This is a genomic window from Streptomyces sp. NPDC006326 (genome assembly GCF_040612915.1).
Taxonomy (GTDB): Bacteria; Actinomycetota; Actinomycetes; order Streptomycetales; family Streptomycetaceae; genus Streptomyces.
The window spans coordinates 115,344-215,189 of record NZ_JBEXRC010000008.1; the positions used below are offsets into that span (position 1 = coordinate 115,344).

Consider the following 99,846-nt stretch of genomic DNA (forward strand, 5'->3'; position numbering starts at 1 on the left):
CTCCTCGGCCGAGGAGACCAGCTTCCCGGCCTCGTCCAGACCCGTCAGCCCGTACAGCCGGGACCGCTTGCGCAGGTCGCCGACCGTCTCGACGAGCCGGTCGTTGCCCGCGAGGCCGAGCAGGGAGAGGTGGAAGCGGCGGTCCGCCTCCAGGTAGCCGATGAGGTTGTGCTCGCGGGCGCTGGTGACGATCTCCTCCGCGATGGGGCGCAGCGCCTCCAGCTGTTCAGTGGTGGCCATCTTCGTGATCCGCCCGATGGTCGGCACCTCGATCATCGTGCGCAGTTCGGTGTACTGGTCCAGGTCGCGTTCACTGACCTCGGTGATCCGGAAGCCCTTGTTGCGGACCGGTTCCACCAGGCCCTCGCGCGCCAGGTCGAGCATCGCCTCGCGGACCGGGGTGGCCGAGACCCCGAGTTCGGCGGCCAGGCCGGGCGCGGAGTAGACGCTGCCGGGGCGCAGCTCGCCCGCTATCAGGGCTGCTCGGAGGGCGTGGCCGACCTGATCGCGGAGCCGTTCCTGGGCCTTGATGAGACTGTGCTGCTTCAGGTCACCCATTGCTCTTCCTCCGACACCCTTCACGCCACCGACGTGCAGAGGAACAGCGTACAATGTCACGTTTCGCTGTTCTCTCCCGCGGCGAGGTACATCGCCACCGCCACGGCGAGATCTTCCCAGGCCATGCCCACGCTCTTGAAGAGCTGTGGACAACTCGGCGTCCCGCCCACCGGCATACGGCCCGTCACCAGGTCGGCCAGGGTGCCGCTGATATGACCGGGCCCGACGGCACCCTCGGCCTCCGGGACCAGCAGGTCCCCCGCCTCGCGCAGGGCCGCCGCCCGCGACTCCACGTACACGGCCGCCCGTCGCACCAGGGCCGTGTCGGTCTCCCGCGCGTCCGGCTCGTGGGAGCCGACCGCGACGACCACCGCGCCGGGGTCCGCCAGCCGTCCGTCGAACAGCGGTTCACGAGCCGTCGTACAGCAGATCACCAGGTCCGCGCCCGCCACGTCCTGCGGGCTTCCGCTGCGGGCGGGAACCCCGAGGGCGCGGGCGTGCGCCACGAGCCCCTGGGCGCCGGCCGGGTTCCGGGCGACCACCACCGCCTCCGACAACTCCCGCACCGCCGCGGCGGCTTCGAGGTGGCCGTGGGCCTGGGGACCGGAGCCGAAGAGCACCAGCCGCACGGGCCGCCCCGCGGGGGCCAGGTGGCGCAGGGCCAGCGCCGAGACCGCCGGAGTGCGCAGCGCCGTGAGGGCCGCGCCGTCGAACAGGGCCAGCGGGCGCAGGGTCGGGCCGTCCAGCAGCAGGTAGGAGCCGGTGATCCGGGGCAGGCCGAGCGCCCGGTTGCCCGGCGCCACCCCCGCGACCTTCACCCCGGCGTACGCCCCCGACGCGGCCGGCATCAGCAGCAGCTCCCCGCCCGGCACGGCCAGGGCGCTGCGCGGCGGCTCCGCCTCCGGGTCCAGCCCGGCGAGCAGGGCGTCCGCCAGCGCGTCCGCCGCCGCGGCCGGGGTGAGCAGCCCGGCCATCCGCTCGGCCCCGAACTGGGGGATCACAGCAGGAACCCGGCGCCGAGGGCGTCCTGCGGGTCGAGCGTGAAGAGGTGCTCACCCGTGCGGTACGCCGCCCCGGTGACCTCCGTGACCAGGCCCCCGGCCGCCCCCGCGGCGTCCTGCGGGACCAGGCGGCCGGTGAAGACCGTGCCCGCCACCGACTCGTGCAGCAGGTCCTCGCCGGCGCCGAGCCGCCCGTCCTCCGCCAGCAGGGCGAGGCGGGCCGAGGTCCCCGAGCCGCAGGGCGAGCGGTCGATCTGCCCGTCGGCGAACACGGTGACATTGCGCTGGTGCGGCCCGAAAGGGGTGTCGGGCAGCTCCTCGTACAGGATCACCCCGTACACCCCCGAAAGCAGCGGTCCGCCCGGGTGCCAGGTCCCCGGGTGCGTGGCGAGCGCGGCCCGGATCTCCCGGCCGGCCCGGAGCAGGCCGGGCAGCGCGGCGCGGGAGACCTCCAGGCCCAGGTCGCGGGCGGCGACGGAGGCGTAACAGGCCCCGGCGTGGGCGATGTCCACCTCCGCCAGCCCGAGGGTGGTGGCGACCGGCACCTTGCGGGCGCCCACCCGGGCCGGGACGTTGCGGAAGGTGACCCCGGTGGTGCGGCCCCCGGACCGGTGCACGGTCGCGCCGACCCGGCCGGAGGGCACGTCGATCCTCACCCGGACGTCCCCGTCGGCGGGGGCGGCGACCCGGCCGGTGTCCACGGCCCAGGCGCCGAGCGCCATCGTGCCGTGGCCGCAGGCGGTGGAGTAGCCGTCCTTGTGCCAGAACAGCACGCCGAAGTGGGCCCCGTCGTCGTCCGGGGGCACGACGAACCCGCCGTACATCCCGGCGTGGCCGCGCGGCTCCTGCACGAGCAGGCGCCGTACGTCGTCCAGCGCACCCCGGCGCGGGGCCGTCCCCGAGCCCCCGGGGCCGATCGCGGTGGCGCAGCGCTCGGCGACGGTGTCGCCGGGCACGGGCGGCAGCCCTGCGGCGGCGGCGTCGACGATCCGGAAGGGTTCGCCGGCGGTGTGGTAGTCCTCGGTCCGCACGGTCGGCATCACAAGAGGAACCCTCCGGGGAAGGGGTCGGACGGGTCGAGGAAGTACTGGGCGGTCCCGGTGATCCAGGCCCGCCCGGTGACGGTGGGCACGACGGCGGGCCGGCCGCCCACGGTGGTGTCGCCCACCAGCCGGCCGGTGAACTCGGTCCCGATGAACGACTCGTTGACGAAGTCGGCGCCGAGGTCCAGCAGTCCGCGGGCGTGCAGCTGGGCCATGCGCGCGCTGGTCCCCGTACCGCAGGGCGAGCGGTCGAACCAGCCCGGGTGGATGGCCATGGCGTGCCGGGACCGGCGCGCGTCGGAGCCGGGGGCGGCGAGGTAGACGTGCTTGACGCCGGCGATGCCGGGGTTCTCGGGGTGGACGGGCCGGTCGCCGGATGCGTTGACCGCGTCCATCACGGCCAGGCCGGCGGCGAGCAGGTCGTCCTTGCGGGCGCGGTCGAAGGGGAGCCCGAGGGAGTCGAGTTCGACGAAGGCGTAGAAGTTCCCGCCGTAGGCGAGGTCATAGGTGACCGTGCCGTATCCGGGGACCTCGGCCTTCAGGTCGAGTCCGACGCAGAAGGAGGGGACGTTGGTGAAGGTGACGGCGGTGGCCGCACCGTCCTCGACGCGGACGTCGACGCTCACCAGCCCGGCCGGGGTGTCGAGACGGACGGTGGTGACCGGCTCGACGGCCTCCACCATGCCCGTCTCGACCAGGACGGTGGCGACCCCGATGGTCCCGTGCCCGCACATGGGCAGCAGGCCCGACACCTCGATGTAGAGCACCCCGAAGTCGGCGTCGGGCCGGGTGGGGGGCTGGAGGATGGCACCGCTCATCGCCGAGTGGCCCCGCGGCTCGTACATGAGCAGGGTGCGCAGGTGGTCCATGTGCTCGATAAAGTGGAGCCGCTTGTCGGCCATGGTGGCGCCGGGGATCACCCCGACGCCCCCGGTGATCACCCGGGTCGGCATGCCCTCGGTGTGCGAGTCCACCGCGTGGTAGATGTGGCGCGTACGCATGGGGTCCCCCGTCGGCTAGTTGAGGCCCTCGGCCAGGGCCTTCTCGGTCGCGGCGCGGACGGCCGCCTCGGTCTCCCCGGTGAGCGGGAAGCGCGGCGGACGGGTCGCTCCGCCGGGTCGTCCGGCCAGGTCCATGGAGAGCTTGATGGCCTGGACGAACTCGGTCTTGGAGTCCCAGCGCAGCAGGGAGTGCAGGGACTTGTAGAGGGGCAGCGCGGTGTCGAGGTCGCCGCTGACCGCGGCCCGGTAGAGGGTGGCGCAGGAGCGCGGCAGGGCGTTGGGGTAGCCGGCGATCCAGCCGACGGCCCCGGCCAGGGCCAGTTCGAGCAGGACGTCGTCGGCGCCGATCAGCAGGTCGAGGCCGGGGGCGAGCTCGGCGATCTCGTAGGCGCGGCGGACGTCCCCGCTGAACTCCTTGACGGCCACGATGGACCCGTCGCCGTGCAGGCGGGCGAGCAGGCCCGGGGTCAGGTCGACCTTGGTGTCGATGGGGTTGTTGTACGCGACGACGGGCAGCCCGGTGCGGGCGACCTCGGCGTAGTGGGCGCGTACGGTCGCCTCGTCGGCGCGGAAGGCGTTGGGGGGCAGCAGCAGGACGGACCCGGCGCCGGCCTCGGCGGCCTGGTCGGCCCAGCGGCGGGCCTCGGCGCTGCCGTAGGCCGCGACACCGGGCATCACGCGGGCGCCGTCGCCGGCCGCCTCGACGGCGGTGCGGACGACGCGGGCCCGCTCCTCGTCGGTGAGGGTCTGGTACTCCCCGAGGGAGCCGTTGGGGACCACGCCGTCACAGCCGTTCTCGATGAGCCAGGCGACGTGCTCGGCGTACGCGTCGTAGTCGACGCCGAGGTCATCGCGCAGCGGGAGTGCGGTGGCGACCATGATTCCGTGCCAGGGGCGGGTGCGGGGCAGGGCGGGCGCGGCGGTGTGCGCGTGGGTCATGAGAGCTCCCTAGAGTGATGTGTGACATTTTACTAGTGGGTGTGAGGGGACCACAAGGGTCCGGATCCGCCGGATCGGCCGGATCAGCCGTCGGCGGGCGGCAGTTCGGCCAGGTGGCGCAGCGGGACCGGGCAGGACAGGGGCCGCCGGTCGGCCGCGGGCTCGGCGCCGGCGAGGGCCGTGACCGCGGGACCGCACATGCGGCCCTGGCACCAGCCCATTCCGGCCCGGGTGAGGAGTTTGACCGTACGGGCGTCGCGGGCGCCGAGGCCGGCCGCGGCCTCGCGGATCCGGCCGGCCGGAACCTCCTCGCAGCGGCACACGTCGGTGTCGTCGCGCAGCCAGCCGGTCCATCCCGGGCCCGGGCGGTGGGCGGCGCCCATCGCGTCGGCGAAGCCGCGCAGCCGCGCGCGGCGCCTTCGCAGGGCGGCCGGCACGGGCGCACCGGCCACCGCCCGCGCCGCGATCTCCCCCTCGGCCAGGGCGAGTTGGGCGCCGCCGATGCCTCCGGTCTCACCGGCGGACCAGATGCCGGGCACGGAGGTCCGCTGCTGCTCGTCCACCTCCAGGGCGACGGTGCCGTCGGCGCAGGGGCGGGTGGCGCAGCCCAGACCGGTCGCGAGCTCCAGCTGCGGGACGAGCCCGTGGCCGACGGCGAGGGCGTCGCAGGGGATGCGGCGGGCCGTACCGGGGACCGGGCGCCAGTCCCGGTCGAGGCGGGCCACCGTGACGGCCTCCACCCGGTCGCGCCCGTGGGCCTCGATGACGGCGTGCCGGGCCAGGAGCCGGATGCCGTGGCGCAGCAGGGCGCTGCCGTGGACGGCCCCCTCGCCGAGCTTGCCGGGGTTGCGCAGCAGGGCGCCGGTGTGGGCGGCGTACCCGGTGTAGGCGGCGGCCTCGACCACGGCGGGGACCCGGGCCCCGGCCGCGGCGAGCGACCCGGCCACGGCGAGCAGCAGCGGCCCGCTCCCCGCGACGACGACCCGCCTGCCCGGCAGTACGAGCCCGCCCTTGAGCATGGCCTGCGCCCCTCCGGCCCCGACGACCCCGGGCAGGGTCCAGCCGGGGAAGGGGAGTTGCCGCTCGTAGGCCCCGGTGGCGAGGAGGACGGCGCGGGCGCGGACGGTGCGGGCCTGCTCCTGCGGGCCCGCGACCGCGTACAGGGCCCAGCGCCCCCGGCGGGCCGCCCCCTCGCCGCGGCCGGCGCCGCCCGCGGGCCCGCCTCCGCCTTCCCCCTCGTCCTCGACGCGGACCACGGTCCACACGTGGTGCCCCGGTCGGTACGTGATCCGGCCCGCCGCCTCGTGGGCCCGCAGGGCGGCTTCGCGGTCGGCGAAGGCGGCCCAGCCGTGGTGCAGGGCCTCGGGCCGGGCGGCGCCGAGGCCCGGGGCGGGATGGCGGTAGTACTGGCCGCCGGGGCGTTCGCCCGCGTCCAGCACCGTGACGCGCAGCCCGAGCCCGGCGGCGGTGACGGCGGCGGCGAGCCCGGCGGGCCCGGCTCCGACGACGGCGAGGTCGTAGACCGCTCGGTCAGACGGCGAGGTCGGCACGGCCGGTCCCTTCCTGGGTGGTGACGGTGTCCCCGGGGCGGGCGGGGACGAGGCAGGCGCGCTGGTTCGGGCGGCCGTTGACGGTGAGGAGGCAGTCGTGGCAGCTGCCGATGCCGCAGAACACCCCGCGGGGAGCGCCGCCGTCGCGGGTGGTCCGCCAGGCGAGGATCCCGGCGGCCCAGAGCACGGCCGCGATGCTCTGACCGGCCTGGGCGGTGAGCTCCCGGCCGTCGAAGCGGAGCACGTACGTGGCGGTCGGGGCTCCGCCGACGAGGCTGCGGGGGGTCTGGCTCATCGGCCGTTCTCCTTCGGCGTGGTGTGTGCTGCGGGCCGGGGCTGTGACGGCCGCTGGGCGGCGACCAGCCCGCCCCGCACGTACCGGCGCCGGCGGGCAGGATCCGGCCCGGTCGGCGTGTGAGGCGCGGCTCCGGGCAGAGCCCTGGGAACGGCGGAAGAGCGGGTGGGGGGACAGCCCCGCGCAGCCGATCGCCGGACCGGGCCGCGTCATCGGGCGGGCTCCGGGTCGGCGTCCGGGCCGAAGCGGTCCGGGCGGAACGCGTCCGGGGGCAGCGGGGGTTCGGCCCCGGTCAGGGCCGCGGCGATGAGCAGGCCCGTCGCCGGTGCCAGACCGATGCCCGCGCCCTCGTGACCGCAGGCGTGCAGCAGTCCCGGGGCCCTGGGGTCCGGGCCGATCGCCGGCAGGTGGTCCGGCAGGTACGGACGGAAGCCGTGGTAGGTGCGCAGCACCCGCACGTCCTCCAGGACCGGGAACAGGGCGGCCGCCTGGACGGCGAGGCGCCGCAGCGCCTCCAGCGACAGGGAGCGGTCGAAGCCGACGCGCTCCCGGGTCGCCCCGATGAGCACGGGCCCCGCCGGCGTGCCCTCGACCACGGCCGAGGACTGCAGGGCCGCGGATCCGCTCGCGACGTCCGCGATGTAGTCGGCGGCATAGACCTTGTGCCGGACCACCCGCGGCAGCGGCTCCGTCACCAGGACGAACCCGCGCCGCGGCAGCACCGGCAGGCTCACCCCGGCCAGTTCCGCGACGCGGCCGCCCCAGGTGCCGGCCGCGTTGACCACCGCGGGGGCGAGGAGCTCCCCCCTGCGGGTGCGGACCCCTCGGACCACGCCGGGCCCGCCGGCTCCCCGGGGCTCTGTGAGGATGCCGGTCACCTCCTCGCCGAGGTGCAGCTGCGCCCCCGACGCGGCCAGCAGCCGCGCCGCCGCCTGGGCCGGCTGGACCTGGGCGTCCTGCGGGTAGTGGAACCCGCCCGCATGGCCCGGGGCCAGGTGGGGTTCCAGCTCGCGCAGGTCGCCGGGGCTCGCCTCCACGGCGTCGACCCCGGCCGCGCGCTGTCCTTCCGCGAAGGTGCGCAGCGCCTTGAGCGTGGTCTCGTCCGGCGCGACGACCAGCCCGCCCTTGGCCTCGTACTCGACCTCGGGCGGCAGGAGCGCGGAGAGTTCGCGCCACAGGCCGGCCGACAGCAGGGCGAGGTCGAGCTCCGGTCCGGCCTCCTTGTCGGAGACGAGGAGGTTGCCCTCCCCGGCGCCCGTCGTGCCGCCCGCGACGGGACCGCGGTCGACGACGGCCACGGAGAGTCCGGAGCGGGCGGCGTAGTACGCGCATGCGGCTCCGACGACGCCGGCGCCGATGATCACGACGTCCAGGGGATGTCTCTTGGGCACGACAGTAATATGTCACATTCTTTTAGAGGTGCCTAGTGGTGTCGAGGCGCCCGGAGTGTGGTTCCCGGCGCCGGCCCGGCCCGGTGGGGAGACCGGGGCCGGGCCGGGGCGGCCGGGTGCTCAACTGCGCAGCGGGCCTTCGCAGCTGTAGGAGGAGGTCCCCGCCGTGTGGGTGCTCCAGATCTCCACCGGGCCGAAGGAGCAGTTCATGTCGGCCAGGTTGTTGGAGGCGGCGCCCGCCCGGTCGAGGAGGAAGTAGTCCACCGTCTCGGACATGTCCTTGAAGTTCTGGTCGTCACTGCGCCAGTTCTTCAGGTTCGCGGTGATCCGGCCGGTACAGGTGAACCGGCGCTTGCCCGGGTCCCCGTTCTCGACGCAGTCCGGCGTGTTGTAGGTGGCCGTCGCGAAGGAGGACTTGACGTTCGCCAGCGCGGAGTCGCGCAGCTGGTCGTTGGCCGTGAAGGTGGTGTTCGGCACGTAGAGCTGGTCCACCTTGGCGATCTGCTTGTCCAGGAAGCGGTCGTAGTCGCGCTGGAGGTAGGTGTCGGCGCCCATCCGGTGGCGCCAGGAGTCGTAGGCCTGGACGTCGTTGGCGCGCAGGTGGGTGTACATCTCGCGCAGCAGCGAGGGCTTCTCGGTCCACAGGAACTCGAAGAAGGTGCCGGCGTAGTTGTAGAAGCGGAAGCCGTCGCCGTCGTAGGTGGCGTTCAGCAGCTGCTCCACCGTCATCCGGGGGCCGCCGCCCGCCGTGTCGCTGATGATGCCCTTGACCAGGGACTTGCGCACGGCGATGCCGTTGTCGCGGGTGGCGCCGTCGAAGAACTCGGCGGTGCCCTCGTCCATGGCGGTGGTCCGGTCGCCCTCGTACCAGGGCCCCTCGCCGAAGAAGCCGGGGACGGCGAACCGCCCGTTGAGGTAGTGCGTGTACTCGTGGCGGAAGAGCTCTTCGAGGGTGAGGGAGGAGTCCTGGGGGACGCGCCGCTGGTAGGTGTAGAAGGTGGCGCCGTTCTCGATGTACATGCCGCCGTTGTTGGTGCCGTAGCCGTACAGCATCGTCTGGTAGGTCACGTAATCGGCGCGCGAGGCGTACAGCACGATGTTCAGCGAGGTGTTGGGGTCCCCGGCCAGCGGCTGGTCGGTGCCCAGCACGCGGTGGAACTGCGTCTTGACCTGCTTGCTCGCGTAGTACAGCTGGTCGACGGTGGCCCGGTCGAGGGCGGTGCGGACCTTGATGGCGCCGTTGTCGTAGGTGTAGATGTTCGGGAAGAGCACCTTTTCGATGTCCTCCTTGCACACCCCGTACGGCTTGCACGCCTCGAAGGTGTTCAGCCAGGAGACGATCTTGGCCCACTGCTCGCTGCCGTTGCCCCAGCCCGTCTTGACCGGTTCGAGCAGGGCACCGAGGTCGGCGACGACCTGGCTCTGCAGGCCCTCGATCTGGCCGAAGCGGCCGTATTCGCCCAGTGCGTCGCGGGCCACCCAGTCGTTGGCGGTGCCCTTGAGGTGGGTGTAGCCCGCGAAGGCCTTGAAGGCGGCCCGGTAGGAGGCGTCGGCCTTGGCCGCGGCCTGGAAGGCGGAGTCGTCGTTGCCCGGGTACACGCCGAGGTAGTTGACCACGAGGGCGGCGAGGGCGGCTCCGCCCCAGTTCGCGTCCCGGTGGGTCGCCGTGTGCGACGCGTCCATGGTGGCCAGGACCTTCCGGACCAGGCCGAGCTGGCTCTGGCGCATGCCGGGGCCGGTCGCGTAGAGGGCCTCGCGCAGGGTGCGGGCGTTGGTGGCGGTGGCGTCGAAGGTGCGGGCCGCGTTGCCGAAGTCGGTGACGGCCTTGCTCATGGCACCGACGGTCGCGGCGTCGGTGAGGTCGATCTCGGAGCGCGAGAAGTCGTGGTAGACCGCGGCGTGCAAGTAGGTGAACAGCTCCTCCAGGTGGGAGGAGTTCTTCCCGTCGTGGGCGGCGGCCAGGGCGGATATCCGGCGGGACACGGCCTGCACGTGCGCGTCCGACATGACGGGGGCCAGGCGGGCGTCCCACGTCCAGATCAGTCCGCGCAGACAGACGTCGGCGGTGACCGCCTGGTCGGCGAGGAAGTCGGCGAACTGCTCCGGGGTGAGCGCGGTGATCCCGTCGAGGGTGCAGGGGACGCCGGCGGCGGTCCTCCCGGCGGGCGCGGCGGCGAGCGCCCGGTTCTTCTCGGTGCGCTCGCTGCTCGCGGCGGCGGGCGTGGCGGCTCCGGGGACGCGGCCGTCGACGGCCAGCCCGCCGGGGGTCCGGGCGCTCGCCGGGGCGGCCTCCTGGGGCGAGGCCAGGCGGTCGACCTCGTCGAAGGGGTTCGCTCCCGCGGCGCCCCGGGCGAAGGCGGCGGGGGCGGAGGCGGGGGCGGCGGGACCCCGCTCGGCGGCCTGGGTCACGGCCTGTCCTGCGGTGGCGAGGAGGGTGACCGCCACGGCGGCGGAGAGGAGGGACGTACGCACAGCTCTGTGCTGGGACACCAAGGACTCCTGAAGGGAGGGGAGGTGGGGGAATGGTGCGCGAGGTGGTGCGTGAACTGCGGTGCTTTGCACGGCGTTTGACGGGGATTAACGTGCCGCGGTGTGAGCTGTAACATAGTAATGTGAAATTGCACTGACAAGACCTGTGCGCCCACCAGTTCGCGTCTTCTTGAGGGAGCCCTTGTGTCCGACGCCTCTCCCCGCCTCAACATCGGCAGCCACGACCTGCCGGTATCACCCGAGTTGTCCCGCTTCATGGCAGGTGACTGGGCCCCCTCGCCGCTGCCCGACTCCACGCGGGTGGCGGCGTACGCGGTGACCCCGGCCCGGCGCGAGCGGCTCTCGGCGCGCTTCCCCGGCGAGCGGCTGATCATCCCCGCCGGGGAGCTCAAGGTGCGCTCCAACGACTGCGACCACCGCTTCCGGCCGCACAGCGCGTACGCCTGGCTGACCGGGCTGACGGGCGAGGACCAGGTGGGCCACGTCCTGGTACTGGAGCCCTCGGGCCCGCACGGCCACGAGGCCGTGCTCCACCTGCGCCCCCGCTCCCCGCGCGCCGACGGGAACGAGGAGTTCTTCCGGGACCGGCGCTACGGGGAGTTCTGGGTGGGCCGGCGCCCCGACCTGGCGGAGGCCGAGCGGCTGACGGGCCTGCGCTGCGCGCACCTGGACACCCTCGGCGACCCGGCCGGCCGCAACGCCTCGACGGACGCCGAGCTGGCCACCGCGCTCGCGGAGCTGCGCCTGGTGAAGGACGCCTGGGAGGTCGGGCAGCTCCAGCTCGCCGTCGACCACACGGCCGCCGGTTTCGAGGACGTCGTACGGGCGCTGCCGCGCGCCCTGGCGCACCCGCGCGGTGAGCGGTGGATCGAAGGGGTCTTCGGGCTGCGCGCCCGGGCGGAGGGGAACGGGACGGGGTACGACACCATCGCCGCGTCGGGCGCCCACGCGTGCGTCCTGCACTGGATCCGCAACGACGGCCGGCTCGACCGCGACGACCTGCTGCTGCTGGACGCGGGCGTGGAGACGGACACCCTCTACACGGCGGACATCACCCGCACCCTGCCGCTGTCCGGGCGCTTCTCCCCCGTGCAGCGGCAGGTGTACGAGCTGGTACTGGCCGCCCAGGAGGCCGGCATGGCGGCGCTGCGGCCGGGCGCCAGCTTCCGGGACTTCCACCGGGCCGGCATGCAGGTGATCGCCGAGGGCTTGGCGGAATGGGGCGTGCTGAAGGACGCGCGGGGCGATCTGCACCGGCGCTACACGCTGTGCAGCAGTGGACACATGCTGGGGCTCGACGTCCACGACTGCGCGAAGGCACGGGCCGAGACGTACCTGGACGGGGTGCTGGAGGAGGGCCAGGTCCTCACCGTCGAGCCGGGGCTCTACCTCCAGCCCGACGACGAGACCCTGCCGGCGGAGCTGCGCGGCATCGGCGTCCGCATCGAGGACGACCTCGTCATCACGGCGACGGGCGCCCGACTGATGTCGGGCGCCCTGCCGCGCACGGTGGCCGGAATCGAGGAGTGGATGGGGTCCCTGCTGGACGGCTGAACGCACGGGACCGCCCGGGCCGCCGGACGCCGGCGGCCGGGGGCCCGCTCAGCCGGGGCCGCCGCTAGGGACGGCCCGCCCAGGTGTTGTTCCAGTTGCCGTTCCAGTTGTCGTTCCAGCGGCCGCCGTCGCCGCCGCGGCCGTTCCAGTCGTCGTTCCAGCGGCCGCCGTCGCCGCCGCGGCCGTTCCAGTCGTCGTTCCAGAAGTCGTGGCCGTGGCGCCAGTCGGCGTTGTTCCAGTGCCGGTTCCAGTGGTCGCCGCCACGGTCGCCGCGCCACGCGTCCACGTCGTCCCAGCACCAGCTGGGACGGTCGTGCCGCCAGCGCCAGGGGTCGCAGCAGTTGCGCCACCAGTCGTGGCCGTGCCGCCAGTCGTCGGAGCACCACCGGTTGTTCTGCGGGACGGTCTGGGGTGCGGACGAGGCGAGGGCCGAGCCGACGGGCATCAGGCCGAGCGTGGCGCCGGCGGCCCCGGCGACAGCTGCCGCAAAGATCCTACGGCGCATGATCATGCACCTCCGAGAATGACGAGGAGGTATCAAAAGGGGCATTTCCACCCTCCCTCTCCCTCGCCGTCGCTGTCAAAGGCGAATCCGTCGCCCCCGGCCCCACCGCTAGTCCAGGACGGCAATACCGTCCAGTTCGACCAACGCCGGCTCGTCCCACAGCCGGACCACGCCGACCACCGCCATGGCGGGGTAGTCCCGTCCTGCCAATCGGCGCCAGATCCGGCCCAGTTCCCGGGCCTGGGTGCGGTACGCGTCCACGTCGACCGCGTAGACGGTCACCCGGGCCAGGTCCGCCGGGGTGCCGCCGGCCGCGGCGAGCGCCGTCAGCAGGTTGGACAGGGCCCGCTCGAACTGCTCGGGCAGGGTGTCCCCGACCACCTTGCCCGAGGCGTCGAGCGCGGTCTGGCCCGCCAGCAGGACCAGCCGGGAGCCGCTCGCGGCGACCGCATGGGAGAACCCGGCCGGCGGGGAGAGCTCCGCGGGGTTCAGGCGTTCCAGGCTCACCGGTAGAGCTCCTTCGCGATGATCGTGCGCTGGACCTCGCTCGCCCCCTCGTAGATCCGGGGCGCCCGCACTTCGCGGTAGAGGTGCTCCAGCAGGTGGCCCCGCTGGAGGGCCACCGCGCCGTGCAGCTGGACCGCGTGGTCCACCACGTACTGGGCCGTCTCCGTCGCGAGCAGTTTCGCCATCGCCGAGCGGCGCGGCACGTCCGGGGCCCCGGCGTCGTAGGCGCCCGCCGCCGCGTAGACCAGGAGCCGGGCCGCCTCGGTCCGGGTGGCCATCTCGGCCACCCGGTGCCCCACCGCCTGGAGGTCGCCCAGGACCCCGCCGAAGGCGGGCCGCACCGCCGTGTACGCCAGCGTGGCGTCGAGCGCGGCCCGGGCCATGCCGACGGCGAAGGCGCCCACACTCGGCCGGAACAGGTTCAGGGTGTCCATGGCGACGCGGAAACCGCCCCCGCGCTCGCCGAGCAGGTCCTCCGGGCGGACCGGCACCCCGTCGAAGGACAGCCGGCCGATCGGGTGCGGGGAGAGCATGTCCAGGGGCTCGCCCGACAGGCCCGGCCGGTCGGCGGGAACCAGGAACGCGCTGACCCCCTTGGCGCCCGCGCCCTCCCCGGTGCGGGCGAAGACGGTGTAGAAGTCGGCCTCCGGGGCGTTGGAGATCCAGCACTTCTCGCCGCTGAGCCGCCAGCCCCCGCCGCGGCCGGCTTCCGGCACCGCCGCCAGGGCCAGCGCCGCCGCGTCCGAGCCCGCCCCCGGCTCGCTCAGCGCGAAGGCCGCCACGGCGCGGCCGGCCCGTACCCGCGCCAGCCAGCGCTCGCGCTGCTGCTCCGTGCCCGCGCGCAGCACCGGGTAGGCACCCAGACCCTGGAGGGCGAGCGCCGTCTCCGCCTCCGTACAGCCATAAGCGAGGGATTCGCGCAGCAGGCACAGCTCCAGGGCCCCGGCGGTGAAGACCCGCTCCAGCAGGCCCAGCTCGCCCAGCGCGGCGAGCAGCGGCCGGTTGACCCGGCCCGGCCGGCCCCGGTCGGCGAGGGGCCGCAGCCGCTCGGCCGCCAGGGTGCGCAGGTGCGCGCACCACTTCTCTTGTTCCGCTCCGAGCGCGAATCCGGTCATCCGAACATCCCCGCTTCTATCGCGTCCTGTTGACTGCCGTCACCATCACGATACGCTCGTGGGTGCTGCCGTACGGCCGGCTCCACCCACTTCGGTCCCCCGCAGCCGGGGGCCGCTGCCGTTGCGAGGGGGCGACCCGCCTTGGAGCTCAAGCCTTCCGCCCACGCCGACACCTTTGCCCGCGACCACCTGCCGCCGCCGCACGCCTGGCCGCAGCTCCTCTTCGAGCTCCCCGAGCTGGCCTATCCGGACCGGCTCAACTGCGGGGCGGAGCTGCTCGACGCCACCATCGACCGCTTCGGAGCGGACCGCCCGGCCTTCCGCAGCGGCGCGGGCGAGGTGTGGTCGTACGGGGAGCTGCGCGAGCGGGTGGACCGGCTCGCGCACGTGCTCACCGCCGACCTCGGGGTGGTCCCCGGCAACCGGGTGCTGCTGCGCGGCCCCACCGGCCCCTGGCTGGCGGCCTGCTGGCTGGCGGTGATGAAGGCGGGCGCGGTGGCCGTCACCGTGCTGGCCCAGCAGCGGGCTCACGAACTGGCCACGGTGTGCCGGATGGCCCGGGTCGGGCACGCGCTGTGCCATACGGGCGCGCTCGACGACCTGGTCAAGGCCGAGGTGCCGGGTCTGCGGATCACCCCCTACGGCGGGCCGGGGCCGGACGACCTGCTGCGGCTGGCCGAACGGCATCCCCTGCCCTTCCCGGCCGTGCGGACCTCCGCCGACGACGTGGCCCTGATCGCCTTCACCTCGGGCACCACCGGCCGCCCCAAGGGCTGCATGCACTTCCACCGCGACCTGCTGTCGGTCGCCGACACCTTCAGCCGCAGCGTGCTGCGCCCCCGTCCCGACGACGTCTTCGCGGGCAGCCCGCCGCTCGGTTTCACCTTCGGCCTCGGCGGCCTGGTCGTCTTCCCGCTGCGCGCGGGCGCCTGCGCGGTGCTGCTGGAGCAGGCCGGCCCGCGGCAGCTGCTGCCCGCGCTGGGCGAGCACCGGGTCACCGTGCTGTTCACCGCGCCGACCGCGTACCGGGCGATGCTGGACGACCTCGGGCCGTACGACGTGGGCGCCCACGACCTGTCGGCCCTGCGTCGCTGCGTCTCGGCCGGCGAGAACCTCCCGGAGGCCACCTGGCAGGCCTGGTACCGGCGCACCGGACTGCGGATCATCAACGGCATCGGGGCGACCGAGCTGCTGCACATCTTCATCTCGGCCGCCGACGAGGACATCCGCCCCGGCACCACCGGCCGGGTGGTCCCCGGATGGCAGGCCCGGGTGGTGGACGACCGCGGCCGCCCCGTCCCCGACAACCAGCCGGGCCTGCTCGCCGTGCGCGGACCGGTGGGCTGCCGCTACCTGGCCGACCCGCGGCAGGCGGAGTACGTACGGGACGGCTGGAACCTGACCGGGGACACCTACGTACGGGATCCCGAGGGCTACTTCCGGTACGTCTCCCGCGCGGACGACATGATCGTCTCGGCGGGGTACAACATCGCGGGCCCGGAGGTCGAGGAAGCCCTGCTGCGCCACCCCGACGTGGCGGAGGCCGCGGTGGTGGGCCGCCCGGACGAGCGACGCGGGCAGATCGTCGTGGCCTACACCGTCCCGCGGGCGGGCGCCACCCTGACGGAGGAGGCCCTGCGCACCTTCATGCGGGCGGAACTCGCCCCGCACAAATGCCCGCGGTCCTTCGTTTTCCTGCCCTCGCTCCCCCGGACGGCCACGGGGAAACTGCAGCGCTTCCGGCTGCGCGATCTACAGTGAACCCGTGGCCGAGCTGCACACCCCGCGATCACTGATCGTCACGTTCTACGGAGCCTACGGGCGGGCCTTCGACGGGCCGGTACCGGTGGCGGCCCTGGTGCGCCTGCTGGGCGCGGCCGGTGTGGACGCCCCGTCGGTCCGGTCCTCGGTGTCCCGGCTGAAGCGGCGCGGCTTCCTGCTGCCCGCCCACACCCGGGACGGCTCGGCGGGGTACGAGCTCTCCGCGGAGGCCCGGCAGCTGCTGGACGACGGCGACCGGCGGATCTACGGGCCGGCGCAGCCTTCCGGTGAGTGGCTGCTCGCCGTGTTCTCCGTCCCGGAGCAGGAGCGCCACAAGCGGCACCTGCTGCGCTCCCGCCTGGCCCGGCTCGGCTTCGGCGCGGTGGCGCCGGGCGTGTGGGTCGCCCCGGCCCACCTGTACGAGGAGACCGGCCACACCCTGGACCGGCTGCACCTGACCCCGTACGTGGAGCTGTTCCGGGGCGCCCACCTGGGCTTCGCCGCCACGGCCGAGGCGGTGGCCCGCTGGTGGGACCTGGCCTCCCTGGCCAAGCAGCACGAGGAGTTTCTCGACCAGCACGAGCCGGTGCTGCGCGGCCTGCAGACCGGGCCCGGGCCCACCCCGGAGGAGGCCTACCGCGCCTACCTGCTCGCCCTGGACAGCTGGCGCCGCCTCCCGTACGCGGACCCTGGACTGCCGCGTGACCTGCTGCCCGCGGACTGGCCGGGCGACCGCGCGGCGGCGGTCTTCACCGAACTGCACACCCGCCTGCGCGACCTCGGCGCGGGCTTCGTGGAACCGTAGCGGCGGCTGCCGCGTCCGGCGGCCCTCGTAAAACGGTGTGCGCGGCGGGCCTGCCCCGCGCCACCATGGGCCATGACATGGACCTTCACTCCTGATCTGGCGGCCTATCTGGCGGCGGCCGGCCCGGCCGTGGCCGCGGAGCCGGTGGTCAACACGGTGCTGCTCACCGTGACGGACGCGCTCAGGCGGCGCGGCCCGAACGCCTTCGGCCCGGACGCGCCCTTCTTCGGCTGGTGGACCGGCGCCGACGGCGCGGTCGCCGGAGGGCTCCTGTGCACCCCGCCGCACCCGGTGCTCGTCGGCGCACTGCCCGCGCGGGCGGTGCGGGAGCTGGGGGCCGCCCTCGCCGACGAGCCGCTGCTGGCCTGCGTCGCCGGGTTCAACGCCCGCCGCCCGGACGCCGAGGCCCTGGCGCGGGCCTGGGGCAGGCCCACCGAGATCGCCGAGGAGACCCGGCTGTACCGGCTTGCGGACCTGGTCGCACCACGACCGGCCCCGCCCGGCCGGTCCCGGCTCGCCGCCGAGGGCGACCTTCCGCTGCTGCTGGAGTGGCTGGAGGCCTTCAAGCGGGAGGCCTCCGTCCCCGGCGCCGCCTCCGAGGCCGCCCTGCGCGACCGCCTCTCGTACGGCGGCATGCTGCTGTGGGAGCACGCCGGCCGGCCCGTGTCGATGGCCGGGTTCAGCCGCCCGATCGGCTCGGTCTCGCGCATCGGCCCCGTCTACACCCCGCCCGCGGCCCGCCGCCGCGGGTACGCCGCCGGGGTCACGCACGCGGTGAGCACGGCGGCGTACGCGGCCGGCGCCTCGGAGGTGCTGCTCTTCACCGACCTGGCCAACCCGACCAGCAACGGCGTCTACCTGCGCCTCGGCTACACCCCCGTCGAGGACCGCGCCGAGGTGGTCGCCGCCTGAGCGCCCCGCGCGCCCCGCTTCAGCCGCGGCCCGTGGGCGGTCTGCGGCTGCCCGCCCGGTAGGGGGCGGGCCAGGGGGCGGCCGGGCCCTCGTAGGACTGGTCGGCGGCCGCGTGCAGGGTCCAGTGCGGGTCGTACAGGTGCGGGCGGCCGACCGCGCAGAGGTCGGCGCGGCCCGCCAGCAGCAGCGAGTTCACGTCGTCCCAGGAGGAGATCGCGCCGACCGCGATGACGGGGACGCCGAGCGCGTTGCGGATCCGGTCCGCGTACGGGGTCTGGTACGAGCGGCCGTACTCCGGCCGCTCGTCGGCGACGACCTGGCCGGTGGAGACGTCGATGGCGTCGGCGCCGTGGGCGGCGAAGGCGGCGGCGATGTCCACCGCGTCCTGCGGTGTGGTGCCGCCCGGCGCCCAGTCGGACGCCGACAGGCGGACCGTCATGGGCCGGTCCTCGGGCCAGACGGCCCGCACGGCGTCGAAGACCTCCAGCGGGAAGCGGAGCCGGTTCTCCAGGGCCCCTCCGTACGCATCGGTGCGGCGGTTGGTCAGCGGGGACAGGAACCCGGACAGCAGGTAGCCGTGCGCGCAGTGCAGTTCCAGCAGGTCGAAGCCGCAGTCCGCGGCCCTTCGGGCGGCCGCCGCGAACTCGGAGCGGATCTGCACCAGATCGGCCCCGGTCAGCGCGCGCGGAACCGCCGAGACGCCGGGCCGGTACGGCAGCGCTGAGGCCGCGACCACCGGCCAGTTGCCCTCGGGGAGCGGATCGTCCATGCCCTCCCACATCAGGCGGGTCGAGCCCTTGCGGCCCGCATGCCCGAGCTGGACGCCGAGCGCCGTACCGGGGGCGCTGGTGTGCACGAAGTCGGCGATCCGCCTCCACGCGGCGGCCTGCTCGGCCGTGTAGAGGCCGGTGCAGCCGGGGGTGATGCGGCCCTGCGCGGACACGCAGACCATCTCCGTCATCACCAGCCCGGCGCCGCCGAGGGCGCGGGCGCCCAGGTGTACCAGGTGGAAGTCGCCCGGGGTGCCGTTCCCGTCGCAGGCCGAGTACATGTCCATCGGGGAGACCACCACGCGGTTGCGCAGGGTCAGCCCGCGCAGCCGGAACGGGGTGAACATGGGCGGGGTGGCCGGGTCGGGGCAGCCGAAGTCCCGTTCGACGGCCCGGGTGAACCGCTCGTCGCGCATCCGCAGGTTGTCGTGGGTGACCCGGCGGCTGCGGGTGAGCAGGTTGAAGGCGAACTGCCGGGCGGGCTGGCCGAGGTAGCCGGCGATCTCCTCGAACCAGCGCATGCTGGCGGCCGCCGCCCGCTGGGTGGAGGCCACCGCCGGCCGCCGGGCGGCCTCGTAGGCGGCCAGGGCCGCCGGGATGTCGGGCGTGCCGCGGCCCGCTGCGGCGGCGGCCGTTTCGGCGCCGACCGCCTCGGCGAGCGCGAGGGCGTCCTCCACCGCCAGTTTGGTGCCGGAGCCGATGGAGAAGTGCGCGGTGTGCGCCGCGTCGCCCAGCAGGGCGGTGTTGCCGTGGGACCACCGCTCGTTGACGACGGTGCGGAACCGCGTCCACGTCGAGCGGTTGCCGTGCAGCGGCCGCCCCCGCAGGGCCTCGCCGAAGATCTTGGCGCAGCGGGCGGCGGACTCCGCCTCGTCGCACAGGTCGAGGCCGGCGGCCCGCCACACCTCCTCGCGCATCTCCACGATCACGGTGGAGGCGTCCGCCGCGTAGGGGTAGGCGTGCAGTTGCATGGCGCCGTGCTCGGTCTCGGCGATCTCGAAGCGGAACGCCTCGAAGGCGAAATCGGCGGCCAGCCAGATGTAGCGGCAGCGGCCGCCGGTCACGGTGGGCCGGAAGTGGGCGGCCCCGTCCTCCCGGGTCGCGCTGTGCACCCCGTCCGCGGCCACCACCAGGTCGTACGCGGCCGCCAACGCCCGGGCGGGCGGCGCCGGGGTGCGGAAGCGGAGGACGACGCCGAGGCCGGCGCAGCGTTCGTGCAGGATCTCCAGCAGCCGACGGCGCCCGAGCGCGGCGAAGCCGTGGCCGCCGGAGGTCAGCATCCGGCCGCGGTGGACGATCTCGATGTCCTCCCAGCGCACGAACTCGGCGCTGAGCGCGGCGTACACCTCGGCGTCCGCGCGTTCGATGCCGCCCAGGGTCTCGTCGGAGAGCACCACCCCGAAGCCGAAGGTGTCCTCGGGCGCGCCGCGCTCCCAGACCTCCACCGTGTGGCCCTGCCGGGCCAGCAGCGCTGCGGCGTACAGCCCCCCGGGCCCCCCGCCGACCACCGCGACCCTCACCATGGGGCTACCTGCCCTTCCACTCCGGGGGCCGCTTCGCGGTGAATGCGGCGTGGAATTCCGCGTAGTCCTGGCCGTTCATCAGCAGGGCCTGGGTGCTCGCGTCCAGCTCGACCGAGGCGGCGAGCGGCATGTCGAGTTCGGCGGTCAGCAGCGCCTTGGTCTGGGCGTACGCGAGGGCGGGCCCGGCGGCCAGGTGGGCGGCCAGTTCGGCCGCCCGTACGTCGGCCTTGCCCTCGTCGGTGAGCTCGCTGAGCAGGCCGATCCTTTCGGCCTCGGGGGCGCGTACGGGTTCGCCGAGCATCAGCAGCCGGGTGGCGTGCCCGAGGCCGACGACCCGGGGCAGCAGGTAGGCGGCGCCCATGTCCCCGCCGGAGAGCCCGACGCGGGTGAAGAGGAAGGCGAAGCGGGCGCTGGGGTCGGCGATGCGGAAGTCGGCGGCCAGGGCGAGGACGGCCCCGGCCCCGGCCGCGACCCCGTGGACGGCGGCGATCACCGGGAAGGGGCACTCGCGCACGGCGCGCACCACCTGGCCGGTCATCCGGTTGAAGTCGAGGAGCTGGGCGGTGTCCATGGCGAGGGTGGCGCCGATGATCTCGTCGACGTCCCCGCCGGAGCAGAAGCCGCGCCCCTCGCCGCCGAGGACGAGGGCGCGCACGGAGCGTTCCCGGGAGAGTTCGGCGAGCAGGTCGCGCAGGTCGGCGTAGGCGCCGAAAGTGAGCGCGTTCAGCTTCTCGGGGCGGTCGAGGGTGACGGTGGCCACGCCGTCCTGCCGGGTCACCCGCAGGTGGCGCCACCGTTCGGTCGCTGGAGTGGAACCGGTGAAGGGGCTCACACACCAGACGGTATCACTGCATCGTGACTACCGTCACAGAAACGCGACACAGGAGGGGCGGCGCCACCCGTCCGGCCGCCCGCATGACTATGCGGCCGAGGGGGCGGGGCCGGCGAGCGTGGCCACGAGGACGGCCTTGATGGTGTGCAGCCGGTTCTCGGCCTCATCGAAGACCACGGAGTGCGCGGACTCGAACACCTCGTCCGTCACCTCCAGCGAGTCCAGGCCGTGCCGCTCGTGGATCTCGCGGCCGACGGCGGTGCCCAGGTCGTGGAAGGCCGGCAGGCAGTGCAGGAACTTCACGTCCGGGTTGCCGGTGGCGCGCAGCACGTCCATGGTGACCGCGTACGGGGCCAGGGCCGCGATCCGCTCGTCCCAGACCTCCTTGGGCTCGCCCATGGAGACCCACACGTCGGTGGCGACGAAGTCGGCCTGCGCCACCCCTTCGGCGACCTCCTCGGTGAGCGTGATCCGGGCACCGCTCGCGGCGGCGAGCCGGCGGGCCTCGGCGACCACGGGCTCGGCCGGCCAGTAGGCCCGCGGCGCCACGATCCGTACGTCCATGCCGAGCAGGGCGCCGGTCACGAGGTAGGAGTTGCCCATGTTGAAGCGGGCGTCACCGAGGTAGGCGAAGGCGATCCGGTCCAGCGGCTTGGCGCAGTGCTCGGTCATGGTGAGCACGTCGGCCAGCATCTGGGTGGGATGCCAGTCGTCGGTGAGGCCGTTGAAGACGGGCACGCCGGAGTGCTCGGCGAGTGCCTCGACGGCCTCCTGGCTGTCCCCGCGGTACTCGATCCCGTCGAACATCCGGCCCAGCACGCGGGCGGTGTCCTTGACCGACTCCTTGTGGCCCATCTGGGAGCCGGACGGGTCGAGGTAGGTGGTGTGCGCCCCCTGGTCCGCCGCGGCGACCTCGAAGGCGCACCGCGTGCGCGTCGAGGTCTTCTCGAAGATCAGCGCGATGTTCCTGCCCCGGAGGCGCCGCTGCTCCGTCCCTGCCTTCTTGGCCGCCTTGAGCTCGGCGGCCAGCTCGACCAGGCCGCGGAACTCGGCGGCGGTGAAGTCGAGCTCCTTGAGGAAACTGCGGCCGGCGAGGGCGGGGGCCATGGGGACACTCCAGGGTCGTACTGACAGGCGAGAATGGAACTCTATACGATCCCTTGCATTGATATACAGCCGCCCCCTGGCGGGCCCCTCAGACGGCGTCCCGCTCCACCGGGCAGCTCATGCAGCGCGGTCCTCCCCGGCCCCGGCCGAGTTCGCTGCCCGGGATCTCGATCACCTCGATGCCCTGCTTGCGCAGGTGGGTGTTGGTGGTGACGTTCCGCTCGTACGCCACCACCACCCCCGGCTCCACCGCCAGCACGTTGCAGCCGTCGTCCCACTGCTCGCGCTCCGCCGCGTGCACGTCCTGGGTGGCGGTCAGCACGCGGATGGCGTCCAGCCCGAGGGCCGCGGCGATGGCCCGGTGCATGTGCTCGGGGGCGTGGTCGGTCACCTTGAGCTCCTGCGTCCCGGAGCCCGGCTCGATCGTGTAGGAGCGCAGCATGCCCAGGCCCGCGTACTGCGTGAACGTATCTGCATCCACCATGGTCATCACGGTGTCCAGGTGCATGAACGCCCGGCGCTTGGGCATGTCCAGGGCCACGATGCTGGTGGCCGACCCGGCCGCGAACAGGCCGCGCGCCAGCATCTCCACCGCCTGCGGCGTGGTCCGCTCGCTCATGCCGATCAGCACCGCTCCGTTGCCGATGACGAGCAGGTCGCCGCCCTCGATCGTCGAGGGGTAGTCGGCCTGGCCCTGGGACCAGTAGTGGAAGGCGCCGGAAGAGGTGAACAGGGGGTGGTGCTTGTAGATCGCCTCGAAGTGCACGGTCTCGCGCTGCCGGGCCGGCCAGCGCATGGCGTTGATGGACACCCCGTCGTAGATCCAGGCGGAGGTGTCGCGGGTGAAGAGGTGGTTGGGCAGCGGCCCGAGCAGGAAGTCGTCCAGTTCCATCGCGTGGAAGCGGACCGACACCGGCTCGGCGTGCCGTTCCAGGTACTCGCGCTTGGTCATCCCGCCCACCAGCGCCTCGGCCAGTTCGGCCGAGGGCAGCCCGTCGAAGACCGCGCGCAGGTGATCGGTGGCGAGCGGCCCGTACTCCTTCTCGTGGAACACCCGGCCCAGGACGAGGTGCCTCGCCTCCGGGATGTCCAGGGCCTCGCACAGCAGGTCACCGAAGAGGTGCACCTCGACGCCCCGGTCGCGCAGCACGTCCGCGAAGCCGTCGTGCTCCTGGCGGGCCCGGCGCACCCACAGCACGTCGTCGAAGAGCAGTGCGTCCTTGTTGCTCGGTGTGAGCCGCTTCAGCTCCAGGTCCGGCCGGTGGAGGATGACGCGGCGAAGCCGCCCGGTCTCGGAATCGACATGGAATCCCATGGCGTACACGTTCGCAGACCGGACGGCTTTTTGATGCGGCGTTGGCTCAGGAGCCCCTTCGGACCCCGGGGCCGCCGCCGTCCCGGTGGCCTCGGCCCGGGGCCTCAGCGCAGGCCGAGGAGCGCCGCGGGGGTGCCGATGAGCTCCGGGGCGGTCAGGCCGAGCTTCGGGGCGGTGAGGTCCGGGATCCCGAAGTTGGATCCGTTCGGCATGGTCAGCGGGGCTCCCAGGGCGGCGCCCGGGGTGCGGGTGACCATGCGGGTGGCCGGGGCCTCCAGCGAGCCCTCGCCGTCCGTGCTCGGCTCGCCGAGCAGGTTCGGCACCGGCGAGGTGACCAGGGTCCGGCCGAGCTCGGTCCGGATCGGCACCACCGGGAGGAGCGGGCCGGGGAGCAGGTCCCCGGTGTGCATGCGGGGTGCCTCGGGGGCGCCGACGACCGGTACCGGGACCGCGGTGGCCACGCGCGGAGTGTCCACGCCCAGCGTGGTCTTCACGGCGTCCAGGGGGACACCCACCGGCACCGAGTCGGCCACGGCCGGGGAGGCAGCACCGGCCGCGGCCATACAGGTCATGAGCGCCGCAATGCTTCCGCGCGCGGTCATCTTCATAGGTGACGTTCCGTCCTTCCAGGGTCGCGGACATTCCGCTGCCCTGGATGAACGATCCCGCCGGGGGTTTTCCGGGCGTTCTCCGGGAAAGTTCCCCCATACGACCTAATTCGGGGCCGTACGGGGGCACGGGATTTACGCACGCCGGGCCCGGCCGTCGTCGGCACCGGGCCCGGCCGCCGCCGGCACGCCGGTTCCCGCCGTCACAGCCGGGGGTCGACCGGCTCCGACTCCAGGGCGAGCACCGCGAAGACCGCCTCGTGCACCCGCCACAGCGGCTCGCCGGCCGCCAGCCGGTCCAGCGCCTCCAGCCCCAGCGCGTACTCGCGCAGGGCGAGCGAGCGCTTGTGGCCGAGGTGGCGGTGGCGCAGCTGCTCCAGCTGCTCCGGCCGCGTGTACTCCGGGCCGTAGATGATCCGCAGGTACTCGCGCCCGCGCACCTTGACGCCCGGCTGGACCAGGCGGCCCCCGCCGTCGCGGGCGCAGGCCTGGAGCGGCTTGACGACCATGCCCTCGCCGCCGGCGGCCGTGAGCTCCAGCCACCAGTCGGTCGCCGCGCGTACGGACGCCTCGTCGGCGGTGTCCACCAGGATCCGCCGGGTGCGGCGCAGCAGGCCGGTGCCGGCCGGCTTGCCGGGGTCGTCGGCATCGACGAGCCGGTCCAGCCAGAACAGCTGCTCGTCGTGCGGTACGGCGGCCAGCGAGCGCCCGGCGGCCGCGAGCAGCTGGAAGGGCGCGAAGCGCACGCCGTCCAGCCCGTCGGTGCTCCAGCAGTAGCGCCGGTAGGCGTCGGTGAACCGGGCGGCGTCCGCGGCCCGCTCGCGCTGGCGGGCGAGCAGCCCGGCCGTGTCGACGCCGCGGCCGGCGGCCGACTCCAGGGCGGCGACGGCGTCCGGGAAGACGGCGCGGGAGGCCGCGCCCACGGCGGCGTACTGGTTGCGCAGCAGGCCGGCGGACTTCAGCGACCACGGCAGCAGTTCCCCGTCGAGCAGCAGCCAGTCGGTGTCCAGTTCCTCCCACAGACCGGCCCCGGTGACCGCCGAGCGGAGCCGGGTGAGCACCTCCTCGGTGACCTCCGGATCGGTGAAGAAGGGCCGGCCCGTACGGGTGTAGACCGATCCGGTGGGGCCCTCGACGCCGAAGTGCTCGCGGGCAGCGGCCGGATCCTTGCAGACCAGGACCGTCGCCCGGGAGCCCATGTGCTTCTCCTCGCAGACGACCTGGGCGATGCCGTCCTTGCGGTACTGGGCGAAGGCCTCGGCCGGGTGCTCCAGCCAGCCCTCCAGCGCCGAGGTCGCCACGGGCGCCATGGTGGGCGGCAGGTACGGCACCAGCCGCGGGTCGGCGGCGAAGCGGCTCATGACCTCCAAGGCGGCCGCCGCGTTCTCCTCGCGCACGGTGACGTTGCCGAGGTGGCGGGTCTCCACGATCCGGCGCCCGTGCACGTCGGCCAGGTCCAGCGGGCGCGGCTCCCGGGCCCGCGGCTCCGGGGCGAGCGGCCGGACGGGCTCGTACCAGACCTTCTCGGCCGGTACGTCGACCAGTTCGCGCTCGGGCCAGCGCAGGGCGGTCATCCGGCCGCCGAAGACGGCGCCGGTGTCCAGGCAGAGGGTGTTGTTGATCCAGGACGTGTCCGGGACCGGGGTGTGGCCGTAGACCACGGCCGCCTTGCCGCGGTACTCCTCCGCCCACGGGTAGCGCACGGGCAGGCCGAACTCGTCCGTCTCGCCGGTGGTGTCCCCGTACAGGGCGTGCGAGCGGACCCGGCCGGAGGTGCGGCCGTGGTACTTCTCGGGCAGCCCGGCGTGGCAGACCACGAGCCTGCCGCCGTCCAGCACGTAGTGGCTGACGAGGCCGCGGATGAACTCCCGCACCTCCTGGACGAACTCCTCCGGCTCCCGCTCCAGCTGCTCGATCGTCTCGGCGAGGCCGTGGGTCCGCTGGACCTTGGCGCCCTTGAGGTAACGGCCCAGCTTGTTCTCGTGGTTCCCGGGCACGCACAGGGCGTTGCCGGCCTTGGCCATGCCCATGACCCGGCGCAGGACGCCCGGGCTGTCGGGGCCGCGGTCGACGAGGTCGCCGACGAAGACGGCGGTGCGGCCGGCGGGGTGGACGCCGTCCTCGTAGCCGAGTTTGGCGAGCAGGGTCTCCAGCTCGGAGGAGCACCCGTGGACGTCGCCGATGATGTCGAAGGGGCCGGTGAGGTGGGTGAGGTCGTTGAACCGCTTCTCCCGTACGATCTCGGTTGCTTCGACCTCCTCGACGGTGCGCAGGACGTGGACCTTGCGGAAGCCCTCGCGCTCCAGGCCGCGCAGGGAGCGCCGCAGGTCGCGCCGGTGGCGCTGGATGACCGCGCGCGGCAGCCCGGCCCGGTCGGGGCGGCCCGCGTTGCGCTCGGCGCAGACCTCTTCGGGCAGGTCGAGGACGATGGCGATGGGCAGGACGTCGTGCTCGCGGGCGAGCCGGACCAGCTGTGCGCGCGCCTCCTGCTGGACGCTGGTGGCGTCGACGACCGTGAGGCGGCCGGCGGCGAGCCGCTTTCCCGCGATGTAGTGCAGGACGTCGAAGGCGTCCTTGCTGGCGCCCTGGTCGTTCTCGTCGTCGCTGACCAGCCCACGGCAGTGGTCGGAGGAGAGGACCTCGGTGGGCTTGAAGTGCCGGCGCGCGAAGGTGGACTTGCCCGATCCGGTGGCCCCGATCAGGACGACGAGGGACAGGTCGGTGACGGGAAGTACGCGTCGCTTGCGGTCGGGGGTGGTCATGCTGCCTCGCCCTCCTTCGGGGTGTCGGTGGCCACGGTGCCGGCGGTGGCGTCGGCGGCCGTGCCCGCGGCGGCGGTGAAGACGGCCATCTGGGTGGGCGGTCCGACCTCGGGGTCGTCGTCGCCGACCGGTACGAAGGCGACTTCGTACCCGTGGCGGGCGGCCACGGAACCGGCCCAGCCGCGGAACTCCTCGCGGGTCCACTCGAAGCGGTGGTCGCCGTGCCGGACGTGTCCGGCGGGCAGGTTCTCCCAGCGGACGTTGTACTGGACGTTCGGCGTGGTCACGAGGACCGTGCGGGGGCGGGCCGCGCCGAACACCGCGTACTCCAGCGCGGGCAGCCGCGCCGGGTCCAGGTGCTCGATGACCTCGCTGAGCACGGCCGCGTCGTAGCCGGCCAGCCGCTTGTCGGTGTAGGCCAGGGAGCCCTGGACCAGCGTCACGCGCGCACTCTGCCGCTCCCCCATCCGCTCCGTCCGCAGCCGCCGGGCGGCGACGGTCAGGGCCCGCACGGACACGTCCATGCCGACGATCTCGGTGTACGCCGGGTCCTTGAGCAGCGCCTGCACCAACTGACCCTGGCCGCAGCCGAGGTCCAGCACGCGGTGGGCGCCGGCGGCCCGCAGCGCGGTGAGGACCGCCTCGCGGCGCTGCACGGCGAGCGGTACCGGCCGCTCCTCGGTGTCGCGGCCCTCGTCGACCGCATTGTCGAGCTCCTCGACCTCGCTGCCGTCGGCCTCGGCGAGCCGGACCAGCTCCAGGCGCTCCAGGGCGTCGCGGGTGAGCCCCTTGCGGCGGGCCAGGTAGCGGGAGGTGATCAGCCCGTTCTCCGGGTGCGCGGCCAGCCAGCCGTCTCCGGCGCGCAGCAGCTTGTCCACCTCGTCGGGGGAGATCCAGTAGTGCTTGGCGTCGTCGAGGACGGGCAGCAGGACGTAGAGCTGGCGCAGCGCGTCGGCGAGCCGCAGCTCCCCCTCCAGGACGAGCCGCACGTACCGGGAGTCGCCCCACTCGGGGAACTGCTCGTCCAGCGGCAGGGGTTCGGCCCGTACGAGGTCCCAGCCGAGCGGACCGAACAGCCGGTGCACGAGCTCCGCACCGCCGCGCGCGGGCAGTGCCGGTATCTCGATCCGCAGGGGCCGGACCTGCCCGGGCACTTCCGGCCGGGCGGTGCACTGGCCGCCCAGCGCGCTGCGGAAGACGGCGCTGAGGGCGACGGCGAGCAGCGAGGAGGCCGCGTACGGGCGGTCGTTGACGTACTGCGCGAGCGCGGCATCGGGCGCCCCGCCCCGGCCCTTGCGCTGCCCCCGCCGCACGAGGGCGACCGGGTCCACCTCCAGCAGCAGCGCGGCCGTGCACCGCTCGGCGGTGGCCTCGGGATAGAACACGTGGGCCGTGCCGTGGGAGGTGGTGAACGCCTGCGCCTTCTCGGGATGCTTGTGCAGCAGGAAGCCCAGGTCGGTGGCCGGGCGCTCGGCGCTGCCGGTGGTGGAGATCGTCAGGAACATGCAGCTCAGCATGACCGCCGCCCGCCCCGGGGGCCACCGTATTTACCCCTCCCCGTCGGCCCGCCCCGGCTCTGCCGCGCGCCCCGGGATCCGATCCGGTCAAGTGCCCGCCGCCGGTGTGCCCGGGGCTGTACCGTCCGCGGAACGACGTCGTTCGACCGCGTTCCCCGTGCCCCGGGAGGGCCTCCTCCGTGTACCCGCCGCAGCCCTACCCACCCGTGCCCGCATCCGGGCGGCGCTGGTGGCAGCACCCCGCCCTGATCATCGCCCTGCTGGTCCTGATCCCGCCCGCCGGTATCGCGCTCGCCTGGACGAGCCCGTGGGGCCGCGGCAAGAAGATCGTCGCGACGGTCCTCGCGGGGCTGTGGTTCCTCACCCCCTTCCTCGGCGATCCGCCCGGGAAGGCGAAGGCCGACGCCGGGCCCGCCGCCCTCGCATCCGCTTCGCCCGGTGCCAGTCCCCGGCCCTCCGGGCCGCCCGGGCTCGTCGGGCGGAACCTGAAGGAGGCGAAGGCCGCGGCGTCCGCCGCCGGGTTCGACGCCGTCTCCCACGACGCCTCCGAGGGGGACGCGGCCCAACTGGCCGAAGCCGACTGGAAGGTCTGCTTCCAGGCGCTGGTGACCCGGCAGGCCGGTGCGGTGCCCGCGCTCGACTTCGGTGTGGTCCGCAGCGACGCCCCGTGTCCCGCCAGGGACGGGGAGCCGGTCCCGTACCCGAGGATGCCCGAGGTCGTCGGCCTGACCTTCGCCAAGGCGTCCGAGACGCTCGGGCCGATCGGCTTCCAGAAGACCGAACCGTACAGCGCGTATACGGACGTCGTGCTGCCCGCCGCCGTGGCGGACTGGGTCGTCTGCTTCCAGGAGCCCGAGAAGGGCAAGGAGGTGAGGGAGCCCAAGGGCGCCTCGGCCCGCCTGGGGCTCACCGCGCCGGGAACCGGCTGCCCGGGCACGCCGAACACCGAACTCCATCCCAAGCCCGCGCCGGCGCCGACGCCGACGTCGACGCCGACGCATACGGACGACGACTCCGGCAGTTCGTCGTCGGGCGGGTCCTCCTCCGGCGGGTCGGGCACGGGAGGCGCAGGGAGCGGGACCGTCACCCCGGGGGCGTTCTGCTCCACGCCCGGGGCGACCGGCATCGGGAAGAACGGCGGCGTCTACACCTGCAAGGGGCCCGGTCAGGACCGCTGGCGGCGCTGAGGGCTCCCGCCCTGCGGCAGGTCCCGGGCGAGTGCGGCGATGCGCGGCGGGCCGACGCGGCAGCAGCCGCCGATGAGCCGGGCGCCCGCTTCCTGCCATGCCGTCGTGGGCCAGGGGGCCGGGTCGTGCGGGGGCTCCCAGGTCTGCGTGGCGGCGTCCCAGACGGAGCCGTCGTTGGGATAGGCCAGCAGCGGTGTGGCCGTCACCGACGCGGCGGCCTGCAGGGCGGGCAGGACGTCCGCGGGGTCACAGCAGTTGACGCCGAGGGCGATGATCTGCGGGGCGTCGGCGGCGAGGGCGAAGGCCTCGGCCACCGGCTGTCCGGAGCGGGTGCGGGGGCCGGCCACCGTATGGCTCAGCCAGGCGGGCGCACCGGTCTCGGCGAGGACGGTGAGCAGTGCCTCGGCCTCGTCGGGGTCGGGGATGGTCTCCAGGGCCAGGACGTCCGGGCCCGCGGCGAGCAGGGCCTCGATCCGGGGGCGGTGGAAGTCCGCCAGCTCCCGCACGCTCAGGCCGTACCGGCCGCGGTACTCGGACCCGTCCGCGAGCACCGCCCCGTACGGGCCGACGGAGGCGGCCACCCACACCTCGTGGTCCGCCGCCTGCGCCGCCCGGTCCGCGAGGTCCACGCTGCGGCGCAGCAGGGCGGTGGTCGCGGCCCGGTCGTGGCCGTGGGCGGCGAAGGCCTCGTACCCGACCTGGTAGCTCGCGGTGATCAGCACCTCGGCGCCGGCCTGCACGTACGCGGTGTGGGCGGCCTCCACCTGCTCGGGCCGCTCGGCGAGCACCCGGCCCGACCAGAGGCCGCCGGACAGGTCGCATCCCTGGTCGGTGAGCTGGTTGCTCAGCCCGCCGTCCAGGAGGACGACCCGGTGGGCGAGGGCCTCGGCGAGCGGGCCGGATGCCCGGGGCATCGGTTTCCCGTCCTCTCTCAGCCGAGCTGGGACAGCACCTGGGCCGAGATCAGCTCCAGGTGGTCCAGGTCGTCGAGATCGAGCAGTTGGAGATAGACGCGGGAGCAGCCGATGGCCTCGTAGGTGCCGATCTTCTCGACGACCTGTGCGGGGGAGCCGGCCAGGCCGTTGGCCTTGAGCTCGTCCACGTCCCGCCCGATGGCGGCGGCCCGGCGGGCGACCTCGGCGTCGTCCTTGCCGACGCAGACGACGAGGGCGTTGGAGTAGACGAGCGCGTCGGGCTTGCGCCCGGCCTCCTCGGCCGCCCGGCGGACCCGGTCGAACTGCCGGGCGCTGTCGGCGATCGACGCGAAGGGCATGTTGAACTCGTCGGCGTAGCGGGCGGCGAGGCGCGGGGTGCGCTTGGCGCCGTGGCCGCCGATGAGCACGGGCACCTTGGCCTGGGCCGGTTTGGGCAGGGCCGGGGAGTTCTCCACGCGGTAGTGGGCGCCGGTGTAGTCGAAGGTGGCGCCGGGGGCGGTCGCCCACAGCCCGGTGACGATGGCCAGCTGCTCCTCCAGCCTGGCCATCCGCTCGGCCGGGAAGGGGATCCCGTATGCCTTGTGCTCCTCCTCGAACCAGCCTGCGCCCAGCCCCAGTTCGACCCGGCCACCGGACATCTGGTCGACCTGTGCCACCTGGATGGCGAGTACGCCCGGCAGGCGGAAGGTACCGGCGGTCATCAGCGTGCCGAGCCGGATCCGGCTCGTCTCGCGGGCGAGGCCGGCGAGGGTGATCCAGGCGTCGGTGGGGCCGGGCAGGCCGTCCGCCGAACCCATCCGGAGGTAGTGGTCGGAGCGGAAGAACCGGTCTCCTTGCTACCCATAGCGTATCACTCCCTTGACCTGCGGTAACGCCGTCAGAGTCAAGTGTCCGCCCCTCTTGGGGACATGGCAAAGCCCCGGCCACATAGGTGACCGGGGCTCGTCTTCGCTACGCCAGTACCGGCAGCAGCTCCCGCGCTTGCTTCATGAGTACCTCGTCGGGCTTCGGCTGGCCCGTGTCGTCCACACCGTCGACGAGGGTCATGCGGCCGACCAACAAGCTGCCGTGGCCGTACATGTTCCCCCCGTTCCCGCGGGGCTCCGCGCGCGCGTCGATCTCCAGATGCCACGCGACCGACGGAAGGTTCATGGACCCCGGCTTCGGCACCGTGCGGGCGCTCCACGCCGTGCACAGGATCCAGTCCGCCCGCTGGGCAGGGTCCGCGTTGGCGGGAAGGTGTCGCGCGGCCACGTCGAGCCAACTGACGTCCGGCACCTCCGGGATAGGGATGTACCCGACGATCGCCGTCGTACCGAAGTGGCCGGCGGACGCGTACGCCCCGACTCCATACACGTCAGGCCACATGTGCAGCAGAGGGAAGAGCGTTACCCGCCCCTCCCCCGTCATCTCTCGTGCCATTGCGCCTCTCCTCACCCATGGGACAGCCCCGCCCTGATCCTGCCAGGGCGGGGCCTTGATCACTGACTAGCGGCGGCGGTTAGTTGTCGCCACACCCGTGGGTCGGGTTGGAGCCGCCTCCGTCGCCCGACTCGATGTCCTTGTTCCCCTGGTCCTCGTCACCCTTGACGATCCACTGCGGTGCCACTCGGTACATGTGCCTTGCCCTTCTCTCGATGGGTGGTGCATGACTGGTGGTGCTAGCCCACTCACGTGAGTGGGCTCCGTGCCCGTCCCCGCCGGGGTCCTTACCTCGCCATGGCGGCTTGAGGTGGATCAGCCCAGCGGGGGCGGAGTCTGGGGAGCGGACAGAGACCCTGCCGAGCCTCACCCCTGCGGGGTCCCTGCCGCCCCTCCGCCGCCCGTTCGCCTAAACGGACGGGGGCGGGTCTGTGGGGTGCCCTGCGGGCCCTTCGAGGGCCGCAGCGAGGGCGGTAGCGCGTTCATCCGCAGCGTGGATGAACTCTGTCTGTCTGCCGACGTCCAGCGCCTCCGCGACTGCCGCTTGTAGCTCCGTCAGATACTCGGCGCTGAAGCGGTATCCGTCGAAGCTCACGGTCGCCCCCTGTGCGGGTGCTGACGGATTTCGACAGCCAGATCTGACGCCCGGCTCTGGTCGAACTCCGGAGAGCGGGGGTCCTTGCACCGCTGCCACTGCCGGAAGCAAGCGGCGCACACGTCACAGTTCGGATCGGGCTTGGGTACCGACGTAAAGAGCCGGTCCACACTGGCAATCACTGGCGCATTTATCTCGTAGGACACACTTCGCCCCTCACCGCGATCAGGTGGCTACTCGCTGTGTTGCAATCTCAGCGTGGCACTGACGGAGCCTCAGCGCAACTATGTCGACGCGGAAGACATAAATGCAATCCGGCCCCCAAGTGGGCTGCACTGTGCCAGCATTCGGGTACTCGCCGGATGCGGCGGGGTGAGGAGGTGGAACATGAGCGCTCCGTCAGTACGTCAGCGCCGTCTTGGCGCGGAGTTGCGGGGTCTGCGGGAGCGGTCCGGTCTGAAGGGCGACGACGTGGTTGGGCGCGTCCTGGAGATCCTTCAGCAGAGGGACGAGCGCGCTGGCACACGTCGGCGCGTCGGACGCGATATCGACCAGCCGCGACTGTCCCGGATCGAGGGCGGCCGGCTGGGCATCAAAGCTGACGTCCTGGACGCACTGCTGGACATCTACGGCGTGGACGACATGGCCAAGCGTGAAGTGCTCCACGCACTGGCAGCCGGAGGTTCCCGCCGCGGATGGTGGCAGACGTACCGAGACATCATCTCGCCTGCGTACGCGGAGCTGATCAGTCTGGAGGCGGACGCGAAAAGCCTTAGGAGCTACCAGACACTCTTGGTTCCCGGGCTTCTCCAGACGGCCGCCTACGCCCGCGCGTCCATTTCGGCCATCAACATGACCGCGACACCGGATCAGGTGAACGCTCTTGTTGAAGTCCGCATGGCCCGTCAGTCGGTGCTGTCGCGACCGGAGCCGCTGGAGGTGTGGGCGATCATCCATGAGGCGGCGCTCCGCACGCCTACGGCGGACCCCACGGTGATGCGGGAGCAGTGTCAACGGCTGCTCGACCGCATGGAGCTTCCTCACGTCTCGATACAGATCATTCCGCAGGATGCTCCCCCGCATCCCGGCATGGCAGGCGCGTTCACGGCCCTGAGCTTCCCCGAGAGCGCCGATCTTGACGTCGTCCTCGTGGAGCACCTGGCAAGCGCTCTGTATGTTGAGGATGCCGCCGACGTGTCGGTCTATGGCAGCGCGTTTGAGCATCTCCGGGCGCACGCGTTGCCGTTCGACAAATCGGCCGACCTCACCGCAAGAATCAAGCAGGAGTACACATGACCACTCTCCGCAACGCGTCTGCCCACGGTCTGACGTGGACGAAGTCCAGCTACAGCGACGGCGGGAACAACTGCATCGAGACGGCCGCCGGACAGCTCGTCGGCGTCGTCCCCGTCCGTGATTCGAAGGCCCCGACGGGCCCCGCCGTCGTCTTCGCTGACTCCATCTGGGGCGCCTTCGTCGACGCCGTGAAGGCCGGCGCGCTCTAACCGAACAGACTGACCCGCGGCGCCCGCTCCCGACGCGCTTGGGGGGCGGGCGTTGCTGTGCCCGGAGGAGGGGACATGGCGGAGGAAGAGGACGAGGCGGGCGCCCTGTGGCGGTCCGTTGGATGGGACGTGTGGGGACGCCCTGACGGCCCATGGCGAGGCGGTGTCACCTCGACGAGCCGCTATCTGATGGGTGGCCGCTTCTTAGCCAGCGGCCGAAACATTGAGGCCGAGTCGTGGCTGACACGAGCTGCGGAGGCTGGGCACCCCGGCGCCTTTTTCCGCCTGGCCCTCGTCTGCCTGCGTACCGGCCGGCCAGGGGAGGCGCTAGAAATGTTGGTTGACGCCACGGACCGCGGACATAAGGATGCCGATCGGATCTTGGGCGCGTGGGATGACTGCCATGAAGAGTCTGTGTCCGCCGACGACGGGTTCGAGCATGTGCGCGATGCGGTGGCCGAGCCGCAGGACCCTGCGTTTGCTGCGGAGGTCGCCCACCTCGTGGCGGGCCTTTGGCGCCAGACATGAGAAAGGCCCCTCAGTGAGGGGCCCACTCCATCCCCGCACACGCGGGGAACCGCCTGTAGCTCAGGGCAAAGACGGATCATGGTTCATCCCCGCGCACGCGGGGAACTACCTGACAGTTAGAGCGAAGTCAGGTCACGGTTCATCCCCGCAAGTGCAGGGAAGAGCACTGCTGTGCTCGTAACGCGGTTCATCCCCGCTGGCTGCGGGGAGCAGTCCATTAACGCGCCCTGATCGAGCTCGTCAACAGGGTCATCCCCGCAGGTGCGAGGAGCATCGGCATGGCGAGCATGCACGTGGATCAACCCCGCTAGTGCGGGGAGCAAGTCCCCTGAGGGACGTCCTCATCATGGCACGGCGGTCCGCGGATTCGCAGTCACTCTTACGGATTACTCCGTGGCCTGCCAGACGTCGGGGCCGCCCCCGCGCCATTCGATGAGGGGGAAGACCGCAGCTTCCTCCGGCTCCAGCTCCAGGCCGGCCCGCCGTAGGAATTCCGCGACGTCACGGAGGCTCGTCGCCCGGCCGAGTATCTCCGCGTCGACGTGCACGCGCCGGCCGCCAGTTGCGTCGGGCGGGTGGACGACTATGCGGGGGCTCATGGGTCCAGGGTGGGGCGCGCGGTGCCTGCCGACGAGGCGGGGCCGCCGTTCGGGTGACGGTCCGCAAACGCAAAAAGCCCCCGCCGGGTGTCCGACGGGGGCTCTTCGTTGCTAGTTCCGGCCGCTGCGGGCCGTCTCGATGGCTTGACGACGGTTGATGTTCGTGCACCAGTCTGCGACGTTGTTCGTCGTCGGCAATGACTCCAGTTCCGCGGCAACTGCACGGCGCACGCGTGCCTCCACCGCATCGCGATAGCGGTCCAGAGCATCCTCAGCCAGCGTCATCCCCATGTCGCTGACGATGTAGCCACCGGGGAGTGACGACTCCAGCACGCCCCGCGCTTCGTCCTCTTCGTATGTGTCCATGCCGTCTCCCTCACACGCCGACGGTGCGGCGGATGCTGTGGTGCCGCTTTGTGCACTCTGCCAGGTCCACCAGGACATCCCGCGGCCCATACCCCGGGTACTTTGTGATGTGCCCCTGCGACGCCCAGCCGCGGACGGTTTCGACAGCCACCCCGAGTTCAGCGGCAACCTCCGCGTACGTCCGAAAAATGACCGTCTCCGGCTCTTCCAGGGGTCGCGTGGGCTCTTCCTCCGTCAGTGCCTCGCGCGGCTCCTCAGCGGACGTCGGCGGCTCCGCGGGGGCAGCTTCGGCCGCCTCGTCCGGTGTCGACGTCGCCTTGCGGGCATGGAGCAGCAGAGACCCGCCGAAGAACGCGAGCACCGGCCATCCTGCGACGGCGATGCGAAGCCAGACGGGCAGCGCTTCCATGTTCAGCACGCCGGCCGTCGCGACGTTCGCGCCAAGGGACGCCGCCAGGGAGAGCGTGAACCAGAACCAGGGCCCGCGCGCGGGCGCGCCGGTCGCCTTCGCCCGGCGGATCATCTGCCACGCCATGACCAGGAGCAGATCGACGCTTACCGGGTAGGCCCACGCCATCCATCCTCCCTGTCCCGCAGCCTCCGCCACGTCGTGGATGTGGCGGAAGGAGATAGCGGCTGCAATGACTGCCTGAATCAGGATCGGATCGACGTCGCGCAGGCGGCGCAGTTGGGCTCTCATGTCTCCTCGTTCGTGTGCAGTGTTCGTACATGGGTAGAGCCCCTGCGTCCGCAATTCGCAGGGGCTCCGTTGTTTAACTGATCAGCCGCAGCACTCCGGCGTACCGCACGGGGCGTTGTCGTTGGTGCGGACGAGGCGGCTCCAGCACTTCACGCAGAGACCAGCGCCGCACGGGTTGCTGGAGCGGTTCAGGATGTGGTGAGTGTCCGTGGTGGCGTCGAACGTGCGCTCCGTCTGCCCGAAGCAAACCGCACATACGTGCAGTTCAGGCGTCCGGAGCGACTGACCGCCACGATTCCAGCCGATGAGGGCCGGCAGACTCCACGCGACAGCTACCTCGTCAACCTCCACGGCGTCGATGATGCGCATTTCCGTCCCCTTTCGTAAGCCCCTTGCGTGACTCCATAGTGGCACAGTTATGGCGTACGCCACAACCCTTCCGCCCACTTCCGTGAGTGCACTTACGGACCCTCCCGCAGCATCGCCACCAGGGCGCCCGACGGAAGGGTGACGACGTGGCCGGCTCGAACCTGCGTCAGGGCCCAACCTCGCTCCCCGGCCTGGCGTAACAGGCGCCAGTAGCCCTCGATGTCGACGAGTGCCCACGCACCGCTCTCGAACGTCACGCGGTAGCGCACGGGACCTCCGGAAGGGGTCGGCGGACGGTGACGGGCGTCTCCCGCGGGAGGATGACCACTCCCCCGCCCACCGTCGGGATGCGGACGTCGTCGGGGCCGGCCCACGCCGCTTCCTGCGCGGCCATCCACTCGCGGCCGTGACGGGTGAACACGTCGTGGCGTCGGATCTTGTAGGCGACGGTGGGGACTTCCTTGAGGACGCTCATGGTCATCACGCCTTCGCTGCCGTGGCGACTGTCAGCGTCATGTGCCGTCGTAGTTCGACGCGACTCCTGGACGGCATGTTCTTGGCGGCCTCGTCGAACGCCCGAATTGCTGCGGCCTCGTCGGGGTGCTCGGTATCCATCACATCGCCGGCGCCGTCGATGTATCGGATGACGTACTTCTCCTCGTACTTCACGGTCTCTCCTATGTGAGTGATTGGCGAAACGAGCGAGGCCCCTGCGTCCGCAATTCGCAGGGGCCCCTGTGGTGTCAGCGCTTTGCGTTGACGAACTGGAATGCGGTGCGGAGGTTCCCCTCACCCGCCTCCAGAACGGCCCCGCTGTAGCTGCTTCGGATCTCGTAACGCCACTCCGCGTCAGAGTCCTCGTCGGCCGTGGGCCACACGAACCCAGTCCACATCTCCGGGTAGTCCAGGTAGGTGGACGGGCTTCGACGGAGTCGCCACTCCTCGCCCACCCGGACCATGTTCCAGCCGTTGGCCCGGTTGCTCGTGGCTATCGTGCTCATGCTGACCTTCATGCCCGCTCCTCTGTTGAGTTTTCCGTGTGCTCCTTGCGCGACTCGATGGTGACACAGTTATGGCGTACGCCACAACTCATTGGCGGAAGAAATCCGCCCGCTCCCCCATCCGGTCCGTGTGCCCCGCACGCTCCTCCGGCGGAAGGTACGGCGCAATGAGCTCCGTCGGCCCGTACTCGACGACCCACGGCGTCGGCTGCATCGGCTCGGTCTTTGTCTCGTACCGGCCGTAGCCGACGAGAGCGGCGATGGAGACGACCACGAGGGACGCGCACACGGCGAAAGCGCGGTACGGAAGTTCGGGGTACTGAAGCCGGCTGCGCCGCACCGTCGACGCCCAGACGCAGCGTCCGCGTCCGTCGCTCACGTGATACGGCTCCAGCAGATCCGACTGCCAGTCGACGGCCCGGAGCCGGCCGCGGAATCCGTCGAAACGGCCGCATGGAGTGGAAGTGACCGTCACGCGGTCGCCGAGACGGAGCGGGTGTGAGGACATGGCATGTCCCTTCGAAGATGGGTGGTGCTTCGAGTGCCCCGGGTGAGCTACGACGCTCGTACGGCTGGACCGTCCCGGGGCCGACGTTGCTACTTGGCGCGCTTCTCAGCCGTCAACTTCCAACAACTCGCCGCGAAGCAGATCCAAGACGCGAGCAGAAAGAGCAATGCCGCAACCGGCACCGCGGGGTTGCCCACGCCGTGAGCCCCGATGAGCCCTATTGCGATGGCCAGCCAGGTGGCCGCCAGTCCCGCGTAACAGAGTCCGTTGCTGGTCATCATCTCTCCTCTGTGTGCTTCGAGTGCCCCGCCGCGGATTCGAACCGCGCGCCCGCCGGGGGAGGTCGGAGGGCTGCCGTCGCGGGGCGGGCGTTACCGAAGGAGTCCAACCCATTCAAGGAATGCGCGTGACACCCGTTCACCTCGGACAAGTTCGTCCGCCGCGACGTTCGAGGGCAGTGCCGGGTATGCCGTCAGAAGCCGACGAGCACGATCCCGGGCGTCATCGGGGGTGACATCGGGGCATGCTTGTGTGAGCTTCGCGGCTGCCCGTCGGACCTTCAGAAACTTCAGCATCATTCCTCCTACGGCCTGCCTCATCAGCGCGGGGAGGCCACACCCGCGGACGCCCCGGAGGGCGTTTCGGCTAGATGAGGTCTTGGACCCGACGCCCCTCGGCGGTGGCCCGATACACCTGCGGCTCGTAGGTGCCTCCCCCGAAGCGCGGGAGCGTCTTTCCGCCGCCTACGACCTCCGCCAGTCCCCGGCGGACCAGCGCTTTCAGGGCGGGGTAGGTGCACCCCTTCGCGTTCATCGCCCGGGTACCTTCGGCACTGACGGTCTCGTGGTGGACGAGATTCTTCAGCGTCCTCACCATGTTCTCGGTGAGCTTGGGGGCCGCCTTGATCTCCTCCACGTTGTCCACGAGAGCGGTGCGCTCGTGCCCGTCGTCGCAAGCGACGAGAGCGGCCGGGAGGCCCCCGATCGGGTAGATGCTCGTTACGGTCCCCGTGAACTCCACGCGCCGCCCCTGGTTCACGATGTGCCCGACTACGTGCGACCCGGCGGTGATGCTCATGGTGTCTCCCTGTTTGGCTTCGTAGACGGTTCGAGTGCCCCGGGCCGGATTCGATCCGGCACCGTCGCGGCTTGGCCGGGGCGGGTGGTGCGGTTAGAGCGACGGGTCGAAGACGCTGAGGATGCCGTCCTCAACTTTCCAGTCCGTTATGGCGACGAAGTCCGGAATCGTGACCTCGTGGTCACAGTCGTTATTGGTGCAGTGGAAGACCGTCGGCGTCAGCTGCGCGTAGGTCGCGACGGCGCTGCACTGTCCACACTCCGGCTGAACCCACATTGGAGACCTCCCCTTGCCGGACTCCGCGTGAGCCCCTGGCGTGACTCCATAGTGGCACAGTTATGGCGTACGCCACAACCCCTGCTGCTCTACGAGGGTCCGCTCCCCTCCAGGTACGTGGCGATCCTCAGAAGGTTGTGAGCATCGGCCTCGGGGGCGAGCTGTCGGGCAGTCTCCAGGAGCTCCAGGCGAGTGGGCGGGGCGAGCGGCGACGGGGCTATTGCCGGTGCGTCGTTGGGCTGCGCCTCTCCCCCATCGGTCTCGTCGGCCAGGGTCAGGATGCCGCGGGCGAAGGCGCGGGCGTCGACGGGAGTCAGAGACGCACAGACCTTCATGCCGTCCTCGTCGCACGCGTCGACGTGGACACTGTCACCTACGCGGTGGGCCTCCAGGTAGTCGTCCGGCGCCCATCGGCACTGGGCACGGTAGGTCTCGGCCATGGTCTCTCCTCGTTGTCTTTTCGTGGCTCCGTAAGTGCACTTACGGAGGGGGTCAGAAGTCGTCGAGCTCTGCGGGAAGATCGGTCAGCTCGTCCAGCGCGTACGTGACGTCGTCGCCCCAAAGGGCCGCCTCGTCGGGGCGAACACCCTGGACGTCGTAGGCGTCGAGGGAAGGCAGTCGGCTCATGATTCGGTCCTAGTTCTCGTAGTGGATTTACGCGCCGATGCCGTGGGCGGCAGCGACGCTGCGGGCGCGCTCCACGCCCAGGTTCCTGAGGCGCCGGAGCGACACGGGCTTGATCTCCATCTCCGCGCAGACCTCCGTGTCGGGACGGCGCTCCATGCCCATGCCGTAGAACGCGCGCAGCGCGAGTGCCTGACGCGGTGAGACCTGCGAGACGAGCCACCGCGCAAGGTCGCGCCGGTCGGTGCTGCTCTCGAAGTCACTCGAAGCGTCGGGGATGGTGTCGGCGAGGGTGAGATCCGCGTGGCTGTCGTGCCCCGTGGCGGCTCCGGCCGGCTCGTCGAGACTCCGCGTCTCGGTCAGGGCTTCCACGACGGCCAGGAAGGTGCTCCTCGCCATGCACTTACGCGAGTCCTGGTCAGTGCTGACGAGCATCCACGCCCCCTCTACGTCGCCCTCGGTTGTCCAGAGGGCCTGGCGGACGCGGAGAGCGGCAGTCGGCTCGATCGTCAGGCCGACCGTCGCTCGGACCCACTCCTCCGCCACGGCGCGACGAACAGCGCGGTAGGCGAAGGTGCTGAGCGCCGCCGACGAGGCGCCGGTGTTGTAGTCCCGCACGTGCTGGATCAGTACGGCCCGCGCTTCCTGAAGGAGGTCATCCGCGTCGTCCCTGCTCGCTCCGGGCGCCACAGACCGGATGATGCCGACCAGTACGGACTCATAGGCGCTCAGGATCTGCCACATGGCGTCACCGTCCCCGGCCTGCGCAGCGTGAATCAGCTCGTCCGTGACCGTAACCTGGCTCGTCATCATCGCGTTCTCCTCGTGGGTGGTTGGCGTGACTTGGTTATGGGGTGGAGCCGGAGAGATGTTCAGGTGAGGTTTTGTGGCGTGGGTCACACACGTGAGCGGGTATGAAAAAGCCCCCGTCCCTCGCAGGCACGGGGGCCACTTCCGTAAGTGCACTTACGGAGCTACACAGTCAGATCAACCGTCGGCACACAGAGCGCGTCAGCTATCAGCACGTCAGCCAGCGCACGGGGGCAAAGGTCCCACCCGGGGAGCCGGTACAGGGTGGTGACGTCCGACCACTGGACGGCGTGCTGCCCTACCACCAGGGCGCCGTAGATGCCGGCCGCCTCGGCTAGATCTCCACGTTCGTCCGCTGTGCCCTGCGGCCCTGTGATGACGATCATTCGGCCCCCCGTGGGACGAAATCGGACGCGTCCTCACCTTCCCAGTGGGCAAGCGCACGATCCATGGATGCGGTGACGCCGAGCACGTACGCAATGGCGGTAGGCAGGTACTCAGCGCCGATCTTGAGTTCTTCCGTCAGCGCCTGACGCGCTGTGTCCAGTGCTATGTCCTCGGTCGGGCGAGAGGGGCCGCGTGTAGCGGAGCGTCCGGTCTCGTCCTGGCCCGCCGTCGGAAAACGTCCCCGGGCGGTCAGCGCGTCGTCGTAGGCAGCCGACATCTGACACAGTTCGTCGACCGCTTCCTGAAGGCGGCTGACCAGTCGTGACAGGCGATGTCCGCTGACGTGTTCGGAACGATAGGTGACGCTCCGCGGCCGGGCAATTGCCGTGCGGCCGGAAGGCGTCGTCCCGTCTGTCTGCATTCGCTCCCCTTTGTGATGAATTGGAAAAACCGGCCAGCGGGTATGACTTATGGCGTACGCCACGCCTCACCTGCACGTATGGCGTACGCCACAGGACAACGTTCAAATATTGCAGTTATCGAATCGTGACCTTATGAAGGATCTGTGAACGATCGTCAACGTCGAGACACCGCGGGCCGATCGGCCCTCACTGCGGGCGCCCGGCCTCTTGACCTGCGAGAACTGACAGCCAGTCAGCCATGTCACGATCCGACTTCAGCCGGTTGCACTCCGCGCACGCCGGCGCAAGGTTGCTCCACTCGTGAAGTCCGCCCTTCGCAAGTGGAGTGATGTGGTCCACCTCGGGTATTACAGCCCCGCCGAAATCGGCGTCACAGTAGGCACAGGACCACCACTCCAGCTCCTCCCAGAGCTGGACCACGTCCGCCCGGGAGGGCCCATGAGCAGCACTGACGAGCCGCATTGGCGGCATGATGCCCATGGGGCGCCCCACCCTCCGGGCAATCGCGGGACGTTTTCCAGCCAGCCGACGGTTAACGGCGGTTACCGTGCGTGGCACCGTCATGCGCGGGCAAGCTCCGCGGCTGCTGCCTCCTCCGGGTGTGCCGCGTACCAGGGGTCGTGCTCGATCATGGTGGCTGCCGTCTTCATGTAGAGGGACCCCCAGCTGCGTCCGCCAACCTCTGGATCGGTATCAAGCGGAACCCCGAAAAAGTCCATGTGCATGGCCCGTCCGACCTCCCGCGCCACGTCCTCCGCGATGTCGTCGGGGGCACAGCCGAGGGCCTCATCGTGGATGGGGAGGAGTAGGTAGTCCGTCAGCCCCTTGTCATCCATGTCGATCAGTGCCTGACACAGCACGTCGCGTGCGGTGCTCTGCACCATGTAGTTGGTTGCGGCGTACACGCGGTCGCGGTCCAGCGGAAGGCGCCGGCCAACGGGGGTCCAGACGACGAACCCGTCCGCCCGCGCGTCCCGCTGAAGCTTGGACGAATAGCGCTTGATGCCTCGGTACGTACGGTCGTATGCGGCAATGGCTTTCTTGACGTCTGGGAGCGGTGCGCCGGTCTGGCGGGAGAGCGTTACCGCTCCTCCGCCGTAGACCTTCCCGAACCCGACGCCCTTACAGAGCTTGCGGTGGAACGTCGAGTAGTCGGGCCCGTAGATCAGCTCTGCCGTGAACCCGTGGAGGTCCCGGCCCTCCGCGATGGCGCGCTTCATGACCGACTCGTCCGCCAGGGCGGCAAGGACGCGCATCTCTACGGCTGCGTAGTCCACGCTGAAGATCCGCATCCCAGGGTCCGGCAGCAGCGCCCGCCGGATCGTCCAGTCCCCCGATGGGAGCTGCTGGAGCGGTGGCCCCGAGATGGACATACGTGCCGTTCGGGCCTGAAGGCTGTTGATCTTCGGGTGGATGCGGCCGGCGCCGTCCAGGCCGTCGCGCATGGCGATGCCGTACGACGTCGCCCACTTGCCAGCGCGCTTCGAGCGGAGCACCGCGTCCGCCAGAGGGTTGGGCGTCCTGGTCCCGCGCGGCTGCCAGTGTTGGTCAAGGTCGGCAAGGTCGAGCAAGATCGACTTGTCTACCTTCAGGGCCCCGCTGTCAGTGCGCTCGGTTAGCGTCTCCCCCATGCCCAACAGAGCTTCGCTGACCTGCTTCGGCGCATTCACCGACGTCACGCCGTACTTCCGCGCCAGGCCCGCGTGATGGCCCGCTTCCTCCTCCAGGCGTCCGACGAGGCCGCGGACGTAGTCCTGGTCCACAAGCATCCCGCGCCGCTCCATGCGGGCGCAGACGAGCATTACGCGGTGCTCGAAGTCGACGAGGCGTTGGGGGATCCCAGCTTCCGCGAGGCGCTTACGCAGTACGGGCAGGAGACGGCTAACAAGGATGGCGTCCAGGCCGGCGTACTGGAGATAGATCGCGTGGTGGATGCTGATCTCTCGCCACCCCGTCGCCTTCGTCGCCCCAATGCTGCGGAAGACGGCCCCAAGGTCCTCTTGAGTGTCAGGCGCGGACGGGTCTACGTCCTTCGCGCACAGTTCCTTGAGGCGCAGTCCGTATCCGCCTTCGTGTCGAGGTCGCGGATCGAACAGGTGAGCGAGTATCTTCGAATCGGTCGACTTCGGGCCCAGCACCTCCAGGGGGGTACGCAGATGCCTGTCCAAGACCAGAAGATCGAACGTCGCGTTATGGAAGACGAGACGAGGCAACGTCAGGAGTGCCCAACGTGCGGCGTCCTGAACCTCCGGGCGGCCCTCGACCTGGAGTACCCACGCATCCTTGGCGTCGCCAAGCTGCACCGTGCGCAGGCCGTACGACGGAGAGAACGTATCGAGACCGGTCGTCTCCGTGTCCGCACCGATCATTTCGCCCGCGGCCGCCTTGCGCTCGACCCACCGACGGAAGACGTCGAGATCCGCGGCCGTCTCGGGGACATGCGTCAGGGTCTCGTCGCCCGCGACGGTGTAAGGGAAAAGCCTCACGCTGCCTCCTCTCTTGTCTGCCCGAAGATGTCTTTCGGCCCGGTCGTTTCGGGGCCCTCGTCGGGTACCTCCTCCGCGTCCCGCTGGGCTGCCTGCACCTCCGTGTCGGAGGCCAGACGGATCCCGTCGAAGCCCCACCGGCCGCCCCTCTTGGCTTTCTGGAACCCCCTGGACTCCAGCTCCACGCCAAGCGCCCATCCGCTGAGCACTTCCTTACGGCTGAGTCCCGCGTCCTCCGCCCACTCCGCGTAGGCGCGACGGACCGCCATCGGGGCCACCCGCGCGCCGGACTCCTGAACCAGCCGCGCGGCGATGAACTCCGCTAGACGGTCTTCGCTCTCGCGGTAGTCCTGCGTGGCGGTGGCGACGGATCCCGGCTCCTGGAGCCCGTTCGCGTACCACTCCTGAGCGCCACGCACGGCCCACGCGAGGATGCCCTCCGCCTCCGCCCGGAGCTTGGACGGAAGGTCGGTGTCCGCCGTCGACCCGCGCTTGAAAGTCGCTTCGAAGGGGATCAGCTTTACGCGTCGCCAGACACCCAAGTCCTGGCTGAGGATCGCCGGCTTGTAGTTCCCAGCCACCATGAGGAGGAAGCTGGGGATGTACGTAAAGGGGTTCCCGTACAGCCTGCGCGCCGTAACGGGGTCTCCGCCGGTCAGTTGCTTGACGAGAGCCTCCGCCAGGCGGCTGTACTTCTCCGTCTCGCTCGCCGTCACGAGCCTTGCCCCACGGAGCTCGGCAAGCTCCGGGGATGCCTGACCCACGGCCGTGCGCTGCTCGAAGGTGCTGAACTCTGTCGACTTCGTGACGCCCTTGAAGACGTGCAGTAGCGCGTCCAGGAGCGCGCTCTTACCGTTGCTCCCCTGGCCGTGCATGAAGACAAAGCACTGTTCCGCGGTGCTGCCCGTGATGCCATAGCCGACGAGCCGGCGCATGAACGCTGGCATCTCCGGGTGGTTGGGGAAGACCTCCGTAAGGAAGGACTCCCACCGCACCGCCGGGGCGTCCGGGTGGTACGCGACGTCGAGCCGCTTCGTGATCATGTCAGCCGGGGAGTGCGGGTGGATCTGCCCCGTCCGCAGGTTGATCGTCCCGTTCTTGACTGACAGAAGTTCCGGAGCCGCGTCGAAATCGCCAGCACGCGCCGGGACGCCAGGCACTGAAGGCAATACCTTGATGACGTCCTCGATAGCCCGGTTCGTCAACGCCTTCAGCGCCAGCTTGCGCGCTCCGTCGTCGCCCGACGCAATGAGTTCGGCGCCCATCTGAATCAAGGCTGCCTTCACCTCGTCGTTCCCGGGTGCCCACACTGTGCCGTCCCAGACAAGGAAGCCGAGTCCCTGCGCGTACCGCACTCCCCCGCCATTGCGCGCCATGTAGTCGCGCAGGCGGACCGCTATGCCGGCGTCGGTCTGGTCGAACGCCCCGCGGGCCGACTCTGTCATCGTCTGGAGAGCGGCATCCGTGGCTGAGGTCTCCACCGCCGCTGACTCCTCCGAAGCCTTCGACTGCACTAGCTCCACAACGGCCGCAGCGCGAACGGCACGGTGCAGCTCCGCAGGGAACCCCTCAGGGTTCCGCTCGCGCCAGTCCGTCAGGTCGTCGCCGTCGTGCGGGATCTCCAGGCGGCGCACCATGACGCCCGCGCGGACGAGGGCGACGGCAAGGGAGTCGGTGAACCCGGCTCCCGCGCGGTCCCGGTCACCCGCGATGACGACGTCCAGGTCCCTCAGCCCCTCCGCAAGTTCCGCGACGAGGGCGGCATTCCGAGCCAGACCGGCGCCGCGAATGGCCACCGCGTCGTATCCGGCGCCCACGACCGTCAGCGCGTCGGACGGACCCTCGCAGACGAGCACGGTGTCAAAGCCGGCACCGCTCCTCATCACTCCGTACTTCGCCCACGTCTTTCCGTCGACGTTCGTCAGGCCCACCCAACGCGCCGGGCAGGAGCCGGAAAGATCCCGGCCCTGAAGTCCACGAACGATGCCGTCGAAGCCGGTCAGAGGCACAGTTAGCCGCGGGTATCGGGTGAAGCCCCGGGACAACCACGGCTGAGGGCGGTCCCCAGGATGGCTGTAGCCAACGCCCAGATCCTCCGCCGTCTCCGGTGAGAGGCCGAAGCGCGCTATGAGGTAATCGGTCGCGGCGGGCGACGTCCCCCGCATCAGTTCTGTTGACGTCTCGTCGACGAACATCCGCAGCCCGGCAATCTCCGCCGGCCCGATCGTCTCCGGCGCCTTCGCGCTGACGGTCCGCGCGCCCTTGCCATCGACGTCGAAGAGGGCGGAGGCGGGCAGCGGGATCGCCTTCAGGATGTCTGCCTTCTCGCACCCGGTACGGCACACCATCAGGAGTACGCCGTCACCCTTAAGCGTCAGCTTCAGCGACGGGTGCGCGCGGTCGTTGTGCGCCGGGCAGAGGGCAAGGTAGCCGTCGTGATCCTCCTCCACGCCCTTCAGCCGCGCCAGGATGTCGGTCAGTCGCAAGGTCTCTCCTCTCGCGGGTATGTCGAAGGGGCGCCCCGGAGAGCGCCCCTTGTTGCGGTGTTCGGTTGTGGTGCTAGTCGTGCGAGTAGTGCTCCACCTCGATGCCTTCCCGCCGGACGGTCACCTGTGCGTGGTCGCCGAACGCTTCCATCAGGACGTTCTCGAATGCGCCGCCCTCGATTGCGCCGCAGAGTGCCTGAACGCGCTCGTAGCGTGCCTCGTCCGGCCCCTCGTACGGCAGATACTCCCTGGTCTCCCACTGATAGGGCCGGCGTCCGAGGGAGGGATGCGAGCTGTCGGCCTCCAGCTCGTAGAGGTCTTCGACGTCCCCGTCCGCGTCAGTGCGCACCCATAGCCCGTACGCGGAAAACTCGCACGGATCGCCGTCGTTGAAGTACGGCGTGTACTGCTTCCAGCCGAACTCAACGATCGTGGGATCGTCGAGAACTGCCTGCACGACGGGCTGAAGCTCCCCGATCGGCCGCTGAGTCACGCGAGTGCTTGCTTCGGAGTAGTCTCCTTCAACGGGCATGCCGAGAAAGTTCCGTGCACCGGTCATGCTGCGACTCCTTCGGGCGTGTTAAGCAGCAGGTGTGATAGCGGTACGGTCTTGCGGCGGGCTCCGGACATCCACGGCGAGACGGCCATGCCGGCGATGTAGTCCGTCGGGGATGGGAGCCAGCCGAGATCCTCCAGGATGTGCCGTTCGGCGATCAGGCGAACGGGGATCCGCTTTCGCCCGACCGTCAGGGTGTCGCCGAAAATTCGCTGACAGAGGTAGACACCCGCCGTGTGGTGATACATCGACCGGTGCCGGACATCGCCGATGATCTGCTTGGAGCTGTCGATGAACTCTTCTATCGGGAGGTAGTCGTCCGGCGTACCGCCCCACTTACGGGCGGCCGACTGCGCGTGGTGCCAAGAATTCACGCCGCCTCCCGGTGCTTCGCGTCGACGTCGCGCCAGAGGTCGGAGTACACCGACCGGAGCGCGTCCTCCATATCCCTCAGCCGGTTCATTAGCCGAACATCCGTCGCCAGGTCCCGCACGACGTACGCGTCCGCAGCCCCCCTCATCCGCCGCTTGATGACCGCACAGCCGAAGGGCTCGCCAGCGTGAATCGCCTCCCTGTTGGCCTGCGCGATGTAGTCCGAGAGCGTGATCGTCTTCTCCGCCTTCGCCTCCAGGGCGTGAAGGTAGTAGCCGTCTATGTCCCCGATGTCCTTCGCGCCCATCTGAACGTTGCGCCGGGCGGCCGGGTTGTGGTGGTCGCGGAGGTAGGCGACGAGGGCGGACTCCCACGCGGTGCCCTTGGCCTTCGCGGGGTTAGCCACGGACACCGCCCCTCACCACGTCGGCGATGTCCTCCAGGAGCAGGCCAATACCGGGCCAGTCCTGTACAGCCTTCGCACGTAGCTCCTCCTCTACCTGCGCCCGAACCGTCGCTTCGATGTCCGCCACGATGCCGGCTTGTCGATACGCCTTGTCTCCGTACCAGCGCTCGAAGACCTCCCACACTGCCGGGGTGATCGCGTGCTCTTCGCCGTCGATGATCACCGTCATGCGCGCCCCTTCCACGGCAGCTCCTCAGCTGGCGTCCCCGACTCCACGCGATACAGCAGCGCCCACCCGTCGGCCGTACGCTCGTAGATCTCTCCTCCGCGGGCGCCGTCCCACGTGCTGTACGCGACGGCAGACTTCGCGCGCCCAAGACCGGGGTGATATTTCACCGTCGGCACCCGCCCCGGAACGATTGAGGCGTAGGGGTTGAACTTCAGGCAGGCTCGGTAGCGGGCGCACTGGGATTCCATGGGTTGTGCCATCAGGCCTCCCGCACGTTGTGGGACAGCTCCGGCACGAACTCGCTCGTGAACGTCAGACGCTCTACCTCCACCGACTCCACCCGCCGGAATGCCTTGAACCCGGCCACGATCCGAGGGACGCGCGCCTTGTCGTATTCCAGACGCTCCCGTACCTCCTCGCGGCTGTGGGCGCCGTTCGGATACGTGTACTTGAAGAGCGCGCGAATCCTGTAGACCTCGTTCGGCTCAGCCATCAGATCAACTTCTCCTCTCGGTTCATCACGTGCACGAATGCGCCCCGCGCAAGCGCCACGCCGGCCGCCTCCCAGTAGCGGGGCCAGTCCTTCCGCGACGTCGCAGCCGCGCGGATGTAGATGCAGTCATCGGGGCCCGCGCTGCGGACGTCGCCCAGGGCGGGCGCGACAGCATCGTCGATGACGAGGAAGGCGCCCACTAGTTCGCCGACTTCCGCATAGGGCCGTACTCGTCGACGGCGTACTGAAGCGACCGCCCGACACTCCATGACCCGTTCAGGGCCCGCGGCTCCCCCGCACTGTTGAGCCCGAAGATCCACGGGTCTCCGCTGTCGTCCAGGTACGTCGCACCCATGTCGTAGGTTTCCCCACGGTAGGTATACGTCGTCGACGGCTTGGGCGCCTCCGGCCGCTGGAGCGCCTGGAGAATCGCGACGGCGCGCCTCGTGCCGTCCGCAGCGCCGACGATCTCACACAGCTCGTCAGCCTCGTCTTCCGTCAGCTTCAGAACGACAAGGGTCTCCTCCACCGTGCGCGTTGTCGTCTCGTACTCTGCCGTCGCCATGTGCTCTCTCCTCCGTCGTGTGGTCCTACGCCGAAAGCCCCCGGGACCGTAGTCACCGGGGGCTGAGGGCGGGGCGGTTAGATCTTGGTCAGGGGGCCGTAGTAGCCGACTACCGACATCAGGGAGTCGCTGTACTCGTCGATGTCGCGCCGCCCGTTCATCCCGCCGCGCGGTACGCCCTGGACGGCTACGAACCGCCACGTGTCGCCGTCCTTGTCGCGGTACTCCGCGTCCAGGTCGTACGTCACGCCGTCGTGTGTGTAGGTGTTGGCCGCCACCTCGTCCAGGAGCTCAACCTCTGCAACGTAGAGCGTGTCTCCGTCGTCGAGCTTCACCCTGAACGGGTGGGGGTCGCCCCGATGCGACCGCCAGTCGAGACCAACGTCGGTCACCTCCCCTGTCCTCCCATGGCTAAGTGATGCGTACGTGGCGCGGACGACCCGCACGCGGTCACCTACCTTGACTTCCCGGGGCTCGGCCGGCGCCTCCACCCTCGTGAGGCCGTCCTCACGTGGCGTCGAGTGGCGCCCGTCCGGCTGCTCGACGATCCAGTACGGCTCACCGTCGCCCGTGGCGATGAACGGACCGGCAACGATCGAGCCGCGGATGCCGACCAGGGGGTTACGCACCTCGTCACCGATGGCGAACTTCGGCAGTGGCTTCAGATCCGAGTCTGTCTGCGAGCGCTCCACACCGGATCCGTCCTTCACCACATACATGGTGTAGCGGCCGAAGGAGCTCTTGAACGGGCCGTAAGTAACCTCACCGTCGAACGAGTCCAGCACCCGTACCCGCTCGCCGATCTTCAGCGGCTCCGTCACTTGCTCTCCTCCGCGATGCCGATGACGACGACGTGTTCGGCGCTGACGGTGCGCTCCATGAGCGTCGCGCGGGCGATGAACCCGCTGTCCCGCCCGGTCGGCTTGACCCGCAGCATCGGGACGACGCGCCCCGACTGCTTGTCGCTCTTCGTCTCCAGAACGACCGCCTCCGAGTTCCGCACCCGGTTCCCCTGGCGCGTCGGGTAGGCGATCAGGACGCCGGGGCGGATCTCCGCTCCGGTGAAGTCAGTCAGTCGGGCCTTGCCCATTGGTACTCTCCTCCGTGAGTGCGTCGTGTGACATGAGCCAGCGGAACGCGTGGTACGCCTGGTGAGGCACCACGCCGTTCCCGATGCGGCCCAGCTGTTCTTTGTGTGTGAGGCCCGGGACATCGGTGACCCATCCGGGCTCCAGGCCCATCAGCCATTCAGCGAACTTGGGGGCCAACTTCAGACCCCCGCGCGGGCCGCGCATGATCGGGACCGGGGCGGCCGTTCCGCGGATGACCTCCCACCGGTAGACAGCCGTAGCGAACTCTCCCCACCACTCGGCCGGCGAGTGCGGCCCGTCGTCAGGGAGCTCGTCATCCGGGCTGACGTTCAGCAGGAAACAGACCTCGTCCTCCAGAGTGGGCCCATGCCCGCCTGCCTTGCGCTTGTCCGGGTGCTGGGCGCTCCCGTTGTTGGCCAGATTGGCGGTCGGCGTCTTGAACAACTTCTCCGCCTTCTCCCTCGGGAACAGGCGGCAGACGGCCGTAACAAGGTCGTCCCCGCCGCTTCCCTTACGGTCCCGCTTTGCGTAGTCAGGTCCGCGGTAGGCGTCAGCTACGGTCGGCGTCGGCAGGTGTGGCAACGCAGAACCAGCGGTCTCGATGATGCGGAGCCCCGATGTCGGAAGCTCGTAGAGTCGTCCACCGCGCGTCATACCCGATGTCGTGAAGCGATGTGAGCACTGCTGCTTGTCCCCGATTTCGGAGTGCTCCCACGTTCTCCAGGAAGACGTGTCGCGGTCGAAGAACCCGTATGGCTTCAGCAACGTTGAACCAGATTCCGGAGCGCTCATCTTTGATCCCCTCACGCCGTCCGGCGTTGCTGATGCCCTGGCACGGAAAGCCGGCTGTAATGGTGTCGATGCCTTCGTCGAGCAGCACGCCCCACGATTGGTATCGGATGTCACCGATGTTCGGTGCGTCAGGGAAGCGGTACGCCATCACCTGGCAGGCCGCTCCGTGCACCTCAGCTACGACGGTGACGCGGTCCCCCGTGAGCTGCTCGACTGCGATTCCAAGTCCGCCGTATCCGGCGCACAGCTCAAGAATCGGCATCCTCTCTCCTCTTCAGTGTGCGTAGAATCGTGAGTACGCCCGCCCCTCCCGACTGCAATTCGGGAGGAGCGGGCGCAGTTCGTAGCCGCTAGGCGGCGTCGGCGAGCGGGGCAGCAGCCTCCGCCGCGCCCAGCACCGTCACCACGGGCTTGTTGTACGAGACGTCCCGGCCGGCCTTCGTCGTGTACGACACGTTCTCGATCGCGAGCGTCGCGCGGACCGGACCGTCGTAGGCGTCGACGTCGGCGAGGACGTTGTGCAGCACCTTGACGAGCTCCCACGAACCGCTGTTGAAGCGGAAGAGCCCCAGGTCCGGCGCCTTAGCCAGCTTGAAAACCACATCGATGGACGGCTTCGGTCCGCGCCCCGCCTTCGCCTTGTCCTTGCGGTCCTGAAGCAGCGGCGGGCAGCCGCACGGCGTGCCCTTGTCCTCGTCCGGCGAGAGGAATTCCACGCCGTCGCAGTGGTGGACGAGGCCGGTCATGCCGAACAGCTTCATCGACGCGTCGATCTTGTCGGACGACTCGATGATGATCTCTATCGACGAGGAGTCGGTGAGGATCTCGATGTTGTCTTCCTTGTCGGTGTCCCACTCCTCCGGGTCACCGCCCATGAGCCGCGCGATCTCCGCGGCGACGACCGGATCCCCCGTCGTCACACGCCACTCGCTCAGTGCTTCCGGCTGCTTCCCAACGAGGCGACCGGACCGGAATCGCCCAACGAAGTCATTCGAGAACTGCCGCTCGCGCGGCTTCGAGTCGGGGTCCGTCTCCCAGATGCGGCGAATGTTGTCTGCCAAGAGTGTGCCTCCAGCGTGAGTGTCTTATGTGAGCGTCCCGTCCTGCTCACACACTTGTTATGGGGTGGGGTCGGCCGGATGTTCAGGTCGGGAGGACTAACTTCCGTCGACGTCCGACCCGAGGCACCACACCGTCGAGCCGTCTTCCTCCGTGCCTGCGCACTCCAGCCGAGGGGGTCCGTAAGTGCACTCACGGTTGGCCGCGTACTCGCGCTCCGCTCGTGGGACGAAAGGACGGCGCTCGCGTTCGGCGTCCTCCAGCTCGTGCAGGGAGCCGTAGACGGGGAGAAGGTGAGACTCCAGGAGATCCCGCGGGGTCTCAGCGCACATTGTCTTGCCGCGCACCCGGCGCACCTCGTCAGCGAAGGCCCTGTGCCGGCGCAGCTCTGCGGACAGCGTTGCGATCTCCGCCGCCTTCCGGTCCATGGCCTCCGCACCGTAGGTGTAGGCGTCGGCTGCGCGTCCGCGGGCGGAGAGCCAGGCGAGGCGGTAGCGGTTGCGCTCACCTTCGGCGCGTTCAGCGCGGATCGTCTCTTCGTACGCCGAGTCGAGGATCCTGGAGCACGTACGACACGTCGTGTGCCACGACAACCGGCTGTCCAGCTCCACGAGGGCCGCCCGCAGCCGCGCCGCCTCGTCCTCCGCGTCGACGAGCGACGTTGCCAGGGACCGTGCGCTTTCGTCGTAGTACGCCTCTATGCGCTCGTCGCGAGTACGCTCAGACACCGCTCTCCGCCTCTCTGACGGCCTGCGCGATGAAGGCCGACCACATGTGTGCCTTGCGTGACACCGCCCGCTCAAACGGCTCGCTGTGGGCCCGGAACGCCTCCGCGGATGTCGGACCTGACTTCAGTAGCAGCCGAAGTTGCAGCGCCCGCGCGTAGCGCTGGTAGGCGCGGAGCTTCTCCCTGGCCTGCGCCAGTTCCCAGTAAGTGCGTTCCTCGCGGATCCGGGCGTAGCCACCACCCTCACACCGATTGCAGGCAACGGCGCGCCCGTGCCATGGCGTCTCGCGGAACTCCTCCCGGTCCAGTCGGCGACGGCAGCGGTCGCACAGGAGTGTGTTCTTCCCGCGCGGGTGCCGTCTCTCAAAGTCATCGCGGATGGCGTCAGCCAGGGTGTAGCGGCGGGGGTTGGCGACGCTCACTTCACCAGCCTCCAGAGATCCCCCGGCGTCACGTCCCCGGGAAGTCGTCCGTCGTCAAAGAGGTGCACGCCGGCCCGCTTGTAGACCTCGTCCACGAGCTGTGAGCAGATCATGTGCCCCGTCGACGCCACGAAGTCACGAACGAGCCGCGGGCGTACGTGGAAGCGAGCCGCAGCTATGGAGGCGTAGTCGAGGAAGCTGTACGGCGTCCCGACAAGCGATCGCGCTTCGTCTCGGATGCCGAACCGCTGGTCGGTCGTCAGCGGGATACGGCCCGTCGACCACGCCACCACAGGGGATGCTTCCTCCAGCGGTATCAGCTCCGCCCCGCCGGGCATGGCTTGGACGACCTGACCGGCGCCGACGTAGACGAAGGCATGGTGGACAGGCGCACCATCGCCTACGAGCCACTGGCCGGCGCCGACGAAGGCACCGGCCACGCCGCGGATCTTCGTCAGGGCGAAATCGCCCAGGAACGGATTGGCATGACTCACTTGCGGCCCCCGGTCGAGAACGAAGCCAAAATTCCGCAGAGCCACACGCCGGCCGCCTGCTCCGCCAGGGTGGGTGACCACCCGCGCGCCTCCAGCTCACGCTTCATTCCGTCGGCGGCGTCGTAGATCGGGGTCAGCACCCCTGCCAGGTCAAGCATGGCCACCGCGACAAGATGCCGTACCTCGTCGGCTGAGCTCGTCTTACCGTCGCCCTCCATCACTTCCCCTTCCCGTGATCTCCGGCCAAGCTCTCTACAACGCCCTTTGCCCGGCGGCGCACCCTGCTTCGGCGCTCCAGGTCCTCCACCGCGAGCTGACAGCCGCGCACGACGGCAGACAACTCGTCGGGGAAGTCGTGGAGGGACACGCGGACGCACGCCATCTGAAGCGACCCGACGAGCCAGGGCTCACGGATTTCGACGCGGATAAGCCCCCACATGCTGGGCGTCTCCAGGCGCACGCGGTAGAAGAGCGGCGCGGGCAGAGCCGGGGCGCCGGCTGCCACGAGGTCGGCCATGGTCACGCCCTCACCTCCAGGGCGTCACGCAGGACTCCCGCTTCGTCCCAATCGGCAACGTCGCCGAAGTCGCGCACAAGCCCCAGTGCTACGCGGATGATGTCCAGCTCCCGCGCGGTCAGCTCAACGGTGTACGTCGCCGTTGCGGTGATTTTCGCCATCAGTCCCTCTCTCCGTCCGCCAGAAATTCGGCCACTCTGATCACGTCCGTGACGCCAGGGGTCTCGCCCCACGCGTACGCCGTCACTGCCGTGTGGGCGGCGCGGAAGAGCTCCAGCCGCCGAACCGCACCTTCCGTCATACGCGCTTCGTCGGAGAGGTCTCCGGGGTCGATGTGGGTCACTGCTCCTCCGGGTCGATCAGGCTTGCCGCACCCTTCGCGGCCCCGCGCTCCAGCGGAAGGAGCGTTAGCGATGCGCGCTCCCACGCACGGATGCGCGCTGCGTTCCGCCGCGACGTTTCACGCTGGATCTCCAGGAGTGCGGCGCTCAGCTCTTCCAGCTCCTCCATGTCGGCCTTAGCTACGAGACGTGACCAAGCGCTCATGACGCCTCCGGGTCGATCAGATTGGCGGCAGCGACGAACGCCAGGTGCACAGGGCCGACCTCTCCCGGGTCGTAGTCGTAGACCCGGATGCGCACGGCTAGTTCGTGCGCGTGCTGCGTCAGGAACCGTTCCGCGAAGAGCGACGCGTCTCCGGCGTCGAGGCGGGCGTAGTCCTGGAGGAACTCCGTCAGCTTCGCCTGCGTGCTCACCGGTAGCCCCTCCACTCGTCCTTGACCCGCGCGACCATGGCCTTCGCGTCGCGCTCGTTGCTCTGGTACGTCCCGCCGCGCGACTTCAGGAGAAGATGCGCAAGCCGACGGACGAGGAGCTCCTCCGCGGTCACCACGGGAGGATCACCTCCGCTTGGTTGACGAGGGCCTGGAGGTCCGCGGCGGACATGACCACGGTCGCGATGGTCTCGCCCTTCGGGTTCCTCGTCTCCAGGTCGTAGGCGTGGTTCCCGTGCGGCCGAACTGTGACGGTCGAACCGTCAGCGGTGTGGATGGTGGATGAGCGCTTCACGGTTATCTCCTCTGCTACTTGGTGCCGAAGTCGAAGCCCTGCACGCGGCCGTCCGCGTAGTGCACGAAGGTCTCGGCCCTTCCGGTCTTCATCCACCGGTAGTGGCTCACGTGGCCCAGTACGGGCTCGCCGTAGACCTGCGGAGTGGCCGTACCACGGGAGTCACTCCACTGCTCACCCCAGCGATCCCCGCAGCACTGGCAGTCACCAGCGCCGTCGAAGTAGAGACCGATTTCCTCGGCACGAGCGTTGGCGACCGCCGCGGACTCCGCCTCCACAATCACGTTGACGCTGATCCCGGCGCGGGCGTCGAAGGTGAAACCGCCGCCGCTGTTGTTCTGGCTGTAGTGGAAGAACATGAACGCTCTCTCCTCTGCTGTGTGGGTACACGCCGAAAGCCCCCGGCGCCGAAGCAACCGGGGGCTAGGTGTTGCGTATGTGGTTTGCGTTAGTAGGTGACCGGCGGAATGCAGATCTCCAGGGGATCACCTACGAACTGGCCGTTCTGCACGACGTTGAGCTCCACGCAGTAGAGTTCGCCGCCGCTTCCGTCATCCAGCTCGAACCCGTCATCCGCGGCAGCCTGGATCGCCGCTTCGATGGCACGGGCGTGCTCTTCGAGGGTCATGCCTCGTCCTCCTTCAGGCGATTCAGTAGCGCTGCGGCAAGATCCGCCGTCTCCTGGGAGACGTACCACGCGACGCCCCGCGACTGACGGGCGCCATTGCGTCGGGTCAAGAGAAAAGCGTCACCGTCGGGCACGACGACGTATCGGACACGCTCGATGCGCGCAGCCCGCTCTGCCTCCAGGGCTGCGGCGTACTCATCGGGGGTCATCGGATGCTCGGTCCTTCCAGCAGAATCCGCACGGCGGCTTCCGCAGCGTCGACACCACAGTTGAACCAGACGTCAGCGTCGTCGACGGAGTTGCCGTCCCGACGCTCTGCTTTGATCGCGTCAAGAGCCTTGATCAAGTCAGTGGCAGTCACATAGCTCCTTCAGTGCGGCGTCGGGCACTGGCCGCGCATGCAGCCGTGCGTCCAGCAGTAGTCAGGGCTGCGCTCGTCGCTCATCGCCGGCTCCCCGTCTTCTTCGCCGGTGTGGGCGGCTTGGGCTTGAGCTTGGGCTTGGTCGTGGGGACTGTCTTCGTCTTGGGGTGGTCGATGTCCAGTTCGACCGTGGTCCCCGGCTGCGTGGGCGGGGACTCGTCGCACGCTGCTAGGGACAACACGAACAGCGGCACAGCCAGGATTACGAGGGCTAGGAAAATGCGCTGTCCGGGGGTCACGCTGTCACCTCCAGCCTTTGCGCCAGTCGACGCACCTTTCGAATGATGCTCTCCAGCGCATCACGGTCAGCGGCGCTCGTGTCGTACGAGCTGCGCAGCCACGCCCGCGCGTCCTTGGCGAACTGCGCCACGTCGGTGGCGCGCTCCAGCTCATCGACGCTTTCCAGGCCTTCGAACGGTGTCGGACAGGAACACCCGCTGTCCGTGGACCAGAACACTGCGCCATCCGCCGGCCGGTGCCAGGCGACGAACTTGCAGAACTCGTAAGAGTCCGCGGTGTCGACCTCCCCCAGTTCCTCCAGGCCGAACTTCTCGGGGCTGTAGTAGATGTTCTCCACGTGCTCTCTCCCCTGCGCATGCGTGAAAGAGGGGCGCCACGTGGACGCCCCTCGTTACGTGTGTGCCTCGCGCTACTTGCTCGTGCGGAACTTCCTGCTCATGTGCGCCGTCAGGTCGATTCCCAGCACCAGCAGCACGGCCGTGCCGTACCCGACGAGCGCCACCGGGGCAAAGAGCCCGTGGAGAGCGCCGATGACGACCATCAGCGCCCACGCCTCCAGAGGAAGCAGCAGTACTGCGCCGACGAGGGCCGCTACGGCTTCACACTCGCGGCGCTTCTGTGCCTCGTCGGCAGTCTCGATGCGGACGCTCATTCGCTCTCCCCCTTCAGTCGCGCGATTTCCCGCGCCTGGCTGACGATGACGTTCTTCAAGTCATCCACGAGGGAGCCAACAGGCGCCGTCGCTCCGATCTTCGCCAGCACGTCAGCGGTAACGAGGTCGGATGACACCCAATCCCGCTTCTCGTCGGCCGTCGTGTGGATGACCATGCGAGCCGGCTCCCGGCGTATGGCTGCTCGTGCCGCGCGCACCTCCGCCACGAGCGCCGCGTTCTTCTCGCGTGCCTCGCGCAGCTCACGGCGGAGAGGCTGAACAACATCTTCGTCGGTCCGCGCGAAGGACTCTTTCCACACGTTTCGCTGGTCGAGCGCCTCCCGCAAGCGTCGGCTTAGGTCCGCCGTTGAGCGCTTCGCCTCGTCCCGCTCCCGCCGGAGCTCTGCCACCGTGTGCCTGCACTTGGCCGTCTGGTCCTCAGTCGCGGCCGTGAGTAGGGCCTCCCACACCTGGCGGTCCATGCGCAGGCCGACCGTCTGTCGAGCAGCCCGAATGCGGCTGAGGGAGGGACCAAAGACCTCGGCATCCTCGTCGGCACACTGCACGAAGGCGGTGGACGTGCGGAAGGGACCTGCCTTGAGGCCCAGCTCTACGTAATGCGGCTCTTCGTTGTGCAGGACGTAGCCGCCGAAGAACTCGATCTGCTCGCCGTACCTCACGCCGCCCTCCGCTGCGTCCCGGTCTCCATCTCTCCGCCGGCTGCGATGGGCCGACCAACGACCTTCTTCTTGCCTTCGGCCTCCCAGTCGAAGACCTGGCGGAGGGCCTTGAACGCTTCGAAGACCTTCGGGCCGCACTCGACAGGCACGAGCTTCCAGCCCTCGGAGCGGACGTGAAGGACGGCACCGCCCACAAGGTCCGGCATGGGGATGCTCTCTCCGTCGGACGCCCGGATGATCCGGTCCGCGTAGCGGTAGGCGCTGAGCTGAAGAGCGACGGAGTCATACACCGACTTCGACGTCTTCCAGTCGAGGACGACGACTTCGCCGTCCACTTCCGCGATGGCGTCGAAGCTTCCGGCGTAGCCGTATGTGTCCGACCAGACTGTCTCCTCCATGTGGAGGAACTTCGGCTGTATCTCCTGAAGGAACTGATCGAACCACTGGACGTGTGGCTTGACGTCGACGTGCACGTGACGAAGCTTGATCACCTCGCCACGCGCCTGGCGCTCGAAGAGGTCGTGCGCCGTCGAGCCGAGGTCGGCAGCAGCCTTGCTCGTCCGTCGGTGCGCGTTCTTCAGGTAGTCAATGGCGCCCTGGGGGTCTCGCCGGCAGAGCTCGCTGACAATGTCCCAGTTGGTGACGGCTGCCTCCGCCGACTGCTTCGCGGCCCAGAAGGTCAGGAAGTCCTTCGGCAGCATCCCGACGACGCTCGTCACGCCGGGCACCTTCACGTGAGCGTCTTGCGGGTCTATGTAGAAGCGGGAGCCGCTCCTCTGGATCGTGCTTACTCCGGCCATCTGCCCTCCGTGTCTGTCTCTCTCTGACACAGGGGTTATGGGGTGGGCGCCGCCGGATGTTCAGGGCTGCGTCAAGATCTTTCGTCGACGTCCCCCGCAGGACCGACCGAGGGCCGAAGTACCAATCTGACCCCCTTTTTCAACTTCTCTCTAACGCGCTATAGAGAAAATGAAATAAGGGGTCAGGTTTGGTACTTCGGCCCGGTTGACGCGGTGGACGTACGCGAAGTGGAGGCGGATCAGGCCTCTGACTTGCGGCGACTGTGGCGACGCAGCTTGGTCAAAGTCTTCTGCGCTGCTTCAAGCTGCGCGTCGAGTCTGGCCCGCTGTCCGTCGGTCATGCCGTCGATGACGTCGGTGGAGAGCTGACTCAGGATGGACGCCACGCCTGTGGCCAGGCGGATGTGGTCGGCGACGAGCGAGCCCACAGGAGGAGCCGGCGGTGACGACTGCTCCGTCTGCTTCTTCCCCTTGGTCTTGGCCGGCGCCTTCGCGATGACTTCAGCGGCTACGATCTCCGCCCGCGCAGACGCGATTACGGCTGTACGGGACTTCTGCTGGACGCGCCACCGCTCCGACGGTCCAAGTGGCTGGAGCTTGTGGTCCTCCAGCTCCTCCGGTGTCGCGACCTCCCGGAGGATGTTGCCGATGTGGTACCTGACGGCCGCCTGGACGCTGTCGAGACTGTCTGGCGCGATGCCGGCGCCGCTGTAGATTCTGGCCGCGAAGTCGCGGTACTCCTTGCCTCGTCCGCCCCAGTTACCGGTTCTCCGCCTCATTTCGACGAGCACACGCGCGACGTTGCGGAGGAGGACTGTTTGCTCACCGCTGATCTGCTGATGCCGCTTGAGAGAGGCGATGCCTCGGGCCACCAGTGCCTCAGTGGATTCGTGCTCCAGGTCGATCATGGGAGTGTCCGTCCGGTCAACGGCCGCTCCACGTCCGCTCCGGCGGACAGGGTCAGTCGAGGGGGACATGCGTAAGCTCCTCAGGTCGGCGTATGCACAGAGTAGCGGCACCTTAGGGCGCCCTGGCAAGGGCGCCCTGTGACGGTTACGTGAAAGACTTCCCACAGATGCCGCAGACAATCGGACCGATGTCGAGCTTCGACTGAGCAAGCCAGATCCGGCGGGGAGGTGTGCACCCGCACTGAGCGCTAATCTTGTCCGCCCTTCCCGCCCTGGCCCGCTCTGGGGGCGCAACCGGCACCGGAGGGAGGGAAGCTAGGGCCGCGAGATCGTCAGCGTGCCGCTGTTGGGCCTTTTCAGACATCACCACGTCAGCGAAGCCGCGTGCCGGATCCCGGGGCTGATCTTCGGGCCAGTCAAGTCCTACCTCTTCGGCGGCATTGAGAAACGCCTCGTTGTGGTAGCGGCCACGTACGGTGGTATCTCTCAGGCCCCGGGTCCAGCACAGCACGTGGGCCGCCTCGTGGAGGAGTGCAGTCACGACCTCTTCCGGCCCGGCCGCTACTTGATGAGCGCTGACGCGAACGCCGTGCAGGACGTTGTTCGAGTCCAAACTCCATCGTCCTTGCGGATGAAGCACGAGTGCAGGCTTGGGTACTACTTCTAGATGCGCCTCTGGTAGTGCAGGGAGGTCAGCCCTAATCCGCGACCATGCGGCCGTAAGGATCTCTACCAAAGCGCCGGGTGAGGTCGGCATGATCGTCAGGGTACGCCCAGATGTCCCAAATCGGATCCATCCGTAAGTGCACTCACGGACTGCGCACGGGGCGTGCAGGTGCCTGTATGCCCGCTGCCTGGCGTGTGTAACCCGCCACGTGACGCACGTCACCTTCCGCTCGTGTAGATCATGTCATGCGCGTTACGTATCCATGGTCATGCCCTGGAAACGAAAAAAGCCCCCGCCCTCCCTGGTCTGGGAGAACGGGGGCTTTGAGGTGGCACTTTTTGTCACTGGTCGTACGACGGACTGACGCGCTTTCTCGTCGACTCTCCGACGAGGACGGGGAGGGCGATGGCACCGATGACGGCGGCTTGCTCCAGGTAGCCGCTGACGTCGAGGCCCGTCCATGCGCCTGCCGCGAGGATCACTGACGCGAGTCCCGCGCGGATCCTGACCGGCTCCTGCGCGGCGAAGATCTGGAGTGCGATGTAGGCGCGAAGGACGGCGCTGTTGGCAGCGCTAGTCACGCGGCTGATGAGCTTCCTCATGGGGTCCTTTCAGGAGTGGGATCGTGCATAGTGACGGGCGGACTCAAGGGCGGTGATCTCGTCCGCGATGAGCTCCAGGCGCGCCCAGAAGGCCGTCAGGTTGCCGTCATTACGGATCATGAAGTGGGCGTCCTCCGGGCCAAGGGCGCCTTCCGACTCGTGCTCCAGGTGCGGGACCCCGGGGCGGTCGATGTGGATCAGCTTGAAGCCGGCGTTCTTCAGGCTGACTGCCTCGTTCAGGTACCGGACGTCAGTGATAACCGCCGGGCGTCCGAAGTTGCGGTTCACCTCGTACGCACGGGCCAGGCCGGCGCGGAGCCAGACCTCCGGGTCCACGGCGCGCATGGAGGCGCCGAGCTCCTGAAGGGTTCGGCGAACCTCCGGCACCTCCTTGGCCGCCTCCCATCCGCGCATCACGACGTAGTCCGACAGGCGCACAGTCAGCGACACGTTTCGGTCGTCGGTACCGGCCCGCTCCACACCCACGATCGGGTCCAGCTTCAGCGCGGCAGCCTTCAGCGGGTCCGCAAACGCCACACGTTCATACCCGCGGTTGTCGACGAGCCACTGACCCGCGGTGTCCTTGCCGCTCCGTGCCCGGCCGATGATGCCGATGTTCATGCGTCCCTCTCCCCTACGGTTGGTGACGCAGGGGTTATGGGGTGGAGAGCCTCAGTTGTTCAGATCACCTGCAAGATTCCTACAGCGGCAGGATCGGGGTCAGGGCCCGCACCATCCACCGGGCAAGCTCGGCGTGCCCCGCATCCGTCGGGTGTACGCCATCGACGCCGATCGCCGTCGAAGCGTTGGCCGACGTGATGTAAGGGCTTTGCGAGCTGACGACCGTTCCCCCGCCGTTGCGGGTGTCGCCCGTCACGAGAGAGATGTACGGGAGTCCCGCGGCCGTCGCTGCCGTGCGCAGGGTCGTGTCCGTGGTTGTGATGCTCGTCGCCGGCGTGGCCGTCGGTGCGATGGGGCCGGTCACGATGATCTGAGTGTTCGGGAGCGCCGTCTTCGCTGCGGAGTAGAGGGAGGCTGCGGCAGTCGAGATAGCCGACTGCGACCCCGTGTTGTCGTTGTAACCACCCTTGATGATCAGCACGTCCGGTGAGTACGCCGTGACGTCAGCCGCCAGGCGATCACCGAAGATGGCGTACGAGCCAGCCGTTATGTACCCCGTTCCTCCGCGCGCCTGGTCCCAGACGTCAGTCACGCCAAGCATGCGTGCGGCCTTGTAGAGCCACGTCCCCGTTCCTCCGCCGGCGTTCTGCGTGCTGCCGTCGGTGATGCTGTCCCCGAGCACCATGAGCCGTCCACGAGCCGTCACCGGCCGCCAAAGCGAGGCAGACGGGCCGATGTAGATACCGCCGAACGGGACGGTGTAGAGATCGAAGCGCACGCGACGAACCGCCGACGAGCCGAAGTCCACCTTGAGCATGTGCCCGGATCCGGTCGTCGTCCCGCCAATGCTTACGGGGGTGGCCGTCAGGGGCTTGCCGTCGATGCTCAGCTTGTAGACAGACGCGCTGCTGATGTACTTGAACCGCATCTCGAAGACGCTCGCGTCCGTCACGAACTCGAACGCCCAAGATCCCTGCCCACTCGCGTACGTATGCGGGTACCGCGACGTCGGCAGGGCATAGGACGTGTCCGGGGCGGAGGCGCCGATCTGGAAGTCTGTTGCTCCCAGGAAGAGGAAGTCTCCGCGGACATCGGTGCCAGCCAGAGTCACCAGCGGAGGCGCGTACTTGACGGCGCTCGTGATGCTGCTAGTCGTCGTCTGCGCCGTCGTGATCGTAGGCGCCGTGCCGGAGTAGAGCGGGTCTGCCAGGGCGAGATCCGCTATGCCTCCACGTCGGATCGTCTGCCGCTGACGTGCAGCTATCGCCGTCTCGTTGACCAGGATGCGGTCCGTCGCGGATGCCAACGCGGAACCGGTGGCGTAAGCGCCGTTGGCACGCGTCACCTCAGCCGCAATGGCGCCGTCCGTGTAAGTCTTGGCGGCGTTGGTCGCGGCTGTCTGCGCCGTGGCGGCTGCTCCAGCCGGCTCCGCGCCGACGGAAGAGGCCGTCAGCACGACCGTTCCCGTCAGTCCGTTGACCGACGAGATGAGTGGCGTTCCGCTCAGTGGATGCCCAGAGGGCCAGGTCGTTGCCTTCGGGCCGTAGATCGACCACGCCGCGATGTCGATGTAGAAATCACCGTCGGCCCCCGTGCCTGCCGAGGGAGCACCGGACCCGGAAAGGATCGTTCGGCCGTCCACGCCGTTCGCACCGTTGGAACCCGCGGGGCCGACTACGGGGTAATACGTCCCCATGGACGGATCCGCCGGGGCGATGTCGGCAAGGTTGACCGCTGGCGTCCCCTGCGGGAGGTTGATGGAGTAGGTCCGGGAGCTGACGTCCTTGAAGCGTTCGGTGACGCTGTAGAGCCACCCGGTGGGCTGGCTGTTCGGGTTGTCAGTGGCGATCAGGACGACGCTGAACTGTCCGGACGGGTCGAGCGTCACCGTCACGGATCCGGCTGCGATGGTGTCCGCACCCGACAGGGTCAGCAGTGCCGGCGCTGTGAAGGTCACTGTGCCGACGAGGGGTGTACCGTCGGGCCGGACGTAGCGACCGTTCAGGGTTACCGTTGCGATGCCCGGAGGCATGCTCATGTGGCGTCACCTCCAGGTGGTGACTCGGATATGAGGTGGGCGGCGTCGTGCCACGCCTGCCACTCGCGGACTCGGGTGACGTCCTCTCGGACGTCGTCGATGTCGCTGCGCACGTCGTCGATGCGTGCATGGAGAGCGGCGCCCAGGGAGTCGAGCGTCTGGCGCGTCGCCGCACCGTCCTCCGCTACGGCGACGCGGGTACGCCGCAGAAGAGCGACGAGTGCGGGGGCCGCGCCGAGCCCAGCGGCGACCACTACGGCCGCCGCTGAGATCAGTGCGATAAGGACGTCGGGTCCCATCAGTCGGTGACCCCGAAGCCGTGCTTGGCGCCCAGCTTGGTCAGCGACGTCTTGCCCGGGTAGCCGTCCGCGTCGGCACCGGAGTAGCCAAGCCGACGCTGCCACGCCGCGTAAGCCGTCTTCGTCAGCGTGCCGAAACTGCCGTCCTTCGCGTACGCCGCGGAGAGCAGCCCCTCCGCCTGGAGCGCCGCCTCCACCGGGCGGACATCGCTTGGGTTCGTCGTCCCGCCCTGCGGGAGGCCGGGGTCACGCCGGGCCGCAGCGAGGAGACGGGAGAGGCTCACAGTCGGGCGCGAAGGCTGCGGGACCGGAGCGGACCCACCGCCCGCAGCGAGCAGTGCGTTCTTGTCAATGTTGCCCGGATCCCAGTGATCGTTTCCGGGGATGTTGCAGTGGCCGTAGTGGCCACCCTGTGACGTCCACGTTGCCGCGGAGCGGTTCGAATTGGCGGTGTAGGAGTCGGCCAGAGCGCCCGCCGGCCAGACGTCAGGGACGCCCCAAGAGCGGATGGCGCGTATGAGCGCCTTGAAGTTCGGACCGGGCGTCCAGTACGACGTGAAGGGCTTCGACGCGCGGGCCAGGACTTCGATCTGTATGCAGACCCGTCCGGTTCGGTTCGTGCGCAGCGTTCCGGCGTTCTTGAGTGCGCGGGCCGACTGGTTCAGCGGGCCGTACTGACCGAGCCTGTCAGTCGTCGGGTCGTAGAGGATGTGCGGCTCGGAGCTGACGGCCGACAGGTACGCGCCAACGGAGTTGAAGGCCGCATCCCCCGCCCCGCTCTCCGTGGTGTGCCAGACGACGCGGGGCGGTGCGTCAGGCGTGTCCATCGCACCGCCGATGCTTCCGTCTCCGAGTCGCTGAGCTTCGGGAATCCAGATTTCACCCATTGATGTCCTCTCCAGGGCATGAAAAAGGCCCCGACGAGGCGGGGCCTGAAATGGTTATGCAGTTGGCTACGAAAGCGGGTATCGCACTCCGTCGAGGGCGAGCCAGCGTGCTACGGCTGCCACGGGTGATCCGGTCGTCGGGGGAACCACGGCGGTCAAGTTGCCGTTCGGCTGCACAGTCAGCCACGCGAACAGATCGGCCGCCCACTCAGTGGCCACGATAAACGTCCGCTCCTGCGCCGGCCGAATGGCGGTTGGCAGGCTTGAAAGACGGAAGGCCGTGGCAGGGCTGAACGACGTGAATCCGGACTTCTGAACCTTCCCGCGGAGTTCGACTGAGTTGTCGATGATCCGGTAGGCCGGTGCCGTCGTGATGTATGCGGCGTATCCAGCGTCGAACGTCAGCGGTACCCAACCTCCAGGCAACATCGTGACCCACGACGTTCCATCGAAAATCTCCTTGCGTTTTTCGGCGATTAGGAAGCATTCCATTCCCGCCGTTGGCGCGGGCAAGACTGCCGCTCTGTCGTTGGCATCGGCGAACGCGAGGTTTAGCTTCGGAACGACGGCGTTTACCAGGTTGCTGGTGGCCGATTCGATGTTGGGCGGGTCACTGAGAAGCGGGTACGGCACGTTCTGGTCGAGGCCGTCAACTCCGGGCATGCGGAAGTCTCCCCAAATAGGTAGCGGGTGCGCTCCGGGAGCGCGGGAATGAGCGGACGGACGTCAGGGCGCCGTAGCGCCGACTACAATCCAATTCCCGTCCGCATTGACGGCCACCATGACTTTGTCACCGATGCTCGCGGTGTAGTGGCGGAGGCGCCTGACGGACGGCACGGGGCCGGCGGCCGTGGTGATGTTCAGCGTTCCATCCCCGTTGACGGCCGTCACTGTCGCCATGAGCCACGAGGCGCTGAGCTGCACTACAGCGTCCTGTGCGGCCCTCTGGATAGCCTCTGCAAGCCGCGTCATGCCGTGTCCTCCTTGCCCCCGCGCAGGGTGATGGATGAGCTCCCTGTGGCCGTCAGAGGGATCGTCAGGGCCTGGAGCAGGAAAAGGTTTCGACGACGTGCGTAGCGCAGCCGGATTACGTCCGCCGGCTCTAGGGCAGGGTTAGGAGTGGCGGCAATGGACGCCTGGATATTCGGCGCTGTGGCATCGAAAAGCATCGACTGTGCCACGGCAGTGCAGCCTGCCACCGTCGTAAGCAGTGCGGAGGAATAGAACTTCGTCACCTTGCCAAACGGCCCGCCCCAACGTGTGGGGCTCGTTACGTCGGAGTCGTAAACGGTCGCGCTTACTGGCGTTGAGTTCGACGACGTGTTCTCGCCCGACACCTGAACGGCGTTGTAAACGGCCGCCCTGGACATCGCCCGTGCGGCAGACATCAGAGTTCCGCCCTCCCCCTCCGCTATCTCCCATGCGACTGGGGATGTCAGCACGTTGGGGGTGTCAGCGATAACGTATCGGTTCGTTGCGTCGCAGTAGATTTCCGCGTTCATCGCGCGGGCTACCTGAACAACCGCGTCCCATCGGTCTGCCTGTGCGTTCCACGTCGCAACCGGGCAGGCAGGATTTCGACTGTCCGATGTTGCGTTCACGATTACGGCCGATGGGTCGGTCTCGTGGATTAGGTACGTGATCGCGTCGACACAGGTGGCGTATCCGTACGTCGACGTCGGCACCGCAAAGCGGTCATCCTGGATAGCTACTTCTGCCGACTTGCCGGTGAGAGTGATTGGTCCGCGATGCACATCAGCCGACGGCTCGTCGATTCGGAAGGTTCCGAGCGGCACCCACTCAGTGCCACTCGCGAACGGGATGCCGCGAAACACGCGGAGCTCCTGCCCGTATACGGCGAGCGGGTCTGTCGCATTCCAGGGAAGGAGCGACAGATCCGCCACCGTCAGGGAGAGGGAGCGGCGGACTTTCGATCCGCGGTCCAGAGTGACGGAGCCGTCCGAGACCGGAATGTTCGCCCGGGTGAGCGCGCCGTCGTAGTAGGCGTCCACCTTCACCGCCATGCGGTGGGACATCGTCAGAGCCTGCTGAAAGGCGGGCGTGGTCGTCTGCATCACGAGCCCCCAGTGAGGACGGACAGCCAGTCACTGTGGTTGGTAAGGACGTCGAGCCAGTCAGTCGATTCGGACTCCACCGTCGCCCATGTCCGCGTTGCCGATCCGGCCAGTGCACCGATGGGGCGGTCGACCTCAGTGAGGGGCAGGGCCCAAGTGCGGTCCTGGTATTTGGCCCACCGAAGGATGTGCGTCTCCGTGACGTCGCCAATCTGCACGTACACGTCCTGCTCGCCCCACGTCGAGGGCCACTGGATCAGAAGCGTGTCGCCAGTCTCCAGCAGCCACCACAGGCGGGTGATCTCGTCCCGGGTTGCCGTGACGACATTCAGCGTCCCCGTGCGACTCGTGCGGGTGTCGCTGATCACGATGGGCGTCGTCCGGCCCGTCACCTGGTGGACGCCCTGACGAGCGGCGCGGGTCCAGTCGGGGACAGTCTCTACGGTGAGCGTGAGGCTTCGTACCGGCTGCGCCGGATCCTTAACGACCACATCTGTCACCGCCGGCTCCGGCAGGCTGATCGGCCGTGACGTCGTCCGCAGGTAGTCACTTCCGGTGTAGACGCGGAGGTGATACCTGATCGGGACGCCTAGCGGTGCCTCGTAGTCCGCCGCTACCGCTACGTCGCCCGTAATGGGCACCGCCACCATGTCCCCGGACTCGCCGCGGATCGGCGTCATCGCGCCGTCGTCCCGCACTCGCCACAGGCCGTAATGCGTGTGGCCACCGGTCGTCAGACCCTGGAGGGTGATCGAGGCACCGTAGACATCAGGGATGACGTCGGCGAAGAGGCCGAGGCCTCCGACGCCCACCATGGCTTCGTCTACGAAGTACACCGGGAGAGTGGGGGCCAGGATCCTGATCGCCACCCGCAGAGACGCGGCGCCATCCGGCGCTACGTCGGAGCCCATCGGGCTATACCAACCGCCCGCACCGCTCGTTACCCATCGGAAGACGCCGGTTGCGATCTGTGTAGACGTCGCGTCGAACCACGTGAACTCGACATCAATTTCGACATTGTGTGGCACGAAGTCGTGCCACAGATAGGCCGTGCACTTGTATGTCGTGCGTGGTGTGACCGGCACCGTCCCCGTCATCTGCACCGTGGACAGTGGCGCGCCTGACGTCGGCAGGATCGCCATGGAGGCGCCGCCGGCGAACACGGTCCCCGTCTGCCGCTGAATCGTGCAGCCAGACGCAGCCGTCCAGGCAGATACGTCCACCTCCATGGACTGTGCGCCGTATCCGAGGAGGTTGCCAGCGATCAGCGGCGCGGGCATGAGGCCGATGTAGTCGTACAGCCACGTCTGTGCAGCCGCCGTTGCCTGCGGCCGGAAGGCGATTCGCGCTGCCACCGCACCGGTGGGTGCCGTGCCGATGGCCGTCAGGCGGTTCCACGATCCGGCGGTGACTGCGGTCCATGTCATCGCCGAACCGGAGAGGAAGGCGTCCGCGGCGTCGTACCAGCGGATTTCCAGAATGACGTCAGTGGTCGTCGTCGGCTTCACATAAGCGAGACCCACGTATTCGACGCCCACCGTGATGGGCACCGATGGCGTCGAGTTGGCCCGGGTGTTACCGGCTGCCGTGGAGGTCAGGCGGAGGCTGTACCAGCCCTCCCACGAGTCGGTACTCACTCGGTCCACGGTGCAGTTCGTCAGCGCCGCCCACCCGGTGGCGTCGGTATCCGCGCTGGCCGTGTTGTAGCCGAGCAGGTTTCCGTCCCACGTCTGCGGGAGCCCCATCGTGATCACATCCGCCGCGACCACGGCGCCGGCGGAAAGACCGGTCACCGTGATCGTCACTGCCGCGTACGTCGCTCCGGTGGGGGCTTTCGCCGTCACTTGCGGGGGCGGGGCATTCCAAGCCGTCGAGTTTGCGAGTGACGTTGCTGCACCCGCGGACGTCGAGAGGGGGGAGCCCCCGGACGACGCCGCGTACCAAGAGATCGACACAGCCGACGTACGACCGGAAGCGGCGACGACGTTCGCGAAGAACGCATACGCCTGGTACTCGGCCCCGGCCGTGACGGCGACGCGAGTTGCCGTAGTTGCCGTCACGGTTCCGGCTGCCGTCGCCGTCAGGCCGAGGCTCTTCGTCCCCTGGTAGAAACGGCTGGACTGCGAGAGCGTTGTGTTCGCGCCCGCAGTCCAGCCGCTCGTGTTGGTCTCAATGCCTGAGGTGTTCGCAGGCAGCAGGTTCGTCGCTACGCTCATCCGCCGTCCCCACCTTGCTCACCGCGAAGCGGCTCGGTAGTGGACGGGGGCGGCTCCACCTGAGGCGCTGTGTAGACCGGGGGTGTCGGCTCGTCGACAGGGGTCGGCTCTTCTGGCGTCGGGTCGTCGGGCATCAGAGCCGCCTTCCTGTAGTGAGTGCGTCCACATCAAGCGCGTCACGCTGCGAGATGCGGACATCGACGATGTCTGTGATTTCCCGGTCACCGACGTAGACGTGAACGTCGGCATGGAGCTGCGTCGGGCTCGTGGAGGGCGTGAGTCCCCGCAGGCTTGCTGCCTGGCGGACCATGGCCCTGGAGTCGGAGGCGCTGTAGACCTGCGACGGGCCCAGGAAGCGGACGAGTTCGGGCCCTTGCTCCCCTACCCACGCCAGTTCCCCGATCCCGGGGAAGCCTCCCGCGGCATAGCCGCCGGGGCGGTCGTATGCGCGTGGGAGGGAGCCGTAGCGGCTCATGGCGTAGCGCATTGAGCTGTAGATGTTGGCGAGTGGGTCAATCGAAACGCCGTACATCTTCGGCCCGACTCCCTGGTACGGACCGGCGTAGGCGTCGAACGTCGGCTTGATCACCTGCATCAGGCCGACCGACGGCGTGCCCGCCTTTGCGTTGCTGTCCCACAGGTTCACCGCCCGCGGGTTGCCGCCTGACTCCTGCGCCATTCGGCGAAGGGTCGTGTCGGCATACGAGGTCGGATTACCCGTCAGAGTCAGCGCCCGATTGACGTACCCGCGCCACCGCTGGACGTCAGAGCCGCCATTGCCGCCACCTCCTCCGCCGGAGAGGTAGGTCATCGGGTCCACAGGACTGCCATTAACCCGCGCTTCGAGGTGCAGGTGCGGCCCGGTCACGTTGCCCGTAGCACCGACTCGGCCGATGACCTGGCCCGCGCTGACTGCCTGCCCCACTGACGTCAGGATCTGCGACATGTGCGCGTAGAGCGACGTCAGCCCGTTGCCGTGATTGATCATCACGTGGTTGCCGTACGGACCTCCGTCCGTCGCCATGGTGACCTTGCCGCCGGCCACGGCCCGGATCAGCGTCCCGACGGCTGCCGGGAAGTCGAGGCCCGTGTGATGCCCTGACGCCCACATGGAGCCAGCGACGCCGAAGCGCGTGCCGTACGGGACGTCGACAGGCTTGGTCCAGGCGCCGCCGTCCCCGCCGAATCCGAAGAGCTCTACCGCCTTGTCCTTCAGCGCCGACACAAGGTGACCAGGAATCTTCCCGATCGCCTGCGCCCACGGGTTCTGAGCGAGGCTCGAAAGCTTGCCCTTCACACCGTCAGTCAGTTCGTCGAAGAGCCCTGCGGGGTCCGTCAGCGCATCCCATCCGCCCTTAAGGACGGACGCGACCTTAGACGAGCCATTGCGAAGCCAGTCGACAATGCCGCCGTCTTTGTACGCAGGCGTGCCGCCGGCAATGGCGCGCTGAACGCCGCTGATCCCGCCGGAGCGGGCAGCAGCGTTCCATGCGTTGATGCGGTCGGCACCAACGGCACGCGTCCACTCGGGGCGCATGACAGCCTCGCCACCGCCTACGGCAATGAGTCGGTCGTCACGTCCCGGGGAATAGCCGGACATGATTCCACCGGTGTGGAAGCCCTTTACCTCGTCGAGCTTTCCGAGTCCGGTGATCTTCGCTACGGCATTCCAGACAGGGACAATGCCGCCGTTATAGACGGTCTCGACGATGAACTTTACGGGGCCCTTTGTCAGCGACTTGAGCTGATCCCAGGACCGGCCGATTCCGTTCTTCGTCTGCTCGAACGCATCCGCCACCAGATCCAGCAGACTACGCAGCCGGTCAAGGTGCGGCTTAACGCCCTCGTTGTAAAGCCACCTCGCTTTGTCTCCAATCCAGGAGAAGACGGGTGAGATGACAAAATCCCAAAGCCACTTCGCCGCGGATCCGACCATCTTCAGCTGGTCACCGAATTGCGAGAACGCAGGCTTCACGCCCTTGTCGTACAGCCACAAAGCCTTGTCAGCTATCCATCCGAAGATGGGGCCGAGCGCCTTCTCCCAGAGCCAGAGCCCGACCTCCCCCAGCGCCTTGAACAGCAGGTAGAGCGGCACGAGGACGGCCACGGCGACGATCTGAAACAGGATCTTCGCTGCTGCCCAGATGAAGCTAAAGGCGGGGCCGATGGCGTGATCCCAGAGCCAGAGGGCACCCTCACCGACCGCTTTAAGGATTATCCAGAGGCCTTCGAATACAGGCTTCAGGACCTTCGTCCACAGAAATTCCGTCGCGATCTTGATTCCGGCCCAAGCTGTGTCGACCGCTGTCCGGAACCATCCGACGTTGTTGTACGCCCAGACGACGCCGGCCGCTAGGAGCGCAATCACGATGATTACGGCGCGGATAATTGGCACGATGCCCGTCGCGCCGAGAGCCACCGCGAATCCGGATGTGACGATCGTTGCGACGATCATCACGCCTTCGTAGATGGCCATGGCCACAGCGAAGGCTGCCATGCCGACGGATATCGCCTTCGTCGCGAAGTAGATGCCCCACAGGGCGATCACGAATTCCGGAGCGTTCTGCGAGATCCATGAAATGGCGCTGATCACTGGAGACAGCACCGTCATCGTGGCCTGAGAGACAGGCGATAGAGCCTGTGCCACGTCGAGCGCGGCCCGTAGGAGATCCCCGAGGAACGATGCGAGTCCAGGCGACGTGTCCTTGACGTATTTCAGGAATCGCTCGAAGTCCGGGGAGCCCTTCAGGCTCGTCCCCCACGCGGCGAATCGGCCGGTGATGCGGTCCGAAGCTGCGGTGATCCCGTCCATGTGCGGCAGGAAGGCGTCAATTACGCCCGCCATGCCCTTGATCACGTTTCCGAACGCCGTCCCGAGCCCGATGATCGCAGGCTCCGCACTTTCCTTGATGTCTGCCTTGAAGCCTTGCCAGAAAGGCGTCTTGAGCTGCGCGGACGCCTTGTCCATCAGCGTTCCTACTGCGCTTGCAGCGGAGAGGACGAGCGGGGTCAGGCCGGGAAGGGAGGCCTTCGCCCCGTCGACACCCCGAGTAAAGAGGGGGAGGACGGCCGGTTGCAGCTCCGTGTGCCACTGACGGAAGGCGACCGTCAGCCCCTTCGGGCCGGCGATGGCGTCGAAGAGTGCCCGCGCCTGCGGAGACATCTTCTCCAGCGCCTTGCGGTATTCCTCGCTCTTCGTCGCCGACTGTGAGAGGGCGCTCAGGCCGGACAGCCGCGCGGACTCTACGCCGCGCTCCGCAGCCTCGATGGACTCTGCGGCGCTGATCTGCGCGTTAGCCGCGTTCTCCACGGCGTCGGCGACCCGTCGCTGTGCGTCGGTGACGGCCTGCGCGGATTCGATCTGAGTGCGCGCCGCCGCACGCTGAGCGTCTGCCAGAGCCTTGGCCTGCGCTGCCACGGTTCGCTGAGCATCACCCGCCCGCTCTGTCGCAGCCTTGACGGCGTCGTTGCCGTCCACACCTGCGGCCCTGGCTTTGGCGGCGTCCGCCTGGAGGTCGGCGTACTGCTGCTTCTGCTGCTTGGCTGCCAGCACCGCCTGGGCGTACCGGAGCTCAGCCTCTTCGCGCTCCATATCGGAGACGGCAAGCCCGCGTTCGCGCACGTTCTGGAGGTCGATCTCCGCCTTCTGTACGCGGAGAGCTGCCTCCCGCTCGTCGAGTGCGCCGTCGGTCAGACGGTCACTCAAGTCGCGGAGCTGACGAGCTGCGTCCGCGCGGGCCTCTGTGAGGTCTTCCTCCGCACGACGGGCGGCCCGCTTGGCGTCAGCGAGCGATTCCTCCGCGCGGACAACCGCTTCAGCAGCCTGGCGCCGCTCATCCGCGGCCCGTTGTGCAGCCTGCGCGACGGCACGTTCCGCGTCGGCAACCTGGCGATTGGCCTGCGCGATGCTGCGTGCGGCATTGCGGTGAGCGGCAGACAGAGCGTCCTGCGCGCCGGCCATTTGCAGCGCCCTCTGCGCGGACTGCGCCGCGGAACGACCGCCAGCGTCAGACGCCTGCTTCGCTTCCTCGTCGGCTGCCTTCTTCGCCTTCAGCGCCTCCGTCACGCCCTTGATGGCGGGCACGGCGACGAGCGTCAGGGCGCCCACTCCGCCGGCTGCGGCCGTCGCCATTGCGGCGATACCGCCAAGGCCGGCAAGGATGGGCGGTGCTGCGGGCAGAGCCAGGAGTACGCCGAGCTGAATCGTCAGATTCAGAAGAGCGCTGCTCGCCTGCGATGTGTCCGCGAAGGCCCGGATGTTGAAGACCTTCGTGTCGTCCGCCATCGCCTGGAGTGCCGCAAGCTGAGCCGCAGCAGCAGCCGTGTCCGCACGGACGTCGATGTCTGCGGCCGTCGCTGAGAGGACCGCGAGTCGCTCCTGTACGCGGGTGATTTGCGCGAGCGCCGTAGCGGCGTCCACGTCAATTCCCACACGCTGGTCTGCCAGGGTGTCGAGCTGCGCGCGCAGAGACTGAATCTCAGCCCGCGCGGGGCTCGTGTCCGCGTCGATGTTGATCTCTGGGAGTGACGCCCGCGCCTGCTCCACGACCGCGCGCAGCTTGGCACCGAAGGCGCCATCCGTCTCCAGCCGCACCCGTCCTGGCGTCGCGCTGATCTCCGCAATTGCCTCGCGAATCTCGGCGAGTGCCGTCCGGGCCACCGCCGTATCCGCGCGCACGGTGACGTTCGGATGCGCGGCCCCGAGCCGGCGAAGCTCCTCCTCCAGGTGCTGAACCTGAGCGGCAGCCGTCTCCGCGTCGATGTCAATGCCGAGACGCTTGCCGCTGAGCTGCTCCAGCTTTGCGCGGATGCGCGCCAGTTGGGCGTCGACGCCGGTATCCGAGAGGCGGACGTCGAGCTTCGGCATCGCCTTGAAGGCGATCTCCAGCTTCCGCCGGATGCTGCGCGCGAACGCCCCGCCCGCATCATCACCCTGTCGTCCGGCCGCGCGAGTTGCCGCGCGACCACCTTGCATGACTGCCTCGGGGATAGCGATCACGATGTTATTCGAGATCGCCTGCCCCATCCGCTCTCCCGCTTCCCGACCTACGCGGTCGGCGATGGGGAGAACGAGGGCCTTCAGCTTGCTGTGGAAATTCGGGACGATCGGCACGACGTCAACGGCTGCGCCACCGACGATATCCAGATCCGCCATTATGCCTCCGTCGGCTGGTCTCTCAGCCGCGGGTCAAGGGCGCGGCGCTGCTCGTCCGTCATCCCTCTCTTCTGAGCGGACTTCGGGGGTATGCCGGGGCGCGGCATCGGCTGGAACTCACCGGGCTTTTGACCGGCGGCCGCGATGGCTACGTGACGGCTTAGGACGATCTCGTCACGGATGGTGGCCAGGAGCATTTCCAGTGCGCTCCACTGCGCCAAGTCAGGGCGGTGCTCGCCCGATGCCTGTTCCAGCTCCGCGGGGTCAATGGCGTTGCGGATAGCGGTTTTCGTCGCCGACTCCTGCGGTAGATGCTCGATGAGCACGCGAAGCCTGCGGAGGGATAGCCCGCCTCGATAGACGTCGAGCAGGTCTGTCCCTCGAACCGCTAGGTCCGCCTCTAGCGCCTCCGCGTGCTCTTCGAGGACGTGGAGCGTGCTCCAGACTTTCCCGGGGTCTCTCCGACGGATTCCATCGCTTCAGTCGTGAAAGCGTTGATCTCCTCGAAGGTGGCGTCGAGCTCGATGAACGTCTCTACGTCGTCCTCGTGCAGGACCCCGGCCGCCCACGTGTCGTAGTCGGCCTCACGGAGGGCACGGAGGTACGAGGGGCGCCAGGCAGTGATGGGCTTGATTCGCAGTTCAGAGCCGCAGAGCGAGGCGGTGCCGTACTCGCCGTTCGCCTCGTTCTCCTGGGCCTGAGCGGGGGTGGTAGCAGACATGCGCGGGTCTCCTAAGTCGCTGTGGTGGCGCGCGGGTCATGAGTTGAAGCGGGGCCCGGACCCGCGCAGATACGGGCCCCGCTGGTAATTGGTTACGCCGGGAAGAACCCGGAAACGTCAATGCCGCCGTACTTGATGGAGCGCTTTACGGCCGCTGCGTTCGACGCGCCCTTGTAGAACTTAAATGTGAGCTGGACGGGCATAACGTCGGCCGTCTGCGGCTGCTCGTCGCCACGCTCCACGACCTTGCCGTTCGGCATGTAAAGCCGCATCCGCTTGCCGTTGTCGATGGTGTCGAAGATGAAGGCATAACGGAGGTCCGACGGCTGGTCGGGCATCGCGTACGTCGCAATGTCCGTCGTCGGCTCCAGAGCGTCAACCGACACGTTGTCGTAAAGCGCTCGCACGAGAGGGTTGAGCCCCTCCAGGAAAGTAACCTGAACGGACTTCGTCGACTTGGTCATCAGCGTGCGAATCGGCTCCAGAGAGCCAGCCGCCTCGATGTCCTTCGTCTCCTCTTCGAGCTTGAAAAGCCCGCCCTCGGTCGTCACCCAGCCGAGATTCGTCCAACCCGTGCCAGGGTCGGCAAAGCCTACGGGCGATGCAGTGTCCTTCGCGGCCAGGTAGACAAGGTAGTCAGTTGCGCCGAAAGTCAGATCGGCATTACGGGTATCCGTCATGAGCCCTCCAGGGCATGCGAAAGGCCCGAATGCCGACGGCAATTCGGGTCAGGAAGTCAGGGGTTATGCGGAGTAGAGACTCACGGTGTACGTGGCCCCGCGCCGATAGACGGCGGGGTTAGCCCATGGCTGCCGGGAGGGGCCGGCGTCGCACCTGACGCCACGCACCACGGCTCCGCCCACTGGGCCCCGGAGGAAGAGGAGCGCGTCACTCACTTGCCGAGCCAGAGTGCGGGCGTCATCAGCCGTAGCGGCGAAGACGTCGACCGCTACCCGCGGGTGAGCACTGAAGCGATCGTCCGGGCCGCCGATGCGCTCGACACGGACGAAGGGGAGCCGGTCCTCCAGGTCAGGCGGTGTCTCCGCGCCAGCAGTGACGCTCAGGGTCGCCTCGATCCACGGCGCGATCACTGATTCAACGTCAGCCACTGTGGGCCGCCTTCACGGCATCGATCGCTCGCTGAAGCACCGCGTACCGCGGGACTCGTCCGTCGCCGTGCTCCACACGCCAGGCGTGGGGCGCCGTGTTCATCACCCGCGCGCCGGCGCGGATGCGCGGCTTGCCACGGAAGGGCACGTTCTTGTTCAGCGGGACCACCGCGAACGACGCCTTATAGAGTCCCGGGTGTCGATCCTCTTCAGGGTCGCCCACTGGGGATACCGCCTGCGCCTCCGCCTGGATCTTCAGCGCTGCTGCCTTACACGGCGCGTGCAGCCAAGGGCGCGAGAGCATCGCACCGATGCCGGAGTACCGGCCGGTATAGCGGGATCGGTAGCTCATCAGCCGGTCACCTCCTCTACAGCCGCCTCTACGCGGGCAAGGGATGTCAGAGGAAAGACGACCGGCCGACCGGTGACCTCCCACACTTCGCCGTTCCGGGTGACTCGGTCACCCGGTCGTACGTCGGTACCGAGGGGCGCGACGAAGACTCTGCGCGTCTGCACCGTGGCGGACGCGTCGTGTGTCTCCAGGGAGGAACCGACGGTCACGCCGTACGGGCTGATGACTCCGCTGCTCGGTACGTCGATGTGCACGGGTGGGCCGGGCACGTAGCTCCCGGTCGAGTCGCGGACCAGGGTCCCGGGACGCTCGATGGTCCATGTCTCAGACATCAGCGACCGGATGAGGCTCATACCGGCCGCCAGATGGTGCACAGTGGCGCGGCGTCCTCCGGCGCAATGTCCAGCATCCCGGCTCCGGCAGCCATACCGACCGACCGACGGAGCCGGCGCCGCTCGTCCTCCGAGAGGACCACGCCGGTCTGCGCGTCGACGTAGCTCACGAGCATGCCGCCTGCCTGCTCGCTGCGTACCCCGCCGGGGTTCGTCAGTACGCGAGCAGCGACCGCCAGGGCGACGCTCTTGATGCCTGGCTGAGGGGGGTCCGTCAGACGGTCCCCCACTTCACCCCGGAAGGCATCGAGCGTCAGCTCATGCGCGAGATCCGCGGACTCCTGCGGAAGCGGCGTCCGCAGGAGCGCGACGAGCTCAGTCGTCGTGAACAGGAGCATCTGACGCCGCCTTCCGTCGCGCTACCCGGCGCGGGGCCGGCCTCTTTGCCGGAGCGGAGTCCGGGTCGGCCGTGGGCTCCGTAAGGGCACTCACGGAGGGCAGCTCGGCCCAGGCTTTCGGGTTGGTGATCTTCGACTCGGCCCACGCAGGGACCTCGTCATCGGGGCCGAGCCACACGCTCTGACCCTTCTCGTCCCTCACGTGGACAAGGTTCGCTAGACGCGCCATGCGTGAATGCCTCGCCTCTCTCGTTAGGACGACAGAACGTCGGCCACGAACGTCAGGTCGGGCGCAGCAACGACCGGAAGGGCAATCGCCGTCGCGCGAGTCCAAAGCGTCTGCGGATCCTCGGACTTGTATGCACCGACAGCCACGCCGGCGCCGTCACCCTGGAGGCCGTACCGCGGGTCGTTCGCCTCCACCGGGACACCCCAAAGGGTCTGACCAGCGGCGGAACCCTGCTCCGGAAGGAAGAGGATCTTGTCCTCAGGAGTAACTCGCGTGGCCGTACCGTCGATGGAGACCTTCGCGTCGTAAATGACGACCGGAGGAATGTCGAAGTCACCAAGAACGGCGTTCAGCGCGTCGCGAGTAAGGACGGTCGGGGCCGTCGACGCGCCAGAGAATGCAAGCTCTCTGAGCTGCTTATTGCGGCGCAAGAAGTTGTAAATCTTCCGCGACATGAGAGTGAACGCCGGCAACGTGCCGTTGGTGGTGTTGTAGACGTCGAGCCACGCCTGAAGGTCGTCATAGACGTCCGCATTCTCGGTGTCGCTCCACACGGTCCCGGCCGTCACAGAGTGGCTGCCGGACCGGCCAAAGTCGACGGACGCCTGAAGCCGGTTTTCCGCGATGGTCACGGACCCGTTAAAGAGCGCGTCGCCCCGGGCAAGCTCGATGCGCGCGGCAATAGCGGACACCAGGCGGACCGAGTCGGCCTCCATGGCGTCGCGGATCTCCGCGCCCTGAGTGTCCACGTTCCGCATGCGGATCTGCTCGTACTCGCCGACGGGGATCTTCCGCGAGATGGGCGGCAGCTCGCCGCTCACTCGCGCCCCACCGGGCCGGAAGGCGATGTCCGACTCGGCGTCGTACGCCCGGTAGACAGCCGCCTCTACCAGGCCACCGCCACCGCGCGTGAACCGGTAGGAAAGATCGTTGATCGTCGAGTTGGGGAGCCACCGGTTAAGGGAGAACTGATTCTCTTCCCGGTCCCGCAGGGCCGCCCGCGCGTAGCCGGTAAGCTCCGCCGGCGTCGCGTACTCTGCAATGAGCTGCATGTGTTACCTCTCTCAGACGAAGACGACGCGACCGGCGACGTCCGCCTTACCCGCGGAGTCAATGGACACGGGGAGCTTCGCCTCACGAATGAAGCAGTGCAGGAGCATCGAGCCGATGACCGTCGTCGAGGCGACACCGCGTGGGCTGATCACGTTCTGATCGGTGAAAAGGAAGCCGATGCAGACTTCCCGGCCGTCCGTCGCGGCGTTGTCATACGGGCCGTACCTGCTGGTCGCCGTGACCTTGCCAAGCGGAATGCCGCTCTTGATGAAGCCCTGCGGGTAGTGCGTGCCAGACGTGAACTTGCTGACGTCGAGCGTGACGGGCACTGGGGCGTCGGTGCCGTGGGCGGACCCCAGCCAATCCCGACGGTCCTGGCCAAAGCTCTCGCTCTTAAGGCTGAGGTCCATATACGGATCCCTCCGTGGTTAAGTGGTCAGTTCTTGCCGTGCTTTGCGCGGTATCGCTCCGCGCCAGATGCGACCGTCGACGAGCCGCCAACGTCGCCCCCGCGGGGGCCGCCGGCGCGCGGTGCAGGCGGAGTGCCCTGAGGGGCGGGAAAGAGAGCCACGAGCGCATCCGCGTCCGCCTCCAGCTCCTCCCGAGTGGAGCCCTGGAGACGCGCAGCCTGCGCAGTGGTCAGGCCCTTGTCAGCCGCCACCTGTGCCCGCAGCAGGGACGCCGTCGCCGTGGCTGCCGCCGACTTCGCGGCATCCGCTTCGGCCTTTGCAGCGTCTCGCTCCGCCTGGAGCCGCTCCGTCTCGGAGAGGTCCGCAGCCTTGCGAGTGGCGAGTTCGGCGTCAGCCGCGCGAAGACGCTCCAGCTCAGCGGCGTCGGGCGCAGCCTTCGCCAGGCCCTCCCACTTCTTCGAGTGGAATCGCCAGTAGGCTGCCTGATGGTCAGCAGACATCTCCGCTACAGGCGTCGCTTCCGGGTAGCCGTGCTCATTGACGGCGGGCGGGGTAACGGGCGGCTCTACGGGTTCAGGCATGCGGGTTCCCCTGTCGGGAGTCGTCGGCCCATGACGGGCGTCAGGTCGGAAGAGAGATTTCGTCGGGGCCAGTGAAGCGCTGACCCCGGTAGCCGAGCACGGGGCCAATTTCGCCGTGCTCGCGGGAAATGATGATCTTGCGGTAGTCGACGGCCCGGCCTCCGCGGTCGAAGGTGCCTAGGGCCGCCTCCACTGCGTCGTGAATGGCCTGTAGCCGCTCCTCGTCGATTATCTGGCCAGGGTCCTCGTCAGCCGTCACCAACTTCACGAGGCAGTCACAGCCCGGATGAATCGGCGCCAAGTCGCGCTTTCGGTAGCGCTGCGTCGAGGCGATCATGCAGAGCGCGCAGTCGTACTCGCCTTGCAGCTCTCGCACGGTGTACTCGAAGCGCGGCATGTCGTCGCCCACTTCGCGCACGGTGTGCGTCCGGGCTAGCTGTAGGTCGGTCTTTGCGATCGTCTCCAGGCGGTGGGCCCCGCGCTTCAGCGCCTCGTCGAAGGGCTCGTCTTCAGAGAGGGCGGTCCACACGTCGACGAAGGGCCGTCGGTATACCTCCTCCGGATCCACTCCACGGAGCGCACGACCGGTGACCCTGTCGAAGTCGAGGTCTGTGCGGACCGCTTCGTCGGCGGTTTCCCGGTAGAGCCGCTCCAGGTATGTCGTCGTGAGTGACGCCACCTGGCGCTGTCCGGCGAGCATGACAGGGAGGGCGGTCCGCTGGAATCGGCTTACGTCCTCCCCACGCCACGAGCCGAGGTCAGTCCAGGACCGATTGACGCGCCCCAGAGTCGATGTCCAGACGCCGCGGACGGCCGTCCCGTACTGACGATCAAGCCGCGTCAGCGCCACGGCCGATCACCGTCCGAGTGTCCTGCGGGGGCTGCTGGTTCTGCTGCTTCGCGTCCCGGGCCGCCTGAAGAGACGCGGGCTGCGGGTCCTGCGCTGGTGTTGCGTTCAGGGCGTCCGCTGCACGGTCCACCTCCATGCGGTCGATCTCCGCCGGGGTGTACTGCATGTCCTCCATGCGCTGACGCCACGGGACGCCGGCGCTGGCCTTCTTCACTGCTGCGTCGGCCAGCTCGGAGATGCTGCGGGATTCGGGATCACGCCAGACGGTCTCAGCGTCGTACGCCGTCGCACGCTGCTCGTCGCCAAGCACCTTGAACGCAATCCGCATAACGGCTTCCCAGCTTTCGCCGAAATTTCTCTGTCGGTCGCGCACCTTGGAAACGAGGCCGGTTTCCGCGGCCTTCAGGGCGTCGCCGCTGACGTTGACGACCGCACCGATCATGTAATGCGGTGGGGTTCGGCTGATCGCGGCGAGATCCTGCGCGGCAGCCTCCACGGCACGCACATACGGCATGAGGTCAGTCGAAGAGAATTCTCCGAAACGCACGTCAGGGTCATCCGTCGTCCACAGCTTTCGGATGTCGAGCTGGAACGGCTGGATCTTCTGGCCCGTGACGGGGTCCTCGTCTACTTCCAGACCAGCGGCGTATCGCTGCCTGAAGGCACCATATTTCATGGCCGCAATCAAGTTGATCAGAGAAAGATTGATGCGGTTCTGGATCGCGATCACGTCTTCGTGCTCTGCGAAGCCTTCGGGGCGCCGATTTCGACGGTTGATGAACGGGACAATCGGAACGAGCCCCAGATCGTTCGCGCGGCGCCCATCAGCCTCACTCGGAGTCGCAAGGGCGTCCCATCCGCGAAGTGAAGCGGACCGCACTGCGAAAGACGGAGCGTCTGACTTCGTGGTGAAGTCGAAGACCTCCCCCGGCGTCCAGAGCGTTGCCCTGGTCTGCCCCGTCCAGTCGTCGCGCCACAGCTTCAGACCCGCGGCAAGCTGCCGACGATTTCCCTGCGCATGCTCCACGGCCACCTGCCGTGGCGTCTCGTGGGTCAGTACCGGGCGGCCGTCGTCGCCCTTCTCGACGAGGACAAAAGCTCGTCGCTGCGACAGGGCACCGTAGTGGACGAGATCGGAATCCGCGTCCATGCTGTTTTCCTGCCAGATGCGGTTAGCATCGTCATCCGCAGTCTTGGCCGACTTCCCGCCACGCCCCTTGCCGAAGCGGAAGCCGTCTACGCCGAGACGCTCCGCCGGTGAGTCAATTACGAGGCTCGTCCAGTTCGTACGCGCATCGCGCATCCACGCCTTGACTTCACGGGGATCGACGCCGGGAACGTGAGGAAGCGGCGGTCTTCCCTCCGCGTACTTGCGAAGGGTGTCCAGCCCAGGAGTTACCTCCCCGTCGGCTTCCACGACGTCGTCTCGTTCGTCAAGAATCTTCTTCCCAAGACGCTGAAGCCACCAACCGGGAGACTCGACTACCGATGCATCGATAGGCACTTACGGACCTCCCTCAGAAGGCAACGAGACGGGACGAGCGCCTTTTGCGCTTCGTGATTCCTGCGGCAACGGCGTCCGCACGGCACTCGTAGGCGAGAACCGCGCTCATGGCGGCGTCGATTTTCTTGGGTGACTTCGCGTGCTCCTTGCCGATGCCCAAGTGATTCCGGCCCATTGGCCGACGACGAGCGTTGCGCACGTGGCGGGTCAGGGTGGCGCCGAGACGCAGCAGGGTTGACGGCTCGTCGGGGTCGAGGGACTCGGCGTGTGACAGGCCCTTGTCTTCGACGGCTTCCATGAAGCGATCAAGCGCGCTCTCCATGGCTGTGGGCCGGTTGGTCCACCACTCCAGCGGGCGTGCCTGCGTGGCCCGCACCTGAAGCTGTTCGCCGTGGTCGGCGGTCCAGCGGTCCACGTAGTCCTGCCAGTGCGGCGGGTCGGCGTAGAAGCCGCAGACCTCGAAGCGCTCGAAGGCGCGGTTCACGGCGTTGTCTACGGATTCACGATCCACCTGCCACCCGTCGCCTTCGGGGCCTTCCGGCTTTTCCCAGCAGCCCAGAAGCATCAGGTGACCGTCGGACACGCGGCAGGCAGTGAGCGCCGTCGCGTCGTCGCGAATGGAGCCGTCGAAGCCGAGAGTGATCAGCTCGCCCGCGGCTATCTCTTCTGTCCGCCGGCACAGGGCCCACGCATCGGGGTCCATCCACGCATCAGAAGCGACGGTACGGGAGTTGAGGAAGTACCGCCGGCCGTCGGCGCTATCGTTCCGGAGGTCGTAGAAATCATCGACGAGCGACTCCAGATCCATCCACTCCATGGCGTCGCCGTAGGCGTCCAGGAGTGCGGCTCTAAGCTCGTCCTCGTCCTTCAGGTTCTTGCACTCACCCCAACGGTGGTCGTACATGAGGCGTGCGCGACCGCGTTTCTTGCGGCCGTCGCGGATGGCTTCGGCTTCCTCGTATGTCCGCTCCGCCACGGAGTCCTGTCCGGGCGCGAACATGGTCGTCGTTTCGAGGTACCACGTCTGCGCACCGCGTTTCCTCTTGCGGAGGTTTCGGGTCACGGTGGCGTACATGCGCCGGAGTTCGGGAGTGTTGTAGAGGTGGGTCTCGTCGAAGCAGACCCACGTCTCTTTGCCGCCGTCCTTCGACGAGGATGACGCGGTTGACGGCATGATCTCTCCGCCGTCAGGGAGGATGATTCGGGTCAGCCCAACGTCAACGTTGGGGACCTGCGACAGGGGCGACGCCTCGTCGGTCAGATTGAAATGGATGGTGTCGAAGACGTTGCCGGTCTGCCCCTCCTCCGTCGCCATGATGCGGAGGTACGGCACGCGCACCGGGCGGCCCATCGGCTCGCCGGCCTCGTAGACGTACTCGAAGCCGAGGCCCCACGGGTCGTGGTAGACCTCCCCGCCCTCCGCCCAACCGTCAAAGCGGGCGGGGCCAAATGCTTCGAAGAGGCCTACTCGGGCGCCAAGCCCAGACTTGTCACAGCCCTTTGGGCGTGAGAAGAAAGCCGAGTCGTAGAGGAGCCGGCCCTCGTCGTCGTCGACCGCGTAGCAGTCCACGACGAAACCGGTGTATTCATCTCCGTGCCGTACCGGCTCCCCCTGGACGTCGCCAGGGCCGTGAACTACGAAGTACTCCATCCATGCAACCGCCATCCACCCAAGCGAGCGGGAGCGGTCATGACCGGGGGCGCGCACGATAGCGCGCGGCACACGGTCTCCTAACCGGTAAGACGGGCTCGCCGAGAGTTGATGTCCGAGACGTTCCCGGAGGCCTGTACGGGCCTCTGAGGGGCGTTCGCGGGGTCGTCGACCTTCAGCTTGAGACGGGCCCTATCCTCCGGCGTAGCGCCGAATTTTGCGGCCCTGAGACGCACCTCAGAGGCGAATTCCCATCGCCCCTTCGCCCACATCGTGTGGTGCATCAGTGCGGTGTCGATGAGAAAGTCCCAGTCGGTGTCCACGAAGGTCTGAGCCTGCGGGGACGAGCGCCACGAGTTCCACCACGCGACGGTACGCGGGTGCCACTCGACGAACTGTCCGGAGTCCTCGTCGACCCCTAGTACGCCCTCCGGCAGCTCCGGGCCGCGGAGTTCGTCGTCAGGGTGGAGGACCGTCTCTGGCTCCGATGCGTTGCGACGCCGGCGCTTTGCCGGGTCCTTCGGTGCTGGACCACGTCCGGCCATACGGTCGGCCCCCTCTCTAGGCTGGTTGGTTTACCCAAAGGCATTGCTGATCAGATTTAGGCTCGCGTCTGTGCAGACTGGTGGCATGCAAATGACTGATCAGTTCGCCCAGTCATCCGCTGTGCTTGTCTTCGCGTTGGGCGCCGCTGCCGTCGCAGAGGCGCGCAGCCTACAGAACAGGTTCAGCGCAGATTCATCGTCCCCCAGCAAAGAAGCCTCAGATATCACCGCCGCTCCGTCGCAGCAAGACAGCGGGGCTCAGCCCAAAGAGAACATGAGGGTGGCAATCGTAAAGGGCACTGCGGTTGCGATTGTGGGCCTCGCCTGGCTCGTGCTTGCCCTGTGTCTCATCGATGCTGAAATCCGGTGCCTGAGGTGGCTGGCCACCGAGCCGAGAACTACGGCCGAGGCGGACGCCCTGTATGTCCTACGCACCATCACCGCTGGAATCTGGCTGCTGCTCGCGCCCCCAACCCTGTTGGCGTACGGCACGGCGCACGCAGCCGTTACCTCCCGCGGTAGATCAGTCAGGAAGCGGCTTCGACAGCGTGCAAAGCAGGCACTCAAATAAACCTAGGCAATGCGTGCTACGAGATCCGAGACGTCCGCAAGAATCGACGGGGAAGAGCCATATCGGCGGCCCGTCATTGCGATGTAGCGGCCGGTCCCGTAGATCTCCACGGCCGTACCGTCGGGGCGTCGGATGCGGCGTCCCTGTCGGACGGTCGCGCGGCCCCAGATATGCAGCCCGTCGCCGGACGGGGACACCTCTACGTAGGTGGCGCCCGCGTCGCGAACGATGACTGCGGCCCACGGCGCCAAACGGCCCGTGAGCGGGTTCAAGCAGTGGTCGAGGTCAATGCACACGATGTCGTCCTCGTCGGAGAGGACGAACCCCAGACCGACGCCGACCGTAGAAGCGGTGGCGTCCTTGTGGGTGCTCCAGGTCCGCGGGTCCGTCGACGATGCCGCCATGCCGGCGACAGTCAGCGGAACCTTCTCCGCGGAGCGTCGGACCCACCTGGCGCGGGTCTTCAGCTCGTGGGGCGTGGCGTCCGCCTTCGCGGCCCGGAAGGCCTTCGAGCGGCAACGCGTGTCACAGAAGCGTGCATGCTGACGCGCCAGCATCGGGAGCGACCGAGTGCAGAACTCGCACTTCCGGGGCGTCGTCTTCATGGTGTCCATCCTACCGGCCGCGAACGCTTTCTGTCCGCTGACCTGCGGTGATTCTTTGATCGGTGAGACCGGATCGCTGTGCGCCCGCCTGCCGTTTCGAGGGTCAAAGCAGTCCAGCCGGCGCCCGTTCGTCGCTCCAGCGAGCCCCTGCGGGCGCCTTGACGGCATCCCCCAGACCCGTACAGACAGCGAGGACCAGCACCTTGACGGTCTCCAAGGCGGTGATCTTGGGGTACCCCCCTGGGGTACCCCTAGTGGATCTTCGCTGTGAAGCCGGCGCGGGGCTCCCGACGATCATGGTCAGCTAGCTCGCCGCGGATCTCCAAGCGGCTTGGGATCAAGGTCATCCGGATCGTTGTAGGCGCTCCAGCAGTGCCGATCTTGATCTTCAGATCAGCTCCGACGCGACCAACATCAACACCGTTGACGATCACGTGCGTCACGCTGACGCCTTCCTCGCCCGTGTCGTCGCGCTCCTCCAGCACCACATGAGCGCCAGTCACCTCCGCCACCTGTGGGTAGGACGGGCAGGGTAGCGGGTGAGCTCAGCCACCAGGCTGGACCAGTAGGCCGGCAAGGTGCCCCATGGGTTACCGCTGGCGAACGTGCCTGAGGTGACGTACACGTGGTGGCACCCACGCACACGGGCTAGCTCTACTGCGTCCTCCACGTCGGCAGCAGTGGCCTCGTAGATAATGTGTGCTGTGCGCTCAGGCTGTAGTGCAGTGAGCCAGTCAGGCAGGGCCAGTGTGCGGTAGTCCGCCATGCTGCCCTCGAAGGTGACCGTCACATCCGCGCTGTCCACGATGCCCTGCGCTGGCACCGTGCCGCAGTTGAGCACCACGTATGTGACGCCCGACTGTCGCAGGTGCAGCACGGTACGGGCCACATCCTGGACGTCAGCGACGTCGGAGGACACACGGTCGATGAAGGCGCCCGTGATGCCGCGCGCTACCCACTCCTCCGCCTGGCCCTTCATCGTGAAGTCGTCTACGGCGCCGTAGTTGTGATCGATGTAGCCGCACAGCTGGGCACCTGAGCCAACCGCCTTTGCAGCGGCCGTCAGAACGGTGTCCTCCGGAGATCCGGGGCCTGAGTTCTGGTTCACCACCACCCACGACACGGGCAGCCCTTCAGGCGCCAGAGCGGCCCAGGAGCGAGCGTTCGTCCCGGGGTGTGCGTAGAGCGGGATTCCCGCCCGCATCGTGTCCGCCATCAGTCCTCCAGCGCGGGATGTGTCGCCGTAGGCCGGCGGATAGTGAGTCGTGTTCGAGCGGCAGCTGAGCCGCCCTCGTTGGCGCTCTTCCGCGCGTGGTGCCACGGACAGAGGAGCTGAAGATTCTCATCCCGGTGGTCGTCACCGGGAACTATGTGATCGACGTCCGTGCCGGGCAGCTCGCACCGTCGGCCGTCGCTGTAGCGGGCCGTGCAGACGCCACCGTCACGGCGGATGATCCGTCGCCGGATTCGCGGCCAGTCCTTCGGGAGTCGCTGCCGTCGATCGCTTCCCTCCCACGCCATTCCGCTACCTCCCGCCGTGGTCGTCGCCTACGCTCAGCGCATGCTGAGGAAGCTCCTGAAGAAGATCGCCATCCCGCCGATCCACGAGGCGGCCGGCGAGGCTTGGAAGCGCGGGGACACCGTGTTCATCCGGAAGCACTATCCGCGGCCCGGGGGCCGGGACGTCGACCTTGCGAAGGCCATTCAGGACGTCACGGCGATCGGGTGGACGCTGGCCAGCACGCAGTTCGAGGGCGATGGGCTCCAGCGACACGCGAACCTCGTCTTCACGCGCCCCCAGTAAGTCGGGACGGCAGGGATCGAACCTGCGGCGTCCGGCTCCCAAAGCCGGCGCTCTACCTCTGAGCTACGTCCCGTCGTCCGGACCGTGAGGCCCGGGTGTTGGTCGTCGCAGCCGGCGTCACTCACCGGCTCACGGCCTCTGTCCGCAGTGACGTGCGCAAGCGCATTGGGTATGCGGTCCAGCAGAGCCCCCGGCAGGAATCGAACCTGCGCACGCGCTTTACGAGAGCGCTGCTCTTCCACTGAGCTACGGGGGCATTGGATTTGCGGTACAGCGCAACAACGCCCCCACTCGACGAGCGGGGGCGCCGTGCTCTGCGTCTGCCCGTCAGTGGCTTCGTAGTTCATGGCTAAAAAACCGCCTGAGCCGTTCACCGGGCGCAGTAGGGGGGTCCGAGCAACGTCGACAACCCCGGCCGGTGCGAACACCGTAGTCAGATACTAGCGGACCGTAGCCGCGACCGCCGGGCTTCGCCGCCGTTCGTCGGCCCTTCCCCATGTCTGCGCTCCCGACCGGATTCGAACCGGCGGCCCTCCGCTCGACAGGCGGACGCTCTAACCACTGAGCTACGGAAGCTAGCCACCCACCGTCAAGGCCGACCCGGCGGTGAGTGCGCGTCGATTGATTGCCGGCCCGTGACCGGTCCACCTCGTCGCCCGGGTGGGTGGTACCAACGCTTTCCCCGTCGGCCGGGGTAGCTGCTTTGGTACCGAGTGATCTCGGGAGGTCTCGAACCTCCGCCCTCCGCATCCGTAGTACGGCGCTCTGTCCGCTGAGCTACGAGATCAATTGTGCCGCCCACTTCGTCGAGGAGCAGCACGACGGTTACGCCTGGGCGTCCGTCTCACCGTCGTACGCCCGCCTGGACTTGAACCAGGGACCGCCGGCGTATCAGGCCGGTGCTCTGACCAACTGAGCTACGGACGTGCATTCTTAGCGCTGCGATATACCCAGGTGTGATAAAGTCCGCCGTATGGAAGCTCGGAAGTGTCACATGGCGTTAGCGAACAGTGAGGAATGCGCCCCCTCTCGCCTATTTCGCATCACTTCGCCCACAAAGAGCATCGCCTATTCGTGCGCCAGCCCATATCACTTCACTTTCGCAAGTATGGCCGCGATGGACAACGGGCCGATCACAATCGAAGAAGTCCACTAATCGACCTGTCGGTGAGTTGGCCCGTCGGGGCGGGTGAGCCGTCGTGCGTGACCGTGTCGGGACTTGAACCCGCCAGCGTCCGGGACGCTGCCACACCGCGTACCCGTCGCGATCGGGTACGGCACGGCCATTGACGAGCCGGGGCAGGCGGGGGTCGAACCCGCGAAGCATCATCGGGGTAGCGCGTGCATCCCGTGATCACTCACACCGTGGAGCCGCCCCGGCTCGTCGCACTCCCCCGCCACCCGTCCCCTGGACGTCAGCAGGAAGTCTTAGGACAGGCCGACGCCGCTGCAACCGCGCGTCTACCCGGAGGAGAGTGCGGGGAGCGCAGGAGCGGCGCCGGCCGTCGGAGGGAGTGGGCCGCCCGCCAATCGCGACGGCCGCCGATCTTCCCTCTACTACTGTTATGGGGTGGGCGTTCACATCGGCGGCCCATCCTCGTGCGCCCGGCCTGGTCAAGCCTGAGCCGAACCGCCAAACTAACCCCCTTTTTCCATTTCTCTTAACACGCGTTAGAGAGAAGTAGAAATAAGGGGTTGGTTTGGCAGTTTGGGTGCCGGTTGGGCCTTGACGGTCTCTCACGGTAGCCACAACACCGTCCGCAACCACCCACAGTAGTTATCCACAGCACTCCTGTGAATAACTCAGCCACCCGGGGTGGAGGCCGATCAGCTGACGTGAGGGGGAAGTTGGGCGAACGTGGCGATGAGGCGCCGCCACGTCTCTCAGATTCCGTTATCGGACCGTTACCTAATCGGCCTCTTCGTCGCCTTCAGGTTCCGGTCGCGACGCCCACGTGATCTCGATGCGCTGCTCTGCTCGGCCAGCAGCCGGCCCCCGCTTCGTCGGCTCCGGCAGGACGACGGCTCGGTCGACGAAGAGCGACAGGAAGGCGCGTCGCTCCACCACATCCCAGCGAGACCACACGCCGCCGGGTGCGAACGGGTCCCCGTCTCCCGCCTCCATCCACTCGTCCACGGGCAGGCGGGCGGAAGTCGTGGCTGACGCTCGCAGCTCGTCAATGCGCGCTGCACACCGCTCCTCGTGGGCGGCGTACTTGGCCATCGTCTCGCGGAATGCCTTGCGGGCCGTGGGACCGACGTATGCGTCCCGGTCCTCCGTCAGCTCCCGAATGCTCTCCTGGACGTGCTCCAACTGCGCTTCCTGCTCCGCCAACTCCGCTGCCGCCTCAGGATTCACGCCTTGTACGGCGAATCGCTCTGCGGCCACGGCGAGCCATTCGACGTCGTCCGAGTCGCTCGGGTCCAGCGCTCCGAGACGCGCCCAGACGCGTTGCACTACAACCTGTTCCGCGGATTCCATACCGATGCGCATGACGTGCTTGGGAACCTCTCCCACGGTCCGCCGCAGGTTGCAGGCGTACGACGCGCTGGACCGTGCCACAGTCATCCCGGCGTCGCATCGGCCGCAACGCAGGAACCCCCACGAGCCGAGTAGCGTCAACTCTCCCGTGCGGTCCCGCCGACGCTCCCGCTTGCGGCCGTTCAGCGTCTGTTGGATGTCGTACCACCGCTTGGGGCTCACGAAGCCTTCGTGCGCCTGTACAGGCTGCCCTTCCTCGTCGCGAAGGATGGTTCGCATCTTCGTTTTCGGGTCCACGGGGCCGATTGCGTATCCGGCCAGCCGCGGATCACGCAGGATGCGCAGGACGACTGTTGAGGACCACTCGGACTGGGCAGCGTCGGACTCACCGCCCTTGCGACGCTTCTGTGCGGCCGTCTTACGGGCCTTCGCCGCCTCCTCGTCGAGGCTGTCAAGCGGCGTGGGATAGCCCTTCTCTGTGAGCTCCGTAGCGATGGCGTTTGCCGTCTTGCCGTCTTCCGCACCGTCGATGATGAAGTCGATGGAGTCAGCGGGCATGGGGGCCGGATTCAGTGCGTCGGTTTCACGGGCGCGAGGTCCTGGGCTCAACTGACGAATGGTGATCCCGTCGACGTTGATCTCTTCCGCGACGAACCCGTGCGGCACGGGGCCGGAGGAGTGGCTCCCCTTGGCCTTCAGGACGGCGAACGCGTCCTTGATAAACTTGGACTTGTTCTTACTCTCCTGGTGCGCCAGGCCGGCGATCAGGGCGAAGAACGCGACTCCGAAGGGGTTGTCGTCGCTCGTGTTGATGAAGGGCTCTTGCGTCGAGACGAGCGCGACGCCGTACTTCGCTAGCTCCTGCTGGATCTTGAGAGCCTCTGCCGCCCCCTGCCGGGTGAGGCGCGAGAGCATGTAGATCACCAGGACGTCGAACTCGCCCTTCCTGGCGTCTTCGAGCATCCGCTCAAAATCGGGGCGGTAGACATTAGGGTCGTAGCCAGAGAGACCGACATCCTCGTAGTGCCCGGTGTGCTCCCACCCCGCCTGGCTGTTGATGAATGCGATACCGGTGTCTTTCTGCATCTTCGGCGACGCCTGGCTGTCCGACTCAGACTTGTGGCTCTGCCGGCCGTACGTCCTCGCCCTGACCATGTCTTGGCCCCTGTCCCCCAGGGAGATTAGCTCCATGGGCAGATACGGTACCGGTTCTGAAGAAGGCGTCGAAGCCGAGGTCCTCGGTGGCCTTGGCCACGGCCAGGAGCGTGTCGTAGCTCGCGCCCTGCTGGGGCTCGGTGAAGATACGGAGATCCATGCTCCCATCCTGCCTCTCCGACCCCTGCAGGGTGAATCTGCGTCAACGCGGTGCTCGGCCCCGGCCCGGCCAGTGACCAGCCCGGATGGGGATCGTTGGCTCGGACGGAGCCGGACCGCCCGGCCCGCGCGCCGGCGGCCTCTCGCCGGTGCGTCCACCGCCCCCTTCCGCTCCGGAAGGGCCAGGGCCGAGGAGGCCGCCATGTCCCACGAGTCCGTGCCCGAGCACGCTGGACAGACCGGACAGGCAGCACACGACCACGTACGCCAGGAGCCGGCACCCGCGGCCTCCGCCCAGGGCGGCGCGCCGAAGGGCCTGCTGCAGCAGATGGAAGAGCTGATGGCCGCGCTGAACGCCGATCTGTCGCAGCTCGACGCCGACCTCCAGTCCTCTCAGCCCCAGCAGTCCTCCCCGGCCTCCCAGGCCCCGCAGTCCTCCCCGGCCTCCCCGTCCCCGCAGCTCTCCCAGTCCTCCGTGGACCGCACTCCGGGCACGCCCACGGCCCCGGGCGGGCCTGCGCCCGACAGCGAGCGGCCCACCCACCGGTCGCTGTGACCGCGCGGGTCCCGTCGCGCGCGACGGGGCCCCGTGCTCCCGCCTGGACAGCGGCCGTGATCCCGTGGCCCCTCAGGCCACTCCCGACGCGGACCCCCGTTCCCGGACGGCCAGCCGGCGCAGGATCGCCCGGACGCGGTCGCTCGACTCGTCGGCCGCGTCGATGGACTCCATGCACTGCCAGTACAGGCCCTCGTCGTCGGTCCCGCAGGCCACCCCGACCAGGGCTATCCCCACTTCGCCCAGCAGCACCTGCAGCCCGAGCAGCGCCTGCCGGACGTCCGACACCTCCGTGAGCTGCGCGGCTCTCGGCGGATAGCCGGGCGCGCTGCCCTCTCCGCGGACGGCGGCTCTGTCGAGCACGCCGCAGCCTCTGCCTCCCGCTTCACCCAGTCCCCGTGCCTCCGCTCTCAGCTCCGGCGGCCCGGTGACCGCCAGCCAGCCGCCTATCCCCTGCGCGAGTGCCTGGGCCTGCCAGGCCTCGCCCACGATGTCCATCGCCGCCCCGCTCTGTGCCAGCGCGTGCCGGCCGGCCGCGATGAGCCGTACCGCATCCATATGCCGTCCCCCGTCCGCACGACATCCGCCGTTCCCTCCACTACCCAGAGTGAGGGCAATGCGCCAGTAAAGCCAGGGGTATTCGGAAATCTGTGGACACAAACATGGTTGGGGATGACGCCATCACTCCGAAGAGTGACGATTCGGGGTCGGAGTATCCGCCACGGGGAAGCGGAGCTCGTTCCTTTCGATCTTCGCGGCGAGCGCATCCAGCACATCCACCCCGAGAACCTCACAGAATTGCAGCAGATACGCGAGCACATCGGCCACCTCATCGGCCACGCGATGGGCGGATTCGGGCTTCTCCATGACCTTCGCCGACTGCTCCGGGGTCAGCCACTGGAAGATTTCGACCAGTTCGGCCGCCTCGACGCTCAGCGCCACCGCCAGGTTCTTGGGCGTGTGGTACGGCTGCCAGCCCCGCGCCGCCGCGAACTCGGCCAGTCGCCGCTGGAGTCGGTGCAGCCGCTCGGCCGGCTCCGGCCCACCCGGCTGCGCCTCCCCGGGGACGGGTGCGGCGTCTTCGTCATGCGTCTCGCTCATGCCCCAGGTCTACCACCGTCACCCCGGGGATCCCGCGCGCGGTGTCGGCGCACGCCTCGCCCACCGCCGCGACCAGCCGGATATGGCCGCGCCCGCAGGACAGCAGGGCGAGGCGCAGCAGTTCGGCGCTCTGGCGTCGGTCCAGTGCGCGGTCGAAGCCGTCGGCGAGGACCGTCAGTGCCTGGCGGGCCGCGAGCAGTTCGGCGGCCGGGTCCACGGCCAGCACTCCGGGGCCGGTCAGCAGGACGAGCGCCAGCGCGAGGAAACGGAGCTCGCCCGCGCCGAGCCGGCCCAGTTCGGTGGCGGGCCGGGCGCGGCCGCGGTCGAGGAGGGCCGTGACCGGGCCGTCTCCCGGAACCCGTACGTCCAAGCCCTCCACCGGGCCCGCGCAGCCGGTCCGCGCCGCCCCGGCCAGCAGGGCGTGGCGGGTACCGCATTCGTGGCGGGTCCGGCGCAGTACGTCGGCCAGGTTGGCGCAGTCGCGCAGCAGCCGGCCCTCCCCCCGAGGCACGGGGGCGCGCATCCGCTCGGGGCTCGGGTCGCAGGCGAAGACCGAGCGCAGCGCGACCACCACCTGCTCGGCGGCGGCCAGGACCTGGCGCTGTCCGGCCGTGGCCCCGGCCACGCGCAGCGGCAGCAGGGCGGTCCCGAGCCGGTCGTCGGGCAGCGGGGCGCGGGTGACGCCGGTGGTCCCGCCGGTCAGCCAGGCGGCCTGGACGGAGCTCCGGCCGGGGTCGCGCAGGGCGGTGCTGAGCAGGACCTGCCCGCCGGCCGAGAGCCGTTCCCCGACGATCCGCAGGACGGGTTCGGCCTGCACGGCGAGGTCCAGGCGCACCGGCCCGGCCGGCCCGTCGACCGTGCAGCCGATCCGGAACCCGCGCCGCCCCTCCCCGTCGGGAAGGGCCCGCTCGGGGATCCGGGCCGGGGCGTCGGGGAACGCCTCCTCCAGGAGGGCGCCGGAGGCCAGGGCGGAGAGGGCCTCGTAGGCGGCCAGCGCCTGGGACTTGCCGCTCCCGCTCGGCCCCGTGAAGAAGGTGACGGGCCCGAGCGCGAAGCGGGCCGCCCGGTGCGCGGCGAAGGCGGAGAGCCGCAACTCGGTGACGACGGGCCGCTGATAACCCCCCTGCCTGGGCACCACACCCTCCACCCGCACCGCGGACCCGACCGCCCCACCCCCGCCGGCCCCGCCTGCGGGCGCCGCGCCGGCACCGGGCAGGGCCACGGACACCGCGGAGCCGCCAAGCCCGCCCGTGGGCACCGCGCCGGCGGCGGGCGTGGCGGCGGACACCGCACATGCGGCAACCCCGGCCGCCAGGGCCACATCAGCGCCGCGCGCGACGGCAAGGACCGTGGTACCGGCCGGCCCGGCTTCGGTCACTGCGCCAACGCCGGACGCGGGCGCCGGCACACCAGTTACGCCGGTTTCGGCCCCGGGGACCACAACCGTGGCAGGTTCGACGGTACAAGCCGCGACGGCGGCAGGCTCGGCGCCAAGCGCGACGACGGAGGCCGCTGCTTCGGCAGTCCCAGCCGCGGCCACCGCGGTACCGACAGGCTCCGGCGCGGGGGCCGCGACGACGCCAGGCGCACCAACGCCGGACGCGGCTGCGAGGGCCGGCACAGTGTCGGGCGCCGCGGCATCGGGCGGGATCGCCGCGGCCGCCACAGCGCCGGGCGCCACGGCGTCAGGCGCGCCGGCGGCCGGCCCGGCCGCCGGGGGCCTGGGGGTGGTGGGTGCGGTGGGACGTGGGGCTTCGGGTAAGTGGGGGTGCGGGTTCATGCGGCGGACGGTACGGGCCGGCGGGCCCTGTGGGGGTCCGGCGAACCGTTCCGTCGCCGCGAGCTTCCTACGATCGGGGGACGGCCGCGGCCGCGATGCCCTCGACCTCGGTCCCGACGGGCGCGAGCAGGAAGACGTTCCGGTCGACGCGGTGCATTCCGCTGCCCAGGCCGAAGACCACGCCGCTGCTGAAGTCCAGGATCCGCTTGGCCACTTCGCTGTCCGCGCCGGTGAGGTCCAGCAGCACCGGGATCTGCGCGATCAGGTACTCGGCCACCTCCCGCGCGTCGGCGAACACCTGGACCCGGATCACGACGAAGCGCCGCTGTTCCGCCGCGGACGCCCCCGGGGCGGCGGGGATGGTCCGGTGGTCCACCCGGGAGGGCCACTCGTTGCGACTGCGCAGGGGGACCACCTGCGCGAGCCCCTCCCACTGTTCGTCCGTGACGTCGTACCTGCTCACCGGGCCGCCTCGGCCGTGCGCTTCATGTGCATCCCGCCATCTTCTCGCGTTTCACCCGTTCAGCCCAACAACGACACGAGGGACGCGAGGTTCCTCCCGGAGATGCGATGAGTTAGGTTAGGCAAGCCTTACTTTCTTGGACCCCCGAATGTGGGAGAGATCCGCATGCGCATGCCCAGCTTCCCCGATGCCTCCGCGACACCCGCCGCCGAACTCCGCCCCACCCCCGCCGAGCGGATCCGGTCGGTCCTGGCCGCCGCCCATTCCCTGACCGTCGTCACCGACGGCCTGCGCACCGAGGTGCGCCACCTCGACGGCACCGACCCGCTGAGCCGCATCCACCTCCACCCGGCCGGACCCGGCCCGGCCGCGGGACACGGCCCCGCGGTCCGGCTGGAGTTCACCGACCTCGTGCCCACCCCCGCCCGGGACCGGGTCCGCGCCCGCGTGACGATCCTCGGCCGCCTGCTCACCCCGTACCCCGAAGCCCCCGCCGCCGGCACGCCCGACGGGGACTCCCCCGCCACCTGCATGGAGTTCGCGCAGGCCGTCCTGGAAACCCCCGACGGCCGCTCGTACACCGGTCTCGACGAGCTCGACGCGGCCCGGCCCGACCCGCTGGCCCCGCACGAGGCCGGGATGCTCACCCACCTCCTCGACGACCACGCCGAACTGGTCACCCTCCTGCTGCGCCTGGTCCCCCCGCGCCCCGACACCCCCGCCCTGGTGCGCGCGCTGCCCGTCGCCCTCGACCGGTACGGGCTCACCCTGCGCCTTGAACACCGCAGCGGCCACCGTGACGTACGGCTGCCCTTCCCCTCCCTGCTGGACGACGTCGAACAGTCCGGCGCCCAGATGCACGCCCTGTTCAGCGCGGCCCGACGGCGCTCGCACCGCAACAGCCTGCCCGCCTGAGGGATGCCCGGGGAATCGACGCCCCTCCGGACGCCGTTGGGGCGATCACGTAGGCCATCGCATACAGCGCATACGGAACTCCCCCGGCTCTGCCGCACACTGACGCACCGCGCCCCAAGTGGGCCCGTCAATCCCCTCTTCGAGGTGCGCGTCAAGGCACCTCCACCACGACTTCCTGCGCGGCCTCGGCGCCGAACCGGTCCTGTACGGCGAGGGCATGGCGGACCGGATCCGCGCCCTGTCCCCGAAGGCATCGACGCCGGCCTGGACTTCCACGGCGACGGCGCCGTAGAGGTCCTCCAGGCGCTGGTCATGGCCTGGGAGCTGAGCGCCGCGGCCGCACCCGCGGGAAGATCGTGCTCACCGTGTGAGCGGACAGGCGGGGTGCCGCCGGAAGGATCCTCCCGACGGCACCCCGCACCCGGTCACCCGGTCTCCGGCAGGACGCCTCCTAGGAGATGAGCGGCGTCCCTCCGGCTCCGCCCGGCGACGGGCCCACCGCCCGCAGGGAGCCGGGGGTGCGGCCCTCGCCCCAGCCGATCTCGCGCCGGTAGCTGCCGAGCAGCCCCCGCGCCAGCAGCCCGGCCTCGTCCCGTACGGCGGGGTCCTCCGGCAGCGGCCGGGTCAGCGGCGCGACGAACAGGGCGTCCACCGGGCAGTTGGCCTCGCACAGGAAGCAGGTCTGGCAGTCCTCCTGCCGGGCGAGCACCGGGATGCCCTGCGGCCCCCGTTCGAACACGTCCGTCGGGCAGACCTCCACGCACTTGTCGCAGGCGATGCAGCGTTCCGCCGAAACCAGTTCGATCACGACGCGCTCCCCGCTCCGGCCAGGGCGGCCGGCCGGGTCCACACCCGGTCGAGACCGCCCACCAGGATCCGGTGGTGCAGGCGCGGGTCCTGCTCCGGATGGTCGAGCCGCTTGGCCATCCCGCGGGTCTCGGGCCGGGCCAGGGCTGCGGCGTACATCCACCGGGCGTGCGCGGTCATCGCCGCGGCCTGCCGGGCCTTGACCAGGTCGGCGCCGGCCCCGCTCAGGCCGTCCCGCAGCTCGGCCCACGCCGCGTCGAGCGTACGCAGTGAAGCCGTCAGGACCTCCCCGCGGCGCAGGTAGTTCCGGTCGTACGGGAGGACCTCCTGTTGTACGAGCTCCACGGCCGCCCGGTGGTCCGCCCCGGCGGCCCGACGCCCCGTCGGGCGGAGGCCGGCCCCGCCGGCCCCGGTGACCGGGCGGGCCGCGGCGCTGCCCGGGGCGAGGGACCGCGCGCAGGCGGCGGCACCGGCTCCCGCCCAGCTGCCGGAGGCGATGGCCCAGGCGGCGTTGTGGCTGCCGCCTCCGGTGAAGCCCCCGCAGATCTCCTCGCGGGTGGCCGCGTCCCCGGCGGCGTACAGGCCGGGCACCCCCGTGGAGCAGTCGTCGCCGGTGATCCGGATGCCGCCGGTGCCGCGCACGGTCCCCTCGGCCAGCAGCGTCACCGCGAACCGGTCGGTGAAGGGATCGATGCCGAGCCGGTCGAAGGGGAGGAAGAAGTTGGGCTGCGCACGCCGCATCGCGGCCCGGACCTGTTCACCGGCGCGGTCGAGCCGGGCGTACACCCGGGCGCCGTCCAGGAGCGCACGGGCGATCACCGAGCGGCCGCCCTGGCTGGCGGCGCCCTCCAGCACGGTGCCGTCCTCCTGGTAGAAGGTGGCGAAGCCGTAGAAGGCCGTCTTGGTGACGGAGGTCCCCTCGGGGGCGATCCCGTAGGCGTTGGAGAACTCCATGCCGGAGAGCTCGGCGCCCGCCTCGGCGGCGAAGAGGGCGCCGTCGCCCGTGTTGGTGTTGGTGCCGAGCGCCCCGCTGAGGAAGGCGCAGCCGCCGGTGGCCAGGACGACCGCGCCGGCCCGGACGCGGTAGTGCTCGCGGGCCTGCCTGCGGTAGCCGGCGGCGCCCGCGACGGCGCCGTCGGCGTCGGTCAGCAGCTCGGTGACCGGGCTGTGGTCGAGGATGCGGACCCCCGCGCGGCGGATCCGGATGCGCATCCGCCGCATGTACTCGGGGCCTTGGAGGCCGTTGCGCAGCGGTGTTCCGTCGGGGGCGGAGGGGAACGGGTAGCGGCCTTCGGTGGCGAGCTCGTCGATCCGCGCGTACGTCTCGTCGAGGACGCGGGCCATCCAGCGGCGGTCGGCGAGGTAGCCGCCGAGGCCCTCGCGGCTTGCCATGGCGGCCTCTCGGGCGGCGGGGTCGGGCGGGACGTACCAGACGCCGGTGCCGACGGCGGCCGTCGCCCCGCTCGTACCGCAGTGGCCCTTGTCGGCCAGGACGACGGAGGCGCCGGCCCGGGCGGCCGCAAGGGCCGCCCAGGTGGCGGCCGGGCCGCCGCCGACGACGAGCACGTCGCTCAACATGTCGCCGAGGCCGGGGCGGCCGGAGTCGCCGGTCACACCGCCTCCTTCGCGTACCGGTTCGCCGGGCGCGGCAGACCGTAGTTCTCGCGCAGGGTGGCCCCGGTGTACTCGGTGCGGAACAGGCCGCGGCGCTGGAGGATCGGGACGACGTGGTCGACGAAGTCGGTGAGTCCGGTGGGAAGGACGGGCGCCATGATGTTGAAGCCGTCGGCGGCGCCCCGGGTGAACCACTCCTCCAGCTGGTCGGCGATCTGCTCGGGGGTCCCGGCGAAGACCCGGTGCCCGCGGCCGGCGCCGAGACGGGCGATCAACTCGCGCAGGGTGAGCCCGTCGCGGCGGGCCAGCTCGGCGACGAGGGTGAAGCGGCTCTTGTTGCCGTTGATGTCCCGCTCCTCCGGGAGTTCGGGCAGCGGGCCGTCGAGGGGGAGGCCGGTGAGGTCGGTGCCGAGCATCCCGGAGAGCTGGGCGAGGCCGTACTCCGGCACCTGGAGGTCGGTGAGCTGCTGTTCCAGGGCCTTCGCCTCGGCCTCGGTGGAGCCGATGACCGGCGCGATCCCGGGCAGGACCAGCAGGTCGTCCTCGCTGCGCCCGTACTTCGCCAGCCGGGACTTGAGGTCCTTGTAGAACGTCTGCCCGTCGGCGAGGGTCTGCTGCGCGGTGAAGACGGCCTCGGCGTACTGGGCGGCGAACTCCTTGCCGTCCTCGGAGGAGCCGGCCTGTACGAGGAGCGGGTGGCCCTGCGGGGAGCGGGGCACGTTCAGCGGGCCTGCGACGCCGAAGTACTCGCCGCGGTGGGCGGCGGGGTGCAGCTTGTCGGTGTCGGCGTAGATGCCGCGCTCCTTGTCGAGGACGATCGCGTCGTCCTCCCAGCTGTCCCAGAGCTTGGTGGCGACGTCGAGGAACTCGCGGGCGCGGTCGTAGCGCAGGCCGTGCTCCAGGTGTTCGTCCCGGCCGAAGTTGCGGGCTTCGTCGACGGTGCCGGAGGTGACGATGTTCCAGCCGGCCCGGCCGCCGCTGATGTGGTCGAGGGAGGCGAACTTGCGGGCGAGGTGGAAGGGCTCGTTGAAGGTGGTGGAGACGGTGGCGATGAGCCCGATGTGCTCGGTGACGGCGGCGATGGCGGACAGCAGGGTGAGCGGCTCGAACCCGCCGAGGGCGTTGTAGCGGGCCTTGCCCCACAGGGCCAGCCCGTCGGCGAAGAAGATGGAGTCGAGCCGTCCGCGCTCGGCGGTCTGCGCCAGCTCCTGGAAGTACTTCAGGTCGGTGACCCGCTCGGGGGTGCTCGCGGGGTGGCGCCAGGCGGCGTCGTGGTGGCCGGCGTTCATGAGGAAGGCGTTGAGGTGGAGGGTACGGGCGGTCATGTTCTCGTCCTCGGGTCGGGGCGGGGTGCGGCGGGCACCCCGTGGGCAGATCGGCGCCTCGTACGGGGCCGACGGGACCTGGTACGGGGGCCTCGTGCAGCGCAGAGGGCGCCGGGCGGGGTGGTCAGGCGGGGACGCGCCAGAGGCTGAGACGGCGTTCGACGGTGACCAGGAGCTGGTTGAAGGCCACGCCGATCGCGGAGATCGTGATGATGCCGGCGTACATCTGGGGAATGGCGAAGTTGAACTGGGAGGCGTTGATCAGGTAGCCGAGGCCCGCCTTGGCGCCGATCATCTCGGCGGCCACGAGGACCAGGATCGAGACGGCCCCGGCCAGTCGGATGCCGGTGAAGATCGCCGGGACGGACGCCGGGAGGATCACCTTCTGGAAGAGCCTCGGGGTGGACAGGTCCATGGAGCGGGCCAGTCTGACCAGGGTGGGGTCGGCGTTGCCGACGGCGCTGATGGTGTTCAGCAGGATCGGCCAGACGCAGGCGTAGACCACGATGGAGACCTTCGAGGTCTCGCCGATGCCGAGCAGGAGCACGAACACCGGGAGCAGTGCGAGGGCCGCCGTGTTGCGGAACACCTCCAGCAGCGGGCCGAGGAATGCCGCGACCGGGCGGTACCAGCCGATGAGCAGGCCGAGGGGGACGGCGATGACGACGGCGATGCCGAAGCCGCCGAAGGAGCGGGTGAGGCTGGCCCGGGCGTGCTCGCCGAGCTGCCCGTCGAGCAGCAGTTCCCACCAGGCTTTGGCGACCTCGCTGACGGGCGGGAGGAAGGTGGCGTCGACGAGCCCGAGCCGGGGCGCCGTCTCCCAGAGCAGGAGCAGGGCGAGGAGCGCGGCGGAGCGCAGGGCGGCGGCGCGCAGCCACCGCCCGGCCGCCGCCGCGGCCCCCCCCCCGGCGTGGCGGGGCGGCGGGGGCGCCCGCCGCAAGAGCGCGCGG

117 protein-coding genes, 5 tRNA genes, 1 other RNA gene and 3 pseudogenes (1 of these 126 cut by a window edge) are annotated in these 99,846 nt (G+C 69.3%); 13 read left to right on the plus strand and 113 right to left on the minus strand.

What is annotated here, in order from left to right:
• The 9 genes from ABZ128_RS09155 to ABZ128_RS09195 form a co-directional block, all read right to left on the minus strand.
• Window positions 1–558: the 5' portion of a GntR family transcriptional regulator gene (locus tag ABZ128_RS09155; RefSeq protein ID WP_356847075.1), read on the minus strand. 156 nt of this gene lie to the left of the window's left edge; 558 of the gene's 714 nt are visible here — the first part of the coding sequence; its start codon is at window positions 556–558; its stop codon lies off the left edge, out of view.
• Window positions 559–614: 56 nt separating this feature from the next.
• A complete protein-coding gene (locus ABZ128_RS09160) occupies window positions 615–1,532 on the minus strand; it encodes an ornithine cyclodeaminase family protein (RefSeq protein ID WP_356847232.1) in 918 nt (305 codons plus the stop codon).
• Window positions 1,533–1,555: 23 nt separating this feature from the next.
• On the minus strand, window positions 1,556–2,599 hold the full coding sequence (locus ABZ128_RS09165) for a proline racemase family protein (RefSeq protein WP_356847077.1): 1,044 nt from the start codon (window positions 2,597–2,599) through the stop codon (window positions 1,556–1,558).
• Window positions 2,599–3,603, minus strand: coding sequence for a proline racemase family protein (locus tag ABZ128_RS09170; protein WP_356847078.1), 1,005 nt, complete (start codon window positions 3,601–3,603; stop codon window positions 2,599–2,601). The genes ABZ128_RS09165 and ABZ128_RS09170 overlap by 1 nt, the downstream gene beginning before the upstream one ends.
• A 15-nt stretch (window positions 3,604–3,618) precedes the next feature.
• The gene (locus ABZ128_RS09175; protein ID WP_356847079.1) at window positions 3,619–4,542 is read right to left on the minus strand and encodes a dihydrodipicolinate synthase family protein; all 924 of its coding nucleotides are present in this window, start codon (window positions 4,540–4,542) and stop codon (window positions 3,619–3,621) included.
• A gap of 83 nt (window positions 4,543–4,625) precedes the next feature.
• Window positions 4,626–6,092 carry an NAD(P)/FAD-dependent oxidoreductase gene (locus ABZ128_RS09180; RefSeq protein ID WP_356847081.1) on the minus strand — a complete coding sequence of 489 codons (1,467 nt, stop codon included), beginning with the start codon at window positions 6,090–6,092 and terminating at the stop codon, window positions 4,626–4,628.
• Window positions 6,073–6,387, minus strand: a complete 315-nt coding sequence (locus ABZ128_RS09185) for a (2Fe-2S)-binding protein (RefSeq protein ID WP_356847082.1) — start codon at window positions 6,385–6,387, stop codon at window positions 6,073–6,075. The genes ABZ128_RS09180 and ABZ128_RS09185 overlap by 20 nt, the downstream gene beginning before the upstream one ends.
• A 209-nt stretch (window positions 6,388–6,596) precedes the next feature.
• A complete protein-coding gene (locus ABZ128_RS09190) occupies window positions 6,597–7,778 on the minus strand; it encodes an FAD-binding oxidoreductase (protein WP_356847084.1) in 1,182 nt (393 codons plus the stop codon).
• Window positions 7,779–7,898: 120 nt separating this feature from the next.
• Window positions 7,899–10,268, minus strand: a complete 2,370-nt coding sequence (locus tag ABZ128_RS09195) for a collagenase (protein ID WP_356847086.1) — start codon at window positions 10,266–10,268, stop codon at window positions 7,899–7,901.
• A 183-nt stretch (window positions 10,269–10,451) separates the two neighbouring features.
• Between ABZ128_RS09195 and ABZ128_RS09200 the strand changes: the two genes are divergently transcribed.
• A complete protein-coding gene (locus ABZ128_RS09200; protein ID WP_356847087.1) occupies window positions 10,452–11,822 on the plus strand; it encodes an aminopeptidase P family protein in 1,371 nt (456 codons plus the stop codon).
• Window positions 11,823–11,886: 64 nt separating this feature from the next.
• On the opposite strand, the gene ABZ128_RS09205 is transcribed toward ABZ128_RS09200, so the two are convergent.
• From ABZ128_RS09205 to ABZ128_RS09215, 3 genes are all read right to left on the minus strand, one after another.
• A complete protein-coding gene (locus ABZ128_RS09205) occupies window positions 11,887–12,327 on the minus strand; it encodes a hypothetical protein (protein ID WP_356847088.1) in 441 nt (146 codons plus the stop codon).
• Window positions 12,328–12,435: 108 nt separating this feature from the next.
• Complete coding sequence (locus ABZ128_RS09210; RefSeq protein ID WP_356847089.1) at window positions 12,436–12,834, minus strand: RidA family protein; 399 nt, start codon at window positions 12,832–12,834, stop codon at window positions 12,436–12,438.
• A complete protein-coding gene (locus ABZ128_RS09215) occupies window positions 12,831–13,949 on the minus strand; it encodes an acyl-CoA dehydrogenase family protein (protein ID WP_356847090.1) in 1,119 nt (372 codons plus the stop codon). The genes ABZ128_RS09210 and ABZ128_RS09215 overlap by 4 nt, the downstream gene beginning before the upstream one ends.
• 141 nt (window positions 13,950–14,090) lie before the next feature.
• Between ABZ128_RS09215 and ABZ128_RS09220 the strand changes: the two genes are divergently transcribed.
• The 3 genes from ABZ128_RS09220 (at window position 14,091) to ABZ128_RS09230 (ending at window position 17,427) form a co-directional block, all read left to right on the plus strand.
• Window positions 14,091–15,710 carry an AMP-binding protein gene (locus ABZ128_RS09220; RefSeq protein ID WP_356847092.1) on the plus strand — a complete coding sequence of 540 codons (1,620 nt, stop codon included), beginning with the start codon at window positions 14,091–14,093 and terminating at the stop codon, window positions 15,708–15,710.
• Between the two features lie 4 nt (window positions 15,711–15,714).
• Window positions 15,715–16,515, plus strand: a complete 801-nt coding sequence (locus ABZ128_RS09225; RefSeq protein ID WP_356847094.1) for a PaaX family transcriptional regulator C-terminal domain-containing protein — start codon at window positions 15,715–15,717, stop codon at window positions 16,513–16,515.
• Between the two features lie 72 nt (window positions 16,516–16,587).
• Window positions 16,588–17,427 carry a GNAT family N-acetyltransferase gene (locus ABZ128_RS09230; RefSeq protein WP_356847095.1) on the plus strand — a complete coding sequence of 280 codons (840 nt, stop codon included), beginning with the start codon at window positions 16,588–16,590 and terminating at the stop codon, window positions 17,425–17,427.
• 19 nt (window positions 17,428–17,446) lie between these two features.
• Here the strand turns inward: ABZ128_RS09230 and ABZ128_RS09235 are convergent, their stop codons facing one another.
• From ABZ128_RS09235 to ABZ128_RS09265, 7 genes are all read right to left on the minus strand, one after another.
• Complete coding sequence (locus ABZ128_RS09235; RefSeq protein ID WP_356847096.1) at window positions 17,447–19,720, minus strand: bifunctional salicylyl-CoA 5-hydroxylase/oxidoreductase; 2,274 nt, start codon at window positions 19,718–19,720, stop codon at window positions 17,447–17,449.
• Window positions 19,721–19,724: 4 nt separating this feature from the next.
• Window positions 19,725–20,552, minus strand: a complete 828-nt coding sequence (locus tag ABZ128_RS09240) for an enoyl-CoA hydratase family protein (protein ID WP_356847097.1) — start codon at window positions 20,550–20,552, stop codon at window positions 19,725–19,727.
• Window positions 20,553–20,639: 87 nt separating this feature from the next.
• Window positions 20,640–21,659, minus strand: coding sequence for an ornithine carbamoyltransferase (gene argF, locus ABZ128_RS09245; protein ID WP_356847099.1), 1,020 nt, complete (start codon window positions 21,657–21,659; stop codon window positions 20,640–20,642).
• 88 nt (window positions 21,660–21,747) lie between these two features.
• Complete coding sequence (locus ABZ128_RS09250; RefSeq protein WP_356847100.1) at window positions 21,748–22,974, minus strand: arginine deiminase; 1,227 nt, start codon at window positions 22,972–22,974, stop codon at window positions 21,748–21,750.
• A 104-nt stretch (window positions 22,975–23,078) separates the two neighbouring features.
• Window positions 23,079–23,576 carry a hypothetical protein gene (locus tag ABZ128_RS09255; protein WP_356847101.1) on the minus strand — a complete coding sequence of 166 codons (498 nt, stop codon included), beginning with the start codon at window positions 23,574–23,576 and terminating at the stop codon, window positions 23,079–23,081.
• 209 nt (window positions 23,577–23,785) lie between these two features.
• The gene (locus tag ABZ128_RS09260) at window positions 23,786–26,344 is read right to left on the minus strand and encodes a polynucleotide kinase-phosphatase (RefSeq protein ID WP_356847102.1); all 2,559 of its coding nucleotides are present in this window, start codon (window positions 26,342–26,344) and stop codon (window positions 23,786–23,788) included.
• Window positions 26,341–27,849, minus strand: coding sequence for a 3' terminal RNA ribose 2'-O-methyltransferase Hen1 (locus tag ABZ128_RS09265; protein ID WP_356847103.1), 1,509 nt, complete (start codon window positions 27,847–27,849; stop codon window positions 26,341–26,343). The genes ABZ128_RS09260 and ABZ128_RS09265 overlap by 4 nt, the downstream gene beginning before the upstream one ends.
• Before the next feature lie 218 nt (window positions 27,850–28,067).
• On the opposite strand from ABZ128_RS09265, the gene ABZ128_RS09270 reads away from it, so the two are divergent.
• Window positions 28,068–29,048, plus strand: a complete 981-nt coding sequence (locus ABZ128_RS09270; protein WP_356847104.1) for a PASTA domain-containing protein — start codon at window positions 28,068–28,070, stop codon at window positions 29,046–29,048.
• On the opposite strand, the gene mmuM is transcribed toward ABZ128_RS09270, so the two are convergent.
• The 3 genes and pseudogenes from mmuM to ABZ128_RS09285 all read right to left on the minus strand — a co-directional run bounded on the left by mmuM (window position 29,027) and on the right by ABZ128_RS09285 (window position 31,405).
• Window positions 29,027–29,962, minus strand: a complete 936-nt coding sequence (mmuM, locus tag ABZ128_RS09275) for a homocysteine S-methyltransferase (RefSeq protein WP_356847105.1) — start codon at window positions 29,960–29,962, stop codon at window positions 29,027–29,029. The genes ABZ128_RS09270 and mmuM overlap by 22 nt on opposite strands.
• A 17-nt stretch (window positions 29,963–29,979) precedes the next feature.
• Window positions 29,980–30,807: pseudogene (locus tag ABZ128_RS09280) on the minus strand (LLM class F420-dependent oxidoreductase); the annotation flags it as partial.
• Window positions 30,808–30,934: 127 nt separating this feature from the next.
• A complete protein-coding gene (locus tag ABZ128_RS09285) occupies window positions 30,935–31,405 on the minus strand; it encodes a hypothetical protein (RefSeq protein ID WP_356847107.1) in 471 nt (156 codons plus the stop codon).
• A gap of 982 nt (window positions 31,406–32,387) precedes the next feature.
• Between ABZ128_RS09285 and ABZ128_RS09290 the strand changes: the two genes are divergently transcribed.
• The 3 genes from ABZ128_RS09290 (at window position 32,388) to ABZ128_RS09300 (ending at window position 34,033) form a co-directional block, all read left to right on the plus strand.
• Window positions 32,388–33,296, plus strand: coding sequence for a helix-turn-helix transcriptional regulator (locus tag ABZ128_RS09290; RefSeq protein WP_356847108.1), 909 nt, complete (start codon window positions 32,388–32,390; stop codon window positions 33,294–33,296).
• A complete protein-coding gene (locus tag ABZ128_RS09295) occupies window positions 33,293–33,505 on the plus strand; it encodes a DUF397 domain-containing protein (protein ID WP_356847110.1) in 213 nt (70 codons plus the stop codon). Before ABZ128_RS09290 ends, ABZ128_RS09295 begins: the two co-directional genes overlap by 4 nt.
• Before the next feature lie 75 nt (window positions 33,506–33,580).
• On the plus strand, window positions 33,581–34,033 hold the full coding sequence (locus ABZ128_RS09300) for a hypothetical protein (RefSeq protein ID WP_356847111.1): 453 nt from the start codon (window positions 33,581–33,583) through the stop codon (window positions 34,031–34,033).
• Between the two features lie 386 nt (window positions 34,034–34,419).
• Here ABZ128_RS09300 and ABZ128_RS09305 read toward each other — a convergent pair whose 3' ends face one another.
• The 54 genes from ABZ128_RS09305 to ABZ128_RS09570 form a co-directional block, all read right to left on the minus strand.
• Window positions 34,420–34,632 carry a hypothetical protein gene (locus ABZ128_RS09305; RefSeq protein ID WP_356847112.1) on the minus strand — a complete coding sequence of 71 codons (213 nt, stop codon included), beginning with the start codon at window positions 34,630–34,632 and terminating at the stop codon, window positions 34,420–34,422.
• 111 nt (window positions 34,633–34,743) lie between these two features.
• Window positions 34,744–34,998: a hypothetical protein gene (locus tag ABZ128_RS09310; RefSeq protein WP_356847113.1), complete on the minus strand. Its 255-nt coding sequence runs from the start codon at window positions 34,996–34,998 to the stop codon at window positions 34,744–34,746.
• A 10-nt stretch (window positions 34,999–35,008) separates the two neighbouring features.
• On the minus strand, window positions 35,009–35,698 hold the full coding sequence (locus tag ABZ128_RS09315) for a DUF2637 domain-containing protein (RefSeq protein ID WP_356847115.1): 690 nt from the start codon (window positions 35,696–35,698) through the stop codon (window positions 35,009–35,011).
• An 81-nt stretch (window positions 35,699–35,779) separates the two neighbouring features.
• Entirely contained in the window at window positions 35,780–36,067 is a 288-nt protein-coding gene (locus ABZ128_RS09320) for a hypothetical protein (RefSeq protein ID WP_356847116.1), read from the minus strand.
• A 92-nt stretch (window positions 36,068–36,159) separates the two neighbouring features.
• Window positions 36,160–36,336: a hypothetical protein gene (locus tag ABZ128_RS09325; protein WP_356847117.1), complete on the minus strand. Its 177-nt coding sequence runs from the start codon at window positions 36,334–36,336 to the stop codon at window positions 36,160–36,162.
• The gene (locus ABZ128_RS09330) at window positions 36,321–36,542 is read right to left on the minus strand and encodes a hypothetical protein (protein ID WP_356847118.1); all 222 of its coding nucleotides are present in this window, start codon (window positions 36,540–36,542) and stop codon (window positions 36,321–36,323) included. The genes ABZ128_RS09325 and ABZ128_RS09330 overlap by 16 nt, the downstream gene beginning before the upstream one ends.
• 5 nt (window positions 36,543–36,547) lie before the next feature.
• On the minus strand, window positions 36,548–36,736 hold the full coding sequence (locus ABZ128_RS09335; RefSeq protein WP_356847119.1) for a hypothetical protein: 189 nt from the start codon (window positions 36,734–36,736) through the stop codon (window positions 36,548–36,550).
• Between the two features lie 74 nt (window positions 36,737–36,810).
• On the minus strand, window positions 36,811–37,068 hold the full coding sequence (locus ABZ128_RS09340; RefSeq protein WP_356847121.1) for a hypothetical protein: 258 nt from the start codon (window positions 37,066–37,068) through the stop codon (window positions 36,811–36,813).
• Between the two features lie 88 nt (window positions 37,069–37,156).
• Window positions 37,157–37,447, minus strand: a complete 291-nt coding sequence (locus tag ABZ128_RS09345) for a hypothetical protein (protein ID WP_356847122.1) — start codon at window positions 37,445–37,447, stop codon at window positions 37,157–37,159.
• A gap of 713 nt (window positions 37,448–38,160) precedes the next feature.
• Window positions 38,161–38,223, minus strand: an RNA gene (locus ABZ128_RS09350) — hammerhead ribozyme type II.
• Window positions 38,222–38,653 (minus strand): hypothetical protein, encoded by a 432-nt coding sequence (locus ABZ128_RS09355; RefSeq protein ID WP_356847123.1) that lies wholly within the window; start codon window positions 38,651–38,653, stop codon window positions 38,222–38,224. Before ABZ128_RS09355 ends, ABZ128_RS09350 begins: the two co-directional genes overlap by 2 nt.
• Before the next feature lie 365 nt (window positions 38,654–39,018).
• Window positions 39,019–39,369 (minus strand): hypothetical protein, encoded by a 351-nt coding sequence (locus tag ABZ128_RS09360; RefSeq protein WP_356847124.1) that lies wholly within the window; start codon window positions 39,367–39,369, stop codon window positions 39,019–39,021.
• A gap of 52 nt (window positions 39,370–39,421) precedes the next feature.
• Entirely contained in the window at window positions 39,422–39,556 is a 135-nt protein-coding gene (locus tag ABZ128_RS09365) for a hypothetical protein (protein ID WP_356847125.1), read from the minus strand.
• A 27-nt stretch (window positions 39,557–39,583) separates the two neighbouring features.
• On the minus strand, window positions 39,584–40,363 hold the full coding sequence (locus tag ABZ128_RS09370) for a sigma factor (RefSeq protein ID WP_356847126.1): 780 nt from the start codon (window positions 40,361–40,363) through the stop codon (window positions 39,584–39,586).
• A 382-nt stretch (window positions 40,364–40,745) separates the two neighbouring features.
• Window positions 40,746–41,171, minus strand: coding sequence for a hypothetical protein (locus tag ABZ128_RS09375; RefSeq protein ID WP_356847128.1), 426 nt, complete (start codon window positions 41,169–41,171; stop codon window positions 40,746–40,748).
• A gap of 187 nt (window positions 41,172–41,358) precedes the next feature.
• Window positions 41,359–41,736: an HNH endonuclease signature motif containing protein gene (locus tag ABZ128_RS09380; RefSeq protein WP_356847129.1), complete on the minus strand. Its 378-nt coding sequence runs from the start codon at window positions 41,734–41,736 to the stop codon at window positions 41,359–41,361.
• Window positions 41,733–43,658 (minus strand): DNA polymerase, encoded by a 1,926-nt coding sequence (locus ABZ128_RS09385; protein ID WP_356847131.1) that lies wholly within the window; start codon window positions 43,656–43,658, stop codon window positions 41,733–41,735. The genes ABZ128_RS09380 and ABZ128_RS09385 overlap by 4 nt, the downstream gene beginning before the upstream one ends.
• The gene (locus tag ABZ128_RS09390; RefSeq protein WP_356847132.1) at window positions 43,655–46,144 is read right to left on the minus strand and encodes a phage/plasmid primase, P4 family; all 2,490 of its coding nucleotides are present in this window, start codon (window positions 46,142–46,144) and stop codon (window positions 43,655–43,657) included. Before ABZ128_RS09390 ends, ABZ128_RS09385 begins: the two co-directional genes overlap by 4 nt.
• Window positions 46,145–46,217: 73 nt before the next feature.
• Window positions 46,218–46,703, minus strand: a complete 486-nt coding sequence (locus ABZ128_RS09395) for a hypothetical protein (RefSeq protein ID WP_356847133.1) — start codon at window positions 46,701–46,703, stop codon at window positions 46,218–46,220.
• The gene (locus ABZ128_RS09400) at window positions 46,700–47,074 is read right to left on the minus strand and encodes a hypothetical protein (protein ID WP_356847135.1); all 375 of its coding nucleotides are present in this window, start codon (window positions 47,072–47,074) and stop codon (window positions 46,700–46,702) included. Before ABZ128_RS09400 ends, ABZ128_RS09395 begins: the two co-directional genes overlap by 4 nt.
• Window positions 47,071–47,478 (minus strand): hypothetical protein, encoded by a 408-nt coding sequence (locus tag ABZ128_RS09405; protein ID WP_356847136.1) that lies wholly within the window; start codon window positions 47,476–47,478, stop codon window positions 47,071–47,073. The genes ABZ128_RS09400 and ABZ128_RS09405 overlap by 4 nt, the downstream gene beginning before the upstream one ends.
• Window positions 47,471–47,707: a hypothetical protein gene (locus tag ABZ128_RS09410; protein ID WP_356847137.1), complete on the minus strand. Its 237-nt coding sequence runs from the start codon at window positions 47,705–47,707 to the stop codon at window positions 47,471–47,473. The genes ABZ128_RS09405 and ABZ128_RS09410 overlap by 8 nt, the downstream gene beginning before the upstream one ends.
• 259 nt (window positions 47,708–47,966) lie before the next feature.
• Entirely contained in the window at window positions 47,967–48,200 is a 234-nt protein-coding gene (locus tag ABZ128_RS09415) for a hypothetical protein (RefSeq protein ID WP_356847138.1), read from the minus strand.
• Window positions 48,200–48,400, minus strand: a complete 201-nt coding sequence (locus ABZ128_RS09420; protein WP_356847139.1) for a hypothetical protein — start codon at window positions 48,398–48,400, stop codon at window positions 48,200–48,202. Before ABZ128_RS09420 ends, ABZ128_RS09415 begins: the two co-directional genes overlap by 1 nt.
• On the minus strand, window positions 48,400–48,765 hold the full coding sequence (locus tag ABZ128_RS09425) for a phiSA1p31-related protein (protein WP_356847140.1): 366 nt from the start codon (window positions 48,763–48,765) through the stop codon (window positions 48,400–48,402). Before ABZ128_RS09425 ends, ABZ128_RS09420 begins: the two co-directional genes overlap by 1 nt.
• 77 nt (window positions 48,766–48,842) lie before the next feature.
• Window positions 48,843–49,586 (minus strand): phiSA1p31-related protein, encoded by a 744-nt coding sequence (locus ABZ128_RS09430; protein ID WP_356847142.1) that lies wholly within the window; start codon window positions 49,584–49,586, stop codon window positions 48,843–48,845.
• Window positions 49,583–49,855, minus strand: a complete 273-nt coding sequence (locus ABZ128_RS09435) for a hypothetical protein (RefSeq protein WP_356847143.1) — start codon at window positions 49,853–49,855, stop codon at window positions 49,583–49,585. Before ABZ128_RS09435 ends, ABZ128_RS09430 begins: the two co-directional genes overlap by 4 nt.
• Window positions 49,833–50,300, minus strand: coding sequence for a DNA (cytosine-5-)-methyltransferase (locus ABZ128_RS09440; protein WP_356847144.1), 468 nt, complete (start codon window positions 50,298–50,300; stop codon window positions 49,833–49,835). Before ABZ128_RS09440 ends, ABZ128_RS09435 begins: the two co-directional genes overlap by 23 nt.
• A 106-nt stretch (window positions 50,301–50,406) precedes the next feature.
• Complete coding sequence (locus ABZ128_RS09445) at window positions 50,407–50,910, minus strand: DNA cytosine methyltransferase (RefSeq protein ID WP_356847146.1); 504 nt, start codon at window positions 50,908–50,910, stop codon at window positions 50,407–50,409.
• 88 nt (window positions 50,911–50,998) lie between these two features.
• Window positions 50,999–51,709 (minus strand): hypothetical protein, encoded by a 711-nt coding sequence (locus ABZ128_RS09450; RefSeq protein ID WP_356847147.1) that lies wholly within the window; start codon window positions 51,707–51,709, stop codon window positions 50,999–51,001.
• A 96-nt stretch (window positions 51,710–51,805) separates the two neighbouring features.
• Window positions 51,806–52,435 carry a hypothetical protein gene (locus tag ABZ128_RS09455; RefSeq protein ID WP_356847148.1) on the minus strand — a complete coding sequence of 210 codons (630 nt, stop codon included), beginning with the start codon at window positions 52,433–52,435 and terminating at the stop codon, window positions 51,806–51,808.
• A complete protein-coding gene (locus ABZ128_RS09460; RefSeq protein ID WP_356847149.1) occupies window positions 52,428–52,856 on the minus strand; it encodes a hypothetical protein in 429 nt (142 codons plus the stop codon). Before ABZ128_RS09460 ends, ABZ128_RS09455 begins: the two co-directional genes overlap by 8 nt.
• Window positions 52,853–53,350 (minus strand): hypothetical protein, encoded by a 498-nt coding sequence (locus tag ABZ128_RS09465; protein ID WP_356847150.1) that lies wholly within the window; start codon window positions 53,348–53,350, stop codon window positions 52,853–52,855. The genes ABZ128_RS09460 and ABZ128_RS09465 overlap by 4 nt, the downstream gene beginning before the upstream one ends.
• Window positions 53,347–53,568 (minus strand): hypothetical protein, encoded by a 222-nt coding sequence (locus tag ABZ128_RS09470; protein ID WP_356847151.1) that lies wholly within the window; start codon window positions 53,566–53,568, stop codon window positions 53,347–53,349. The genes ABZ128_RS09465 and ABZ128_RS09470 overlap by 4 nt, the downstream gene beginning before the upstream one ends.
• Window positions 53,568–53,873, minus strand: a complete 306-nt coding sequence (locus ABZ128_RS09475) for a hypothetical protein (protein WP_356847152.1) — start codon at window positions 53,871–53,873, stop codon at window positions 53,568–53,570. The genes ABZ128_RS09470 and ABZ128_RS09475 overlap by 1 nt, the downstream gene beginning before the upstream one ends.
• On the minus strand, window positions 53,870–54,028 hold the full coding sequence (locus ABZ128_RS09480) for a hypothetical protein (RefSeq protein ID WP_356847153.1): 159 nt from the start codon (window positions 54,026–54,028) through the stop codon (window positions 53,870–53,872). The genes ABZ128_RS09475 and ABZ128_RS09480 overlap by 4 nt, the downstream gene beginning before the upstream one ends.
• On the minus strand, window positions 54,028–54,210 hold the full coding sequence (locus ABZ128_RS09485) for a hypothetical protein (protein ID WP_356847154.1): 183 nt from the start codon (window positions 54,208–54,210) through the stop codon (window positions 54,028–54,030). The genes ABZ128_RS09480 and ABZ128_RS09485 overlap by 1 nt, the downstream gene beginning before the upstream one ends.
• Entirely contained in the window at window positions 54,207–54,377 is a 171-nt protein-coding gene (locus tag ABZ128_RS09490; RefSeq protein ID WP_356847156.1) for a hypothetical protein, read from the minus strand. Before ABZ128_RS09490 ends, ABZ128_RS09485 begins: the two co-directional genes overlap by 4 nt.
• Before the next feature lie 32 nt (window positions 54,378–54,409).
• Complete coding sequence (locus ABZ128_RS09495; RefSeq protein WP_356847157.1) at window positions 54,410–54,622, minus strand: hypothetical protein; 213 nt, start codon at window positions 54,620–54,622, stop codon at window positions 54,410–54,412.
• Window positions 54,619–54,759, minus strand: a complete 141-nt coding sequence (locus tag ABZ128_RS09500) for a hypothetical protein (RefSeq protein ID WP_356847159.1) — start codon at window positions 54,757–54,759, stop codon at window positions 54,619–54,621. The genes ABZ128_RS09495 and ABZ128_RS09500 overlap by 4 nt, the downstream gene beginning before the upstream one ends.
• Window positions 54,753–54,935, minus strand: a complete 183-nt coding sequence (locus tag ABZ128_RS09505) for a hypothetical protein (protein WP_356847160.1) — start codon at window positions 54,933–54,935, stop codon at window positions 54,753–54,755. The genes ABZ128_RS09500 and ABZ128_RS09505 overlap by 7 nt, the downstream gene beginning before the upstream one ends.
• Before the next feature lie 14 nt (window positions 54,936–54,949).
• On the minus strand, window positions 54,950–55,294 hold the full coding sequence (locus ABZ128_RS09510; RefSeq protein WP_356847162.1) for a hypothetical protein: 345 nt from the start codon (window positions 55,292–55,294) through the stop codon (window positions 54,950–54,952).
• 89 nt (window positions 55,295–55,383) lie between these two features.
• Complete coding sequence (locus tag ABZ128_RS09515) at window positions 55,384–55,563, minus strand: hypothetical protein (protein ID WP_356847163.1); 180 nt, start codon at window positions 55,561–55,563, stop codon at window positions 55,384–55,386.
• Window positions 55,560–55,772 carry a hypothetical protein gene (locus tag ABZ128_RS09520; RefSeq protein ID WP_356847164.1) on the minus strand — a complete coding sequence of 71 codons (213 nt, stop codon included), beginning with the start codon at window positions 55,770–55,772 and terminating at the stop codon, window positions 55,560–55,562. Before ABZ128_RS09520 ends, ABZ128_RS09515 begins: the two co-directional genes overlap by 4 nt.
• Window positions 55,769–55,924, minus strand: a complete 156-nt coding sequence (locus ABZ128_RS09525; protein WP_356847166.1) for a hypothetical protein — start codon at window positions 55,922–55,924, stop codon at window positions 55,769–55,771. Before ABZ128_RS09525 ends, ABZ128_RS09520 begins: the two co-directional genes overlap by 4 nt.
• A gap of 80 nt (window positions 55,925–56,004) precedes the next feature.
• Complete coding sequence (locus tag ABZ128_RS09530; protein ID WP_356847168.1) at window positions 56,005–56,163, minus strand: hypothetical protein; 159 nt, start codon at window positions 56,161–56,163, stop codon at window positions 56,005–56,007.
• A gap of 56 nt (window positions 56,164–56,219) precedes the next feature.
• Complete coding sequence (locus tag ABZ128_RS09535; protein WP_356847169.1) at window positions 56,220–56,561, minus strand: hypothetical protein; 342 nt, start codon at window positions 56,559–56,561, stop codon at window positions 56,220–56,222.
• A 72-nt stretch (window positions 56,562–56,633) separates the two neighbouring features.
• Window positions 56,634–56,876: a hypothetical protein gene (locus tag ABZ128_RS09540; RefSeq protein ID WP_356847170.1), complete on the minus strand. Its 243-nt coding sequence runs from the start codon at window positions 56,874–56,876 to the stop codon at window positions 56,634–56,636.
• Window positions 56,873–57,556 (minus strand): hypothetical protein, encoded by a 684-nt coding sequence (locus tag ABZ128_RS09545; protein ID WP_356847172.1) that lies wholly within the window; start codon window positions 57,554–57,556, stop codon window positions 56,873–56,875. The genes ABZ128_RS09540 and ABZ128_RS09545 overlap by 4 nt, the downstream gene beginning before the upstream one ends.
• A complete protein-coding gene (locus tag ABZ128_RS09550; RefSeq protein ID WP_356847174.1) occupies window positions 57,553–58,356 on the minus strand; it encodes a hypothetical protein in 804 nt (267 codons plus the stop codon). Before ABZ128_RS09550 ends, ABZ128_RS09545 begins: the two co-directional genes overlap by 4 nt.
• 239 nt (window positions 58,357–58,595) lie before the next feature.
• Complete coding sequence (locus ABZ128_RS09555) at window positions 58,596–59,264, minus strand: hypothetical protein (protein ID WP_356847176.1); 669 nt, start codon at window positions 59,262–59,264, stop codon at window positions 58,596–58,598.
• Window positions 59,265–60,272: 1,008 nt separating this feature from the next.
• Complete coding sequence (locus tag ABZ128_RS09560; protein ID WP_356847177.1) at window positions 60,273–60,512, minus strand: hypothetical protein; 240 nt, start codon at window positions 60,510–60,512, stop codon at window positions 60,273–60,275.
• 30 nt (window positions 60,513–60,542) lie between these two features.
• Entirely contained in the window at window positions 60,543–61,154 is a 612-nt protein-coding gene (locus ABZ128_RS09565; protein ID WP_356847178.1) for a hypothetical protein, read from the minus strand.
• A gap of 79 nt (window positions 61,155–61,233) precedes the next feature.
• Complete coding sequence (locus tag ABZ128_RS09570) at window positions 61,234–63,192, minus strand: SGNH/GDSL hydrolase family protein (protein ID WP_356847179.1); 1,959 nt, start codon at window positions 63,190–63,192, stop codon at window positions 61,234–61,236.
• A gap of 47 nt (window positions 63,193–63,239) precedes the next feature.
• Between ABZ128_RS09570 and ABZ128_RS09575 the strand changes: the two genes are divergently transcribed.
• Window positions 63,240–63,461 (plus strand): hypothetical protein, encoded by a 222-nt coding sequence (locus ABZ128_RS09575; protein WP_356847180.1) that lies wholly within the window; start codon window positions 63,240–63,242, stop codon window positions 63,459–63,461.
• Between the two features lie 29 nt (window positions 63,462–63,490).
• On the opposite strand, the gene ABZ128_RS09580 is transcribed toward ABZ128_RS09575, so the two are convergent.
• From ABZ128_RS09580 to ABZ128_RS09685, 22 genes are all read right to left on the minus strand, one after another.
• Window positions 63,491–64,378, minus strand: a complete 888-nt coding sequence (locus tag ABZ128_RS09580; RefSeq protein ID WP_356847181.1) for a peptidoglycan-binding protein LysM — start codon at window positions 64,376–64,378, stop codon at window positions 63,491–63,493.
• 66 nt (window positions 64,379–64,444) lie between these two features.
• On the minus strand, window positions 64,445–65,041 hold the full coding sequence (locus ABZ128_RS09585) for a hypothetical protein (protein WP_356847183.1): 597 nt from the start codon (window positions 65,039–65,041) through the stop codon (window positions 64,445–64,447).
• Between the two features lie 63 nt (window positions 65,042–65,104).
• On the minus strand, window positions 65,105–65,350 hold the full coding sequence (locus tag ABZ128_RS09590; protein WP_356847185.1) for a hypothetical protein: 246 nt from the start codon (window positions 65,348–65,350) through the stop codon (window positions 65,105–65,107).
• The gene (locus tag ABZ128_RS09595; protein ID WP_356847186.1) at window positions 65,347–66,414 is read right to left on the minus strand and encodes a DUF5047 domain-containing protein; all 1,068 of its coding nucleotides are present in this window, start codon (window positions 66,412–66,414) and stop codon (window positions 65,347–65,349) included. Before ABZ128_RS09595 ends, ABZ128_RS09590 begins: the two co-directional genes overlap by 4 nt.
• Before the next feature lie 38 nt (window positions 66,415–66,452).
• Complete coding sequence (locus ABZ128_RS09600; protein WP_356847187.1) at window positions 66,453–68,669, minus strand: hypothetical protein; 2,217 nt, start codon at window positions 68,667–68,669, stop codon at window positions 66,453–66,455.
• Between the two features lie 133 nt (window positions 68,670–68,802).
• A complete protein-coding gene (locus tag ABZ128_RS09605) occupies window positions 68,803–73,824 on the minus strand; it encodes a peptidoglycan DD-metalloendopeptidase family protein (RefSeq protein WP_356847189.1) in 5,022 nt (1,673 codons plus the stop codon).
• A complete protein-coding gene (locus tag ABZ128_RS09610) occupies window positions 73,824–74,150 on the minus strand; it encodes a hypothetical protein (RefSeq protein ID WP_356847190.1) in 327 nt (108 codons plus the stop codon). Before ABZ128_RS09610 ends, ABZ128_RS09605 begins: the two co-directional genes overlap by 1 nt.
• A gap of 74 nt (window positions 74,151–74,224) precedes the next feature.
• Complete coding sequence (locus ABZ128_RS09615; protein ID WP_356847191.1) at window positions 74,225–74,545, minus strand: hypothetical protein; 321 nt, start codon at window positions 74,543–74,545, stop codon at window positions 74,225–74,227.
• 92 nt (window positions 74,546–74,637) lie between these two features.
• Window positions 74,638–75,225: a phage tail protein gene (locus ABZ128_RS09620; protein ID WP_356847192.1), complete on the minus strand. Its 588-nt coding sequence runs from the start codon at window positions 75,223–75,225 to the stop codon at window positions 74,638–74,640.
• 421 nt (window positions 75,226–75,646) lie between these two features.
• Complete coding sequence (locus tag ABZ128_RS09625; RefSeq protein ID WP_356847193.1) at window positions 75,647–76,006, minus strand: hypothetical protein; 360 nt, start codon at window positions 76,004–76,006, stop codon at window positions 75,647–75,649.
• Window positions 76,006–76,359, minus strand: a complete 354-nt coding sequence (locus ABZ128_RS09630; RefSeq protein WP_356847195.1) for a hypothetical protein — start codon at window positions 76,357–76,359, stop codon at window positions 76,006–76,008. The genes ABZ128_RS09625 and ABZ128_RS09630 overlap by 1 nt, the downstream gene beginning before the upstream one ends.
• Window positions 76,356–76,736 (minus strand): hypothetical protein, encoded by a 381-nt coding sequence (locus tag ABZ128_RS09635; RefSeq protein ID WP_356847197.1) that lies wholly within the window; start codon window positions 76,734–76,736, stop codon window positions 76,356–76,358. The genes ABZ128_RS09630 and ABZ128_RS09635 overlap by 4 nt, the downstream gene beginning before the upstream one ends.
• Window positions 76,737–76,988: 252 nt before the next feature.
• On the minus strand, window positions 76,989–78,017 hold the full coding sequence (locus tag ABZ128_RS09640) for a major capsid protein (protein ID WP_356847198.1): 1,029 nt from the start codon (window positions 78,015–78,017) through the stop codon (window positions 76,989–76,991).
• Between the two features lie 12 nt (window positions 78,018–78,029).
• Window positions 78,030–78,428 carry a head decoration protein gene (locus ABZ128_RS09645; protein WP_356847199.1) on the minus strand — a complete coding sequence of 133 codons (399 nt, stop codon included), beginning with the start codon at window positions 78,426–78,428 and terminating at the stop codon, window positions 78,030–78,032.
• 26 nt (window positions 78,429–78,454) lie between these two features.
• Entirely contained in the window at window positions 78,455–79,009 is a 555-nt protein-coding gene (locus tag ABZ128_RS09650; protein ID WP_356847200.1) for a hypothetical protein, read from the minus strand.
• A 40-nt stretch (window positions 79,010–79,049) separates the two neighbouring features.
• On the minus strand, window positions 79,050–79,859 hold the full coding sequence (locus tag ABZ128_RS09655) for a hypothetical protein (protein WP_356847201.1): 810 nt from the start codon (window positions 79,857–79,859) through the stop codon (window positions 79,050–79,052).
• Window positions 79,840–81,363: a phage portal protein gene (locus ABZ128_RS09660; protein WP_356847202.1), complete on the minus strand. Its 1,524-nt coding sequence runs from the start codon at window positions 81,361–81,363 to the stop codon at window positions 79,840–79,842. Before ABZ128_RS09660 ends, ABZ128_RS09655 begins: the two co-directional genes overlap by 20 nt.
• A gap of 13 nt (window positions 81,364–81,376) precedes the next feature.
• Complete coding sequence (locus tag ABZ128_RS09665; RefSeq protein WP_356847203.1) at window positions 81,377–83,014, minus strand: terminase; 1,638 nt, start codon at window positions 83,012–83,014, stop codon at window positions 81,377–81,379.
• An 80-nt stretch (window positions 83,015–83,094) separates the two neighbouring features.
• A complete protein-coding gene (locus ABZ128_RS09670) occupies window positions 83,095–83,559 on the minus strand; it encodes a hypothetical protein (RefSeq protein WP_356847204.1) in 465 nt (154 codons plus the stop codon).
• A 573-nt stretch (window positions 83,560–84,132) separates the two neighbouring features.
• Window positions 84,133–84,735, minus strand: a complete 603-nt coding sequence (locus ABZ128_RS09675) for a DNA primase (RefSeq protein ID WP_356847205.1) — start codon at window positions 84,733–84,735, stop codon at window positions 84,133–84,135.
• Window positions 84,736–84,986: 251 nt separating this feature from the next.
• A complete protein-coding gene (locus ABZ128_RS09680; protein ID WP_356847207.1) occupies window positions 84,987–85,223 on the minus strand; it encodes a hypothetical protein in 237 nt (78 codons plus the stop codon).
• Between the two features lie 11 nt (window positions 85,224–85,234).
• On the minus strand, window positions 85,235–85,951 hold the full coding sequence (locus ABZ128_RS09685; protein WP_356847208.1) for a spherulation-specific family 4 protein: 717 nt from the start codon (window positions 85,949–85,951) through the stop codon (window positions 85,235–85,237).
• A 345-nt stretch (window positions 85,952–86,296) separates the two neighbouring features.
• Between ABZ128_RS09685 and ABZ128_RS09690 the strand changes: the two genes are divergently transcribed.
• Window positions 86,297–86,539: a hypothetical protein gene (locus tag ABZ128_RS09690; RefSeq protein ID WP_356847209.1), complete on the plus strand. Its 243-nt coding sequence runs from the start codon at window positions 86,297–86,299 to the stop codon at window positions 86,537–86,539.
• A 1-nt stretch (window position 86,540) separates the two neighbouring features.
• Here ABZ128_RS09690 and ABZ128_RS09695 read toward each other — a convergent pair.
• The 7 genes and pseudogenes from ABZ128_RS09695 to ABZ128_RS09725 form a co-directional block, all read right to left on the minus strand.
• Window positions 86,541–86,612: transfer RNA gene (locus ABZ128_RS09695), tRNA-Pro, on the minus strand.
• 112 nt (window positions 86,613–86,724) lie between these two features.
• A tRNA-Thr gene (locus tag ABZ128_RS09700) sits at window positions 86,725–86,795 on the minus strand.
• A 247-nt stretch (window positions 86,796–87,042) separates the two neighbouring features.
• Window positions 87,043–87,115 (minus strand) — tRNA-Asp (locus ABZ128_RS09705).
• Between the two features lie 138 nt (window positions 87,116–87,253).
• Window positions 87,254–87,326: transfer RNA gene (locus tag ABZ128_RS09710), tRNA-Arg, on the minus strand.
• 66 nt (window positions 87,327–87,392) lie between these two features.
• Window positions 87,393–87,466, minus strand: a tRNA-Ile gene (locus tag ABZ128_RS09715).
• A 982-nt stretch (window positions 87,467–88,448) separates the two neighbouring features.
• Window positions 88,449–90,212, minus strand: a complete 1,764-nt coding sequence (locus ABZ128_RS09720) for a recombinase family protein (RefSeq protein WP_356847210.1) — start codon at window positions 90,210–90,212, stop codon at window positions 88,449–88,451.
• A gap of 16 nt (window positions 90,213–90,228) precedes the next feature.
• Window positions 90,229–90,336 (minus strand): annotated as a pseudogene (locus ABZ128_RS09725) (LLM class F420-dependent oxidoreductase); the annotation flags it as partial.
• A 201-nt stretch (window positions 90,337–90,537) separates the two neighbouring features.
• Here ABZ128_RS09725 and ABZ128_RS09730 point away from each other — a divergent pair.
• Window positions 90,538–90,891, plus strand: a complete 354-nt coding sequence (locus tag ABZ128_RS09730) for a hypothetical protein (RefSeq protein WP_356847234.1) — start codon at window positions 90,538–90,540, stop codon at window positions 90,889–90,891.
• Between the two features lie 72 nt (window positions 90,892–90,963).
• Here ABZ128_RS09730 and ABZ128_RS09735 read toward each other — a convergent pair whose 3' ends face one another.
• From ABZ128_RS09735 to ABZ128_RS09750, 4 genes are all read right to left on the minus strand, one after another.
• Window positions 90,964–91,449 (minus strand): DUF6099 family protein, encoded by a 486-nt coding sequence (locus ABZ128_RS09735; protein WP_356847212.1) that lies wholly within the window; start codon window positions 91,447–91,449, stop codon window positions 90,964–90,966.
• A 123-nt stretch (window positions 91,450–91,572) separates the two neighbouring features.
• A complete protein-coding gene (locus ABZ128_RS09740) occupies window positions 91,573–91,992 on the minus strand; it encodes a nucleotide pyrophosphohydrolase (protein WP_356847214.1) in 420 nt (139 codons plus the stop codon).
• Window positions 91,976–93,127, minus strand: a complete 1,152-nt coding sequence (locus tag ABZ128_RS09745; RefSeq protein WP_356847216.1) for an ATP-binding protein — start codon at window positions 93,125–93,127, stop codon at window positions 91,976–91,978. The genes ABZ128_RS09740 and ABZ128_RS09745 overlap by 17 nt, the downstream gene beginning before the upstream one ends.
• Before the next feature lie 712 nt (window positions 93,128–93,839).
• Complete coding sequence (locus tag ABZ128_RS09750) at window positions 93,840–94,235, minus strand: cell division protein SepF (protein WP_356847217.1); 396 nt, start codon at window positions 94,233–94,235, stop codon at window positions 93,840–93,842.
• 165 nt (window positions 94,236–94,400) lie between these two features.
• Here ABZ128_RS09750 and ABZ128_RS09755 point away from each other — a divergent pair, with 165 nt between their 5' ends.
• Entirely contained in the window at window positions 94,401–95,150 is a 750-nt protein-coding gene (locus tag ABZ128_RS09755; RefSeq protein ID WP_356847219.1) for a DUF2470 domain-containing protein, read from the plus strand.
• 163 nt (window positions 95,151–95,313) lie between these two features.
• Window positions 95,314–95,462: pseudogene (locus ABZ128_RS09760) on the plus strand (NADP-dependent oxidoreductase); the annotation flags it as partial.
• 139 nt (window positions 95,463–95,601) lie between these two features.
• On the opposite strand, the gene ABZ128_RS09765 reads toward ABZ128_RS09760, so the two are convergent.
• From ABZ128_RS09765 to ABZ128_RS09780, 4 genes are all read right to left on the minus strand, one after another.
• Window positions 95,602–95,958, minus strand: a complete 357-nt coding sequence (locus ABZ128_RS09765; protein WP_356847220.1) for a ferredoxin family protein — start codon at window positions 95,956–95,958, stop codon at window positions 95,602–95,604.
• The gene (locus ABZ128_RS09770; protein WP_356847221.1) at window positions 95,955–97,571 is read right to left on the minus strand and encodes an FAD-binding protein; all 1,617 of its coding nucleotides are present in this window, start codon (window positions 97,569–97,571) and stop codon (window positions 95,955–95,957) included. The genes ABZ128_RS09765 and ABZ128_RS09770 overlap by 4 nt, the downstream gene beginning before the upstream one ends.
• Window positions 97,568–98,896, minus strand: coding sequence for an LLM class flavin-dependent oxidoreductase (locus ABZ128_RS09775; RefSeq protein WP_356847222.1), 1,329 nt, complete (start codon window positions 98,894–98,896; stop codon window positions 97,568–97,570). The genes ABZ128_RS09770 and ABZ128_RS09775 overlap by 4 nt, the downstream gene beginning before the upstream one ends.
• 124 nt (window positions 98,897–99,020) lie before the next feature.
• Window positions 99,021–99,770: an ABC transporter permease gene (locus ABZ128_RS09780; protein WP_356847233.1), complete on the minus strand. Its 750-nt coding sequence runs from the start codon at window positions 99,768–99,770 to the stop codon at window positions 99,021–99,023.
• Window positions 99,771–99,846 lie beyond the last annotated feature (76 nt).

Excerpts from the sequence above, each read along its gene's own strand:
- ABZ128_RS09360 (WP_356847124.1), bottom strand. The coding sequence starts at position 39,369 with ATGGCCGAGACCTACCGTGCCCAGTGCCGATGGGCGCCGGACGACTAC.
- ABZ128_RS09205 (WP_356847088.1), bottom strand. The coding sequence starts at position 12,327 with ATGCGCCGTAGGATCTTTGCGGCAGCTGTCGCCGGGGCCGCCGGCGCC.
- ABZ128_RS09235 (WP_356847096.1), bottom strand. The coding sequence starts at position 19,720 with ATGGTGAGGGTCGCGGTGGTCGGCGGGGGGCCCGGGGGGCTGTACGCC.
- ABZ128_RS09330 (WP_356847118.1), bottom strand. The coding sequence starts at position 36,542 with ATGAGCGTCCTCAAGGAAGTCCCCACCGTCGCCTACAAGATCCGACGC.
- argF (WP_356847099.1), bottom strand. The coding sequence starts at position 21,659 with ATGGCCCCCGCCCTCGCCGGCCGCAGTTTCCTCAAGGAGCTCGACTTC.
- ABZ128_RS09670 (WP_356847204.1), bottom strand. The coding sequence starts at position 83,559 with ATGGCCGGACGTGGTCCAGCACCGAAGGACCCGGCAAAGCGCCGGCGT.
- ABZ128_RS09490 (WP_356847156.1), bottom strand. The coding sequence starts at position 54,377 with ATGGAGGAGCTGGAAGAGCTGAGCGCCGCACTCCTGGAGATCCAGCGT.
- ABZ128_RS09175 (WP_356847079.1), bottom strand. The coding sequence starts at position 4,542 with ATGACCCACGCGCACACCGCCGCGCCCGCCCTGCCCCGCACCCGCCCC.
- ABZ128_RS09580 (WP_356847181.1), bottom strand. The coding sequence starts at position 64,378 with ATGGGTGAAATCTGGATTCCCGAAGCTCAGCGACTCGGAGACGGAAGC.
- ABZ128_RS09645 (WP_356847199.1), bottom strand. The coding sequence starts at position 78,428 with ATGGACCTCAGCCTTAAGAGCGAGAGCTTTGGCCAGGACCGTCGGGAT.
- ABZ128_RS09650 (WP_356847200.1), bottom strand. The coding sequence starts at position 79,009 with ATGCCTGAACCCGTAGAGCCGCCCGTTACCCCGCCCGCCGTCAATGAG.
- ABZ128_RS09735 (WP_356847212.1), bottom strand. The coding sequence starts at position 91,449 with ATGGATGCGGTACGGCTCATCGCGGCCGGCCGGCACGCGCTGGCACAG.
- ABZ128_RS09665 (WP_356847203.1), bottom strand. The coding sequence starts at position 83,014 with ATGGAGTACTTCGTAGTTCACGGCCCTGGCGACGTCCAGGGGGAGCCG.
- ABZ128_RS09720 (WP_356847210.1), bottom strand. The coding sequence starts at position 90,212 with ATGGAGCTAATCTCCCTGGGGGACAGGGGCCAAGACATGGTCAGGGCG.
- ABZ128_RS09585 (WP_356847183.1), bottom strand. The coding sequence starts at position 65,041 with ATGCCCGGAGTTGACGGCCTCGACCAGAACGTGCCGTACCCGCTTCTC.
- ABZ128_RS09375 (WP_356847128.1), bottom strand. The coding sequence starts at position 41,171 with ATGCAGACAGACGGGACGACGCCTTCCGGCCGCACGGCAATTGCCCGG.
- ABZ128_RS09690 (WP_356847209.1), top strand. The coding sequence starts at position 86,297 with ATGCTGAGGAAGCTCCTGAAGAAGATCGCCATCCCGCCGATCCACGAG.
- ABZ128_RS09410 (WP_356847137.1), bottom strand. The coding sequence starts at position 47,707 with ATGACGGTGATCATCGACGGCGAAGAGCACGCGATCACCCCGGCAGTG.
- ABZ128_RS09260 (WP_356847102.1), bottom strand. The coding sequence starts at position 26,344 with ATGACCACCCCCGACCGCAAGCGACGCGTACTTCCCGTCACCGACCTG.
- ABZ128_RS09305 (WP_356847112.1), bottom strand. The coding sequence starts at position 34,632 with ATGAGCCCCCGCATAGTCGTCCACCCGCCCGACGCAACTGGCGGCCGG.
- ABZ128_RS09250 (WP_356847100.1), bottom strand. The coding sequence starts at position 22,974 with ATGGGATTCCATGTCGATTCCGAGACCGGGCGGCTTCGCCGCGTCATC.
- ABZ128_RS09740 (WP_356847214.1), bottom strand. The coding sequence starts at position 91,992 with ATGAGCGAGACGCATGACGAAGACGCCGCACCCGTCCCCGGGGAGGCG.
- ABZ128_RS09295 (WP_356847110.1), top strand. The coding sequence starts at position 33,293 with ATGACCACTCTCCGCAACGCGTCTGCCCACGGTCTGACGTGGACGAAG.
- ABZ128_RS09775 (WP_356847222.1), bottom strand. The coding sequence starts at position 98,896 with ATGACCGCCCGTACCCTCCACCTCAACGCCTTCCTCATGAACGCCGGC.
- ABZ128_RS09370 (WP_356847126.1), bottom strand. The coding sequence starts at position 40,363 with ATGACGAGCCAGGTTACGGTCACGGACGAGCTGATTCACGCTGCGCAG.
- ABZ128_RS09520 (WP_356847164.1), bottom strand. The coding sequence starts at position 55,772 with ATGACCCCCGATGAGTACGCCGCAGCCCTGGAGGCAGAGCGGGCTGCG.
- ABZ128_RS09565 (WP_356847178.1), bottom strand. The coding sequence starts at position 61,154 with ATGAACATCGGCATCATCGGCCGGGCACGGAGCGGCAAGGACACCGCG.
- ABZ128_RS09615 (WP_356847191.1), bottom strand. The coding sequence starts at position 74,545 with ATGTCTGCTACCACCCCCGCTCAGGCCCAGGAGAACGAGGCGAACGGC.
- ABZ128_RS09310 (WP_356847113.1), bottom strand. The coding sequence starts at position 34,998 with ATGGACACATACGAAGAGGACGAAGCGCGGGGCGTGCTGGAGTCGTCA.
- ABZ128_RS09630 (WP_356847195.1), bottom strand. The coding sequence starts at position 76,359 with ATGAGCCTCATCCGGTCGCTGATGTCTGAGACATGGACCATCGAGCGT.
- ABZ128_RS09755 (WP_356847219.1), top strand. The coding sequence starts at position 94,401 with ATGCGCATGCCCAGCTTCCCCGATGCCTCCGCGACACCCGCCGCCGAA.
- ABZ128_RS09185 (WP_356847082.1), bottom strand. The coding sequence starts at position 6,387 with ATGAGCCAGACCCCCCGCAGCCTCGTCGGCGGAGCCCCGACCGCCACG.
- ABZ128_RS09320 (WP_356847116.1), bottom strand. The coding sequence starts at position 36,067 with ATGCGCATCATCGACGCCGTGGAGGTTGACGAGGTAGCTGTCGCGTGG.
- ABZ128_RS09620 (WP_356847192.1), bottom strand. The coding sequence starts at position 75,225 with ATGACGGATACCCGTAATGCCGATCTGACTTTCGGCGCAACTGACTAC.
- ABZ128_RS09315 (WP_356847115.1), bottom strand. The coding sequence starts at position 35,698 with ATGAGAGCCCAACTGCGCCGCCTGCGCGACGTCGATCCGATCCTGATT.
- ABZ128_RS09555 (WP_356847176.1), bottom strand. The coding sequence starts at position 59,264 with ATGATCGACCTGGAGCACGAATCCACTGAGGCACTGGTGGCCCGAGGC.
- ABZ128_RS09340 (WP_356847121.1), bottom strand. The coding sequence starts at position 37,068 with ATGAGCACGATAGCCACGAGCAACCGGGCCAACGGCTGGAACATGGTC.
- ABZ128_RS09445 (WP_356847146.1), bottom strand. The coding sequence starts at position 50,910 with ATGCCGATTCTTGAGCTGTGCGCCGGATACGGCGGACTTGGAATCGCA.
- ABZ128_RS09165 (WP_356847077.1), bottom strand. The coding sequence starts at position 2,599 with ATGCCGACCGTGCGGACCGAGGACTACCACACCGCCGGCGAACCCTTC.
- ABZ128_RS09170 (WP_356847078.1), bottom strand. The coding sequence starts at position 3,603 with ATGCGTACGCGCCACATCTACCACGCGGTGGACTCGCACACCGAGGGC.
- ABZ128_RS09550 (WP_356847174.1), bottom strand. The coding sequence starts at position 58,356 with ATGGCCGGAGTAAGCACGATCCAGAGGAGCGGCTCCCGCTTCTACATA.
- ABZ128_RS09540 (WP_356847170.1), bottom strand. The coding sequence starts at position 56,876 with ATGAGCGTCCGCATCGAGACTGCCGACGAGGCACAGAAGCGCCGCGAG.
- ABZ128_RS09605 (WP_356847189.1), bottom strand. The coding sequence starts at position 73,824 with ATGGCGGATCTGGATATCGTCGGTGGCGCAGCCGTTGACGTCGTGCCG.
- ABZ128_RS09365 (WP_356847125.1), bottom strand. The coding sequence starts at position 39,556 with ATGAGCCGACTGCCTTCCCTCGACGCCTACGACGTCCAGGGTGTTCGC.
- ABZ128_RS09570 (WP_356847179.1), bottom strand. The coding sequence starts at position 63,192 with ATGAGCATGCCTCCGGGCATCGCAACGGTAACCCTGAACGGTCGCTAC.
- ABZ128_RS09395 (WP_356847133.1), bottom strand. The coding sequence starts at position 46,703 with ATGACCGGTGCACGGAACTTTCTCGGCATGCCCGTTGAAGGAGACTAC.
- ABZ128_RS09355 (WP_356847123.1), bottom strand. The coding sequence starts at position 38,653 with ATGAGCATCACCGCCGGGTCGCACGTAGTCGGGCACATCGTGAACCAG.
- ABZ128_RS09600 (WP_356847187.1), bottom strand. The coding sequence starts at position 68,669 with ATGAGCGTAGCGACGAACCTGCTGCCTGCGAACACCTCAGGCATTGAG.
- ABZ128_RS09160 (WP_356847232.1), bottom strand. The coding sequence starts at position 1,532 with ATGGCCGGGCTGCTCACCCCGGCCGCGGCGGCGGACGCGCTGGCGGAC.
- ABZ128_RS09300 (WP_356847111.1), top strand. The coding sequence starts at position 33,581 with ATGGCGGAGGAAGAGGACGAGGCGGGCGCCCTGTGGCGGTCCGTTGGA.
- ABZ128_RS09255 (WP_356847101.1), bottom strand. The coding sequence starts at position 23,576 with ATGACCGCGCGCGGAAGCATTGCGGCGCTCATGACCTGTATGGCCGCG.
- ABZ128_RS09515 (WP_356847163.1), bottom strand. The coding sequence starts at position 55,563 with ATGACCCTCGAAGAGCACGCCCGTGCCATCGAAGCGGCGATCCAGGCT.
- ABZ128_RS09510 (WP_356847162.1), bottom strand. The coding sequence starts at position 55,294 with ATGTTCTTCCACTACAGCCAGAACAACAGCGGCGGCGGTTTCACCTTC.
- ABZ128_RS09470 (WP_356847151.1), bottom strand. The coding sequence starts at position 53,568 with ATGGAGGGCGACGGTAAGACGAGCTCAGCCGACGAGGTACGGCATCTT.
- ABZ128_RS09730 (WP_356847234.1), top strand. The coding sequence starts at position 90,538 with ATGTCCCACGAGTCCGTGCCCGAGCACGCTGGACAGACCGGACAGGCA.
- ABZ128_RS09215 (WP_356847090.1), bottom strand. The coding sequence starts at position 13,949 with ATGACCGGATTCGCGCTCGGAGCGGAACAAGAGAAGTGGTGCGCGCAC.
- ABZ128_RS09635 (WP_356847197.1), bottom strand. The coding sequence starts at position 76,736 with ATGCTCCTGTTCACGACGACTGAGCTCGTCGCGCTCCTGCGGACGCCG.
- ABZ128_RS09590 (WP_356847185.1), bottom strand. The coding sequence starts at position 65,350 with ATGACGCGGCTTGCAGAGGCTATCCAGAGGGCCGCACAGGACGCTGTA.
- ABZ128_RS09230 (WP_356847095.1), top strand. The coding sequence starts at position 16,588 with ATGACATGGACCTTCACTCCTGATCTGGCGGCCTATCTGGCGGCGGCC.
- ABZ128_RS09380 (WP_356847129.1), bottom strand. The coding sequence starts at position 41,736 with ATGACGGTGCCACGCACGGTAACCGCCGTTAACCGTCGGCTGGCTGGA.
- ABZ128_RS09625 (WP_356847193.1), bottom strand. The coding sequence starts at position 76,006 with ATGAGCTACCGATCCCGCTATACCGGCCGGTACTCCGGCATCGGTGCG.
- ABZ128_RS09435 (WP_356847143.1), bottom strand. The coding sequence starts at position 49,855 with ATGGGCAAGGCCCGACTGACTGACTTCACCGGAGCGGAGATCCGCCCC.
- ABZ128_RS09290 (WP_356847108.1), top strand. The coding sequence starts at position 32,388 with ATGAGCGCTCCGTCAGTACGTCAGCGCCGTCTTGGCGCGGAGTTGCGG.
- ABZ128_RS09285 (WP_356847107.1), bottom strand. The coding sequence starts at position 31,405 with ATGGCACGAGAGATGACGGGGGAGGGGCGGGTAACGCTCTTCCCTCTG.
- ABZ128_RS09415 (WP_356847138.1), bottom strand. The coding sequence starts at position 48,200 with ATGGCTGAGCCGAACGAGGTCTACAGGATTCGCGCGCTCTTCAAGTAC.
- ABZ128_RS09685 (WP_356847208.1), bottom strand. The coding sequence starts at position 85,951 with ATGGCGGACACGATGCGGGCGGGAATCCCGCTCTACGCACACCCCGGG.
- mmuM (WP_356847105.1), bottom strand. The coding sequence starts at position 29,962 with ATGCCCCGGGCATCCGGCCCGCTCGCCGAGGCCCTCGCCCACCGGGTC.
- ABZ128_RS09480 (WP_356847153.1), bottom strand. The coding sequence starts at position 54,028 with ATGGCGAAAATCACCGCAACGGCGACGTACACCGTTGAGCTGACCGCG.
- ABZ128_RS09675 (WP_356847205.1), bottom strand. The coding sequence starts at position 84,735 with ATGAAGACGACGCCCCGGAAGTGCGAGTTCTGCACTCGGTCGCTCCCG.
- ABZ128_RS09640 (WP_356847198.1), bottom strand. The coding sequence starts at position 78,017 with ATGCAGCTCATTGCAGAGTACGCGACGCCGGCGGAGCTTACCGGCTAC.
- ABZ128_RS09265 (WP_356847103.1), bottom strand. The coding sequence starts at position 27,849 with ATGTTCCTGACGATCTCCACCACCGGCAGCGCCGAGCGCCCGGCCACC.
- ABZ128_RS09595 (WP_356847186.1), bottom strand. The coding sequence starts at position 66,414 with ATGTCCCACCGCATGGCGGTGAAGGTGGACGCCTACTACGACGGCGCG.
- ABZ128_RS09425 (WP_356847140.1), bottom strand. The coding sequence starts at position 48,765 with ATGGCGACGGCAGAGTACGAGACGACAACGCGCACGGTGGAGGAGACC.